This window comes from Shewanella sp. 1180_01, from assembly GCF_052850535.1.
Genome location: NZ_VXCT01000001.1, coordinates 171,730 through 287,072, shown reverse-complemented (window position 1 = coordinate 287,072; position 115,343 = coordinate 171,730). Strand labels below are relative to the sequence as shown.

The window sequence follows — 115,343 nt, the reverse complement described above, 5'->3', positions numbered from 1 at the left end:
GTGATAACCACTGCACACTTAAGCCCCAAGAGGCGCGTAAACGTGCTGGATCACTGTAATCCTGTAACTTAGCAAACTCGTCTGCTGGCAAGCTATTTTTATAATAATCGTAATCAAACTCAGTATCCCAGACGTTACCCGCATCAACGAAGAAACTTGTACGCACTGAGTTTGTGTAAGCCTCATCCAAGAATGGTGTTGGGACAATCAACTCCATGCTCGCTGTCGCAAGGGCGTTACCACCGATTGAGCGACCAGAACTCACTTGAATACTATCAGGATCCGGCTGAGGGAAATTGCAGCCGTCACCGGATGGATCGAAGCAAGGTTCGCTGCCACTATACATATAGAAGGAGCGAGGACCGACTGAGTTTGACTTAAAGCCACGTAGCGAGCTACTACCACCTGAGTAATAGTTTTCCCAGAAAGGCAGAATTTGGTCGTTATCATTAAACTGACCATAACCGTTACCATAACCTAATCGACCACGGGCCAAAAACACAAAGCTCTGACTACGGTTTATAGGGAAATAGAAGTTAGTGTCAAAGTCTGTCTTAAAGTACTGTAAATCAGACCCTGGCGAGGTCATTTTACCGTTTAAACGTTGAGACGAACCGTCTGTTGGGAAAGTCCCACGGTTCAAGGTGCTACGAGACCAACCCAAACTCAGTTCAAAGTTATCGAAACTTAGGTCCGCATTTGGATCGTTATCACGGTAGATGTTATAGAAACGACGCGCTTGCTCATAGGCAGAAATCTCAGAAATCGTGTTATGACGATAACCGATACCACCGTTGATACGGTTGTATTCGTTAATTGGGAAACCCGAGTTCAACGCCACACCGTAAGAACTGTTTTTATAACGTTCTAAGTTAGCTTCATTGGCGTCAAACTCGCTCCAATAAATACTACCGCCTAAACTGACATGGTCTTTAGTCCAATACGGATCGGTATAGGATAAGTTAACGTTCTTAGAGTACTTGTTGGTGCTCAAACTCACGCCAGCCTGATTACCAGTGCCTAAAAAGTTATTTTGCTGCACACCAAACTGCAAGCTCAAACCTGATTCAGTACCATAACCGACACCGGCGTTGAATGAGCCCGACGGCTGCTCTTTCACTTTAACCGCGACATCGACTAAATCATCAGTGCCAGGCACTTGAATGGTTTCAGTGTCAACGGTTTCAAAAAATCCAAGACGGTTAAGGTTAGCTTTTGAAAGCTCTACTTGCGCAGAGTTTAACCAAGCCCCTTCCATCTGACGCAGTTCACGGCGCATCACTTCATCTTTGGTCACTGTGTTACCAGTGAAGTTAATCGAACGCACGTAAACACGTTTGCCCGGTTTAACATTGATGTTTAAGGTGACTTCTTTGGTCTTATCATCAATTTCTGGGTACGTTTTCACTTCTGGATAGGCATAACCGAAGCGGCCTAAATATTTGCTGTACATTTCTTCGGTGAAAGTCACATCGCCGCCGTTGTACATATCACCCGCTTTGATTGGTAGAATTGATTTCATCAACTCTTCACGGCCCATCAAATCACCCGTCAGGTTTACTTCTTTAACTTTATATTTCTCACCTTCATCTACGTTGATGGTGATATATAAACCTTTACGGTCAGGCGTCATCGCCACTTGAGTCGAGGTGACTTCAAAGCGGATATAACCTTTATTGTGATAATAGGTTTTGATGGTCTCGAGATCGGCCTGCAGCTTTTGCTTCTGATAACGGCGTTCGCCGAACAGATCCCACCAAGCCACATAATCTTTAAGTTCCAGCATGCCAATCAACTCAGCATCGGTGAACTCATGATTACCGACCACGTTAATTTGGCGGATTTCGGCCGCTAAACCTTCGGTGAACTTAAATTTCAGCTCAACCCGGTTACGGGGTAAGTTGATCACTTGGGCTTCTACTTTAGCGCCGTATTTACCCACGCCGTAGTAGAAATCCTGCAGACCCTTTTCAATACCGGTCAACATAGTGCGATCGAGCGACTCACCGACTTTAACGCCAGAACCGTCCAGACTTTCCTGTAACTGTTCGTCTTTAATGTCTTTGTTGCCATCGAATGTCACGGCACTGATGGTAGGACGTTCAGTGACTTTCACCACTAATACGCCGCCATCTCGGCTCACGGAGACATTTTCAAAGTTAGTCGATGCATACAAGCTTTTAATGGCTTGTTGAATTCTTAACTGGTCAACAGTGTCACCTACTTTTACTGGTAAGCTTAACAGGGCAGCACCGAGTGCAACTCGCTGCAAACCTTCAACTTGGATGTCGGTCACTTCAAACGGTTGGAAAGTATCAGCCAACACAGTCCCTGAAAACGACGCACCGACGAATAACATCGAGGCAAAAAGTTTATTCAATCTCATAGAGCACTTCTAATTATTAGTCTGTCCTTGCTCAGAGTCGGGCAAAATCATTGAAAAGCGCAATGCTCATCAACATCAGCAGTATTGCTGCCCCAAATCTGAATCCTATTTCCTGCACCTTTTCAGGTACAGGTTTACCAGTTATTACTTCAATAAAGTAATACAGCAGGTGTCCCCCATCGAGCACAGGTAAAGGCAACAAGTTAATGATGCCTAAATTAATGCTGATGAGCGCGAGGAACCCGAGAAAATAGACCAAGCCATAGTTTGCACTACTGCCCGCACCCTGTGCGATCGAGATGGGTCCACTCAGGTTTTTCACCGACACATCGCCGGTAAATAATTTGCCAATCATCTTAAAGCTCACAGCAACAAGTTGCCATGTTTTATCCGCTGCGATGCCGAAAGAATCGATTGGTCCATATTCAAGTTGTAAACGCATATTGTCTGGCCATGGCGCTTGGGTTGGGCTCACCCCCAGCATACCTATCTCTTGGCCATCGGCGCTTTTGCTGCTTAACGGTGTCACTGCCACGTTAAACTGTTCGCCATTACGACGCACAGTTAAGCTCACAGGCACATTGGCAGAATGTTGAATAATGTCAACAAAAGCCTGCCAATCAGTATAATTTTTACCATTTATCGCCACTAAGGTATCGCCGACTTTCAGCTCACTCTTGGCAGCGGCGCTGTCAGGGCTAATTGCAGCTATTGTCGGGTCGATTTCGGGGCGATATATCCCTAAACCTAAGGTGGTAATCGGCGATTCTTTTTCAGGATCAAAATGCCAATTGCGGGTATCTAAGGTATAAGAGCGCGCGCTGGAATCTAGGCCCTGCAAACCGCTCAATGGCGTCAGCGATACACTCAGGCTTTCATCGCCTATGTGGCCCACTAAGGCTAAATTCACTTCTTCCCAGTTACGCACAGCCTGGCCGGAAATGGCCGTAATTTGCATGGGCTCAGTGACCTGGATTTGCGCGGCGGCAGTTCCAGGTGTTGTCGATGTGATCACAGGTTTCAGTGACGGCACACCAATCAGATACATAAAATACAGGGCAACGATGGCAAAAATAAAATTCGCAATCGGGCCAGCAGCCACAATCGCAATGCGCTGCCATACGGTTTTACGATTGAATGCTTGATCTTTTAATGCTTCAGGGACGTCTTCGACGCGCTCATCGAGCATTTTGACATAGCCACCGAGTGGGATCATGGCTAACACGTATTCAGTGCCGTCTTTACCGACACGACGCCAAATCGCCTTACCGAAACCAATGGAGAAACGTTCGACTTTGACACCACAACGGCGTGCGACATAGAAATGGCCGTATTCGTGGGCGGTGATTAACAGGCCCAGTGCAACGATGAAAGAACCTAAGTTCCATAAAAAATCTAACATCCCACTCCTTACGTCATTGATTTAATCACTCAGCCATTGCTAAGCGATGCTTGCTAAGGTCTCACGCGCATAGACGCGGGTTTGCGCATCTAAGGCTAAAATATCTTCTATGCTGCCCATAGGGCGCTTAGGCACAGTCACTAAACAAGCTTCGTTCACTTTTGCAATTTGAGTAAAGCCAATTTGTCCCTGTAAAAACGCTTCAACGGCAATCTCATTGGCAGCATTTAACACAGTTGTCGCCTCTTGGCCTTGGGCACACGCGTCCATTGCCAGAGCTAAACAGGGGAAACGTTCAAAATCAGGTTCATAAAAGCTTAACTGTCCGACTTTGAAAAAATCTAAAGGTTCAACGCCAGAATGAATTCTTTGCGGATAAGCCATGCAATGGGCAATGGGCGTACGCATATCTGGGTTACCCATTTGGGCAATAACGGAACCATCACGGTACTGCACCATAGAGTGGATCACGCTTTGCGGATGGATAACCACCTTAAGTTGCTCAGCCTGAGTGTTAAACAACCAACGCGCCTCAATAAACTCTAAGCCCTTATTCATCATAGTGGCGGAGTCGACGGAGATTTTAGGTCCCATGGACCAATTAGGATGTTTACAGGCTTGGGCAGGCGTCATGGCGGCCAGTGTCGCAAGATCCGACCGCAGGAAAGGTCCGCCAGAACCGGTTAACAGAATATGGGAAATACCCGATGCCGCTAAGTCACAACGGCCAAGGTTGGCTTGCACTTCTTGTGGGAGACATTGGAAGATAGCATTATGCTCACTGTCCACAGGCAAGAGAACCGCGCCAGAGCGCTTAGTCGCCTCAATAAACAGCTCACCTGACATGACTAAGGCTTCTTTGTTGGCCAGTAATACCCGCTTACCCGCCTTTACGGCTTCAAGCGTCGGTACTAGCCCTGCAGCCCCAACAATCGCCGCCATCACGATATCCACTTCGGCAGCAGTCACTAAACCGAGTAAATCATTCATGCCAGTGGTGACTTGGATATTGAGCGTCGCGGGTAAAACGGCACGCAACTGTTTTGCTGCCGCTTCATCCACCATATGCGCCACTTTCGGTCTATGCGCCAAACAAAGTGCAAGCATCTTATCAACACTCGCGTTGGCCACTAATCCATACACGCTATAAGCGAATGGATTAGCCGAGATCACACTTAAGGTACTGGCACCTATAGAGCCGGTAGCACCCAAAATCACCATATTTTGCATAGCGTTACATCCAGAATGCAATGTAGATCAGGGTAAACACCGGCAAGGCTGCTGTCAGGCTGTCGATGCGGTCGAGCACGCCGCCGTGACCTGGCAAAATGGTGCCAGAATCTTTAATACAGGCCGCACGCTTAAACATACTTTCAGATAAATCACCCAGCGCTGACACTAAGGCTACAAATAAGGTCACGGCCACAACTAAACCCAGTTCTTGCTCAGGCGAATAATACATCACAGCTGCAACCACTATCATAGTGGTCACTAAACCACCGAGTAAGCCTTCAAGCGTTTTAGCTGGGCTAACCGCTGGCATCAGTTTGGTTTTACCTATCGCCTTGCCAACGAAGTAAGCGCCTGAATCCGCGGCCCACACAATCAACATCACCAATAACACCAACACAGGGCCGTAATAAGGCGAAGCTTGCGAGCTAATGGATTTGAGCGCGATCAGTGCGACAAAGCAAGGTATTAAGGTTAGCTGTCCAAACATGGACTTAAACATAGGATTCTTTTGCCAAAACTTAGCGCTTTTAGGATAAGTCACCACTAATAACAGTGAGGCAAACCACCAAAGTGCGCCAATATAGAGAATGGCTAAATAGATAGGGTGTAACTGATGGCTTAACCAAACCGCATCGATTGGCACAATCAGATTAAGTGCTACCAACAAGATACCGACCGTACAAGTGAAGCTCCACTGGGTGACGTCACACTGATTATCGATAATTCTTCCCCATTCCTTTGCAGCAATGAGAAAGACGCCGACCAAGGCCCAAGCGAAATAGTTGGCTGGGAGTAAAAATATCGCCCCCAAAACTAATGGAACTAACCAAATTGCTGTTATTATTCGTTGTTTTAGCAAAAAAAATCCCTCATGAGGTTTTACAATGCACGCATCTCATCAATCTGACTTCCAGTCAAACCAAAGCGGCGCTGGCGACTTGCAAAAATGGCAATCGCTTCATGAAAAGCCTGTTCATCGAAATCAGGCCAAAGGGTGTCGGTAAACACCAATTCTGCATAGGCCGCCTGCCACAGCACAAAATTGCTGATGCGACAGTCCCCGCCCGTGCGGATCATTAAATCAACTTCACTCTGATTTTGCATGCACAAATGTGCACTTAAGGCTTCTTCGGTGAACTGACTGCTGGTCATTTCGCCAGTTTCGACCTTTTCCGCTAATTTTTGGGCTGCTTGAAGTATGTCCCAACGGCCACCATAGTTAGCGGCAACATTCAGAACCAAGCCAGTATTGCCTGATGTCTTCTCTTGCGCAGCTGCAATTTGCTTCTGTAAGCGCGCCGAAAACCGGCTGATATCACCAATAATCTTCAGCTTAACCTGGTTCTTATGCAGCAATTTAATTTCGCGCTGTAATACGGTAAAAAACAATTCCATCAGCAAGCTGACTTCTTTATCGGGTCTTCGCCAATTCTCGCTAGAAAATGCAAATAACGTTAGCGATTCAATGCCCAATTGGCTTGCCGTGCTTACGGCTCGTCTAACGGCCTTAACACCGGCCTTATGTCCCAACACTCGTGGTTTACCTTGAGTTTGTGCCCAGCGCCCATTGCCATCCATGATAATGGCAACATGCTTAGGTAACGACTGTTTCACGAGTTCGGGTAATTGTCCCGGCAAGGTCGTTTGAGTGTGTAAATCACTTTCACTCGTCCTAGGGTGCGGATCAAGTTCCACTGTGGATGACATCTAATACAGCCCTTTAAAATAGACAAACGCCGTGTAGTATACCCCTACACGGCGCATCAACTCTAGCTTATCGAACTTGAGATTAGACTTCCATCAACTCAATTTCTTTGGCCGCTAAAATCTCATCGACCTTTTTAATATGAGCATCGGTGAACTTTTGCACTTCTTCTTCGCTGCGACGAACATCATCTTCAGTACAAGCTTTGGCTTTCTCAAGTTTTTTCACTTCAGAAATGGCATCACGACGTACGTTACGGATAGCGATACGACCGTTTTCAGCTTCGTTACGCACCACTTTGATGAAGTCTTTACGACGTTCTTCAGTCAGCGCGGGTAATGGAATACGTAATGTCGCGCCTGCAGACATAGGGTTTAGACCTAAATCTGAGCTCATAATGGCCTTTTCAACGGCTTGGATAGCGCTACGATCGAATACAGTCACAGACAGAGTGCGAGAGTCTTCAACACCCACGTTAGCCACTTGGTTCAGTGGTGTCATAGTACCGTAGTATGACACTTGAATTGAATCAAGCAGGCTTGGGTGGGCACGACCTGTGCGCACTTTTGCCATTTGGTTTTTAGTTGCGTCTACACATTTACCCATGCGTTCTTGCGCATCTTTCTTAATGTTCTCAATCACGTTAAATGTCCTTCTTGGTCATTAAATAACTTTTTTCGCTCTGATCAGCGTGCCTTCTTCTTCACCCATGATAACGCGGCGAAGAGCGCCAGGCTTGTTCATGTTGAAGACTAAAATAGGCATGTCGTGATCACGCGCCATAGTAAAGGCTGCTAAGTCCATTACTTTTAATTCTTTTTCCAGAATTTCCGCATAAGTCACTTCATCATACTTAACGGCGTCTGGATTTTTCATTGGGTCTTCGGAGTATACACCGTCGACTTTAGTGCCTTTCAACACAACTTCAGCTTCGATTTCAATGCCGCGTAAACAGGCCGCAGAATCGGTCGTGCAGAAAGGGTTACCTGTACCGGCAGCAAAAATAACCACTCGGCCAGATTTTAGCAAGCTGATCGCTTCAGCCCAATTGTAATCGTCACACACACCCTTTAACGGGATAGCTGACATCAGACGGGCATTAACATAGGCACGGTGCAAGGCGTCGCGCATTGCCAAGCCGTTCATAACCGTTGCCAGCATACCCATGTGATCGCCCACCACACGGTTCATGCCTGCTTTTGCTAGGCCTTCACCGCGAAACAGATTACCACCACCAATAACCACACCCACCTGAATACCCAGCTCAACCAGCTCTTTCACTTCCTGAGCCATGCGATCTAATACTTTGGGGTCGATGCCGAAGCCTTCGTCGCCCATCAGTGCTTCGCCACTTAATTTAAGAAGAATGCGTCTAAATGCGGGTTTTGGATTGGTGCTCATAATTTTTATCCTGGTCATAACAAGACCGCAGCTATTGCCGCGGTCTTGGGGGTATTTAGCGTTGGCGATTAAGCCTTTTTAGAAGCAGCGATTTGAGCAGCAACTTCAGCTGCGAAATCTTCTTCTTTCTTCTCAATACCTTCACCCACTTCTAAACGAATGAAGTTAGTGACTTTAGCGCCTTTCTCTTTCAGAATTTCGCCAACAGTTTTCTTTGGTTCCATGATGTAAGCTTGACCAGTCAGAGAAATCTCACCGGTGAACTTCTTCATACGACCAAGAACCATCTTCTCAGCGATCTCTGCCGATTTGCCTTCGTTCATTGACATTTCGATTTGCAGAGCTTGTTCTCTTGCAACGATTTCTGCAGGAACATCTTCTGGGTTCACGTATTCAGGCTTAGAAGCAGCAACGTGCATTGCGATGTGCTTTAAGGTTTCTTCGTCAGCTTCACCGGCTACAACAACACCAATGCGCTCACCGTGACGGTATGAAGATAGGTTTGCACCATCGATGTACTCAACACGACGAATGTTGATGTTTTCACCGATTTTAGTTACTAACGCAACGCGTGCGTCTTCGAACTGTGCTTTTAAATCTTCAAGAGTCACTTTAGATGCAGCAGCGGCATCTAATACTGCGTTCGCGAATGCTAAGAAGTTTGAATCTTTAGCAACGAAGTCAGTTTGACAGTTAACTTCTAACAGCGCAGCGAAACCTTCGCCATTCTTGATCAGAATTGTACCGTCAGCAGCGATGTTACCCGCTTTTTTAGCAGCTTTAGCAGCACCAGACTTACGCATGTTGTCAATTGCTAACTCCATGTCGCCGTTAGTTTCTGTCAGAGCGTTTTTACAATCCATCATGCCTGCGCCAGTACGGTCGCGCAGTTCTTTAACTTGGGCAGCAGTAATTGCCATTGTTAAATCCTCTATAAAAAATCGACTAATTTGCAGATATAAAACAGGGGCCGAATGGCCCCTGTTAACCAATCAAAAATCTTGGTTAATAAGGGTGATGATAATCATCGCGCCTTATTATTATTCGGCTTCTACGAAACCGTCTTGCTCAGCTTGAACAGCCAAATCTTGACCACGGCCAGCTTTTGCAGCAGCAGCAACAGAAGAAGTGTACAGGCGGATAGCACGCATAGCGTCGTCGTTACCAGGAACGATGTAGTTAACACCATCTGGCGCAGAGTTAGTATCAACAACTGCAACAACAGGGATACCCAGGTTGTTAGCTTCTTTAATAGCGATATGCTCATGGTCAGCACCGATGACGAATAATACGTCTGGCAGGCCGCCCATGTTTTTAATACCACCTAAAGATTTTTCCAGCTTTTCAAGCTCACGAGTACGCATCAGCGCTTCTTTCTTGGTCAGCTTGTCGAAAGTACCGTCAACTGATTGGCTTTCTAGTTCTTTCAGACGTTTGATTGACTGACGAACAGTTTTCCAGTTAGTCAACATACCGCCTAACCAGCGGTGATCAACATAAAACTGATCACAAGACAGAGCTGATTCTTTGATCGCTTCGCCAGCAGCACGTTTAGTACCAACGAATAATACTTTACCTTTCTTTGAAGCTACGTTGCTGATGAAAGCCAGCGCTTCATTGAACATTGGCACTGTATGCTCAAGGTTGATGATGTGAACACCGTTGCGAGCACCGAAAATGAATGGCTTCATTTTTGGGTTCCAGTAACGGGTTTGGTGACCGAAGTGGACACCGGCCTGAAGCATATCGCGCATTGAAACTGTAGTCATTTCTATTACCTTAAAATTTAGGGGGTTAGACCTCCACGCATCCCATGTCTTCGACCCCGCAATTGATAACTGAGGGCACCCCGAAGAATGTGTCGACACGTGTGTGATTTAGTATTTAGACAAATAGCCATGTATAATGGCCGCCATCTTTAGTCTTGCAAGTATCTAAGCAGAGCAAAAGCTGGCTTGGACAATTCATCAAGACTTAAACATAACGGCGCGCTTTATACCATAAATAGCCCTAAAGCACAAATTTTTGCATTAGGTTGCGTGGCCAACAGACATTAAAGACACAAGAGAAAACGCAATGAGTATAGTCATCAAGACAGCTGAAGAAATTGAAAAAATGCGTGCTGCGGGCAAACTTGCCGCACAGGTATTAGAAATGATCGCTCCGCACGTTAAGCCGGGCGTGACCACCAATGAACTCAATGACCTCTGCGCCAAATATACCGAAGAGCAAGGTGCGATTTCGGCGCCGCTTAACTATCATGGTTTTCCTAAGTCCATTTGTACTTCTGTAAACCATGTGATTTGCCACGGTATTCCAAACGACAACCCACCATTGAAAGAAGGCGATATCCTCAATATCGACATCACAGTGATTAAAGACGGCTATCACGGCGATACCTCACAGATGTTTTTGATTGGTGAAGTGAGCGCGAAGGACAAACGTCTGTGCCGCATCGCACAAGAAAGCCTGTATTTGGCCATTCGTAAGGTGCGTCCGGGCCTAAAACTGGGTGAAATTGGCAATACTATCGAAAAATTCATCAAAGCAAGCAAAACAGGCCTTGAGAAATATTCCATCGTGCAAGATTATTGTGGCCACGGTATTGGCTCGGGTTTCCATGAGGAACCTCAGGTCATGCATTACCGCAACGGCGATAACACAGTATTACGCCCAGGCATGTGTTTCACTATTGAACCTATGATCAATGCCGGTCGCCACACGACCATACTCGATCGCGATGATAAGTGGACGGTTACCACCTCCGATGGTAAAAATTCTGCCCAGTGGGAACACACCCTACTTGTGACTGAAAAAGGGGTTGAAGTACTGACTCTGCGTGAGGATGAAGATTTCCCACGCATCATCAATCACGAGCGATAGGCCAAACTAACAAGAATAAAAACAAGGGACTCGATGAATATAGCTCTGCTCGCTAAACAATCATTAATCGAACAGAATCAGACTCTTTTAGCCAGTTTCAAGGCTAAAATCCCGATTGAAGAGCTAGTCACGCAGCGCTGTCAATTTGTCGATGCCCTTGTAAAGCAAGCTTGGGAACAGCACGGTCTAAGGGAATTTGATATTTCCCTGATTGCCGTAGGCGGCTATGGCCGTGGGGAGCTGCATCCCCACTCAGATGTCGACTTACTGTTCCTGTTTAATGATATCTTGTCACCCGCCGCCGAAGCGGCACTCAGTCAGTTTATTGCCTTTTTGTGGGATGCTAATCTCGAAATCGGCCACAGTGTCCGTACGTTAAACGACACTATTACTCTCGGCCGTGAAGACATCACCATAGCCACTAACCTGTTAGAGGCACGACTGCTCGAAGGGCCCGAGTTTTTATTCGACCAACTTTACGATGCCATTCGTCAGAGTGACTTTTGGACCTCAAGCGACTTCTTTATCGCTAAGCGTGACGAACAAAATGCCCGCCATGCCAGAGCCAGTGCCTTCGATTTAGAACCCAATATCAAGAGTTGTCCCGGCGGCCTTAGGGATATTCAAACCATTGCTTGGGTGGCCATGCGTCACTTTGGCGCCGCTCGCCTCGAAGAATTAGTCCAATACGACTTTTTAGAGACCGGTGAATTAGAAGAGCTGCTCGAATGTCAGCACTTTTTATGGAAGCTACGCTTTGCCCTGCACATGGTGGTCGGTCGCGATGAAAACCGCTTACTGTTTGATGTGCAGCGCCAAGTTGCCGAGCTTATGGGTTATGAAGACGCCACCCAGCTTGCCGTTGAGCAGATGATGAAGCGCTACTATCGCACGGTGCGCCGAGTGATGGAGCTGAACGAAATGCTGTTGCAGCTCTTTAAGCGCGCAACGCTGGGGCACACAAAAGCCTTAGAAATTCAATCGATAGACAAACACTACCAGCGCCGCGGCACCTTTATCGAAGCGCTCAGTGATGATCTGTTCGATAGCGGCGAAGAAATTGTGCGGCTGTTTTTGTTAGTCGCTAAAAACTCCAATATTAAAGGTATTTACGCGCCAACGCTGCGTTCACTGCGCCGAGCAAGACGCGCCCAGCCGCAAGCCTTGCAAGAAAACCCGCTTTGCCGCCAAGCCTTTATGGAAATTTTGCGCCATCCTCGCGGCATTGTTGCCTTGTCTTTAATGCACAAACACGGCGTGTTATCGGCCTATTTACCCGCATGGCGAAACATTGAAGGTCAGATGCAGTTTGACCTGTTCCACGCCTACACAGTCGATGAACATACCCACAGATTGCTGCTCAATATTGAGCGTTTTTCTCAAGCCGAACAAAAAGAAGAATTTCCCTTAGGCTCGATTCTCATCAACCAACTGCCGAAAAAGGGCTTACTGGTATTAGGCGCTATCTTCCACGATATTGCCAAAGGCCGCGGTGGCGATCACAGTAAACTTGGCGGCGCCGACGCCCTCGCCTTTTGTAAGCTACACGGGTTAAACGATCACGATGGTCGTCTAGTCGCTTGGCTGGTCGAGAATCATCTGGTGATGTCTGTTACTGCTCAGCGCCGAGATATTTCCGATCCCAATGTGGTGGCCGATTTTGCCAATAAAGTCCGCGATGCCGTGCATTTGAGCTATCTGTACTGCTTAACCGTCGCCGATATCTGCGCCACCAACGAAAAAACCTGGAACAACTGGAAAGGCTCACTGCTGCGCGACTTGTACTTTTCAACCCAAAGGGTGCTCGCCCGTGGTAAAGAAAAACCCGTCGACATTCGTGCCAGAGTACGTGAATACCAAGCCAAGGCGAAAAAAGAACTGCTGCGCCGCGGACTGAAAGAGAAAGATCTCGATACCCTGTGGCAACGTTTTAAGGCAGATTACTTTTTACGCCACCAGCCCAATCAAGTCGCGTGGCACGCCGAAGCGATTTTAAAGCATAAACAACAGGATGAGCCCTTAGTCTTAGTGTCCAAACACACGACTCGTGGTGGTACTGAGTTATTTGTCTATTGCCAAGACAGACCTAAATTATTCGCAACTGTGATGGCGGTACTCGACAATAAAAATATCAACGTCCATGATGCCAACATCATGACGTCAAAAGATAATTATGCCCTCGATACCTTTGTGATCTTAGAGCAAGATGGCGCGCCCGTTAGCCAGCTCTCACGCATTCAAAGTATCCGTAAGGCGCTCGAAAAAGCCCTGTCGAGCGACAGCCCAAAACTGCCACGCTTTAGAAAACTGTCGCGCAAGATGAAACCTTTTAATGTTCCGACACAAGTGAGTTTCCTCGAAAGCAGTCGTCATGGTACAAGTATGATGGAGCTTATCGCCTTAGATTCGCCAGGATTACTGGCAAAAGTCGGGGATATCTTTTACCGTTGCAACACGACGTTACTCGCGGCCAAGATCACCACCATTGGTGAGCGAGCCGAAGACTTTTTTATGCTGCAAACCAACGATGGCCTGCAGCTTAACGAAAACCAAGAGAATACCCTCAGGGACGCTTTAATCAGTGCCTTGAGTGCAAAGAATATCGAATCAGTTAATTAACGAGACCAGTGGGAGAAGTAAATGGAGGCTTTACGCCAACGTATTGAGGCGGCTTTTGAAGCTCGCGCCGACATCACGCCAAGCACAGTTGACGCCAGCGTGCGCAGCGATGTGCAAAATGTCATCAATATGCTCGACAAAGGTGAAGTCCGTGTCGCCGAGAAAATCGACGGACAATGGCATGTACACCAGTGGCTGAAAAAGGCGGTATTACTGTCCTTCCGTATTTTCGATAACGTGGTTATTGATGGCGCCGAAACCAAATACTTCGACAAAGTGCCGTTAAAATTTGCCGAATATGATGAAGCTCGCTTTAAAGCGGAAGCCATTCGCGTGGTGCCTTCGGCTACAGTGCGTAAAGGCTCATTCATAGGTAAAAATACCGTGTTGATGCCATCCTATGTGAACTTAGGTGCTTATGTTGATGAAGGCACTATGGTTGACACTTGGGCGACCGTTGGCTCATGTGCACAAATCGGTAAAAACGTGCATTTATCTGGCGGCGTAGGTATTGGTGGCGTACTTGAGCCATTACAAGCGGGCCCAACCATCATCGAAGATAACTGCTTTATCGGTGCGCGTTCTGAGATTGTTGAAGGCGTTGTGGTTGAAGAAGGCTCAGTGATTTCTATGGGCGTATATATCGGCCAAAGCACTCGAATTTATGATCGCGAAACTGGCGAAGTGCATTACGGTCGTGTACCAGCAGGTTCCGTTGTCGTTTCAGGCAATCTGCCCTCTGCCTGTGGCAAGTACAGCCTCTATGCCGCCATTATCGTTAAGAAAGTGGATGCAAAAACCCGCGGTAAAGTGGGTATCAACGAATTACTGCGTATTGTTGATTAACAGTATTCGTTCGATAACATGAGTTCCATAAAAAAGATGCCCGAGGGCATCTTTTTTATTGTCAGTAAAATTTAGCCTATAGTTGCGCTGTCATTATCAGGCTTAAAAATAAAGTGTTTAATAAGGCACTTAAATCAAGCGCTCAACTTCACGAAATGCATTTCTCGTCATGGCAATAGCCCGCCAGCCGATAATCCCCAATGGCTGCTGCGCTTTGTTCACCACCACAAGATATTCTGAGTCCAAAAGATTCAACTGCAATAAGGCATCTTCCGATGTGGCCACCTCACTGATAATAGGCACCGAATGCTGCATGATCTGATGGGCTTTTTTATGCAGTGATGCCCTATCCTGCTCACGTTCAGCCGCTGTGCCAAGTAATGGGCTAAACCAATGTTCCAGTAAGCGACTGGTGATCACGCCGAGTATCTTATGTTGTTCATCCAATACCACGGCCACCTTAGCGTGGGCGGCGGTAAGCAAACGCTTAACGTCGACTAACTCATGGTCGAGGGAAATCGTTACTAGAGGTTCAAGGGGCGCAGCGCCGATATGGTCGCTAATACTCAACTCACGATTAATCAAAATCTCTAAACAGGTTTCGACTATCTCAGGATCAAACAGTGTCCCTTTACCCGCACGCAGCACTTCGGTCATTTTCTCCAGCCCCAAAGATGGACGGTAGGGCCTGTGGGATAATATCGAATCGGCAACATCGGCTACGGCAATAATTTTCGCCTCATAGAGAATGGCTTTATCCTTTAACCCCGCGGGATAACCTGAGCCATCGAGCCGCTCATGATGCTGTAAAATCATCTCTTTAATGGGCCATGGAAACTCCACATCCTCAATAATTTCAGCGCCATGGAGTGGATGGGTCTGTATTAATGCGTATTCTTCTTTCGAAAGCTTCGAAGGTTTGGTCAAGATCTGCGATGGAATGGCCAACTTGCCGATATCATGGACTAAGGCACCAATTTTCAGTCCTTCGAGACGCAGTGGATCTAAGCCTAATTTCTCACCAATCAAATAACTTAATTGCGCCACCGACTTTTGATGCCCTGCGGTATAGGCATCTTTTAGTTCCAATGCCTCAGAAATGGCACTAATAAGCTGGGTTAACGACTGAGATAACTGCTCTTTTTGCGATTTAATGATTTTGGACTGGCGAGAGACAGCCCGTAATGTGCGCGGCAGTTCGATGGTGTGCCATAGGATGCTGGCGAAGGTGAGTAATGATCTTGCATCATTGCGACTATAGGGCTCGTTACGATCGACCACACACACTATCCCGACCAAGCGGCTGCGAAACAAAATCGGCACCGCCAAATAACGCCCTGCAAGTAACAGTTTATCTAAGGGCAAATCCCCTAAGCGCCTTTGGGAGTCGGTTTGATTTTGGATGATCGGCTTATAATCTCGCACGCATTCAAGCCATACGCGGCTTTCAAGTTCTGACACTTGGGTATTATCTTCGATGAGATCGGCTTGGCCCGCCTCTGCGTTGGGATAGTCGGAACGTGCCGCGAGCGTGAGTGTTTTGGATTTTTCGTTATGCAACAGAATAAAGCCATAGCGACTACCTGTGAGCGACATCGCCTTAGCAACTGCGACTTTAAACACTTCTTCTTGGGAGGATTTAATCACATCTTCAATGTGTTGCAGCCAAGCATCGCTGGCTTGAATCGCTCGGCGATAATCCGAATGCAGCTCCTTCATCTGCGGATCTTCAAAATTGATGTCGGATAGAATCAAATACCATCCCATTTCAGGCAAAGAATGCAGCGCGAGATGCACACGTATACCTCTATAGTCTTGTAATTGAAAACCTATCTCTTGCCCACGTCGCCTCACGATATCGGCACACAACTCGGCATTAAAGGCACTAAACAATTGGCTGATGGGTTGATTAATGATTTGCGCCGCCGAGCGTTTGCAACGGCTGTAAAAGGCTTGGCTCATCCGTAGCACGCGAAATTGCTCATCAAGCTGTGCCCAAGACAAATTCAAACTATCGGGCAAGTCTTTCATTCCAACGATAAGGCTTTGACTGGTTGGCATCCTGCACTCCGATCTTAGACTAAAGCATGGGCGACACGCTTATGCGCTATGTTCGCCCGAATGTTAACACTATGAAATCTCCAATAAACATAATGATAGCTGATTAAAATGGACCGAGCTGAATGCAATGATATCGCAACACTTACCATAACCTTAGCGCGACTGCCTGCGTATTAGAAAACGATCGTTTTATTACCGTACACGACCACTTGCTCGTTAAGCACCAACTGCAGCGCTTTGCTCAGCACACTCTTTTCAACATCGCGCCCTGCACGCGCCATTTCTAAGGCGCTATAACTGTGATCGACAGGAATCACGTCTTGCTTGATGATCGGCCCTTCATCGAGGCAATTATTCACAAAATGCGCCGTCGCACCGATAATTTTCACCCCGCGCTCCCAGGCCTGGCGATAGGGTGCTGCGCCGATAAAGGCTGGTAAGAAAGAATGGTGAATGTTGATGATGCGATTAGGATATTGCGCCACAAAATCTGGCGTTAATACCCGCATGTACTTAGCCAAGACTAAATAATCGGGTTCGTATTGAGATACCGCAGCCAACAGTGCTTGCTCGTGTTGAATTCGGTCTAATCCTTCGTGACTCACCAGATGAAAGGGAACGTTAAATTTTTCGGCCAGTTCGCGCAGCGCATCATGGTTGCCCACCACAGCGGCAATCTCGACACTTAAACCACCGTAATAGGCTTTCATCAACAGATCGCCTAAACAGTGCGCTTCTTTCGTCACTAACACCACAATGCGTTTCTTGCCAGCGCTGACCAAGGTCATGTGATTCTTAGCAGGCAGCACGTCGCGCAGATCCTGCAATAACTGTTCGCTGTTAAAAATGCCCTCTAACTCAGTTCGCATAAAGAAACGCCCTTGGGCATTATCCACAAACTCACTGTTTTTAATGATGTTCAGTTTATGGGTAAAACAAACACTGGTGATTTTGGCGATGAGGCCTTGGGCATCGGCGCAATCCGTCAGTAAGATTTTACGTTCTATGGATGGCGAAGTATTACCGCGAGTTTCAGTCATTTGTTGCAAAGTTGGATCTCCTATATTGTCCCTACATCGAGTTTGCCATAGCAAATCGTGCTGAACAGCATGAAAACCCTATAATGCGAAAATAAAAATGACATTTCAGAGGCTTGAATCAATAAAATGTAAAAATTAAGCAGTTAATTTTGTAAAAACACAATCCTAGCGGCGAGTATCTAAGTAACGCTGCAATACTTTACGCAGGGTTTCGGCCTTAGTGCCATAAACCACCTGCACACCTTTGCCCATAACGATCACGCCCTTAGCACCCAACTGACTCAAACGCACCTTATTGACTAACTCAGGCTTATGTACGCTCAAGCGTAACCGTGTCAAACAAGCATTCAGCTCAACGATATTGTCACGCCCGCCAAGCGCCGCAATAATCGCCCGTAAACTTTCTTTAGGTCCTTTACTGTCACTGTCGTTATGCTCAAGCCTGCCAGGTGTTTTCAAATTAAAGGCTAAAATACTCAACCTAAACAACAGGTAATATATGATAGCGGTCAAAGGTCCGAGGAAAATAAACCAGCTGGCATTACGGGACAATGGAAATAACAACGTAAAGTCCACCAGCCCTTGGGAGAACACTATGCTGTGGTGAATATCGAGCATGATACAGACAAAGTAAGCGAGCCCAGTGAGTAAGGCGTGAATGATAAATAGGATTGGCGCCACAAACATAAAGGCAAATTCGATAGGTTCAGTCACCCCAGTTAACCAACTGGCCGCCCCCGCCGAGAGCATAATACCCGCCACGCGATTGCGCTCAGAAGGATCGGCGCAGCGCCACATTGCCAGTGCTGCCGCAGGTAATCCCCACATTTTAATCAGATAACCACCGGCAAGGTTTCCCGCCTGCGGATCGCCCGCTAAATAACGCGCCACCTCACCACGGACGACTTCATGCCCTAATAACTGATATTGACCCACTTCTAAGTAAAAAGGCGCGTTCCAAATATGGTGCAAGCCAAGGGGAATAAGTAACCGCTCTAGCGCGCCATACACGCCAAAAGCAATGGCCGGTTTTTGATAAACCGCCCAGTCAGATACCCGCTCAATCAATAACGCTAAGGGTGGCCACACATGGGCGAGTACATAACCTAAGCCCATCGCTAAGGGAATGATCAGCAAAGATGCACTGCGGCGTCCCTCAAAGAAGGAGAAAATCGCAGGCAAACGTATATATTGACTCCAGCGCACCGCAAGACAAGTAATACCGCCGAGCATCATGCCACCCGCAATCCCCGTATCTAAGGTATCCATCCCCAATAAAGGCTGGGTTGGGAGTCGATATAAATCGGCCAGTGCGGCTAATGTCGCCGTCATCACCCCATAACCAAACACCGCCGTAAAGGCGGCAATGCCTTGATCGCGGCAAAAGCCAATAGCGACCGCCACGGCAAATAACATCGGCATGATGGCGAAAATGAGTTTGCCCACCGCCAACATCAACACTGTCAGCTCTTCGGGCATAAAAGGAATAGGACTAACGGTGAGGCCAAGCATGACCCCTGCGGCAGGTAAAATGGCAATAGGAATAAGCAGCGCTTGGCTTAAGCGCTGGGCAAATTTAAACCACTGCTGAGTAACGAAACTGCCTAAGCGACGAGCTCGGTTTTGACGACTTGATTCCAGCGTTCTAGCCATTTTATCGCTTCAACCTCAGGTTCCATGGTTTCACAGGCATCGATTTCTAATAATTCTACAAGTGGTTTAGCGCCAAGTTCACTCAAGAGCACATCTACAGCCCTACCGGCGCCGCAGAAGGTTTCATAACTTGAATCACCCAGTGCGATCACACTGTAGTTAAGCGCGGGTAAATAGGGCGCAAGATTTTTAAGATTATGATACCAAGGCTGAATATCTTCGGGTAAGTCCCCTTGGCCCGTCGTAGAAGTCACCACCACTAACAATTCATCCTGCGGAGGAATAAAGCTGGCGACGTCATTTGGTTGCCACAATGTTACATCATAACCTAAAACTTGCATTTCTTTCTCTAGGGTTTCGGCGGCAAATTGTGCACTACCATAGACAGTGCCAAACACCAGATTCACCTTTTTCATGATACACTCCACATTGCGTTGCAAACCTTATTAGGCTGACCTTACTTTATTGTTCAGCGGATGGGCAAGCTAAGGCGCAAAATTTTTATAAATCAAGTCATTGAGCATGAGGAAATATCTGATGCGACAGTCCACCCGCCAAAAACACCTCAAGCAACACCACAAAACAACCCATATTCGACGTAAAAATTATTTCCACTCCGCCCAGCAAAATCTCACATCGCCACTCGCGCCTACCTCTGGATTCTCAACCTTAGCCGTCATGATGCAAGAATTGCGTCCACAAACCGCACAAACACCGCAACGCCTCGACTAATTACCGCCAGACTCATTTTGATTGGACAGTTTTAATTGAACCGTTTTAATTGAACAGTGTTGATTCGACCGTTATGGGTTCGATAGTTTTGATTCGATTGCTTAGTGTCAATAACCAAGCCAAGCGAATGACTTTTGATGCCACTCACTTGGCTGACTGCCAATTATGTCCAGATTGTCTCAGTTGAGATTGTCTGAGTTAAGGTCATGAGTTACGCATTTCCAGCTGGTATTTCATCCGTGGCGATTAACAACTCAGCCTGTTGACTTAAGATCGCCTCGTCCCAACCTAGCTCGGCAAACACGGTTTCCCACTCAGGCTCGAGCTCGGTTTCTATGCTGAGCCGAACTTGAGTGACAGGATGGGTGAAGCTGAGCTTTTTCGCGATAAGCCACAGGCGATTAATGCCAAAATGCTCGCGGAAAAACGCATTTTGCTTACCGTCGCCATGGGTGGTATCACCGACAATAGGGTGACGTAAATGCGCCATATGTCTTCTGAGCTGATGCTTACGCCCCGTTTTAGGGCTCAAGCGTACCAGTGCAAATCGGCTCGTGGGATATCGGCCTGACGGATACGGAATCTCAGTATTGAGTAATGGCTCATAAGCCGTCACAGCCTCTTGCGCGGCTTTGTTAGGATCGGCATTCTTATCGCCTAATTCATCTAACTCAACCTTAAGCGCATAGTCTAAAATACCGCTCTCATGCATATTACCGCGCACTAAAGCCAAATATTGTTTTTCAATCGTATGGGAGGCAAATTGCTCACACAGTGCATTGGCCACTTCACTACTCTTGGCAAACAAGAGCACGCCAGATGTCGGCCTGTCGAGACGATGTACAGGGAACACATGACAGCCCACTAAGTCGCGGGTCAGCTGCATGGCAAAAAATCGCTCCCGACGCGCTAAATAACTGCGGTGGACCAATAAGCCTGCAGGTTTATGAATTGCCACTAAGTGATCATCTTCATAAAGAATTTCAATCTCAGGCGCCTGCTCTTCTGAATCATCCTCTTGGGATACATTCCGTGCATTTTCAGGCGTTTCAAGCCAGATATCATCTTGATTCATTTAACAACATATCCAATTCATTCAATACGCCAATCAGAGCTTGGCGCGGGGGCATATCCTGCCAAACATGTTCAGCCATAGGGGCTATCGCAATTTGCGTCGGCAATGGCGCACCCGTTTCGATTAAAGTCTGCATTCTAGGCAGTAAAATAAACTGCAACCACTGCTCAAGGGGCATAAGATCACAGGCAAAAGGCGCTGTGCTTGCCATTGCTGCGGCAGAAGGCGCCTGCTCAGACCACAACTCGGCCGCTTGCAGCGCTTGGGCAATCTGAGCCAATTTAGCTTGGGTTTGACTGTATAACATAGCTTTCAGATCCATTCTCATGTTAGCCATTGTGATTGAGGAACTTGCCACAATCCACAGGCCGAATAGGTCGATTAAAGTGCCGCAATCATACCATCCAGACGCACTTCCCCCTATAATGGCGCCAATTTATTGAGCCTCTTTGATTGATATGGCAGCCAAATGACTGAAATTACAACTTTAAGCCAGTTTTTAACCACAGCCAAAACCCAGTTCCAAGTGTATGATCTTGGCCGTAGGGTGCAACATATTGATATGCTCGCGTTTCACCAAATAGAATCTCTCGCTACCCCTTATCCTTACCCTATTCAAGGACATGCGCAGTTTGCTATCGTCTTTTGGGATGCGAGTCAGCAACACTTTATTTGGTTTCTAAAACTGGCGTTAGATGAGCAAGGATTACTGTCGCCTGCACCGCGCTCACAATTTATCGAAATGATATTAGCGGCATTAGGGCAAGATCCCACCCAGCCACTCAGTGATGAGCAGCAAGAACGACTCGCGAATAATCCGTTTAACTTCAAGCCAAGCCAGGAAAAACTCGCCGTATTCAACGCACTCGTTCGTAAACAACTCGGCCAACGCGCATCATCGCAATACGAATTTGCCGTGCAGTATTTGTCAGGCCAAGTAGCCCCAGCACAATGGCAACATATTGGGATGCAAGGCATAGCCGATGTATGTGCGCGCGCAAATGAATTTGATCATGAGCAGCACTTAGTATTGAGTTTTGATACTGCCGCCATCGAAGTGCAAATCGCCCTATGTCAGTGTCTTGAGCACTTACTGATTAGCGACACGCTCGCCGATAAAATTCTCGCGAAACTTCAAGATGCAGCCCCAGAACACCAAGCTTATTTCCTACGGGCTCTGGCTTCTAGCGCCAAACACAGCCAGCAAGCGTTCGAACATCTTCACGGCCAGGCCTCTTTAGATACCAATGCCCTCATCAGCATTGCCGGGCGTAACTGGTCGGTATTAAAACAAGATTCAAGTCGCAGTCTTTACTTAGAAGCCCTAGCACTGCAGCCCCAAGCCTTTTTTAATCAGGTCTTTGCTGATATTGTGGCTATCCCTAGTTTGCGCAATCAACTACTAGGCGAATTAAGAAACCCCAATCGAAGCGTTCAACTATCACAAGCCATAGGTGGTTTGTTTAAGGCAGCAAGCAAATGATGTCAGATTTACTGTTAATTATTGGCCTCGTCGTGATTGCCGCATTTTTTTGGCAGTTACGCCAAATGGCAGAGTTGAGCCGCATTTTTGCCGAAAAAGAATGTTGGCGACAAAAAGTGCAACTGTTAGCCATAGCAATGGAAACCGCCCGCCCAAGTATTGGCGGCACCACGGGGATTTGTTGGAAAGCGAAATATTTATTTGAATTCAGCACTGACGGCATTAACCAGTACAGTGGCCATATTTGGATGCAAGGTAAGAAAATTCAAAAAATAGAATGGCCTATCTTCCCAGAGCCCGAATGGCAAGAAGCGCCGACAGCACAGGGGAAATTTGGCGGTTGTGGTACGCAAAGCGGCTGTAGCTCAGGCAAGTGTCATTAAGTTTTATCGACTATGATGCCCAAATAAGCTGTTCGCCAGAATAGAGAATAATCAGTCATTCTCTGGTGCTACAAAATAACTCGCTATAAAAATAAAAAAAGAAAGGGCGCGGCCCTAAAGCCACGCCCTCCTATTCTCTGTTAAGCTATCCCGCTATTTTTGTGCTCCCTGCACCATCCATGCGTCAATCTGCGTCCTGCTTCATCCCTGCTCAATCCTTGAGGTCCCTGTACTTTCGTACTTCCCTATCTCTTGGCCATCCAGTCCCAAGCTTGCTCTTTCCTGAGCGGTTCCATCATCATCCATGAAAGGGGTATTGCATCCATTCAATTGCACTCCATGTGCCATTGCCATCCTATGCAATGAGTCTATCAATCCTTGATAGTCTCCCTTCCTTGGTATTGGCTCTCTTTCATCCTGAAAGGCCTATATCCCTATCATTCCTTAAGTCACATTCCTTAGTCACTGTTCGATCATCCTGATCGCCAACATCCTGTTGCCTGTAATTCCTTCTACAAGATGAATTCTACGCCAACCAACGAAAGTACTCATTGCGGATTATTTAAAATGTTAACAAAAATGGTGAGTTTAACTGATAATAAATAGACTAACTGACTGATATAAAAATAAATAATAACTAACCCCAAGACATAACCCCCCTTTGAACCTACAAATTACTTACATACTTGTAAGAGATCTCTTACACGAAGGATGGCAATTCGAATCAAAAGTAAGCAAAACGCTAGATTTTCTCCCCTGGGACTTATGCATAAACCGCTATCGCTCAAAGTTCGACAAGCATTCGGCGCATGACCAGAAAAAAATTATTAAGCAATAAGAGAAGTAGGACTGGTGAACATGCTTTACGGTGAGAAGTCTTTAAGCAGAGTTAAAAAGTCAATGTGAATAGCGTTATAGCTTGGCAAAGCGAGATTAATACTGAAAATGAACCAAAGAAAAGGGCGCAACTAAAGTGCGCCCCATTTATCCTTTGTAAGCCGTCCTGCTCGATTTGTGCTCCCTGCACCATCCATGCGTCTGCTTGCGTCCTGCGTCGTCCCTGTAATTCCTTTTCGTCCCTGTGTATCAAACTTGCGTGAGATAACACTCAGTCCTTTGACCTGTAAATCCATTTTACAGAGCCTGTCACTTCCTATGACTTTTTCCTATTGCATCCTGCAAAAATTTGTCTTCCATAGAGTAGTACAAGCTGTTCACCCTTATACTTTATCCTTGTCTCGACACATCCTGTCTCGAGTTCATGCTTAATCCTTAAGCGTGTCCTGTATTCTTCCTGAAATTCATCATCCTGACGATACGACTCACTGTCTCTAATCATCCTTGAAAAGCAATCCTGCTTTTCCTTAGCCTATCCTAGGCGAATGACAGTTTTCCTACCGTCAGCGATTTCAACCTTGAAATCTTAATTCGTTGCTTCTTGCGTCCCTTTGGCCTGTTTCGCTTTCCTTGCTATCCATTTGCTTTGGCCATGAATGAATTCTACGTTAACCATGACTTTTTTGTTCGGCTCAAAGAACGGACTACAAAAGAAATTACGGTCAAACATAAGGCAAATAAACACAAGTTAATGATTCTATTTAAAATTAAACGCAAGAGAACAAAAAACAATCAAAAAGAAAACATTATGTCCTACAGCGTTTGTAAGCGATCTCTCACACGGGCATGGGCATCTCACTCGGACGGCTTTTTTAACGCTTAAAAAAGCCGCTGATCATCTGAGCAAACATCACCCAATCAGCCATCAAACTGTAAAAGGGATACTGAAATGTCGCAGGTCGATTCTTCTCGAATACTAAGTGTCCCACCCACGCAAAACCGTAGCCAACGACCGGAATAAACCAACATAGCCACCATGCTTGTGAAACCAAGGCAATGCCAATCAGCAGCAGGACTAAGCAACTGCCAACAAAGTGTAATTGCCGGCAAGTCGGGTGCTGGTGTTGGGATAAATAGAAAGGATAGAAATCGGCGAACCGTTTATAAGAGTGAGTCATCTTGTTGAACCGAATAGAATAACAACTGGCCATGGACACTGCCGATAGTGAGTTCGCCTAAAGAGACAAAGTCATGCTGGGTAAATAATTGCAGATGGCTCTCCTGGGCGACAAACACGCCAATACCATCCAAATCAGGCTGTTCATCACACCAACTCACTACCGCTTGCACTAACTTATGTCCGAGTCCTTTATGCTGCTCGTTCGGTGCAAGGGCGATAAACTGCAAAATACCGCAGTGCTTACTGGGTAAGAGTTCGACAATACTGGACTCTTTTTTCATCAAAGCTTGGGTCGATTGCCAGCCTGTACCTAACAACATCTTCAAGCGCCAATGCCAGTAACGCCCTTCACCCAAAGGCACTTCTTGCGTTACCACACAGGCTAAACCAACCAGTCTTTCATGGTCAAATAAACCAATGAGTGCTTGTTTTTGTTGCCATAACGTATTGAGTTCTTCGCGGATCGCGGCGCGCAGTTTTTGCTCGTAAGCGGCTTTATCTGAGGTGAAAAGTGAATCGACAAAAAAAGGGTCATCATGGTAAGCGTTATAGAGGATAGAGGCGGCAATGCGTAAGTCTTCCGCTGTCAAATAGACTGCACGGCAGTCTTCCAAGGTTTCATTGTCCATTATTAGTATTCCTTGACTTAGCCCACACTTTTTATGAGTAACAATTAATTTACCAAGGAAACGGAAAAGTGCAAATTTTAATCATAGATTGCATTTTTCAATCAGGCGCTTACTCTAAACGAAGGCACTATACTGAAAAGGAAATAATGATGGATACAACTCCAGTAGACCTAAGCCACTTATTCGAGCAACTCGGTTTAGACAGTAGCAATGAAGCCATAGCGCAATTTATTGCAACCCATGATATCGACCATCACATCCATCTAAGCCAAGCGCCCTTTTGGACCCCTGCTCAAAAGAGCTTTATCATCGAAGGCCTAGAAGCTGATGCCCTCTGGACTGAGCCCATTGAGCAACTCGATACTCAGCTACGTAAGCTATAAAACTCGCGGGTTAAATTTTACTGTAAGCCGTTTCACCCCAACCCACTAAGGCATTGTTGCTCAGCACGATAGGTGTGCATTCATCCTTAGTGGTTTTTCCATCGCCATTATTGCGCTGGGTACGATAAAACAACACTAAGACTTCTTTATTCGATTCACCTTGTTGAGCACTTTGTTGAATGTAGGCTTCACTAAAATCAGCGGTGCCCATTAAGATCATCACTTGGTCTTTGGGCATCCCTAAACTCAGTTTGGTTAAGTTCGTGCGGTTTTTATCCTGCACTTTCTCCCATGATTCGCTGCTATCCCAACCCGATTCGCCATCACCGACATTGACCACACAGCCGCTAAGACCTAAGCTTGCAAGCCCTAAAAAAGTGATGGCGATAAGTTTGTTATTCAATTTATGGTTAATCATGTGACATCCTGTGTGATTATTATTTTTGCTTGAAAAAGCGATTTAGGCAGGACAATAAGCAAAATAGATGCCAAATGACAACACACTGTTTTTAAATGAAAAAACTTACGCAACCTTTTGAGATTAGTTTAAATCATCCAACAAATTAAGGAATTTTGCTAATTATGAGTCCACTTGACCAAGTATTAGCGGCTGCACGTTCGCTCGAAGCCTGCGGTAAAGTACCGAGCCTTGCCTTAATTAAAACCCGTTTAGGTAGCAGCCTACCTTTACCGATATTGATCCAAGGCTTGCAGCAATTTAAATCTATGCCTAAGGCGGATCGCGAGCGTTTAGCCGAGTTACAAGCCCTCAGCCCGACAATCGAAGCCGCAGCAACTAACGATACCTTGACGCTTGCGCTGCTTGCCGATCGCCTGCAGATACAACAGGCATATTTTGAACGTCATGCTGAGCAGCAAAAAGCAGAAATCATGCAATTGAAAAACGAACTGCTTGAACTAAAACAACGCATCAACTTATTAGAATCCCAAGGAAAAACCGCTTAATGTTTGTCACTGAACTGCGCTTCGAATGCTTCGCCGACACCACTATCTCTGCCGCCGAAAAAGCCATTAATCAACTCCTCGAAGCCTATCGAGCTAATGGCCAAATCTTAGGGCGAGAATTTGCGGTCGCCTTTAATGACGGTGAGTTTAGAGTGCGTTTACTGATGCCAGAGAAAAGCAGTTTAGCGCATAAATATCACAGTCCTTGGGTTAAAAAAGCCTTAGCAGAGTTAACCGACGCTAAGCTACTCGCGCCGCGGGAAAAGTTTATCGGTCAGGACATTAATTCTGAGGTCAGCAATACCGACACACCGAGCTGGCAACTGCTGTATACCAGCTTTGTGCACATGTGCTCGCCCCTGCGCAGCGGCGATAATCTATTGCCCATTCCTTTATATCGACTCCCAGCAACCTTTAATGGCGATCACAAACGCATTATCCGTTGGCAGAGCGAATGGCAAGCCTGTGACGAGTTACAAATGGCGGCGGCCACCAAAGCAGAATTTGCCGCACTTGAGGAATTATCGAGTCCGGACAGTGATTTATTTCGTAGAGGTTGGGACTTGCGCGGCCGTATCGAATATCTCACTAAAATCCCGACCTATTACTACTTATACCGCGTCGGCGGCCAAGATTTGGCCTCAGAAAAAGCGCGACCTTGCCCACGTTGTGGCAGTCATGATTGGAAACTCGATGAACCTTTATTGGATATGTTCCACTTTCGCTGCGAGCCTTGCCGCATAGTATCGAACCTGTCTTGGGATCATCAGTAACATCATCTTATCCCGACAAAGACCTCAACCTAAGATAAGCCACGCTTAGGTTGAATGTTCCGCTCAAACTAAGTGTGGTTGAGCGTTCACGCTCTGGCTAAACATGGTTGAAGGCTGAGATCTCGACGCAAGATAGCGTCAAGCTCACGCCAACTAGCGTTTACCAAAGAGGTTTTGCCACATACGTTTAAAGCTGGCAAAAATCCCCGGATGTTCTAATGCGGGCATAGGCAGTTCTTCATGTTTAACGGGTGGTGCTATTCGTGGCGATAACGCCTCAATAAATTCCGCTAAACTTGGCGACAATTGCTGGGTGGGGATCTCACCTGGAAGCTCTATCCACACGCTGCCATCACTGTTGTTGATGGTGAGCATTTTATCGCCCTCATCTAACAAACCGATAAACCACGTCGGTGGCTGCTTGAGTTTTTTCTTCATCATTAGATGACCAATCAGGTTTTGCTGCAGGCAGGTAAAATCATCCTCATTCCACACTTGCAGTAACTCACCCGTGCCCCATTCTGAGTCGAATAGTAACGGTGCAGAAAAATACTGACCGTAAAAATGATTGATTTCTGGCCATAAAGTCAACTCAAGCGCATGCTCAACATTGGCAAAACTGCCTTCGACTTTGCGTTTAACCGGCTGCCAAGAAACGGCTTGATCAAGATCAGCATGAAATTCGCCTTGAATACACACAGAAGGCTCACCCTGTGGGTAATAACGCGGTAGTTCACCTAAACTCGTTAGGTAAGCTTGATGGTAGTTTTGCAAAAATTTATCGAGTGTGGGCAGACAAGACACTTAAGCACAATCCAATTTCAGGTATAATGTGCGCCTATTTTGACATGGAAACAGTATTGATGACACAGAATCACGATCCCTATAGTGATGCGCAAGCGCTTGTTGGCCTGACTTTAGGTAAAGCCACAGACTATCAAGCCGAGTATGATGCGTCGCTGCTGCAAGGGGTTCCACGCTCACTAAATCGTAATGCTATTGCACTCACTGGGACGTTACCGTTTCATGGTGCCGATATCTGGACGGGTTATGAGCTGTCTTGGTTAAATGCTAAAGGTAAGCCTATGGTGGCCATAGCTGAATTTCATTTAAGCTATGAAAGCCTGAACCTGATTGAGTCGAAATCGTTCAAACTGTATCTCAATAGCTTTAATCAAACCAAGTTCGATAGCATAGATTCACTGCAAAAGACCTTAGTCGCAGACTTAAGCCAATGTGCTCAAGGTGATATTAGCGTTAAAATCATCGAACCAAAAAGCTTTGGCATTCAGCGTATTATCGAGTTACCAGGCACGTGTATTGACGATCTCGATATTGAAGTCAGCGATTATAGTTTTAATCCTGATTACTTGGAAAACAGCACGGACGATAAGCAAACGGTCGCGGAAACGCTTAATTCAAACCTGCTGAAATCCAACTGTTTGATCACTTCGCAACCCGACTGGGGCAGCGTGATGATCCGTTATCAAGGGCCTAAAATCGATCGCGAGAAACTGCTGCGCTATTTGATTTCTTTCCGCCAACATAACGAGTTCCACGAGCAATGTGTCGAGCGGATTTTTGTCGATTTGAAGCGTTTCTGCCATTGCACTAAATTAACCGTTTACGCCCGCTACACGCGCCGCGGTGGTTTAGATATCAACCCGTATCGCAGTGACTTCGAGCAACCTGGTGAAAGCCACAGACTCGCAAGGCAGTAATTAACGCCCATTCGACTAGCAAATTTCGAACTAAGGTTTAGCACTGAGACAAAACCAAGGTTAAAAACCGACACTAAGCTCTGAATCACTAGCCCTAGTTGCTAACAAGATTCAGAGCTTTTTCATTGACAGTGCTCGCACTGGCATCGAGCAATAAGTTTCGCAGCCATTGATGACTCGGGTTTTGGGTGTATTTACTGCTCCACACCATATACAAATCAATGGGTCTTGTTTTCAGTGGCATAGGTAAAATTTGGATGCCGAACATCTCGGCGTACTGACTGGCGTACCGCAAAGGCGCTATACCTATCGCCTCACTTTTGCCTACGGTAGCAAACATACTCAATAAAGATGACTGCTCACTATACATCCTGCGCCTTGGCAACACGCCTTCGGTAAACAAATCCCCCGCAGTAAGATTAAAACGCCGCATATTCAAAAAAACATGTTTCTCCTCAAAATACTGCTCATGGGTGATGGCGCCTTGAATCCGAGGATGCTGCCGACTGACGATACACACTAAGGTTTCAGTGAAGAGTAACTTGCTCGAGAGCAAACTTTGCTGCGCGGGTTTAATGTCTATCGCCACCGCAACCCGCTCAAGCAAGATATCGCGATATAAATCAGCCTCCTGAGGTGGTGATTCACGGAAAATTACTTCAATGTCCGCATTCTGCAATAACGCCTGCACACCGGTTTGTAGCGCTTCGATAACCGACTCATTGGCATACACATAAAAGCGCCGCTGGCTACACTTTGGGTCAAAATGCTCAAACCCTAGCAATACGGTTTCAATATCTGCCATCGGCTGCTCAAACTTACGGTACATTTCCCGCGCTACCGCTGTCGGCTCAATTCCTCGCCCAACCCGATTAAACAATGACTCCCCGACCCATACCCTAAATCGACTGATCGCATTACTGACTGAAGACTGAGTTAAATCCAGTTCATCAGCCGCTTGGGTGAATGAACGAGTACGGTAAACCACCATAAACACGCGCAATAAGTTTAAATCTAACGGCTTTTGTGTCGGCATAAGGGAAAGCACTCATTCACAATATGAATATTACAACCCAAGCTAACGCGAGTTATCTAAATACACAAGCTGTCTATACTCAAACCATCAACGACACTATCTCTCTTATCTGTAGGTAAAATTATGCAAAAATCTTTGATGACATTGAGTATTATCGCAACGTTCTCCCTCAGCGCGACAGCGGCAGAACACGAGCATGAACATATCAGTCTACACTATCAGGGAAAGCCTGCGACCCAGCAAACTACTGAGGTCAACAAGGCCACAGCAGCCACCCTAAATTACACAGATAAAAAAGCCTTTGAAGAGTTTTCTAAAAATCTCATCGCCGAACTCGATGAACCAACTGCCGCCATTTTACGCACCGAATTTAGCTTTATCGGCGACAAAACCCCAGACACAGTCAATCCCTCACTCTATCGCCAAGCCCAGTTGAATATGGTGTCTAACGGCTTATACAAGGTCACAGATGGCATTTATCAAGTTCGCGGCACTGACTTGTCGAACTTAACCCTTATCCGCGGTAAAACGGGGTGGATCCTTTATGACGTGCTGCTCACCAAAGAAGCGGCAAAGTTATCCCTCGAGTTTGCACTAAAAAACTTGCCTGAGGGTAATGACTTACCTGTGGTGGCGATGATTTATTCCCACAGTCATGCGGACCATTTTGGCGGTTCCCGTGCAATCAAAGATATGTACCCTAAGGTCAAAGTCTATGGTTCAAATAACATTACCAAAGAAATTGTCGACGAAAACGTTCTCGCCGGTAATGCCATGAGCCGCCGCGCTGCCTATCAATACGGCGCAACGTTAGAGCGAAACGATCAAGGTATTGTCGATGCAGCACTCGCCAAGGGGTTATCCAAAGGCGAAGTGACCTACGTTAAACCCGATGTCACCTTAAACGGCAAAGATAAGTGGGAAACACTCACCATTGATGGCATAGACATGGTTTTTATGGATGCCTCAGGCACAGAAGCCGCCTCGGAAATGGCCACCTATATTCCCTCAATGAAAGCCCTGTGGACGGGTGAACTCACCTACCATGGCATGCACAACATTTACACCTTGCGCGGTGCAAAAGTCCGTGACGCCATCAAATGGTCAAAGGATATCAATGCATTGCTGACACGCTTTGGCGATGATGCGCAGGTACTTTTTGAGGCCCACTCGGCGCCCGTCTTTGGCAATGCGGATGTGAATGCTTACCTCAGAATGCAAAGGGATAACTATGGCCTAGTGCATAATCAAACCCTGCGTCTAGCCAATAATGGCGTGGGTATTCAAGATATTGGCGATGCGATTCAAACCACTATCCCTAAGGCGGTGCGCGACACTTGGTATACCAATGGTTACCATGGTACCTACAGCCATAATGCCAAAGCCGTGTACAACATGTATTTAGGCTATTTCGATATGAATCCAGCCAACTTAAACCCGCTACCGACAAAGGAGGAAGCGAAGAAATTTGTCGAGTATATGGGTGGTGCTAAAGCTGTGGTTAAACACGCCAAAGCCGACTATACCCAAGGGGAATACCGTTTCGTGGCGACGGCACTGAATAAAGTGGTCATGGCAGAACCCGATAACGAAAAGGCCAGACAATTACTTGCCGATACCTATGAGCAACTGGGCTACCAAGCCGAAGGCGCAGGCTGGCGTAATATTTATCTTACCGGCGCCCAAGAGTTACGCGTAGGGATCCAACCCGGCGCACCCAAATCGGCATCGGCAGATATTTTAGGTGAAATGGATATCTCGACTCTGTTTGACTTCCTCGCCGTAAAAGTCGATAGCATCAAGGCCGCTGAACTTGGACTGATCAGGCTTAATGTGATTAACCCCGATACCAAAGACACACTCTACGTCGAGCTAAGCAACGGTAACTTAAGCAATATTAAGGTTGATAAACCAATAGAGGCCGACACCAATCTTTATATTGATAAGCGCTACATTACCGGGATTTTACTCGGCAAAGTGCCCCTCAAAGACTTACTTGCCAACGGCACGGCCAAACTCGAGGGCGATAAAGCGGCCTTCGGTAAGATAGCGTCGACCTTAGTAAAATTTGATGAAAACTTTGAAATCGTCCCGCTACCTAGCGCGAAATAATGACATCAACGCCCTGAAGCTTCAGGGCTTTTTTATGGGAAAACGAACTAGCGTATAATCACCTTGAACGCCTCTAGCACTGGGGGATTGGCATCATCCCAAGCAGATTCAGGATGATGTTGTCAGTCAGAAAGCAGCATTAGTTCGCAGGAGCTGGTGTTGGCGCTACAGTTTTACACTCAAGTAATAATTGCTGGAAATGTGCGCCTAAATCTTGCTGGGCAAATTGCTCACTCGCGGTCGCCATTTGTTTCAGGCTTTGTAAGGCTTGATCTAAACCTTGTTGCTCGATAAGGCTTTTAGCATAGGCCGCCGCATCGGCGCCCTTTTGTAACAGACTCGCTACCTGATCAAAACTGATGTCTTGCTCCATCACTTTCTGCAAGTCACCCAGTAATTCAGCCACCTTGGCCGACTCCACCAGCGAGCCTTCAACATCCACTAATTTGCCAAGCGGATCTTGGCTAAGTTTTTCTGCCACGCAGGCAGAAACTGTGCCCGCTGCCGCGCTTTGGGCGACAACATCTAAGCCATTGGCACGAATTTGCTCAACCACTTGCTGCAACTGTGGATCTTGGGCCAACCAAGCCTGCTCTAATTGCTGCTTTTCATCGCCACCAAAATAACCACAACCAGATAACAACACCAGCATAGTGGCCGGCAATACGCACTTAATCCGTTTCATTGCTAAACCTCATTTATTTCATTCAAATTCAAAATATTATGGGCGTGACTATATCCAGCAATGTTTAACCGAAGATGAATTATACCAATCGTATTAAATATCTAATCAGTTCAGAGCCTTACAGGCATCCCAATCCAAGGCGTATTGACGCAAAAATGGTTATTCCCTTTTAAGTCAATGCAACACCGGAGTGGGATGCCTGTGTGGCTCCCGAAGGGCGGCTGATGTTAACGGCGTGGCAACGCGCTTTATACTGCGTTTAAGGCTTTCGACAGAGCACCACTATGCCTTCAAGCCTTCGCCTTGTCTAAAGCGCGTTGAACTCCCGCTGAATGAACAGATATTTAATACGATTGGTATTAAACTGGCTGATAACAAGATAACGCGCAGAAAGAATTATGGCTAAACGCAATCGCAGATCTTAGCGGTTTAGGTGAGTTTGCTGGTGCGAAGAACGCACTCTGTTTCGCCGTTAATAATCTGCAAGTAAGACTTCTATGCTGCTCAGCTGCGCGGTTAATGTCATGGGAATCTCGGCATTACCGGCATGCGCTAGGCTAATGGCAAAGCGATACTCCTCGGTCAAACGACCAAAGTGCGTCTGCCAATGCAGAGAATCAACCAAATCCGGTGTTTTTAGCGAGATTTGTTGCGGGATATTTAGCGAGATATGTGGATAAACATTAAGCATTGAAGCTACGCCGCAGGCTTGCCTCAATCCGGCATCTTGGCATGATAACTCAAGCGATTCTGCCGCCAATTGCTCAAACGGCCTAAGCTCAAAGGCAAAGGATTTGAGCGACTGCGCTAAACCTAAACCAGTCGCCTTAATATAGGACTCCTTTAGCGCCCATAAATCGAAAAAGCGCTGCCGCTGACTCGCTTCATCGGCGAGAGCGAGCAAGGCCACGGTTTCTTGGGGAGAAAAATAGTGATTTAGGATTGGATAGATATCCGTCTTCGGCCGTGACCTTTCAATATCGACCCCAAATAAACCAGACTCAACACCATCAAACTGAGCCAAACCAATCAATAACCAATCGCCGCTATGGCTTAGGTTAAACTCGAGACCAGTTTGCTGCCCTAATGTCGCCGTTAAACTCGGTTTGCCCTTAGCGCCATATTCAAAACACCACTCGTGTGGCGATAAATCCGCATAGCGAGATAACACGGCCCGCAGCGCCGCCCTCACTTGTAATCCCTTTATTTGCGCCTTGGGATCGCGATAGCGCCTGACCTTTGCGAGTTCATCATCACTTAACCAATACTCGGCAAGTGATGTTTGCGCCGCTGACATATCGTTCAGTGGAATAAAAAATAGATCCACATTCACGCCGTTTTTGCTAGATGTTAGAGAGTCGGTCATTCGAGAGCCTAGCTGTACAAAGCCCTGCGGCTGATGAGTTATCATTGTCTGACTTTTTGGGGAGCAGTTAGCAACATTCTTATCTGGGTTCATTATTGTCTAGGTTCATCATTATCTGAGTTCATTATGCATCTTAAATCGTTTCAACTAAGCCCTATTTCAATTCTTAGCCGCACTCTAATAAGAGCAATTCTTAGAACGACTATTAGCTCAATCCCAAGCGCAAATTTTTACTGCAATTGCGCCAAGATCCCCCCCAAAAAAAATTAGCAGGTTTAGCCACACAGCCTCATTCATGGCTAAAGGGACGTAAGCCAATATTGGGCTATATTACCCCGATAACTCAAAAAAGCTGCCTTCATCGCCGCTACAAATATAATTCTTCCACTATCAAAGTATTAAACAGTCCAAGCGGTAAGCGAAAACCCAACATAACGCACAGAAAATACCATTACTCAACGAAAGCCAATAAATTCCAGTCCCAGATGATTGTATCGACCCCGAACCTCAGGTAATCTGCATCCCCATTAAGTGACACAGATGATAAGCACAGGTTTTACGATGAGTGTCACGACATTAGTCATAAATGTCAGTCGTGACTCAGCCAAAATCGCTTATCAGTCCCAATAGATTATGTCGGATGATAATTATTTTAAATGGCAACTCGCGACTCTCAATCTAAAGCGCCGTCTTACGCCCCGAAGAGCACGACTCAAGCGGCGCAAAAAGACAGCACACCTCGGCATCGCAACGCCACCACTACGCCTGAAATGCGACTCTTTATCCAACAATCGGATCTGAGCGTCAGCCAGCTGGCAAAGATTTTAAATATTACCGAGGCAACGGTGCGTAAGTGGCGTAAGCGTGAGTCCATCAGCAACAGTTCGAACACACCCCACCATCTCAACACGACGCTCACGCCGATGGAAGAATACGTGGTGGTGGGATTACGTTACCAACTCAGACTCACCTTAGATAGATTGCTCAACGTCACCCAAACCTACATTAATCCCAATGTGTCGCGCTCCGGCCTTGCCCGTTGCTTAAAACGCTACGGCATATCGCGGCTCGATGAGTTTGAAGCACCACAAGTACCCGAACGCTATTTTAATCAATTGCCTGTGACGCAAGGCAGCGATATCCAAACCTATACGGTCAATCCAGAAACCTTGGCCAAGGCGCTGGCTCTGCCAAGTACCGACGGCGATACTGTGGTGCAAGTGGTGTCACTCACCATACCGCCGCAGCTTACTGAGCAAGCACCAAGTTCAGTGCTATTAGGCATAGATACGGCAAGTGATTGGATTTACCTCGATATTTATCAAGACAGCAACACCCAAGCGACCAATAGATATATCGCCTATGTCCTCCGACATGGGCCGTTTCATTTACGAAAGTTGCTCGTTCGCAACTATCACACCTTCTTAGCCCGTTTTCCCGGTGCCCATGGCATGCCAAAGACAAGCGCGGCTGAATCCCAAAACAAGGTCACCGTATCCAGGTCGACCCGTGGAGACTCTTTATGAGCCATACCCCTTCTGTACCTAATTCTGCGACTGAGTCAAAAAAAGATAAACGACTCAACAAACGTTTGAAAGATATGCCCGTTGCCATCGTGGGCATGGCCAGTATCTTCGCCAACTCGCGTTATTTAAATAAATTTTGGGATTTGATTAGCGAAAAAATCGATGCCATTACTGACATCCCAGACACCCATTGGCGCGCCGAAGATTACTACGATGCCGACAAAAGCAAAGCCGATAAAAGCTACTGTAAACGCGGTGGTTTTTTGCCTGAAGTCGACTTTAATCCCATGGAGTTCGGTCTACCGCCCAATATTTTAGAGCTGACAGATACCTCACAACTGCTGTCGCTGATTGTCGCCAAAGAAGTGCTTGCCGATGCCAATCTGCCCACCGATTACGATCGCGATCGTATCGGCATCACGCTAGGCGTGGGCGGTGGTCAAAAAATCAGTCAGAGCTTAAACTCGCGCCTGCAATATCCAGTGTTGAAAAAAGTATTTAAAAGCAGCGGCCTGAGCGATGAAGACAGCGAAATGCTGATCAAAAAGTTCCAAGACCAATATATCCACTGGGAAGAAAACTCTTTCCCAGGGTCCTTAGGCAACGTGATTGCAGGCCGTATCGCCAACCGGTTTGATTTTGGCGGCATGAACTGTGTGGTCGATGCTGCCTGCGCGGGCTCGCTTGCCGCTATGCGTATGGCGTTGACTGAACTGACCGAAGGTCGCAGCGACATGATGATCACCGGCGGCGTCTGTACCGACAACTCGCCATCCATGTACATGAGCTTCTCAAAAACGCCAGCCTTCACCACTAACGAAACCATTCAACCCTTCGATATCGATTCAAAAGGCATGATGATCGGCGAAGGTATTGGCATGGTAGCACTTAAGCGCCTTGAAGATGCCGAGCGCGATGGCGACCGAATTTATGCCGTCATCAAAGGTGTTGGCGCCTCATCGGACGGTAAATTTAAGAGTATTTATGCGCCGCGCCCTGAAGGCCAAGCTAAAGCATTGGAGCGCGCTTACGACGACGCGGGTTTTGCACCGCACAGCATTGGTTTGGTTGAAGCCCACGGCACAGGTACTGCCGCAGGTGATGTGGCCGAATTCAATGGCTTAAAATCGGTATTTGCCCAAGGCAACGACACCAATCAGCATATCGCGTTAGGTTCAGTGAAATCCCAAGTGGGCCACACTAAATCAACTGCGGGCACTGCCGGGGTGATCAAAGCCGCGCTAGCACTGCATCACAAGGTATTGCCTGCGACCATTAACGTCAGCCGGCCTAATCCAAAACTGAATATCGAAAGCTCGCCATTCTATTTAAATACCGAAACTCGCCCATGGTTCCAACGCGCCGATGCAACACCGCGCCGTGCTGGCGTCAGCTCCTTTGGTTTTGGCGGCACCAACTTCCATCTTGTATTGGAAGAATACAAACCAGAGCATAGCCGTGACGAGCAATATCGTCAGCGCAGTGTGCCGCAGACACTATTGTTTGCCGCCGCCAATAAAGCCGCGCTGCTTAGCGAGTTAAAAGCTGCGCTGAGCCAAAGTGTGAACACGAACGCGAATAAGAGCAGCGCTGCGAGTCTGAACGCTATCGCTCAGCAATATCCACTACGCACACTGGCAAGCACAGATGCCCGTTTAGGTTTTGTAGCTAAGGATATCGCACAGCTGCAAGCTCAGTTAAATCAATCGATTGCACATTTAGAAACCAATGCAATTGAAGTGTGGCAATTACCTTCTGGTATCAGCTACCGCTCTCATGCCTTAGTAGCTAAGAATGAATCAAAGAAAGTAGCCGCCCTGTTTGCCGGTCAAGGTTCACAGTACCTCAACATGGGCCGCGAACTCGCCTGCCATTTCCCTGAAATGCGCCAACAAGTGATGGCCAGCGATAAGGTATTTGCTCACCACGGCCAAACACCGTTATCCAACATCCTTTACCCTATTCCGGCATTCGATGCCGATGCGGTGAAAGCCCAAGAAGCGGCGCTGACAAATACCCTGTTCGCCCAAAGCGCCATAGGCGCAATTTCAATGGCGCAATATTCGCTATTAACTCAAGCGGGTTTTGCCCCCGATATGGTGGCAGGTCACAGCTTTGGTGAACTGTCAGCCCTTTGCGCGGCAGGCGTGATTTCCAATGAAGATTACGTCGAACTGGCCTTCGCCCGTGGGCACGCCATGGCGCAAGTGCCGAGCGATACCGCGAGTAAAGCCGCAGACACTGGAACTCAAACTGACTTAGGAACTATGTTCGCCATCATTCTTAAGCAAAAGAATGATATCGATGCGCTCAATAGCTGTTTAGCCCAGTTTGATGGCGTTAAAATTGCCAACTACAACGCGCCGACACAATTAGTCATAGCAGGTGGCACAGAACAAACTCAGCTGGCCGCTAAAGCCATTAGCGAACTGGGCTTTAAAGCGATTGCCCTGCCCGTCTCTGGCGCGTTCCATACTCCATTGGTTGGACACGCACAAAAGCCATTTGCCAAAGCCATTGATAAAGCTAAATTCAGCGCACCTTCAGTCGCACTTTATGCCAACGGAACGGGTCAATTACACCCAAGCGATGGCAAAGCCATTAAAGCAGAATTCAAGCAACATATGCTGCAATCAGTTCATTTTAGCGAACAACTGCAGGCTATGTATGACGCTGGCGCCCGGGTTTTTGTTGAGTTTGGCCCTAAAAACATACTGCAAAAGTTAGTTGAAAATACCTTAGGCGAACACTTAAATGAGCTTTGCCTTGTCAGCATGAACCCGAATCCTAAGGGCGACAGTGACAGTCAATTACGCTTAGCTGCTGTGCAACTCGCGGTAGCCGGTGTGGCATTAACTGAGGTTGATCCCTATCAAGCCGTCACGTCACAAGAGATTGCCGAACGTGAAGCGCCATCAGCAATGAACATCAAACTCACCGCCACTAACCATATTAGTGCTGCGACCAAAGCTAAGATGACCAAATCCCTCGCCACAGGCAGCGTGACTAGCCAAGTGCAATATGTGGATCGCATCGTTGAAACGGTTGTCGAAAAAGAAGTCGAAAAAATCGTTGAGAAAGAAGTCATCGTCGAAAAAGTTGTTGAGAAAATAATAGAAGTGGAAACGAATCAAGTGGCAGCTGTTGAAATGAAACAAACATCCCCAAGCGTTACGAAAGGCTTAAGCAATCAGCAGCAAGCGACGGCGCAGTTAAACCCAGGCACACCAAACGTCAGCAGCGATGCGTTAACGGCATTTTTCAGCGCACAATCTCAAGCGGCGCAGTTACATCAACAGTTTTTAGCCATCCCGCAGCAATATGGCGATACCTTCACGACATTGATGACTGAACAAGCCAAAATGGCGAGCCAAGGCATTGCAATCCCAGAAAGCCTGCAACGCTCAATGGAAATGTTCCACCAGCATCAAGCGCAAACCCTGCAAAGCCACGCCGAATTTATGCAGCTACAAAGCAGTAGCAGCCAAGCGGCCTTGGCGATGTTAAACAATGCGCCGATTAACTTTACCCCAGCGGTTGCTCAGCCACGAGCAGCTGCGCCGGCTCCAGCACCTGTTGCTGCATCGACAGTTGCGACGAGACCAGCAATTAACACACCCGTTGCACCTGTTGTGCAAACCGCTCCCGTTGCTCATGCGCCTGCTGCGACAGTACAAGTTGCGCCAGCAGCTCCTGTTTTAGTTATGCCAGAGATGACATCTGTGGCACCAGCAACAAGCAGCTTAAGTGCTGCACTTGTTCAACAAACTATGATGGCTGTGGTTGCCGACAAAACAGGCTACCCCACTGAAATGCTGGAACTTGGCATGGATATGGAAGCCGATCTAGGTATCGATTCGATTAAGCGCGTTGAAATTTTAGGCACAGTACAAGACGAACTGCCGGGCTTACCTGAACTCAGCCCAGAAGATCTGGCCGAGTGCCGTACCTTAGGTGAAATCGTTGACTACATGAACAGCAAACTGCCTGCGGCTGGCCAAGTTGTAGTTTCTACAACAGCGCCAACAGCTCCTGCCGCCAACGGTTTAAGCGCTGCGTTAGTGCATGCTTCTGAAATCGAGAGCACCATGATGGCTGTGGTGGCTGACAAGACAGGCTATCCCACTGAAATGCTGGAACTCAGCATGGATATGGAAGCCGATTTAGGTATTGATTCTATTAAGCGCGTTGAAATCTTAGGCACAGTACAAGACGAACTGCCGGGCTTACCTGAGCTCAGCCCAGAAGATCTGGCCGAGTGTCGCACCTTAGGTGAAATCGTTGACTACATGAACAGCAAACTGCCTGCGGCTGGCCAAGTTGTAGTTTCTACAACAGCGCCAACAGCTCCTGCCGCCAACGGTTTAAGCGCTGCACTTGTTAAACAAACCATGATGACTGTGGTAGCTGACAAGACTGGCTATCCGACTGAAATGCTGGAGCTCAGCATGGATATGGAAGCCGATCTTGGTATCGATTCCATCAAGCGCGTTGAAATCTTAGGTACAGTGCAAGACGAACTGCCGGGTTTACCAGAGCTCAGCCCAGAAGATCTCGCCGAGTGTCGTACCTTAGGTGAAATCGTTGACTACATGAATAGCAAGCTGCCAGCTGCGGGATCAGTTATCGTAGCAACTCATGTGACAACTGCCGCGCCTGCCGCCAGCGGTTTAAGCGCTGCGTTAGTGCAACAAACTATGATGACAGTGGTGGCCGACAAGACAGGCTACCCCACTGAAATGCTGGAACTCAGCATGGACATGGAAGCCGATTTAGGTATCGACTCCATCAAGCGCGTTGAAATCTTAGGCACAGTGCAAGATGAGCTACCGGGCTTACCTGAGCTGAATCCTGAAGATCTGGCCGAATGTCGCACCTTAGGTGAAATAGTTATGCTCTTTTCGCAAGATTTAGGGCAAAGCAAGCTAGGCCAGAATACTGCTGCAAATGTGGTAAACGGCACTGTCGCAGTTGAACCGACTATCGATTTGCCCCATGATTTACCACCCCATAGTGAGGTAGTGCTAAAAAAGTTGCCAGCGGCGGCTGAGCTAACGCAACTATCGCCACAGCAATCGTCAAAGCAATCAGCGCAACAAGCTCAAACACGCTTTTTTGCTAAAGATGCCTGCATTATCATTAGCGATGATGGTCACAATGCTGGCGTACTTGCCGAGAAATTGCATGCTCAAGGTCTAACGGTTGCGGTTGTGCGCTCGCCAGAAAGCCTTGTAGCCAGTGCATCACCGCTCAATAGCCACATTGCCAGCTTCACATTGGCGGCGATTGACGATACCAGCATCAGCGCAGTAATTAATGAGATCAAAAGCTTAGGTCAGGTTGCAGGCTTTATTCATCTGCAACCACAACATAAAACCTCAGCCGGTGCGAAAGGTTTAGTGTTGTCCAGTGCCGCCAAAGCGTCGGTCGAGCAAGCGTTCTTGTTCGCCAAGCACTTACAACCGCTTTTAACAACAGCAGCAACGGCCAATACTAGCAGCAGCTTTATCAGCGTCAGTCGTATCGACGGTGGTTTTGGTTATCTTAACCACAGCCAAATTGCCCGCAGCGAGTTAAACCAAGCGGCATTGGCAGGTCTGACTAAAACCTTGAGCCACGAGTGGCCAAGCGTGCATTGCCGCGCCTTAGATATCGCGCCAGCACTTGATGCCAAACAACTGGCCAATGCAGTGTTCGCTGAGCTCTTTGCAACCGATAAGCTATTAGAAGTCGGTGTGAGTGAAGCTGGCGCAACTGAAACGCTGGCACGCGTGACCTTAGTTGCAGGCAAGGCAGATACCCGCCACCGCGCAGCTAACTTGACCAGTGCAGATAAAATTCTGGTGACTGGCGGCGCAAAAGGCGTGACCTTTGAATGTGCCTTGAGTCTGGCAAAACGCAGCAAGGCGCACTTTATCCTTGCCGGCAGAAGCAGCCAACAAGCCATTCCCGCTTGGGCGCAGGGTAAAAATAACAGTGAACTTAAAGCCGCTGCCATTGCCCACATTCAAAGCTTGGGCGAGAAACCCACGCCAAAACAAGTGGATGCCTTAGTATGGCCAGTGCAAAGCAGCCTAGAAATTGCAGCCGCACTAGAAGCCTTTACCGCCGTAGGCGCGAGTGCCGAGTACTTAAGTCTCGATGTAAACAATCCAGACGCGATCGCCAGCACTCTAGTGCCTATCACCGAGTTATCACCTATTACCGGCATCATCCATGGTGCGGGCGTACTCGCCGATAAACACATCCAAGACAAAACCTTAGATGAGTTAGCACGGGTGTATGGCACTAAGGTCACAGGCATTAGCAATCTGCTTGCCGCACTGGATTTAGATAAAGTAAAACTGATCGCCCTGTTCTCTTCGGCGGCGGGTTTTTACGGCAATACCGGCCAAAGCGATTACGCTATGTCCAACGACATACTCAACAAAGCCGCACTGCAACTGGCGCAGCAACTGCCAAATGCCAAAGTGATGAGCTTCGATTGGGGTCCGTGGGACGGCGGCATGGTGAATCCTGCGCTGAAAAAGATGTTTATCGATCGCGGTGTTTATGTGATCCCGTTAAAGGCGGGTGCTGAGTTATTTGCGAGCCAATTACTGAGCGACACAGGCGCACAATTGCTGGTCGGTACTGATATGCAAGGCACAGTTCCAAGTGACGAGCAAGCAACTGAAGGTAGCAATCTAAAAAAGCCTGAAGCGGATCTGACCACTGACTCGTCGGATCCGCATGCTTTGCTTAACGCTTTAAATCCAAGCGCAGTAAATATAAGCGCTGTAAAACTGCAGCGCACACTGGACCCTAAGGCAATGATCTTTATTGAAGATCACTGCATTAACGGTAATCCCGTATTACCGACTGTGTGCGCGATTCAGTGGATGCGTGAAGCCGCCTTTGATGTGCTCAAGCAGCCTGTCAAAGTGCAAAGCTACAAGCTGTTGAAGGGCATTATTTTCGACACTGCCGTGTTACAAAATGGAGCGTTAGAAAGTGCAGCCCCCATCACGCTAGAACTTGAGCTTGCACCGATTGCGTTAACGGATAAAGCCGCGAAAGACACAGACGAGTACTTGAGTGGACAATTCAGTGCCTTAATCAGCTTTGAAGGTCGTCCGCAATATCAAGCCATCTTAGTGATTGATGATGCTGTTGATGACGCGGCTAACGATTACTTAGCCACTAACAGCAAAGCAACTGCCTTTGACGCGCATAGCTTGGCAGGACTTTCTGCCATCACAACCGCAAGCAGCCTTTACAGCGACGGCACGCTTTTCCATGGCCCAAGACTGCAAGGTATTGAGTCTGTGGTGAAGTTTGACGATGCGAGCTTAGTCGCCAAGGTGAGTCTTCCCCATGTAGCGTTAGCGGACTGCGGGAGTTTTGTGCCCAATCTGGCCCCTAAAGGCTCACAAGCTTTTGCAGAAGATTTGTTGCTGCAGGCGATGCTGGTATGGGCAAGACTCAAATATGGCGCGGCGAGTTTGCCATCAAGCATTGGTGAGTTTATCTCCCATGCGCCGTTTGCCTTTGGCGATACAGGGTATCTAGTGCTCGAGGTGGTAAAACACTCTGGCCGTGCCCTTGAAGCCAATATTGCACTTTATCATCAAGATGGCCGCTTGAGCTGCGAGATGAACAACGCCAAAGTCACCATCAGCAAAAACCTTAACGGTGCATTCTTAGCTAATAAAGTTGCTAATAAAAGCATTGAAAGCGTGGAGGCGAAAGTCGAGTGAACTTAGCCCCCCCTTTAGCAACGACCCATAGCGGCCAAGTTGAAACATCGATAGCTGACAAAAGCGCTAAGCCACTGCGTATTGCAGTGTTGCTTGGCGATGCCGTCAATCTTGACTCTCACTCAGCCCAAGTATTAGGGACGTTTACTGAACGTGAAAGAGTTCAGATTTGCGCTGCCAATGCCATCCAATCGGCAGTACATAGGCCGACGGCTCATGAACCAAAAGTGCATGAACCGTCAGTGCATGAGCAAAGGTCGCTCACTGCCTTGTTAGGCCAAGCAACAACAGCCATTGAACAAGGCAAGCTCGTTGAACTTAAATTCAATGATGGCAATCTGCCCCAGTCTCTGTATTTACTCGATGGTTTACACGCCGCCAAACTGCGTCTTCACGCCCACGCGTTTATTGCTGGCTTTGCCGCTGGTAATGAAACTACTGGTGTTGTAAATGCAGGTGTTGCTAATGCAGCGGCTGTTGCAAATGCGGCGTTAGTGGCGGCAAAGCGCAGCCCAGCTCAAACCGTTCAACATCAGACTGTCGCCAACACTCTCAACGAGGCACTTGTTGCGCTGCGCCAAGGCGTAACCGCCCTCGCTGCGCGCACACAAGCACCGCTTCATGGCGCTACTGATATAAAACAGACAAACGGCACCAATCATCAAACTGGCTATTGGTTTAGCGACCAACATCAAGCGCGGGTATTGTGTCTAAATCTTGTAGCAAAGACGTCACATCAAGCGGATGAGTCTCGAAATCTAAACCAAAGCCTAGTGCTGAGCCAAGGCACACAACTTGCCGCGCCCAAAGCTCTTGTTGATGAAAACCGGCTGTTTATTCCGATAAGTAGTGACAGTATTAATGAGCTAAAAGCAAAACTGTTTCAGTTGCTTAGTTCACTAGACATTGGCGCACCAGACACGTCATTTACATTACATCAACTCGCATTCTGGTTTGAACGCTACGATGCCAACGCCCCACTGGCATTAGTCTTAATGGCGGCATCAAGTGATGATCTCAAACTTGAAGCCAAAGCCATGCTTACGGCGCTTGAAAATGATGCTGTTTGTCATCATGGTCAACCCTTTAAGACACCAGCGGGCAGCTGCTTTACCGCTAAGCCGCTAGGGGATACGGGACTTACCTTTGTATATCCTGGTGTTGGTACGGTTTACGCTAATATGTTCAACAACTTGCATGAGTACTTCCCCGCGCTGTATCACCAGCTAGAACGTGAAGGCGATTTAAGCGCCATGCTGCAATCACCGCAGATTTATGCGGCAGATGTTAAAACCGCAGCTGGCATGAACCTAAGTCAGCAAGCGATTAGTGGTGTGGGGGCCAGTTATCTATTCACTAAACTGTTGACCCAAGTCTTTAATATTAAGCCTAAAATGGCGCTCGGTTACTCAATGGGCGAAGCAGCCATGTGGGCCAGCCTAGATGTGTGGCAAACACCGCACGCTATGATCAACGCCACTGAAAATAGCGATATTTTCAACCATGCGATTTCTGGTGAGCTAACCGCAGTCCGCCGAGCGTGGCAGCTTGCGGATGATGAAGCCATAGTGTGGAACAGCTTTGTGGTGCGCGCTGATAGCAATGAAATAAAGGCATTATTGCCAGCGTTTCCTCGTGCTTATTTAGCCATCACCCAAGGTGATACTTGCGTCATTGCAGGCTGCGAAACAAGCTGTAAAGCCCTGCTTGCCAAGTTAGGTAAGCGCGGGATTGCCGCCAATCGCGTCACGGCAATGCATACCGCGCCTGCCATGCTAGTCCACGGACAAGTACAAGATTTCTATACACAAGCGTTAAAACCCGAGGCGCTGAAAGCGGCGGCGCAAGATCTGCCTATTCGCTTTATCAGCGCAGCGCAAACTGCGCCAGTAACCGTGGATAGCCACAGCATTGGCCGCGCGATTGCCGATACCTTTTGTTCGCCACTCGACTTTAGTACGCTCATTCAAAATGCCACTGAGCAAGGTGCAAGGCTATTTGTCGAAGTGGGCGCCGATAGGCAAACCAGCACACTCATAGATAAAATCAGCCACGCCCATTCAAGCCAAAGCACTGCGAACGCGGCGACAGCCGCCATTGCTTGCAATGCCAAGGGGGCCGATGCGATCACCAGCTTACTCAAATGTTTAGCTCAGCTGATAAGCCACAGAGTACCGCTTTCGCTCGCGCCGCTCATTCAGCCACTAAGTGCTAACGCAGCCCCTTTATCATCAGTATTACCAAAAGGAGAACCCCAGTGAGTTCTCAGCATTCCCCTAGGATTGATAAAACTACCGTGCCTACCATTGCGTCAAACCGCGCATCAAAAAGTGCGTCAAAAATCGCGATTGTCGGTCTCGCGACTCAATACCCTGACGCCGATAATCCCCAAACCTTCTGGCAAAACCTGCTGGATAAAAAAGACTCGCGCACCCAAATTAGCCGCGAAAAGCTCAATGCCAATCCCGCCGATTACCAAGGTGTGCAGGGTCAGTCTGACCGTTTTTACTGTGATAAGGGCGGCTACATCCAACACTTCCAGTTTGATGCCAAGGGTTATCAACTGCCTGAGTCTGCCTTTGACGGTTTAGATGAAAGCTTTTTATGGGCACTCGATTGCAGTCGTAAAGCCCTCCAAGACGCAGGGATTGCCACAAGCGATGCCATACTGGCGCGCACAGGTATCGTGATGGGAACCTTGTCGTTCCCGACCGCCCGCTCCAATGAATTATTTTTGCCTCTGTATCATCAAACCGTTGAAAAGGCGCTGCAAAACAAACTTAACCAAAGCGCTTTACAACTGGCTGATTTTAACCAAGCTCACGCTGGAGAAGCGTTAAACGTCGAGCAAGTATTAAACGTCGCCAATGGCGCCGTTGCCCACACAGCTTCAAAGCTGGTCAGCGATGCACTCGGTTTAGGTGGTACTCAGTTAAGTCTGGACGCCGCCTGCGCTAGCTCGGTTTACGCACTTAAACTCGCCTGCGATTACCTGACCACAGGCAAGGCCGATATGATGCTTGCGGGCGCAGTATCGGGCGCTGATCCCTTCTTTATCAACATGGGATTCTCGATTTTTCACGCCTATCCAGATCATGGTATTTCAGCGCCCTTTGATAGCAACAGCAAGGGCTTATTCGCCGGAGAAGGCGCAGGGGTTTTAGTTTTAAAACGCTTAGAAGATGCCGAGCGCGATGGCGACAACATCTATGCGGTCGTCAGCGGCATTGGTTTGTCGAACGACGGTAAAGGCCAGTTTGTATTAAGCCCCAACAGCAAGGGCCAAGTGCAAGCTTTCGAGCGCGCCTATAGTGCGGCAAACACACTGCCCGCCAATATCGAAGTGATTGAATGCCACGCCACCGGCACGCCGCTTGGGGATAAGGTCGAACTCGCCTCGATGGAGCGCTTCTTCGAGGACAAACTCGCGGGCTCTGCTGTGCCGCTGATCGGTTCGGCAAAATCTAATCTTGGCCATTTGCTCACAGCCGCGGGCATGCCGGGGATCATGAAGATGATTTTTGCCATGCGCTCGGGTCGACTGCCGCCAAGTATTAACTTATCAGCACCGATATCCTCGCCTAAAGGCTTGTTTAGCGCTAAAAATCTGCCAACAGAATTGCATGCTTGGCCAGATAAAGCCGGCAATGACCGCCGTCACGCAGGTGTTTCCGTGTTTGGTTTTGGCGGCTGTAACGCGCATTTGTTGCTGGAATCCTATGTACCGGCAAATACCAGTAGCAAACATCAGCAGAGTACAGCCCAAGTAAGCTATCAACATACACCATTAAATATCATTGGCTTAGCATCGCACTTCGGGCCTTTATCCTCCATAAATGCGCTGGATAACACGATTCAAGCTCGGCAAGATGCCTTTATCCCGCTGCCCGCTAAACGCTGGAAAGGCCTAGATAAACACCCTGATATTCTGGCCAACTTTGGTTTAACCGGAACTGGCCTCGCAGCCGCACCACAGGGCGCGTATATCGACCAGTTCGATTTTGACTTTCTGCGCTTTAAAGTGCCGCCCAATGAAGACGACCGCCTGATCTCCCAGCAACTGCTGCTGATCAAAGTGGCCGATGAAGCGATTCGTGATGCCAACTTAAAGCCCGGCGGCAAGGTTGCTGTATTAGTGGCAATGGAAACCGAACTGGAATTACACCAGTTCCGTGGCCGCGTAAATCTACACACACAACTGGCCGACAGCCTTAAAAAACAAGGAATAACACTCACACAAGCTGAGTATCTCGCCCTTGAAAAAATCGCCATGGACAGTGTGCTCGATGCCGCCAAACTGAATCAATACACCAGTTTTATTGGCAACATCATGGCGTCACGTATCGCATCCCTTTGGGACTTTAACGGCCCTGCCTTTACCATTTCGGCGGCGGAGCAATCGGTCGCCCGCTGTATTGATGTGGCCGAAAACCTCTTGTCCCAAGAATCCTTAGATGCCGTAGTGATCGCCGCCGTCGATTTAAGTGGCAGTCTAGAGCAAGTGATCCTCAAAAACGCCGTATCGCCAGTGGCATTTAATGCCACTGACACTGGTTGGAAAGTCGGTGAAGGTGCAGGCGCACTGGTGCTAACTGCTGAAAATTCAAATACTAATGTTCTACTTAATAATGCCAATAGCAACAGCTATGGTCACATCAGTGGCCAAGTGTTTGGCGCTATGTGTGACATACAAGGTAATAGCAACACAGCGCGTATTTGCGATGACTTGTTAACCCAAGCCAAGGTGAATAGCAGCCAAATTAGCTTGATTGAAACCAGTATTGCTGTTGAGCAACTTGCCGATTCAGAGTTGGTACTCAATACCCTGCTGCCGAGTGTGAACCAGCGCAGCCAAGCCGCTGATACCATTGGCCACAATTTTGCCGCTGCGGGAATGGCGAGTATTTTGAGCGCGCTGCTTCAGCTTAAAAATCACGGGCAATTAAAAAACCAAGCACAGCCACAAGCTAATCAAGTGCAGCACGCGCTCGTTGCCACGTTTAGCCAAGGTAAATGCTCGCAGTTATTGCTCAGCCAAAGTGCCACGCAAGCGCACAGTTTGCAGCAAAGGCTTGAACAAGACTTAACGCTTTCTGAGCAAAAACACTTAATAAAACAAGTAACGCTCGGTGGCCGCGATATCTATCAGCATATCCTGGATACGCCGCTCGCTAGCCTTGATGCTATACAACAAAAAGCCCAAGCCATCACTACATTGCCAAAGCGCAGCCAGCGCAAACATTTGGCCCAAATAGCGAGCAAAGACACGAGTGGCTTTGCAACAAGCAGCCCAACCACGGCTCTACAAAAAGAGACATTAAGCAGCATGCCAATTAATGCCCTAAGCACGCCCAATAACAACGCAGCTCAAGCAGAGCTAAAAGACGCTGCATTTATACGTAATCAGCAACTCGCCCGTGAAGCACATCTAGCCTTTTTACAAAGCCGTTCTGAAGGCTTGAAACTGGCCGATGCCTTGATGAAAGCCCAGCTTGCCAGCGAGTTAGCCGTCAATGGCCAAGCTGCGCCGGTACAACAGCAAGCCATCGTTCAAGCATCTGCGACAGCGGTTCTTCCACATACTGCACTTTATCCAAACCAAGTGCTTTATCCAAACCATGCAAAAGTGCCTCAGTACACGCCGCCAACACCGATAAGCAAACCTTGTATTTGGGATTATGCGGATTTAGTCGAGTACGCAGAAGGTGATATCGCTAAAGTATTTGGCCAAGATTACGCCATTATCGACAGCTATTCGCGCCGTGTACGCCTACCAACCACGGACTATTTACTGGTATCTCGGGTAACAAAATTAAATGCCCAGATGAACCGATATGAGCCTTGCACTATGACCACAGAATACGATATTCCTGTGGACGCGCCGTATTTGGTCGATGGTCAAATCCCTTGGGCCGTGGCCGTCGAATCGGGTCAATGCGACTTAATGCTGATCAGCTATTTAGGTGTCGACTTTGAAAACAAGGGTGAGCGCGTTTATCGCCTGCTCGATTGCACCCTGACCTTCCTCGGCGACTTACCGCGCGGTGGCGACACTCTGCGCTACGATATTTCCATCAATCACTTTGCCCGCAATGGCGATACCTTGTTGTTCTTCTTCTCCTACGAATGTTTCGTGGGCGACAAGCTGATCCTGAAAATGGATGGCGGCTGTGCCGGCTTCTTCACCGACAAGGAACTGGCCGACGGCAAAGGCGTTATTCACACCGAAGCCGAAATCAAAGCGCGCAACCTCGCCTTGAACAATCCGAATAAACCGCGCTTTAATCCGTTACTTGACTGCGCGCAAAACCAATTTGATTACAGCCAAATCCATAAACTGCTCGGCGCCGATATCGGTGGCTGTTTTGGCGGCGCACACGCGGCTCATCAAGCCCAATATGGTTTGCAGCCCTCTTTATGTTTTGCATCCGAAAAATTCCTGATGATTGAACAGGTCAGCCATCTTGAGGTGCATGGCGGCGCGTGGGGCTTAGGCTCAGTTCAAGGTCATAAGCAGCTCGAAGCTGATCATTGGTATTTCCCATGTCATTTCAAGGGCGACCAAGTGATGGCGGGGTCGTTAATGGCCGAAGGCTGTGGTCAATTACTGCAATTCTTTATGCTGCATATTGGAATGCACCTAGGTGTAAAAGACGGGCGCTTCCAGCCGCTAGAAAACGCATCACAAAAAGTGCGCTGTCGCGGTCAAGTGTTGCCGCAATCTGGCCTGCTCACCTATCGTATGGAAATCACTGAAATCGGTATGAGCCCGCGCCCCTATGCTAAGGCAAATATCGATATTTTGCTCAACGGCAAAGTGGTGGTGGATTTCCAAAACCTTGGGGTGATGATCAAAGAAGAAGCCGAATGCACCCGCTACCTCGCGGATAATGATGCCAGCACAGCTGATAATACGACTAAAAATGCTGCCAAAAACGCTGCTTCGGCTGCGCCGCTGGTTTCGACAACACCCGCATCGTTCGCCGCGCCGTTGATGGCGCAGCTGCCAGATTTAACCGCGCCAACCAACAAAGGCGTAGTGCCGCTTAAGCATGTAGCTGCGCCGATTGCGCCAGCGGATTCAAAGTACGCCAACCGCGTGCCCGATACCCTGCCGTTCACGCCGTACCACATGTTCGAATTTGCCACGGGCGATATCGAAAACTGCTTCGGCCCCGATTTCAGCATCTATCGCGGGCTGATTCCACCGCGCACGCCCTGCGGTGATTTGCAGCTCACGACTCGTGTCATTGCGATTGACGGCAAACGCGGCGAGCTGAAAAAGCCATCATCGTGTATCGCTGAATACGAAGTGCCCGCAAATGCTTGGTATTACGCTAAAAACAGCCATCATGCTGTGATGCCCTATTCTGTGTTGATGGAAATATCACTGCAGCCAAACGGCTTTATCTCAGGCTATATGGGCACCACTTTGGGCTTCCCCGGCCAAGAGCTGTTTTTCCGTAACTTAGACGGTAGCGGTAAGTTGCTGCGCCATGTGGATTTACGCGGCAAAACAATCGTGAACGACTCACGTTTGTTATCGACTGTGATTGCCGGCAGTAACATTATCCAGAATTTTAGCTTCGAATTAAGCTGCGATGGCGAGCCTTTCTACCAAGGTAAAGCGGTATTTGGTTACTTCAAGGGCGATGCGCTGAAAAACCAACTTGGCATAGACAACGGCAAGATCACTCAGCCTTGGCATGTGCAAAATGGTATAGCCGCCGATAGTCAAATCAATCTGTTAGATAAACAGCATCGCAGCTTTAACGCGCCACAAGGCCAGCCGCATTACCGTTTAGCGGGCGGTCAACTTAACTTTATCGACAAGGCTGAAATCGTGAAGACCGGCGGTAAAGCGGGCCTTGGCTATTTATACGCCGAGCGCACCATTGACCCGAGTGATTGGTTCTTCCAATTCCATTTCCATCAAGATCCGGTGATGCCAGGTTCATTAGGGGTTGAAGCCATTATCGAGCTGATGCAAACCTATGCGATTGACCAAGACCTTGGCGCAGGCTTTAAGAGTCCAAAATTCGGCCAGATATTATCGGATATCAAATGGAAGTATCGCGGCCAAATTACCCCATTAAACAAACAGATGTCGCTGGATGTGCACATTACCAGCGTGACTGACGACAATGGCAAACGCATCATTATGGGCGATGCCAATTTGAGTAAAGATGGCCTGCGGATTTATGAAGTCAAAGATATCGCCATCTGTATTGAAGAAGCTTAATGCGGTAAATTCTATTTATTGAATCACTTAAAAATAATCCTGCCGCTGCGTTGGCTTTTTACACCCGAACTTTTTACTCAAGTAATAGCAACGCAGCAGCAATAAAAACGAGACCCAAGATGACTAGCCATACTCTAGATCAATTCAATAGCAATAACGAAAAACTCAGCCCTTGGCCGTGGCAAGTCAACGATGCAGCACTGAGCTTTGATATCGACGCATTATGCAAAAAACTCAAAGACTTAAGCCAAGCTTGTTACTTAGTCAATCACAGCGAAAAAGGCTTAGGCATAGCGCAAACGGCCGAAGTGACCACCAGTGACAGCCAAGCGCCATTGGGCTCACACCCTGTCAGCGCCTTTGCGCCTGCCCTTGGCACCCAAAGTTTAGGCGACAGTAATTTTCGCCGCGTCCACGGGGTTAAATATGCTTACTACGCCGGCGCTATGGCTAACGGTATTGCCTCGGAAGAACTGGTTATCGCCCTTGGCCAAGCGGGCATTTTGTGCTCATTTGGTGCGGCGGGATTAATTCCATCCCGCGTTGAAGCGGCCATTACCCGCATTCAAGCGGCGCTGCCCAATGGTCCCTACGCCTTTAACTTGATTCACAGCCCAAGCGAGCCCGCATTAGAGCGCGGCAGCGTTGAGCTGTTTTTAAAACACAAAGTGCGCACGGTCGAAGCCTCGGCATTTTTAGGTTTAACGCCGCAAATCGTCTATTACCGCGCCGCAGGTTTGAGCCGCGACGAACATGGCGACATTGTCATTGGCAACAAAGTCATAGCAAAAATCAGCCGCACCGAAGTAGCAACTAAGTTTATGGAGCCGGCGCCTGCCAAAATCCTGCAGCAATTAGTGAGTGATGGTCTTATCAGCCAAGACCAAATGGCAATGGCGCAACTCGTGCCAATGGCGGATGACATCACGGCCGAAGCCGACTCAGGTGGCCATACCGACAATCGTCCCTTGGTCACGCTATTGCCGACGATTTTGGCGCTCAAAGATGAAATCCAAGCTAAGTATCAATATAAAACGCCCATCCGTGTGGGCGCAGGCGGCGGCGTAGGCACTCCCGATGCAGCATTAGCCACCTTCAACATGGGCGCGGCCTTTATCGTCACAGGTTCAATCAACCAAGCTTGCGTCGAAGCGGGCGCGAGCGAACACACCCGTAAGTTACTCGCCACCACAGAAATGGCCGATGTGACTATGGCGCCTGCCGCTGATATGTTCGAAATGGGCGTTAAATTACAAGTGGTTAAGCGCGGCACTTTGTTCCCGATGCGCGCCAATAAGCTTTATGAGATCTACACCCGTTACGATTCAATTGATGCCATCCCCGCGGACGAGCGTAAAAAGCTCGAAGAGCAAGTGTTCCGCTCATCACTCGATGACATTTGGGCTGGCACAGTCGCCCACTTTAACGAGCGCGATCCAAAGCAAATCGAGCGCGCACTGGATAATCCCAAACGTAAGATGGCGCTGATTTTCCGCTGGTATTTGGGTCTTTCGAGCCGCTGGTCAAACACAGGTGAAGTCGGCCGCGAAATGGATTACCAAATCTGGGCAGGCCCAGCGCTAGGTGCATTTAATGCTTGGGCGAAAGGCAGTTATTTAGATGACTATAAAGCCCGTAATGCGGTGGATTTAGCCAAACATTTAATGGTGGGCGCGGCGTATCAATCCCGGATTAACTTGCTGTTATCCCAAGGCGCGAGCATTCCGGTCACACTACTACGCTGGAAACCGCTGAATCGTTTTTAACCTCTACCGGACAATAGATACATCAAGTAGGGACTCAACTCCCTGCTTGATGCAGTCTTCTTCACTACCTCGTTAAATCGAAACCGCCTACCTTATTGCCAATCTAATCCCTTGAGTTATTGGCTCTGTTTGTGCCAATGCCGCTAAGCACTGTCGCTTCAGTGGCACGCCGTAAACCCATCCTTGGGGGCTCAACGGAAAAGTCCATTTTTCCGATGGCCACTGCCGCGACAATGCCCGCCTGCAATCAATCGAATACATGCTGCCTAATTTAAGAATGGGCTGCGAGGCAAACTTTGATAGGACATATCCCTTCCCCAAAACTCTACATACACCACATGATTTGTGAATAAAGTTTTTTGTCATTCAAAAGTATCGTTTTGTGCATTATTTCAAATAATACTTTCAATCAAGTCTTAATATTCAATATCTTATAAACAATTCGCCAAACAAAATACGTAGTAATACAGATGCATACTTTCTACCCAGAATGATATTCACCATCGTGTAAATATTCTTATAAATCATTGGCTTGCTAGTCTACTCACCAAGTAATTGAAGGTAAGATTATGCGCGTTATATAAGTGTAAAATATCTATGAGCATAGAAGGTCAAGGTTCAGTTGACGCCATTGGAATAGATCAAGAAGGTGTCGTGGTGCTAACCCTCTCAGATCATTTGGAATGGGATGACGGGCATCTATTTCTACACAGGAAAAGATTAATACCGACTTGGCTTTCTTGGAGTCTGGTGAAATATTTGAAACCAATCCAGATTCAAAGGGTAAAGAATTTAAAATTAATATTCTATGCAAGTATGAGCCTACTGCTTCTGCAATGTGGTTCATATCACAATGCACAGATATCATTAATCAAGCGGGGTTTGGTTATGAGGTGAACACTTAACAAGGCCTAGCATTGCGTCTTTCAAACTTAACATTTGCTCGCTGTTGGCGGCGTTAAACAACTTGGCGGGCCACTGTCGTAACTTTGACGTAAGGTTGTCATAACTAAAATCAAGAGTTTCGGATGATGATTAGCCTCTAGCAATCATTATTAGGAACTAGAAAATGGAACAGATGATAAACAAAGACTTAGTTAAGAAGCTTCGAAACGAACGTTCTTGGTCACAAGATCAACTTGCCACAATCTCAGGACTGAGCATTCGTACTATTCAGAGAATAGAAAGCGAAGGCACAAGCTCTTTAGAATCAAAAAGAGCGTTAGCGGCAGCTTTTGATATTAACGTTAGCAATCTAGATATTAATACCACCGCAGCTGGCACTTTGGCATCCATTCATCGTGGTCGTAAGTTTGGGTTAGCGGGTGCCACCTTGGGTCTTTTAAGCGCCTATATTGGAATATCTATATCTTTTGCCTCAGGGCATATTACGTCGGGTGAAGCAGGAATATATTATGGAGGTCTTGGTGCGTTCTATGGTATTTGCTGTGCCGTCATTGCTGTACTTTCTAAAAGATATCATACAAATGCTGCTTTATAGGACGCTCTCAGCAGTTGCTGGCGGTGGTAGTTAATGCGCAAGTGCTGACCTTACCGCAAATTATTGTCTCTTTCTCAGCCTAGTTATCAACTATCTTCATCTAAGCCGATACTCAAATGGTATTGGTTTTTTTTGCTGTGCTCCTCTATTTTCTGACTGCAACTCTTACCGAAGCTTAGGTAAAAATTGCCTATTCCACGCTTAGCACATTCGTATCCGCTTAAAACCAACTCTTTAAATTTTATTTAAAATCAACATCTTAACTAAAGCAAACAAAGTTGGCATTATGTTCGCAATCTAGAAATAACCATTAGCCGTTACCTTACAAATGACACAAACGGTCATGCGAAGGATTAAGACAAGGGCAGGAGGTTCATATGTTAGGTTGGACATTAGTATTTCTGGTTGTTGCTGTTATTGCAGGCCTATTAGGATTTACTGGGATAGCTGGCGCAGCGGCGGGCATAGCGAAAATCATTTTCTTAATCTTTATTGTGTTATTAGTGATTTCCCTGCTGGTTAATGCCTTTAGAGGCAAGTCACCGCGACTTTAATTTTTTTAGAAAAGGAGATGTATATGAAACCATTTACTCTGATGACAAGCGCCTCACTGGCATTATTGCTCGCTTTAGGTTTAACCGCCTGTAGTGATAACAAAGCCGAAGATGCCGGCGAAAAAATTGATGAAGTGATGACTGATGCAGGTAATGCCATTGAAGATGCCTGTGAAGAAGTTAAAGAAGGCGTTAAGGCTAAAGATACTAAGTGCTAATCTGACACTTTAACCTAACTTGAGGGTGGCAATAGACATATCTACTGCCACCCTTTTGAGTTAGCACCTGATTTAAACTTGAGTTAGAACCTGATTTCAACGACGCGATTCACCGATTCAGTCAGCCGCTCAACATGCAGCGGTTAAATCAAAAAACAGCATTGGAGGGCGCGTATGCTAAGCAAAATCCACATCAAATATTTCTACTTTATGGGCGCCGTGTTACTCGCCTATTTTGCAGTAACGGGCACGTCTCCCCTGCTCACCTTTATTTGGGCTTGGACAAGCCTGTCGCTATTTTTAGTCGGTTCAGCCTACTGGTTTAATCTCGCCAGCATTTTTAGAAAGCGCCAAGATGGCACTATCCCTTGGTATATTCGCTGGGGCTTTATTCCGTTTTTATTGGGCAGTCGGCTGTATAATCATTGGGCCAGAAAACGCGACTCTGTGCCGTCGATGCAAAAGATAGATGAGCAGTTGTATCTCGGCTGCCGATTATTTTCTGCGGATCTGCAGAAAATCAAAGCCAATAAGATCACCGCAATTCTTGATGTGACCGCCGAATTTGATGGCTTAGATTGGTCGCAGTTTGAAGATCATATCGAGTATTTAAACATTCCCATCCTCGACCATAGCGTGCCGACCAGCGCCCAGCTCAATCAAGCCGTTAACTGGTTGCATCGCCAAGTGCGCGCCAATAAACAGGTGCTGATCCACTGTGCTATGGGGCGTGGTCGTTCAGTACTGGTGCTCGCCGCCTATTTAGTCTGTAAAGATAAACAGCGTAACTTCGCCGAAGTATTACAACAAATTAAGCAAGTCCGCAAAACCGCCGGCTTAAACAAATGGCAATTACGTGCCCTTGAACACATGCTCAAGCAAGGCAAAATCAACATCCATAAAGTGGCGTGGATTATCGCTAACCCTGTCTCCGGCGGCGGCAAATGGCAACAATATGGCGAGCAAATCCAAGATGAACTAAAAGCCTATTTTGACCTAACGTTAAAACTCACTACCGAAAAGATCACCGCAAACACCTTCGCCAAAAAAGCCCGTAGTAGCGGCGCAGATATCATTATTGCCTGTGGTGGCGATGGCACAGTGACAGAGGTGGCATCGGAAATAGTGAACACTGATATCGCCTTAGGGATCATTCCGTTAGGCACGACTAACGCCCTCAGCCACGCGCTATTTGGTTTAGGCAGTAAGCTCATTCCTGTCTCTCAGGCGCTGGACAATATTATCCAAGGGCATTACCAAGCCATTGATACAGCTCGTTGTAATGAACAATTAGTCTTGTTACTTGTGGGGATTGGCTTTGAACAGCAGATGATTGAATCTGCCAACCGTGAACGTAAAAATGCCCTCGGCCAGTTTGCCTACCTCGATGGTTTATGGCGCGCCGTCAATGCCGATATCACTTTAACCATACAGCTCAGCTTAGATGATGCCGAGCCCACAACATTGACCACCCATAGCCTCATTGTTGCCAATGCCGCCCCGTTTACCAGCGTATTAGCGCAGGGCGATGGCGAGCCAAACATGACAGATGGCCTGCTCGATATTACCTGGCTAGATTCGGGAGATGAACCTAAGGAGCAGCTCCTTAGCCTGGCCGAATTAGCCATTGCTGGATGGGTAAAAGAAGGTAATAAAGACACAGATGCAAAACAACCTAGTGCGCCTTCTACCGCGACCAAAGTCCACCACGCCCATGCGAAAAAAGTGAGCATTAGCAGTCAGCCCAAGTGTAAATATGTGATTGATGGCGAAATCTTTGAACCCGCAGATCTCACCATTGAAGTCCAACCCGCATCCCTTAAGGTGTTTGTGCCTTATCAGGAAATAACTGAAGAGGATGGGTGATACATCTTGCTGGCACGCTTGAGTCATTACTAGGAACGACTTCCCATAAGCATTCTTCCTGCACTAAACAACCCGACATATTTTCAATATAGCTTTCAGGTAACACTTGCTTTTTAAGGGTTGGCAGAACGGTTTTTACGTAATTTTCATGAGCTGGGTTCGACGCCCAGCGCGTCATAACGATGAAGTAGTCACTCTGTTTTAGACTGCGGGCGACACAACCGCCAAGCATGCCGTCTGCTTGTCCAAGATGGGCGTTCCAAATCGTTCGTTGGTCACTTAAAAAACGTTCGACATCTTGCACTCCTCGGCAATAAGCCAACCGAATGACATTGTCATTTTGATCTGCAGGATGATGAGTTAGCGAAGGGATACTCAGTATATTTTCAAAATAATGGACATCACACTGTTTATAAGTTGTTTGCTGACCACTTTTGGAGAACAGCTCGTCGTGAACTGACCCCATGAAAGCCGTAACATCCTCGAGTGATTGCCATACGCCCACAATAATCGCCTGCCTTTCGGGTTGACTCCAACCACCGAACTGGCCTCTAAAACCTACGCAGTTGCTCAACGCTTTCCATATCTGTTGGCTTTGAGAGAAATCTTGCTCTTGTTCATTTCCAACCTGACAAGTAATCAACTTTACTATCGTCAAATCTCGCTCCTAACGCTGCAAACAGTGGCCTAGCGTAGTGAAATCCAATTCCAAAGAGCCGATGCCACTTGGCTTAAACCTCCTTGCTAGCAACCACATCAACGGTATGCTTAAGATGGCTAAAGCCACAGGATAAAGCTCAATGAGATGTTAAACTCACTCACATCTGCGGCTTTTGAACGCAAAAAACTATTCCACCGTCGATTCACCCGCTTCGACTTGCTGCTCGTACTTGCTGAGCTTGTTGTAGAGAGTTTTCACGCTGATCCCCAGCTGCTCGGCGGTATCGGTTTTATTACCTTGAGTGGTTTCTAGCGCTTGATAAATGGCGATTTTTTCTAAGTCATCTAAACGCATGCCCTGCGGGATAACGACTTGGTCATCGCCAGAAGCACCCATTTCACTTGCCTGTGGCAACTGTAAATGGCTGGGTAAAATCTCTTGGTCTGCCAAAATATAGGCTCGCTCAATGGCATGCTTTAATTCACGCACATTACCCGACCAAGGGTACGCAGCGATCATCTGCGCACTGTCGTCAGCGAGGCTTTTATTCTGCTTTTCTGCCACGTTACGATAGGCAAGAAAATGCTGCGCCAACCCAAGAATATCATCGCCACGTTCCCTTAATGGCGGAACGCGGATAGGGAACTGGGCCAAACGGAAATATAAATCCTCGCGAAATTGCCCAGCCTCGATTGCCGCGATGGGATCACGATTGGTGGCCGCTACAATCCGCACATTGGCGAGTTGCACTTTGGCACCGCCAACGGGGCGATATTCACTATTTTCAAGCACTCTGAGTAACTTCACTTGATGCTCAATTGGCATTTCGGTGACTTCATCGAGAAATAAGGTTCCGCCTTCTGCCTGCTCAAATACGCCTTTGTGATCGCGATGAGCGCCAGTGAACGCGCCTTTTACATGGCCAAACAACTCACTATCGACCAATTCAGGGCTTAAGGCGCCGCAGTTAATCGCGATAAAAGGCTCGTTCAGCCTAGGGCTGGCAAGATGTATGGTATTGGCGACCAGCTCTTTCCCCGCCCCGCTCTCACCAATGATCAGCACATTACTGTCGGTCGCAGAGACGCGGCGAATCGTGCGATACAGCTTATGCATCGCAGCAGAGGAACCGACAAGTAAACCATATTGGTCTAGCTCGCTGGAAAAAGGCCGAGGCCGAATTGGGGATGACACTAGATACTGGGCAAAATCGGCGAAAATATCGCTGATTAACGTCATGTCGTAGGGTTTGCGAAAATGATAACCGGCAAAATGCGACATTAACTGATCAAGATTGGGGCTCGGCTGGCCGTCGGAGAGAAAAATAAACTCGATATTGGACAGAGCTACATTGTCCAGTAGCCCGAGATAATCCTCACGGCTAAGGCTGGACAGCTCAATGATGGCAACATCGACGTGATTCACCTCAAGCTGTTCTATCCAAGGTAAATCATCGACACTGCGTAGCTTATTAAAGTCGGCAGCGCCGGCGAGTTCTAAGATGGCTTGTTCGGCGTTTACATCCTGCAGGTGATAAAAAAGTGTCAATCGAGCCATGCTATCCCACTCCCTGTGTATAAAGGGCTACTGTATGTCAGTCGTGAAATTTTAACAACAGCAGCGGTAATAGTTGCCGATATTCCAAGAGGATGGCGTAATGAACCGAGAATATCAGTCTAAAAATCAGTCTGTTAACATACCATTAAAAATGAGAACAAAATATGCATGGTAGCTGAACGAAACGCAATTAGTTAATGCAAACCGTTAAACAGGACTGTGCCGAACACTGGCATTAGGAGGCCCATAATGAAGTCTAATGTTGTGCAACATCAGACTGATATCCGCGCCGATATCAGTTTGATTGATGAAATAATAAAGCTCAATCAAGAGGGGCTAACATTTTACAACCAAGCGATGACGTACGTCGAAGACTATAACCTTAAGCGAATTTTTTCGACTAAAGCGAATATCCACCAGCGAATGTTGAGGCGATTTGAGCAGCTGCGCCCTTTGTCTAGCGAGCCGCTTCATGGCCTGAGTCATACGATACCTGTCACTTACACTCAAGCGACAAAGTTGCTGCATCAGTGCCATATATCGCAGGCGATGGCCGCACTTGTCGTTATAGAGCAGCAAGTGTTAACCCAGATGAAGCAAGCAGTAAGGCAAGCACATCAGCCACAACTTGCCAATCAGCTCGCAGAAGGCGCCGCTTGGCTGCAAATCAGTTGCGATGGTATGAGTTCGCTCAATCCCGGTTAATCCTTTACACCTGTTTACACCTGTTTACATCAGTTTGCATTAGTGCGCATCGGTATGAGCCTCTTTACCTGGCAATATCCAGCTTTAACGCACCGCGCGACTCCACACACTATTCCGCACACATTCGTGCGGTTTTTTATGCTTTAAAGATGACTTCGCTTGCCAGAAAAAATTACATTTTGTCGGTAAAAAAGACCGACTTAAGCAAAACAACCCTTCCATTAAAACATCAAAAATATCAATAAAACACCTTAAAATCAACCACTTAACAATGTTGGCACGATTCACGCAATATATAACATCGAGAAAACAACGGAGGATATGATTATGAAAACCACAACAGCATCAGTACTAGCGACCTTACTTGTCGGTTCAATCAGTTTAAATGTCGCAGCAGCTCAAGATTGGAAGGACGGGGCTAAGGATGCGTGGATCGATGGTAAAGCTGAAACTACTTTACTGCTCAATACCAATCTCAATTCCTTTGACATTATAACGGATGTCAAAGAGGGAAACGTGACGTTAACGGGTAAAGTGGAAAGCAGTGTCGATAAAGCCCTTGCCACTGAACTGATCAAAAGTTTAGACGGCGTAAAAGATGTCGATAATCAACTCATTGTGATGAATGAGAAAGAAGGCACCAGTGAAGTTGTTGCTACTTTGACCGATTCTAAGGTTGCCACAGTCGTCAAAACCCGTTTACTGTTTTCAACCGATGTTTCCGGCACTCAGATTAATGTGGATGTCGCTAATGGTATCGTCACCTTAAAAGGTGAAGTTGCTAGCGATGCCGAACGTCAGTTAGCGCTGAAAATTGCCGAGAATACCGACGATGTGAAAAAAGTTGTCGATAAAATCAAAGTCGTTAAAAAAGCCTCTTAACGCAAGCTAAAGCTGCACTTTCTGAAACTAGCTTTCAAAAGTAGCGCTTTAACAGTAGTAGCACTTTAACAGTCAGAGTTAAGTACCAGGCGTTAATCTTGCCTCAACTTTTGAACTCGATTGATAAGAAAGAGTAATAACAAAAAACCAGCCTAGGCTGGTTTTTTTATGTCCATTATTTCACTCAATCAAGCAAGGTTTTCTAGGCCACGTAGATAAGACTAGGTTTGAGAAAACGAAATCAAGGTAGGAAAATTGAACGACATCAGGCTAATGCTGGAAGCGATAGTACCTTAAGCGATAACATCTTAAGCGATAGTGCCTGAAACTATATTTTCAGAAACAATCATGCCTAAAACAATCATGCCTGAAGTCGCGTTAAAATGCGGGCTCAGCGCTGGCTTCAAAGCCAAACTGGAACTCATAAAAATGCTGACCATTTTCGATACTGATGGCCATAGTGCCCGTTAAGCCCTGCAACTCGCCCGCACCGGAATGGGGAACCACTTCTAAGATCAAACGGTTTTGTCCATCGGTCATAATGCCAAAATGTTGCAGCACGAAACTCCCCTGCTTACCACACACCTTGCCAACCACTTGCTCAATCGCTACATAGCCAGCCGAGCCTTTGACTGACGTCATTGCACTGAGCATTTCCCCTTGGCTACGGCCCTCAAGCTCGCCATAAAAGGTTTTATCTAAACCCATACGACCTAACGTTACGCCGCCCACACCCGTAGCATAGGTGCTATCAGGGGTGAGCTTAACATCAAATTTCCCAGTGATTTTGCTAACTTGCATGACACTCTCCTTGTCAAAACGTTATGCCAAGTCTATCTACCCGAGAATGCTTGCCGCTGCGGCAAGCATCACACACGGAACGAAAAATAACTTAGCACAAGCCTGCACAGATCCATAATGCATTTACTCACGACCCGTTGCGCACGACTACTCACTACTGATTTATGTTAATGATGCCAGTTTCGCTCACTGCCACTTCTGTGGTTTTGACGATTTCAGGGCTTTCAGACATAGGTTGGTCAGGCGCTCTATCGCGATAAGTCACGGCAATTTTGAATGGAGCTTCGAAGGAATAAACAGGTTCAATACTGTCCACCTCAATGCGATCGCCTAGCACGACGCTGCCTAAATGCTTCAAATTATTGTGTTCAAAATCGAGGCTAAACAAACCAAGATACCAAAATACCCCCGAACCTTGGGTCGTCACAATAAACGGCGCCACAAAGGGCATAGTCTGCAGTTTAGGATCATCTTGAATGGGCGCGTTACTCTGGGTATCAGGCTCTAGAGCGGGATCGAAATTTAACGGGGTAATGCGTAAATAATCCAGTAATGCTCGGCCTTTTACCTCGCCATCTTGATAATCGCCCATCGCAAATTCCGTTTGCTTGATCTTAATAAAATGGGTCAAGGCAACCGATTTACCGCCCTCTGGCAGGGTAATTTCAAACGGGTTAGCGGTATTTAAGCTAAAGAGTTTAAGCATCACTTCCGATGCATTCGCCACCGGTTTAACCTCAAGTGGTGTCACCACTTCGACCTCATTGGCCTGTGCCTGCGCTTTTTCCTGTGCCATGGCCTCATCGTATTGCATAACTTGGCCATCTTCCATCACCATATAAATATCATCATTGGTCATGTTGAAACGGTAAATACCCGCGGCAAGTATGGCGAATATCACTAAGGTGCCCGCTAGGGTTAACTTTACAAACGTACTCATTTTCTCTCCCCAATCGCGCGCTTTGTGCGCTGCTTTTCTAACACTGATCAACTTCAAATCAATGTCGGAGCAGTATTACAGATACTGAGTTAAAGCGGAGTGGGTAAAGTGTAAAAAAGTGACGCTATTTTGAAATTTGTCAGGCTAAGTTCAGCAACATGTCCTTTACTCGGTGAATATTATGGGCCGAGTAAATACTCAGCCCAACACTTAGCTACTTCTCGTTTTTCCACAAGGCTGGAGTTTGACTCGGTTGCCAATTACTTTGGGAGAAATGGGCTTGCACTAAGGAATAGATTTTATCTTGATACGAGACAAAATCAGGCTGCTGATAATCATGCTGATCCTGCCAAGCAGGGGCATAGTTATCTAGCGTGTCGAAACGGTATCCTTGGCGCTGCGCCTCTTCCACGAAGCGTTTAATTTTAGGCAAATTGATGGTCGCACCTTGACCACGGTGCGCATTCTCAAACAGGAAGTCGTGGGTCAAGATCACCACTTTACCGTCGTGCAAACCATCGCTGCAGTCTAAGTTTTGCGTGCGACTGTTGAGAGGGTTCATTGTGGTGCCCGCACAGGTGTTGATCACTTGATTGATTTTATCCACCAGCTCAACCCCATCGGCCATAGATTCAGCAGGAAAAGCCACGCCCCAATCCTCTGGCCCCCAATCAAAGTCCCAACCAAATATTTTATAATCACTCTCGGCGAGCATGTTTTGAATTTGCACCGCAACTTGCGAACTGTTGGTCGAGGTTTCTGCGGTACAAGCAAAAGCAGGATCCCAAGGCGGCACAGTATCGGATGTCGCACACAAGCCGTCGCCTTTGAGTTTACTGGTCACTCGCCAACCATTGGTGTAAGGCAAACGTGCCAACTTAGTCATCTTGTTATTGGGATAACTGGCGGCATTAGGAATAAGCTCAACCACTTTGGCCGTGTTCGTCACAAAATAGGTGAAATCGGTGGCCGCATCTTGATAGGATTTTACGGGCCAGAGTCCAACTTGATTACAATATGCCGCCCCAGATTGCACGCCATCAGTGCAGTTATGCAGCATATGATCGTAACTGTGGTTTGCCAGAATATGACCATCGTCTAGCAAGCGTTGTAGGGCGAACGCCGCTAACGCCTCGTTTTCATCCCCTTCGCCATACATATGAAATGCATTGATAAAGAAGGTCGCCTTGATATTGGCATCCTTTAGCGCATCCAATACCCCTAAAGTCGCGTCAATTGGACCATCATCAAAGGTGAGGTAAATGGTTTTATCGCTGGCGTGGGCAAGACTTACGCTCGCTAAACAGAGTCCAACTGCGGCGGCTATCGATTTCAGTTTCATGATCTCATCCTATAGATAATGTTTGAGGCTAATGATTAAAAAGCAATGAGTTAACGCCCATGCATCTCAATTCGCACACAGTCTCGCACTCATTCGCTCGGCTTATCTATAGTGAGTAATCTAGCCAGCGTTAGTTATACCATCCTAGCAACAAGCCATACTTTTCTACGCTAAGTCGTTAAATCGTTAAATCGTTAAATCGTTAAATCGTTAAATCGTTAAATCGTTAAATCGTTAAATCGTCCATCAGCATTCAAGTTGAAATCACCGCCGCCCTCGCGTTAAACACAATAGAAAAATACCAATCCTAGTGTGAAAAGTACCGCATCAACAATTCGATAACAGGTAAGTTAACTGGAGAAAAAACAACACTAAAGCACTACAGGGACGCTATAACATGTCAGAAGGTCAACTATTTAAGAGCTCTTTGCTCGCATTGTGTATCGCTAACGTCTTATTCGGGATGAGCTCAACCGCAGTCGCGGCGGAGCAACAAGAGGCAACGGCAGAAAATATGGAGGTGATCCAAGTCCGCGGCATACGTCGCTCGATTGAAGCCTCGATGAATACCAAACGCTTCGCCGACTCCACGGTCGATGCCATCACCTCGGAAGACATAGGTAAGTTTCCCGATAAAAACATCGGTGATGCACTGCAGCGAATTTCAGGAGTCACAGTCGATAGGCAATACGGCGAAGTAAGCGGCGTCACTATTCGCGGTACTGCGCCAGAGCAGAGCCGTATTTTGCTGAACGGTCAAACCGTTGCTAGCACCTCTTGGTATGATCTTGGCCCCGCCACTCGTACCTTCAATATGGAATTATTGTCGGCCGAGCAAGTTAGTGCGGTTGAAGTGCACAAAACCCCGACCGCGAGACTTGAAGAAGGTGCGCTGGGCGGTACTGTTGATCTCAAAACCCGCAAGCCCTTAGATCTCGATGCCCACACCTATCAAGTCGCTGGCGAGCTGAGCCAAAGCAGCCTGTACGATGAAACAGACCCGAGTGGCTCTTTCCTTGGGAGCTGGAAAAATGACGACGAAAAGTTCGGTATTTTAGGCGCCTATTCAGTAGAAAAAATTACCAGCGGCCGCCAAGTACTGGAATCTCTCAGTGGTTATTATGAATACTTCGCCGCCGATCCTGCGCAAAATCAAGAATCTACCGTTGGTGCTTGGGGCATTGGCTCGCAGGCCTTTAGAGCCGAACGTGAACGGACCAGCGCCCAAGTCACACTGCAATTTGCACCAACTGACAATACCGAGTTCACCTTAGATTACTTTAATTTTGAACTCGATATCCCCCACGTAAACCACAACTTCTTAACCGTTGGCGCGCGCGGTTCAGGCTCCACCAACGTAGTGAACAATGCCCAAGGCGGCACGGCATCGGCAACGATTCTGCCGGCGTATGCGTCGATTATTTATAACCCTGTGGTGCGCCACGCGGTCAATATGAAATCTGACGTACTCAACTTAACCGGAAAATACGTCGGGGACAGTTTTACGATTAGCGGCGTCATTGGCCAGTCGACCTCAGATGGCGGCACCCAAGGCGGCTCATCTTCTTGGTGGATCCCAGCGACGGATCAAGGCGGTAAAATTGGCGACCCCGCCTTCCCTAACGGTCAAGGCAGCGTCGATGGTGGCTTTAGTTACGATGCCACCGGTCCCTACCAAGTGGTGCTGACGAGTTTAGATGCTAACGATGCTAGCCAGTTCAAGCACGCTCAAGAGGCGAACTACGAAACCACAGTGCAAGATCATAAAGTGACCTACGCACAGACCGATTTCGAATATCAACTCGACCATGATTTTATTAACAAAATTGCGGTCGGGATTAAGTACAACACCAGTGATTTCGAGCGTAATGCCTTCAACCGTAACCCCGCAGAAATCTTAGGTTTCGTGCCTAATGGCAACCTCGCTAACTGGAGTGATGGCGTATTGTCCGGGCTACATTCCCAGAGTGGCGGCAATGTGCTCGACTCCTATGCCAAGTTAGATGAAGACAAATGGTGGGCCTTTATCAGCGAGAAATACGCCAATGGCGAGTTAGTGGAAGTCGCCGATCTCGGTAACACCTTCACTGTCGAAGAGGATATGTTGGCCTTGTACGCCCAAGCGGATTTCAGCGGCGAATTCTACCGTGGTAACTTTGGTTTGCGTTACGTTAACACAGACCAAACCTCAACCGGTTTTGCCGATGGCAAGCCCTACAATGAATCCGTCAATTACGATAATTGGCTACCGAGTATCAACGTCGCCTTTGATCTGCAAGAAGATTTAATCCTACGTGCTTCGGCCTCTTCCGTGATGGCGCGTAACAACTACAGCGACCTCAAACCTGGCTTAGCCATAGCTAAAAACTTTGGTACTGCGACCGGCGGTAATCCAAATTTGAAACCCTATAAGGCAAATCAAGCCGACCTTGGCATCGAATGGTACTTCACTGAATCTTCTATGTTGTCGGCGGCTTTGTTCTACAAAGATATTGATAACGTAGTGTTTGTCACTGAGTCGACGCAATATATCGAAGGTTGCGGCGCGTCAGAATCCGAGTGGGATAAATGCCGTGTCACAGCCCCAGCCAACGGCGGCAGCGGCTCAGTGACTGGGCTTGAAATCCAGCTGCAGCATAACTTTGAAAGCGGTTTTGGCTTCTTGACCAACTACACCTATGTTGACAGTAAAAGCACTCGCCCCGATGGCACTGAACAAATGATTGAAGGCGTGTCAGAAAACTCCTTCAACGGCTCACTCTTCTACGAAGATGATCTGTTCAGCGCCCGTATCGCCTATAACTGGCGTTCAGAATACTTAGGCGTGGGTAACATTCAAAACGTGTTAAACGACAGCTATCAACAAGTCGATGCCTCGATTATTTGGCATGCGATGGAGAACTTAGATGTTTCACTCGAAGGGGTTAACTTAACCAATGAAGTGGTGCAATCCTATGATGTTAAATACGGATTAACGCAAAACACCATCGAATTTGGTTCGCGTTATTTCGTCGGTGCCAGCTACAAATTTTAAACTTGAGTCACACCATAGCCGACCTTAGGGTCGGCTTTTTGCGTTGATAATGCAGCGGGGATAAGCCATGAAAGCGAAGCAAGCAATCAGAAAAATCATTATCTTAGGTGGCGGAACCGCAGGTTGGATGGCCGCGGCCGCCCTCGCGAATAACCCCGTATTTGCCGCCATTGAACTCTGTTTAGTGGAATCGGACAATATAGGCACTATCGGCGTTGGCGAAGGCTCGACGCCACACCTAAAACGCTTTATGGACAACTTAGGCATCAGCGAAAAAGATTGGATGGAGCAATGCCACGCCAGCTATAAAACCGGCATCGACTTTATCAATTGGAATGGTGACGGCCAGCAATATTTCCACCCCTTCTATTTTCAAATGGATGTAAAACCCGCCGAAGTCTTTTTTATCAACGCCAATGCAAGACGCCGAGGGCATGGCAATGCCGTTAAACCTGATGCGTTTTTCTCTAGCGGCGTACTGGCCAAACACAATCTCAGCCCAAGGCCGAATAAAACACTGCCCTGCACCAACGAATACGGCTATCACTTCGATGCCACTGAGCTGGCCAACTACTTAAAAGATTATGCCTGCCAACGCGGCGTACGGCAGATCATTGCTGATGTGGTCGAGGTTTCAACCTCCCAACACCAGCAGATTGAGACGCTGATCCTGGCAAATGGCGAACGACTGAGCGCCGACTTTTTCATCGATGCCAGCGGTTTTAGCGCTAAGTTAATTCATAAAGCCCTAGGCGTGCCCTTTCAATCCTTCGCCGATGAGTTACTCAACGACAGCGCCGTCACTGTTCCTGTTCCTGCATTAATGGACTCCACTCAAACGCAGCAGGCAAAGTACCATACCCGCGCCACAGCGCTCAGTGCGGGCTGGCTATGGCAAATCCCCCTCACCCACAGGCTTGGCAATGGCTATGTGTATAGCAGTCGCTACCTCAGTGCCAATGCCGCAGTCAAGGAATTGTTGCACAGTGTTAATCTGCCTGAATCGACCCAAGTGCGGTTTCTCAAGCTGCGGGTTGGCGTCAGTGACAAGGCTTGGCACAACAATGTGTTGGCGATTGGGCTTGCGCAAAGTTTTATCGAACCGCTCGAAGCCACGTCGATCATGATGACCCAATTCACCCTTGAAAGATTTATGTCGTTATTCGAGCGTTATCAGTTAAATAAGCAGGCAGAAACCTTAAGTAGACAAACACTGAATCAGGCGGTGATGCAGTTAGTGCTCGGCATAAAGGATTATATTCAGGCCCATTATGTCACCAGCCAGCGCAGCGAAGCCTATTGGGTCGCAGCGAGAAAAGTCGCCATTTCCCAAAGGCTGACGCAACTGTTGCAAGCTTGGTATCAAGGGGATGACTTTGATCTGCTGCTTTACCAATACGACCAGCAGCTCGCCTACTTTCGCCCCTCTTGGTATGCACTGTTAGCGGGAATGGATTACCGCGACGCCAAACTCAAGCGCCCATTTGAGCCGATTTCAGCGGAGATCACGGCGCAAGCGATAAGCTACTGCCAAACCTTAGTGGAGCAGTATTTTCAGCCTAAGTATTCGTGATAGTAAGGGGTTAAATCGCTCTTTGTTTACTGCTAAACCGCTGACGAAAGCGACTCGGCGTGACGCCTTTAAATTGAATAAAGCGTCGATTGAAATTAGATAAATTATTGAAACCACACTGATCGCTGATGGTTGAAATCGGGCTCTGGTTCGAGAGTAATAACTTGCACGCCTTAGCGATCCTGAGTTGATTGATAAACTCAGTTAAGGTTTTCTCGGTGCGTTTTTTAAAGAAGCGATGGAAATGGTTGGTGCTCATGTGCGCCAACTTTGCCAAATCCTGTGCCGACAAGGCCTGAGTGTAATTGTCATAAATATGCTCGATCACTTTATCGAGCTTTTTCACGGTAAAGTCGAGTTTACTGCCGTGGGTGAACAAGGTGCTCGATAAGAGTACTTGCTGACTATCCTGTTGTAATAACGCTAATAATTCCAATAACAATATATAGCGTTTAAAGGGATTGGCCGTCTCCATCGCGATAAACACGCTATGGGCTTTGCGTGCCGTTTCCTCACTAAACAACACCCCCCGTTTGGCATGGGTCAACAGTGAATGCAAGGACGCTAACTCGCGCTGCTCATTCACAATTTGGTGTAGCCAGGCTGCGGGAATTTGTGCCACATACACGACTTCCTTCACTCGACTTTTCGAAGCGGAGCCCATCAAAACGGGCTCTTTCAAACCGACCGCAGTTGAAGTGCCGCCTTTCAAACAATCATCCTTTGAAACCTCCTCAGTTAAAACATCAAGGTTAGCCTCGGATTGCCAGCCGTGGGGCATGTCTGGGCCGATGATCACTAAATCATAATCGCCATAGCGGGCAATATGATCGCCCACATAACGCATTCCATAACTGTTGAGGGTTAAGCAGATTTCATACTCGGGGTGATAATGCCAGTTGAGATCCATGTGCTCCCATTCATAACGAAAGTAACGCCAAGAACTGTTTTCATCGGGGATCACTTTTTCACACAGAGGTTTCATCCATTAAACTCCAGTTACTCATTCCTTTACCTTAGCTTCAATCAGCCCTTACAGATCAACGCCATTCACTCAAGCTAGTCGTTATGCCATCCTGTTAAATTATTCAATCACTTAGACCTTATTTTTAAATGCCAGCCTTAACCTATCAGCTCGGCGAAATCGCTGTGCCTCGCGCACTATTGTCTATAGCAAGTCAGCCCTACAGTGATACTCAACTCCGTTACTCTAATACTATTATATCCAATGTTAATTAAAGGTAACTATTTTACAAGCAAACACTTTATCAGCAGATACTAAAACACGGTTTTACCTATGCCTATCCGCAGCAGCTAACTGCAACTCGTATCTATCACCATTATCTATCGCCAGTATTTACAAGTATCTACAGCCCGTATTAACTGCACCTGATGTAAATCAGCTAAATCAGCACGAACAGGATTTGCATATGTGAGAAAAGTATCGACAGAGGCACCATTCGTATCACCGCCATAGCGAACGTCAGTCCACAATGAATTTCACTTAATTCAATTGGCTAAGCACATGAAACACAAACTCATCATTCTGTTTGTCCTCTGTACTTTCTTTGTTATTTCCTTGATGACCAACAGTATGGGGCCGATTTTCCCTGCGTTAATTGACAGTTATGCTATCGGCCTGACGTTGGCGGGGTTATTTCCCTTTGCGTTTTTTATCGCCTACGGGGTGACATCGATTCCTGCGGGGATTTTGGTGGACAAGTACGGTGAAAAGCGAGTGATCATCTTAGCCTTTAGCCTAGCGTTTATCGGCGCTGTGACTTTTGTGTGTCTCCCTTCCTTTAGCATCGCCATGTTTAGCCTGTTTTGTATCGGCACTGGCATGAGCTTATTGCAGGTAGCAGTGAATCCCTTACTGCGCCAAGCCGCGGGGCCAGAGCATTTTGCCTTTTTCTCCGTACTGGCCCAACTTGCCTTTGGCGGCGCAGCGACCTTAGCGCCGCTGGTGTACCAGCATTTTGTCGCCTTAGATCAAGCCAGTGTTACATCAGCCAACTATGTGCAACAGCTATTGCCCGAGAACATGAGTTGGCTCGCCATGTACTGGTTATTTGCCGTGGTCGCACTCGCCATGGTGCTCTTTGCCAGCCTAGTGAAGATGCCCAAAGTGAATAAACTGGCAGATGAGTCGGCGGGTGCCCTGGAGACCCATTTACGCCTTTTCAAAGATAAAACCGTTTTGAAATTCTTCTTCGCTATCGCCGCCTACGTTGCGCTTGAGCAAGGGCTTGCTAACAGTATCTCAGTCTTTTTGCTGCAATATCATGGTCTTGATACCTTAAGTGTCGGCGCCAATGTGGTTAGCGATTTTTGGTTTTACATGACGCTCGGCTGCCTACTCGGTTTGCTGCTACTTAAACTTATCGACAGTCAGATCTTGCTGCTCAGTTTTTCCCTTAGTTCACTGGTTTGTTTTCTGGTGGCGATTTGGGGACCGAGCCAACTAACATTAATTTGTTTACCATTGGTCGGCTTTTTCATTTCTATCATGTGGTCGGTGATCTTCTCGCTGGCGCTTAATTCGCGCACTCAAGATCACGGATCATTCGCCGGCATTCTCTGCACTGGCATTATCGGCGGCGCGTTTATCTCGCCGCTCATCGGTATTATCAGTGAGCTGTCCGGCGAGTTACGGCTCGGGATGCTAGTGCTGTTAATCCCTATGGCTTACATAGGTTATGTGGCCCTAACGGCTCGTCCCTTGATTAAAAACACTACCCTCTTCTCAGCGAAAGCGGCATCAAAGGATGCCGTTCCTATGGCAACAAACAACACGAGAGGCAACAAGCTATTATGAGCGTCCTATGTTTAGATCTTGGGGGAACTAAACTGATGTTGGCACAGGTGGAAGGTAAAACCTTACTCGACACTTGGCGGTATCCCGTTCCCGCAGATGGCAATTTTGAACAATTATTAGATTTCCTCGTGACCTGTATCCACAGCCACCTCACGCCTGAAACCTGTGGTATTTCCATCGGGATACCCGGCATGGTGGATATGCACAGCGGCACTTTACTCGAAGTGCTCAACATCCCAGCACTAACGGCAACGCGGTTAGCCCAGCAACTGCAAAATACCTTTGAAATGGATGTTGTTGTGAATAACGACGCTAACCTCTTTGCCCTTGGCGAAGCTGTGCTCAACAGCAATCAAGACATGCTAGGGATTACCTTAGGCACAGGCGTAGGCGCTGGGGTGATTTTTAATGGTCAGTTGTATTCGGGTAAACATTGCGCCGCAGGAGAAATCGGCAGTTTGAGTTATCGCGATGGCATTATTGAGCACTACTGCTCGGGGCAATACTTCACCACTCATCATCACATGAGTGGCGAGCATTTGTACCAAAAAGCCTGTGAAGGTGACAGCCAAGCGCTACAAGCCTTCGCCCATTTTGGCGAACACTTGGCGCACATGATCGCCCAAACCTTACTGGTATACGATCCCAAAGATATCATCCTTGGCGGCTCAGTCAGCCAAAGCTTTCCCTTTTTTATTGAAGCGCTTAAACAGAAATTGCAAAGTTTAGTCTATGGCCCGCAACTGACAGACTTGACGATTTCAGCCAGCCAACATCACAATGCAGCCCTCATAGGTGCCGCGCAGTGGTTTTTACAACAACAGAAAATCAAGCGGTTTCAACTAACATCACAATGCTCCAGCAATTGATCGACGCAGCGCCGTGGTTTTTACAACAAAAGGACTCAGCTAAGTGAAAGGACAAATAACACAGAAAGGGAAAATAAAGTGGCAGAGGATTAAGACGGCCTTAGTCAGCGGCATAATGGCCGTGCTTCCCTTGGGGCCAGTGCTTTCAATACTTGCTATGCCATCAGTACAGGCCGCCAACGCCGTGCAGGAGGCAAATAATGTTGCGCTGAATCAATTGGCCGATAAACTCCAATTAAATTATCAGTTAACCGCTAGTTATCTTGAAACCTGTCCCACTAAAGAAGCCCAATGCTATCGCTCTGCCATTGAGCTGACCTTGCCCACTCAGTTATCCAACGACAAGTTATCTAACGAAGAGTTAAATCACGGCGACTGGCAAATTTATTTCAGCCAATTATCGCCCGTTTATTTCGTCGATGCGGGTGACTTTAGCATTGAGCATATCAATGGCGATTTACATAAAATCACTCCTAAAGCCAGCTTTAAGGGATTCGTCGCCAATCAAGTTTATCGTATTGAGTTTTATAGCAAAGGCAGCCAAATCACCCGTTCCGAGTTTATGCCAAACTTCTTTGTCGCTATGGGCGATAAGGCGCAGGTCATAAAGAGCACTCAAACAAGGCGCGATCCAGAAACAGGCTTAACCCAGCAAGACTACCTGGCGCCTTTTAATGCTGAAAAACAATTCTTACTGGCAAAAAACGATGCAACCCCCTTTGCCGATGGCCAGTATTTAGCCGAGCAATATCAAGCCTTAGCCGCAGACAAAGCACCTGACATTAGCGGCAAACTTATCCCCACACCACTTCATAGCCAAAGCCTAAACTCGGCGCCTTTATCCCTTGCTGAAGGTTATCGACTCGCGGCTGCAACTGTCGATTTTAAGGGCCGGCAGGCGGCGTTGGATTACCTCGATTCTTTAGGCTTTTCGGCCAAGGACAAAGGCACGCCGCTGTTATTGCAACTCGATACTCAAGCTCCTAAAGTCGCCAGCACTGAAGCCCATGATAGTGAAATTAAAAACAGCGAAGCCTATCGGTTAACCATAACGGCCGAGCAAATCAGTATTCGAGCGGGCAGTGAAGCGGGACTCTTCTATGGCCTACAGAGCCTAGCTGGGCTGATCAGTTTAAGTGACGATCAACTGGTCGCCATCGATATTCAAGACCAGCCTCGCTACGCCTTTCGCGGCCTGCACATCGATTTAGCCCGTAACTTCCACTCGCTCGATTTTATCAAACGCATTATTCCACAGCTCGCCGCCTATAAAATCAATAAGCTGCATTTGCACTTAGCCGACGATGAAGGCTGGCGTTTAGCCATACCCGGCTTACCCGAACTGACCGATGTGGGCGCAAAACGCTGTTTCGATTTAACCGAACAAACCTGTTTATTGCCACAACTGGGCAGCGGCATAGCGGACGTAAACCCCGTCGATGGCTACTTAACCGTGGCGCAATACCAAGAAATATTACAACTGGCTGATGCTCACCACATCGAAGTGATCCCTTCACTGGACATGCCGGGGCATTCACGCGCCGCAATAAAATCCATGGAGGCGCGTTATCACCATTACCTCGCCAAGGGAGACAAAGCTAAGGCGGAGGAGTTTTTACTGACTGAATTTACAGATAAAACCCAATATTCGTCGATTCAGTATTACCACGACAACACACTCAATGTGTGTCTGCCGAGCACCTATCACTTTATCGATACTGTGATTGATGAAGTTAAAAAGATGCACCAAGCCGTAGGCATTCCTTTAGTGCATTACCACATAGGCGCCGATGAAACCGCGGGCGCTTGGGTAGAATCCCCCGCGTGTATCGCAATGAAAAAACAAAAAGCCGATGAGTTAGCCGGACTGCATTCGCTCAATGGTTACTTTATCGAGCGAGTTGCGAACATGTTGGCAGAGAAAGGAATTATTGCCGCTGGTTGGAATGATGGCATGGGTGAAGTGCGCCCCGAAAACATGCCCGCCCAAGTGCAATCTAACGCTTGGTCGCTGATTTCGGATAACGGCCATCAAATCGCCCATAAGCAAGCAAATCTTGGCTGGAAGGTCGTTATCTCAACGCCAGAAGCCACCTATTTCGATTTCCCCTATGCTAGCCATCCAGATGAGCGCGGCAATCATTGGGCCTCGAGGGGAATAGACAGTTTTAAGGTGTTTAGCTTTATGCCCGACAACCTGCCCGCCCATGCCGAGCGCTGGCACAATAGCTTAAATCAGCCATTTGTGTCGGACGATAGCCACAGCCAGCTCAAACCGGGGCACAGTTTTTACGGCTTACAGGGGCATCTTTGGAGCGAAATGGTGCAATCGGACGAGCAAGCAGAGTACATGCTATTTCCGCGCATGGTCGCCCTCGCCGAACGGGCATGGCATAAGGCACCATGGGAATTAGCCTATGATTATCAAGGTAAAATCTATAGCCAACAGACTCAACATTTTGCCCGCCAACTCAATGGCCAAGCCGAGCAAGTCCTCAAACAGGATTGGCAAACCTTCGCTGCAGTTTACGCCAATAAAGTGCAACCTAAGTTAGCAAAAGCGGGAGTTTTCTATCGCATAGCACCGCCTGGAATACGTGTTGAACATCAGCAGTTAGTGCTCAATAGCTTATATCCCAATGCCGAGCTGGAATACCAACTCGACTCAGGACCTTGGCTAAGCTACCGTCAAGCTTTCAAGCTTAATGATGTCAAACACATCCGCGCTAGAGTCAAAGATGGCGCGCGTTACTCTCGCCCATCGACTTGGCAAAGCTCCCTCTAATCGTTCATCGCACAATATCGGCCATCACACGTGATGGCCGACGCGTTAACGCCCAACTGATGCCGCTGATATTTGTTTTTTGGAAACGCTCACGTTATTAATCTGAGATTGCGACTTTATGCTTGAAGCTCTCTAAAAAGTTAATTAATTATTTAAAATCAAATTGATACACAGCTACCTAACAGGATTAATTTATTACACCTCTCTTAGGTTGAATGAATTTTGCCTTAGCAGTCACACACGCGATATCAGCCACATAAAGTGAGGCTTCCAATTGGTACATTCCCATACGCTGGCTCACGATTCGGCCGACAATTTTAATGGCATCTCCCACCTTTATTGGCGCAACAAAACGCACAGTCATTTCAGCTGTTAATGCTTTTATGCCCTGCATAAACAAACAATGGGTCATAGCGGCATCCACTAAGGAACTGGCAACGCCTCCATGTAGTAGGTTGTTATAGCCCTGAAGCTGGCGATTGACCTTATGATAACCCACAACCTGATCCTTACCGTCAGCAAAAAACTTACACTGCAAAGACAAAGGGTTTTGAGTCGCGTCGCCACAGACAAGGCATTGGCTGTGGCTTTGTTTACAATCTTGATAACTGTTCACGCTGCACCTATTTATTGATGGATGTAAATGGTTTTAAAATCCATCTTTAATGCTGTTCTTCACTAAAAACGTGCATTAACCATTTGATAAGTTTTATAGCCACCACTGAGGTTGCGTACCTTAAAACCATGTTGCACTAACATCCGATAAGCGACATGCCCGCGCAGACCCACTTGGCAAAATACGAGCAGTTCTTTGTCTTTAGGAAGTTCATTGAGCCTGTCTCTCAGTACTGGCAACGGAATATTAATCGCACCAGCAATGGCACCCACTGCCGTTAGCTCGCTCGGGTTGCGCACATCGATAATGACTTGTTCAGCCGTCAGATGATCTAGTTCCTGAGAATGGCAAATGGATTCATCACCTAATAAGACGTTTGCAGCCACCATGCCGGCTTGATTCACTACATCACGCGCCGAGCCAAAGGGTGGTGCATAAGTGAGTTCAAGATCGGCTAAATCATAAACTGTCATTCCTGCCCGTTGTGCTACTGCTAACACATCAATGCGTTTGTCGACGCCATCAATCCCAGCGGCTTGAGCCCCTAAAATACGGCCGTTATCAGGGCAAAACAACAGCTTTAGGGTAATGGGATGTGCTCTAGGGTAATAGCTGGCATGGCTAGCGGTGTGCACATAAATCTTTTCAAACGGAATAACTTGCCTTAGCAAACTCTTCTCGTTTAACCCCGTTGAGGCGATTGCCATATCAAACAATTTACAAATTGCAGTACCTTGGGTGGCACGATACAGCTTATTGCCGCCAAGCATATTATCTGCGGCTAATCGACCTTGACGATTGGCGGGACCTGCGAGTGGAATAAGTATTGGATTACCTGTAACAAAATCATCAGTTTCAATCGCATCGCCTACGGCATAGATGTCCGGGTCAGAAGTGCGCATACTGGCGTCAACGTAAATTCCACCGAGCTTGCCTAAGGTTAAACCGCATTCAGATGCTAAGCGGGTTTCAGGCTTAACACCTATGGCAAGGATCACTAAATCTGTAGCTAAGCTGCTGTTATCACTCAAATCTAAATGTAGATGGTAATGAGGAAACACTGGCGTATCGTAGTCATCGGTAATGTCGGATTCAGCCGGTTGAATAGGACGCTCATGAACTGCGGTCAATCCTGTTTTTAAACGTAAATCCACGCCATTATCGACTAATTTTTGATGCAGTATATTGGCCATTTCAACATCGACCGGCCCCATCACTTGGTCGGCAAGCTCTAGTAAACTCACCTCTAATCCTCGATGTCGTAGTGCTTCTGCCATCTCTAAACCAATAAAGCCACCACCGACGACAGTGGCATGCTTAGGTTTATGCAGCAAAAGGTTAGCTAACACCTTATCCATATCGGGAATATTTCGCAGGCTATGCACAAAATGACTATTAATGCCGCTAATTGGAGGTTTGATTGGCGAGGCACCTGGACTTAGCAACAACTTATCATATGACTCTTGATAGACTTCATCTGTGAGCAGATTACGTATGCTTAACTGCTTGGTTTGTCGATTAATTGCAATCACATCATTAAACACGCGCACTTCAATATTAAAACGTGATTTAAAGCTTTCAGGCGTTTGCAGCAACAAGGCCTCTCTAGACTCTATCTCACCGCCAATATGATAAGGCAAGCCACAGTTCGCAAATGAAATAAACTCGCCTCGCTCTAACATGATAATTTCAGCAGTTTCTGATACACGTCTTGCTCTTGCTGCTGCAGATGCGCCACCAGCAACACCGCCTACAATCACTATTTTAGTCATGTTCTTCTCCAATAAAATTAACGAATAATATTTCGTCTATCTACCCGATTTGCTCTCAAGCTTTTGCTTACAATCAAAACAGTGACCATAAATATTAAGGCTGTGATGATCGATACTCATACCGTGACGTTCAGCTGCTAACCATAAACGTAAGTCAATCAAAGGATCGGCAAACTCAACTAACTTGCCGCAAGTTAAGCAGATTAAATGCTCATGACGCGGTTTCCCATTGAGCTCATACATCGCATTTTCAGACTCAAAAAGCCGCCTTACCACTAAGCCGGCTTGTTCGAAATGCGCCATGATTCGGTACACAGTATTGAGGCCCATGGTCTCGCCCTGCGCATTTAACCCCTGATAGATATTTTCGATGGTTAAATGTTGCTTATCGACTTGAGTTAAAAACTTAAGCAACTTGCATCTTTGAGTGGTGACTTTAAGGCCCGAGTCTTTCAATACTGCTTGCATTACACTTACCTAGACACGTCGATACGCGTTACCAGTGTTCAATACTCAGTTGATATTGTTTGTCATCAGCGCTTTACCGTTGATTAAGCTATCAACCACCTTATACCTTGCCCCTTTAACTAAATTCGCCAAGGTTTGACGTGATACACCCATTGATTTAGCCGCTTCCTGTTGCTGCATGCCGAGTAAATCAACTAAGCGCATAGCCTCGATTTCGTCCTCGGCCAGCGGCACCTGCTCTAACTGTGTCATAGGAATGCCATTAGGCTTAAAACAGATATTGGCTCTTTGGCCACAAATAGTTCTGGGGATTTTTGGTCTGACCATGTTACACCTCGTTTATAGCATATGCCATTTATATTCGGTATAGTTCCCATATGCAACCTATATCAGTAGACGAGGAAAATGCTAAAAGCGGCCTAAGCCATGAAAGCACCGTTCGCTGTTTGCATTTGAGCTTTTCAATATCACCTAAACTCAGGCTATAATCGCCACAACTAAGGCAAATGCCGATTGACAGCGTCGTGAGTTGCTCATTTTTAAGCTATATCATTCACTCAATTTTTAAGGATTTCACTGCCGATGACAACAGCGTCTACTAGCCCCTTTGCCGTGTTAAATCAAACCACTGCGACCTCGTTCAATGAGCAGAAGAATCTGATTAAACGGGTATTTAAAGGTAAGCCAGTGCAATGTCCTAGCTGTAAACAGACATTAAAAGTGATATTGCCTGAGCAGGCAAAGGCAGAACAAGCGGCAGGAATTTACTGCGCTAAAGGCTGTACTGATATAGAACTCGATATGGAAGCCGTCGCGGGACTCTAGCAAATTAGAATCAAAACTTTTGCCTTAACACTTTCGAATTAACACTACGGCGGTATTACGGATAACACGCCGTAGCAGCATTAATTACTTCGCTATTTATTGACATTGTTCGTGCGAACTTCAACCTTTTCAAGACTCAAGACTCAAGACTCAAGACTCAAGACACTTGCCACTGCCATTCGAGCAAGGGTTCAGCACTCGCTTGCAGCCCCCGGCTCAGCGTGACGTTAAATACACTTTTAGCGGGAATCACTCCCACGCCTTTGGGGGTGCCTGTCATCACAATATCGCCTTCATCGAGACTGATAAAGGCTTGCAGTTCGGACAATATAGTCTGAGGTTTGTAGATCATTAAATCAATATGCCCCTCTTGAACCAAGTTGTCGTTGATACTCAAGGTAAAATGCAGCGGCGCCTCGGCATCATCAATCGCCACAAAGGGACTGAATAATGCAGCCCCATCGAAGGCCTTTGCCCGCTCCCAAGGCAATCCCTTGGCTTTTAACTTGCTTTGCAAATCACGTTTTGTGAGATCTAAACCGACGGCGACGCTACTGAAACGGCCATTTTGAAACATAAAACACAGCTCGGTTTCATAATGCAAGGTTTCCCCTTGATGCTCAAAATGAAGCACAGTCGAAATGGCCGAATTGGGCTTTAAAAATACCACCATATCCTCGGGAATTTCGTTACCTAATTCATGGATATGCTCAACATAGTTACGCCCAATGCAGAGAATTTTTGTCGGTACGATAAGGTTTTCACCTAACACGACTGATTTCATCTTTAATCCTTTTCAAGATAGGGTTGAAATTATTTTAAATAATAAAACCAACTAGTTAACCTAAATTAAATCTAAACGTTCAATTGAACTAATCACTGTACTTATGACGAACTCTGCTACACTTAAATCAATATTTCAACGAAAACAGCGATCTAACCATTAATAAACCCATTTTACAGGGACAGTCATAGAAGAGGTTTTCGCACTATGTTAACGCTTACCATAAAACAAAAAATCATCTTTAGTTTTAGTGCAATTGGCGCGCTGCTCATCGCTGGTAGTAGCTTTTTCTACTATTCACTCTCCCAAGTGCAAACCGCCTATCAAAATATTGAAACCTTAGCCGTACCCGTGCAAAAGCAGAGTAATAGCTTGCAACTAGTGCTATTAAAAATGTCACGCCTTGCCACCTTGGCCCATAGTCAGCAAGACACTGCCGCCTTAACCAAAAGTCAGCAAGCATTTACCGCGCTGCAGAAGAAATATCAAAGTATCGAAAATGAGTTAATTGAGCGAGTTGCAGATCAACCTAAGATGCAAACATCCCTAAACGAAGCGCAGGCAAGATACCAAGCCTATTTGCAGCAAAGCCAAGCCATGTTTAGCGCTAAACTCGCCAATGAACAAGCAAAACGGCAGTACCTGCAACTCTTTGAGCGCTTTAACCATGCCAAGACCAACGCCAGTAATGCGATGATTGATCTCGAAACTCTTTCCATCCCCGATAATCCGACTTTAATCGAAGAAATTATCGGCACAGGTACTCGCATTGACGACATGCTCTATACGCTAGCCAACACTATGGGGGAACTGATCCACACTCAAAGTTTGGATGTTATTCAATCGCACCTACAGGATGTCGGTATTTTACTGGGAAATCTCACCACTAACTTTACCTTTTTAAAACAACAAACTGATGGGCTTGATACCTTAGGCCTACTGCAAACATTCGAGCAAGAATATGCGATTATCAATACCTTACTCGCAGCGCCTGCCGAACTTTATAAAGTGCAGGAAGCCGTAGTTGAGGCACAACGACAAGCAGAGCAACATTACCTCGATGCCGATAAAGAATTTAATGCGAATAATCTCGCCTTAGATAAGTTAATCAACTTAGCCGACCGCCGATTTACCAGCCTGCAAACCATTGCCAGCGATGCCATTGAGCAAGGGCAAACCTTAGCGATAGTGCTCGCCATAATGTTTATCCTTATGGTGAGTTTTATTTCCTTCTTTACCTCCAAGGCCATGCTCAATCCATTGGCCTTAGTGAATGGCGCGCTGGCGAGCATCGCCCGTGGGGATTTATCTAAACGCATTCATAAACGCCATGACGATGAATTTGGCACCCTAATTGATAACATGAATACCTTGAGTGACGACCTTGCCAAGCTACTCACCAATATCAGCCAAAATGCCCATTCGCTGGACAGCTCTGCCACCCAAACCAATGAGCAAGGCCAGCGTATCGCCAATGCAGCAACGGCGCAAATCAGTCGAGTCGATGAAACTAAAGCCTTAGCAGAACAGATGTTTACCAGTTCTAGTTTAGTGACCGAACAGGCCAGTGAATCGGCTAAACAAATCAGCCAAGCCTCTAAATACGGTAATCAAGTGAAGCAAATTGCCGATGATAATCGCAATAAAATTGCCGAACTGAGCGCCCGTTTAAGTAGCTCAGTTGAAGTCATGTCTCGCTTGAGTATTCAAAGCGATAATATTGGCAGCATTTTAACCACCATTAGCAGCATTGCCGAACAAACCAATTTGCTGGCACTGAACGCCGCCATTGAAGCCGCCAGAGCGGGGGAACATGGACGGGGTTTTGCCGTCGTGGCCGATGAGGTGCGATCCCTTGCCTCACGCACCCAAGCTGCCACCGCCGAAATTCAAACCATGATCACGGCCCTGCAAAAAGAGACCTCCACGGCTGCGAGTGCAATTACCACAGGTCAAAATCAGGCAAACGAATGTGTCGGACAAAGCCAAACCCTGCAGGATGCTATCGCCCACATAGAAAGCACCTTACATACGCTCAATGACATGAGTCTAGAGATCACCCACGCCGCCCACGAGCAGCTAGATTACAGTCAACGTATTGAGTCGAGCATGAGCGAGGCGGCGCAAGCAGCAGATCAAAATGCCAATGAAGCCATGGACATGGCCAAACGTAGCAACGAAGTCACCACGCTTGCCCACTCACTCACCAGCTCAGTGGAACGCTTTAAACTCTAGTGAGTTTAGATTTTTAGGAATGTCGAAAATGGTATTCGTGGGATGACTAGAGACAAGAGTTAGCGCGGTAAAAATGAGCACAGAAGTCGCAAAACCATCTTAGCGACTTCTGTGGCTGTATATCCAATGCCAACAAGTCTGCGGTTAAGCATATTCCATCAAAAATTCATCGAGCTGTTCATTGGCCATTTCAATTTCGTCACCTTCAAACTGAGCAATATGGAACATGCCCTCGCCTTCGTTAGTAACGGGAATATTGCTGATCCCTATGATAATGCCGTCGGTTGGTGCACGAATCGCCACACTGTCACCACCGTGGGGGCTGACGATATGGGCAATGATATAACCCTTAGTCACCCGCTGGCCGAGCTTGAGCTTCATATTCACTAAACCATCGGATTCGCTGCGCACCCAATAACTGCGAATGGCGCTGACACTCGATCCCTTATTGCTCACCCGCCCCTTCAACATGCCTAAACTGCGCATCACATTAAGCACGCCCTTAAGGCCGGATTTTATCGACAATTCACTGAAACGTAGCGCCTCGCCCGCCTCGTACAAAATACATGGAATGCCCTGCTGATTAGCATAACCCCGCATGGAAACACTGCGCGCTTTTGAATGCATAATAAGCGGCGCACCAAAGGCATTCGCCATGGCCAGCATAGTCTCATCGCTGGTATCACAGCGAATTTGCGGCAAGTTGTCTCTGTGAATCGCGCCCGTGTGTAAATCAATAACATGGGTTGCATGGACTAATAACTGAGTGGCAAACAGGTTGGCTAACCGGCTTGCCAACGCACCTTTACTGGAGCCTGGGAAGCAACGGTTAAGATCGCGCCTATCGGGTAAATAACGGGATTGCTGAATAAAACCAAACACATTCACAATCGGCACCACAATCAAGGTGCCCGTCAAATTCTTAGGATTCACTCTGGCTAATAACCGCCGACAAATCTCGATACCATTGAGTTCATCCCCATGAATGGCGGCGCAAACCAGCAAAGTAGGGCCGGGTTTGGCCCCGTGAAACACTTCCACATGAATATCGAGTTGCGTATCGGTATACAACTTAGCGGCGGCCAGCTTGATCCCCAGTTGAGTCCCTGCTGTGACTCGTTTACCTGCTAATTCAAATGCTTCACGTCTTTTTACCATGGCAACTCCCTTGTACTATCAAATGTTGTCCCGCGCGGCTGATCCATACTAGCCAATAGCGCTCGGCTATCGCTTATCGCCAGTTGTCTAATACTAGAAACTAAAACTCACGTGAAGTTTAAACAATTTATTGCGGCTCAAATTGGTTCAGCCAAGATTTTAAAATCTGCAGCAACATAGGTCTATCTTCAACGCTCACGCCCGCTAACAATGCACTCTGACATTGAATATGCTGCGGCAATGCCTTATCAATGAGCGCCTTACCCTCAGCAGTTAACGAGACATGGACAGCGCGGCGATCTTCCTTACTGTGCGCCCGCTCAATCAGTCCCTTATTTTCGAGTCTGTCTAAACGGCTCGTCATAGCGCCAGAGCTTAGCATCATGCTCTGATAAAGCTGTGAAGGTGAGAGTGTAAACGGCTCACCCGAACGCCTTAAGGTGGCAAGCACATCGAACTCGCCCTGACCTAAGCCAAATTCGGCGTGGCATTGCAGCAGTACCACTTCAATATATTTCGTTAAACGCGCGATTCGCCCAAGCACAGCCATAGGGATCAAATCATCAGTCACCCCTTGTTGCTGCCACTGGCCGACAATGCTATCCAAACCATCTTCGCTTTCAAGGCCATCTGCTTTGGTGTTCGAAGCTGCTTGGTCTTTATCCGCAGAACTCGAGTTAGTATCCGCAGGGCTCATGTGAGTGAGTGTCGTTTTCGCTGTCATAGCTTTATCTCAACATAAAGATTCTTTATATCATTCTTTACATCTTAGTCATTTTCTCGCAGAATTAAAATATCTTTATATCAAGATACATCTGAAAGAGATTCTTTTTGAACTGTAGCGATGCTGCTTCAACTTACTGTTGTTGATAGGAAATCATCGTAAATGTGCTAAATGCCGCTACAGGTCACTCTTTCAACAAATCAAACTTAGCTTATTTTGGAGACAATCCATGCGGTCACCCCAGTCAGAGAAAGCGAATTTATTGCTTCTCGGAATCGCGTTCATTCTTATAGGTCTAAATCTGCGCCCCATTCTCGCTTCCGTCGGGCCTTTGCTGCCCAGCATACAAGAGGATATCAGCTTAAGTTTTACCCTAGCGTCTATGCTGACATTGCTGCCCGTGCTCGCCATGGGACTGGGCTGCTTTGCGGGTTTTAGTATCGCTAAACGGTTAGGTTTTAATACCGTGATGACGGGATCGTTGATCCTGCTGATCGTCGCCACGGCGATGCGTTTTTGGGCGATGGATGCCAGTTGGCTTATCTGCTCGGCATTACTGGCGGGAATCGGTATCGCCCTTATTCAAACCATCATGCCCGCCATGATCAAACTCAATTTCGGTGAACGGGTGCCCTTAATGATGGGGCTTTACGTCACCGCCATTATGGGCGGCGCCGCTTTGGCCGCCAGCAGTGCGCCTTTTATCGGGATGAACTTAGGTTGGCGCGCGGGCTTAGGCCATTGGACTTGGTTAGGTGTAGCGGCACTGGCGCTATGGCTGATGGTTAAACATAACGCCGCATTGCCGAATCAAACTGCGGAGCAAACTGTGCAGCTTAGCTTTTGGCGTTTTCGTCGCAGTTGGCTATTAGCGATATTTTTTGCTTTAGGCACAAGCTGTTATGTTTGCGTACTTGCATGGTTAGCGCCCTACGCGGTCGAGCTAGGTTATAGCCAAACGCAATCGGGATTAGTGTTAGGTTTCTTAACCAGTATGGAAGTGATCGCGGGCTTAGTGTTTCCTTGGCTTGCCAGCAAGTCAACGGACAGACGCGCTATTATTGCCCTACTGTGCTTACTGCAACTCATCGGCTTTATGGGACTCGCACTCGCCCCTCAAGTGTCGCTATTTTTATGGGCGGGACTTGCGGGATTAGGCATAGGCGGGATTTTTCCACTCGGATTAATTGTGACTATGGATCATCAACAAAATCCGATGTTAGCGGGTAAATTAACCGCCTTTGTACAAGGTGTGGGTTATACCATTGCCGCCATTTCGCCTTGGATTGCTGGATTAATTCGCGATAATTTCAATAGCTTTAACAGTGCGTGGTTATTGCTCGGTGGCATAAGTCTGATGGCGTGGATACTATCTTGGCAATTTAATCCGCAGGGTTATGCACGCCAATATCAAGTCACCCGCTGCGTATCTTAACTCTCTAATTCAAAATAAAAAAACCGCCATGTCGATTAACGAGCATGGCGGTTTTTTATGGTGTGCGGCTCGATAAATCGAGCCCACACTAGGTTCAACTTAAGACTTTTTAACGAAGCACGTCAGGATCACAATGCGAGTACCGTTAACACGGCCTTCAATGTGCTCTGGGTTGTTAGTCAAAGCAATGTTACGCACAGCTGTACCGCGCTTAGCCACAAAGCTAGTGCCTTTCACGTTTAAGTCTTTGATGATCACGACCGTATCGCCGGCGTTAATCACGGCACCATTACTGTCTAACGTCGGGGTAGTGTCGTCACCTGCGGCGGCAACTTCAGCATCGCCCCACGCTTTTACATCGTCTTCGAGGTAGAGCATATCCAGTAAATCTTGCGCCCAGCTTTCGCCATTTAAGCGCTTAAGCATACGATATGACATCACTTGAACTGCCGGTACAGGGCTCCACATGCTGTCGTTCAGACAACGCCAGTGGTTCATGTCCATGGTATCCGGTGCCGCAATTTGGCCACTGCAGGTTTCACAAATCATGATCTCATTGTCACGGCCATCGGAGGCTGGCAGATCATAAATAGAGAGTTCGATCTCGCTGCCACACAGTTCACACTTGCCGCCACAGCGACTTAGCAATTCATTTTCAGTCATTTTTCTGTTCTATATGCCTAGTAAAACGCGGATTATGCCATAAACCGGCTTTTTTCGGCAGGGGGCTGAGGCAATATAACCCTATTTTTTATAAGTTTTATAAACCGCGCCCACACTGCCTTGGTGATTAATCTTTAAAATTCATAGCCTAAACTCAAGCGAACATCGCGCCCAGCAGCTGGGATCCCATCGGAGAGAAACGGCACCACTTGCAGATTGGTGAGGTTTTTCACCATCAAACGCACGCTTAATCCCTTTAAACTGGCTTGAGGTTCATAGGCGAGGTACAGGTTCTGCAGAAAGTAATTTTCGCTCGGCGACTCGGCATTAAAGATATCACCGTGGGGAACATTGGTTTGCGCATCATACCAAGCGCCCTGCCAAGCCACTGAAATATCATCGGTAATATACATGCCTAAACGCAGACGAATATCGAGCGGTGCCATGTTGGCTAAATACTCGTCGTCATCTTGGCTGTCTCTGAGTGACCCATTGTGCTGACCTTGCAGCCATGAAACCGCCAGATCACTGAACACGTCTTGATAGCGATATTGGGCTTCAAAATCGGCACCGTAAATATGGTAACCATCAAGATTGGTGTAACCGCTTTGAATTAACTGGGTTTTATCAGACTTAGCCCCACGGCGCTGGGCGATATCATCGCGGCCTAGGTTGGCAAACAGAGTAAGCTGAGTCGACAGCGCATCATCGTTGGCAAGCAGATGCTGGTGCTGCGTCATCAAGCCTAACTTGAAAGCGTGTAAGCGTTCGACATCGATGTCGCGACTCGTACCGGTAATGCTGGCTTTGGCGTATTGCACGGCATAAATCTCATCCACCACAGGGGCTTGCAGACTATAGGCGTAATCAAAGTTTAACCGAGCGTAGTTTGTCAGTTGATAATCTATGCCTAATCTTGGTGAGAACCCCGAGTGGTGAGTCGAGCTATAATCGTGACCCGCGCTGATGTCGTTATAATCTGGCGCAATATTTGGCCGACCTATGCTGTAGATAAAGTCATATCGTAGCGAGGGAGTAACGGTTAAGTCGTTGGTGAGATGAATCGCATCGCGAACATACACGGCATAGGTGTCTTGGCGACCTTCAGGTTGATAATAAGGTGTGTACCAGCCAAAGTTTTTCTCAGGATTCTTCTCATAACTCTTGTTAAACACGAGCGAAGTACGGTCGAGACTGCGGTACTGCAATCCTGTGGTGATCTCGTGATCGCCAATCAAACTCAAGTTGTTGATATCAATATATTCACGTTTGTAATCTAGCCAAGATTCGTGGCCGAAGTTGCCTACGGAAACCGTCATTTTCTCCCACGCGATATCGGGTCTTACCCAGTGGCGCGCATTCGCCGAATGGGAGATCACCACTTGGGTATCAATCAGCGGATTGCTCGGCGAATAACGATAATTGGCAGACCAAGTGTTGTCTTCATAGGTGTTATAGGCGGTTGTGGCATACAGCGCCTGCTCGTAGGAGCCGTACTTTTTGATGTTGTAGTCTGAGATGGCAGGCATAGGGCCACGGCGATTAGCCCAAGGTTTGCGGCCCTCATCGAGATAATGGGTCACGCTCAAGGCAAGTTGGTGATCGCCCTGCTCATAATCCATCTTGCCTAGATAGTTATCTTGCTCATAGCCCGAATATTCAAACTCATCGCCATTGGCTAAAGTGACATCCCCCGCATCACGGCGTGTAAGATGCAGCAAGCCAGATAAGTGTGAATTCACTCGGCCATAAACTGTCCCCGTATAACCCATAGCGTCATTATTGCTGGCGTAGCTGGTTTTGACTCGCGCTCCAAGGGATTGATCATATTTAAGAAAATCATCGGCCGATTTAGTGACCACATACATGGCCCCACCAAAACCGCCATTACCCGAGCGCACATCATGGGCGCCTTTAATCACTTCCACTCGTTTGATGAGATCAGGATCGAGGAAAAATGAGCCATAGCGATACTGCTCAAATCCCACCGGAGCATTATCCACATAAACGTTAAAATCTTCGGTCTCGCCAAAGCCCCAGATATTAATCCGCTCACCGCCGCTGCGAGTACCGCCATCGATATGCGCCCCTGCCATATCATCAATCACTTCGGCGAAGGTCGTTGCCTGCATCTCCTCGATTTGTTCCATGGAAATAATCGCTTCACCCGGTTTAGCGACTGTGATGGCCCTACGATATTGCTGCCCATGAACCTGTAGGATTTCAATTGGCTCAACCTTAGGCTCGCCCAATACCTCAGCGGCGTACAACGGCATTGAGGGCAATATACATAATCCCATAAGCGACAGATTTCTATTCGCTTTCCACTTCTCAAACTTAGGCAGGCAACCCATTTAACGTCTTCCTATTAACAAACCAATCTAAAAATAGGGCAGCATTATAGGCACTAACGAATAAGATAAGAATAGTTCTCACTTGGCTTTACGTGTAAATAACGGTCTGGTTGAAAACAAGATAGAAACGGTACGCTGCAAAAATTTTAAGTGAAGATCTTGCCTAAGGATGGCAGTATGACTGCCATATTTGATAGCCTTTCATCCTCTATAGAGTGCACGACCTTGCAATAGTTGAATATACGGCAGTTCGCCCTGCTTGCATCTCTAGGCTGTTGGCACTCGTTTCACATGCATTAATAAGGTTCACCGATAATGGCCACGCTCACGACTAAAATGCCTATTGCGACTGGTGCAACGTTCAGCGCTGCAAGTTTGCAATTTTTAAATCAACTGGCGCAAAACAACTCCCGCGACTGGTTTAAAGCCCATCAGGCGGAATACGAAGAAACAGTGAGAACCCCAGCGCTACAGTTTATCGAGCAAATGCAGCCCAGTATCCTCGCCCTCTCGCCTAGGCTCACTGCTGTACCGAAAAAAGTCGGTGGCAGTCTTATGCGCCCCCAGCGAGACAGCCGTTTTAGCAAAGATAAAACGCCCTATAAAACCAATGTTGGTATTCAATTTCGCCATTTTCAGGGCAAAGACGTGCATGCGCCGGGACTGTACTTACACATTGCCGAGGATGGCTGTTTTATTGCCGCAGGGATTTGGCACCCAGAATCGAAAGCCTTAAATGCCATTCGCACTTGCATCGATGAGAATCCCAACGGCTATAAAAAAGCGCTACAAACCTTGCAGAGTCATGGATTTAATATGGACGGTGATAGCTTAACTCGACCACCAAAAGGGTTTGATAAAAACCACCCTATGCTGGCCGAGCTAAAACGCAAAGATTTTATCGCCATTAAAAATATTGCTTTTGAAGAACTCTGTCGCCCAGATACCGCTAACTTCTGCGCCGAGCAATTTGCCCACTGCTCTCAGTTGATGGCCTACCTGTGTTTCGCGCTGGATTTGGACTTCTAGACAATTGATTTTTAACCAATTAATTCGTAAAAATAGACCGTTAAAAAATAGATTGCTAAAAGCAACATGGCCTAGCGAAAAACCTAGGCCATTCAAACTACAACTTGCACCTTAAATGGCTTAATTTGCACTTAAACTTTTGTATTTAAAGTGCCCAAGTAACTCTGTAAAACTGCAAAGGCATTGTCTAGCAGCTCATATTCACCCGCTTTACCTAACACCCTAATTCCTTGTAATTGCAATACTAAAAATGCAGCAACCTGATGTGGTTGTACATGGGGGAGTAACTCGCCTCGTGCTTGGCAATCCCGTAACACTTGGGTAAATGAAGCCTGTAATCGGCAAAATAATCGCTGACATTCCTGCAGCACACTCTCATCGTCAAGGCTCTTTTCAAGCACGGCATTTTGCATAAAACAGCCGTATTTTTGTTCCCTCTGCAGGGCAACAAAGCGCGCTAGATAAGCTTCTATTTCGACCAAGCCCGCTTTTTCATGCAACAGTGTATCTGAGGCGCCAAAGGAGTAGTTATCGAGGTAAAAACGGAGGCTCTCGCGGTAAAGATTCTGCTTATCCCCGAAACTGTTATAAAGACTAAATCGATTAATACCTAAATGGCCGACAAGATCGGAAATCGAGGTTTCGGCAAAGCCCTTTTGCCAAAAAAGCTCCATCGCCAATATGAGTTTTTCCTGCCGATCAAAATTACAACTTCGTGCCATAAGCCTGTGACCTAATCTCTTGAATACGCGCTAACGACCAGCTTTAGCACTCCTCATTCACCGCATTTCTGTTTACTAAACAAAGTTGAGGAGTAAATCATTCTTGACTGATCGTTTAGATATGGCGTAAATTCTATCCTAACCGATCGTTCCGTTAAAGTCTTATATGCTTAAATCGAGCATAAAGCATTGATAAAAACTACAGGACATTAAATGAAACTCTATGAACTAGCCCCTACGCCTAGCGCGCGCCGTGTCAGTATTTTCCTAGCGGAAAAAGGTATTGATATCCCGAGGGTGAACGTCGATATCCGCGGCGGTGAAAATTTAAGTGCCGAGTTTAAAAGCAAAAGTTTAAATGGCCGCATTCCACTGCTCGAACTCGATGATGGCAGCTACCTATGTGAATCCATCGCCATTTGCCGTTATTTAGAAGAAATCCACCCAAGTGTTAATTCGCTATTTGGTAATACGCCACTTGAGCGCGCCAAAATAGAAATGTGGCAACGTATCATAGAGTTACAAGGCTTAATGGTCGGCTTTCAAGCCTTTCGTAATTTAAGCGGTGTCTATAAAGACAGGGAAAATTGTGTCGAATCTTGGGGTGCTGAATCACGCCAAAGGGTCATTGACTTCCTACCGACATTAGACCAACAATTGAGCACATCACCCTTTGTGGCAGGCGATGAATTCAGCATCGCCGATATTTCGGCTTACGTTTTTATCAGCTTTATTAAGAATTTAGATATTGAAGTCACTGACAGCTTGCCGCATCTTAAGGCTTGGTTCATCACTACGGCGCAGCGTCCTGCCATAGTATCGTTAACCCCTACAAAATAGCGGCACGAATGCCTGAATAGGCCCTAAAGTGAGTAGCTATAAGCGTTATAACCTAAAGGAATCATCATGATAGATTTATACACAGCCGCGACCCCTAACGGTTTTAAAATCTCCATCGCACTGGAAGAAATGGGGCTAGAGTATCGCGTCCACAAGCTAGATTTCAGCACCAACGAGCAAAAACAGCCTGAGTTTATTGCCATTAATCCAAATGGCCGAATTCCCGCCATTATCGACCGCGACAACGAAGATTTTATGGTATTCGAATCCGGTGCAATTCTGCTGTATCTCGCCGAGAAAACAGGCAAATTCCTGCCAGCCGATCCTAAAAAGCGCTCACAGGTGATCCAATGGTTAATGTTCCAAATGAGCGGCGTCGGACCCATGATGGGACAGGCAAACGTATTCTTCCGATACTTCCCAGAAAAAATCCCCGCAGCCATTGACCGTTATCAAAAAGAAGGTCGACGTTTATTTGAAGTAATGAATACTCAACTCGCCACAAATCAATACCTTGCAGGTGACGAATACACGATTGCCGACATTGCCACTTGGCCTTGGGTACGTATCCACGAGTGGAGCGGCATCAATATGGAAGGTTTGACCCATTTGCAAAGTTGGTTAAATGAGTTAGCGCTCAGACCTGCGTGCCAAAAAGGCATAATCACGCCGCCACCGGTGGAAATGAGTGATGAAGAACGAGCTAAACAAATCCAAAAGATGGTGACGAAATAGTCATCTGCTAAACGGTCATTGCGCGAATAGCCTGCAAATAACCGTTAGGTACTGAATGCACCATGAGTCTCAGTGACTCAACCAAAAAAGCCCCATTAGCAGTTGCTAATTCGGGGCTTTTTTACTGCCTGTTATCGGGCAAAACTGCTACACTCTGCGCCACTTATTTTTCTCCTCTGTTACGGCTATGTCCCTTACATAAGGCGCCGTAACAGAAGCATGATCTAGGCTAAATTTATGGGTAATCCAAGCAGCTTCTCTTCCGGTATGGCATCCAACTCAGTCACATCATCGGCGTTAAATGTTCAGGCAAGCACTCCAGCGCAAAAACGCGCGCTCAGTTACGCCAGTACAATTAAGCTATTATTTGATGAAATTCAAAGCAGTAAAATGCCCGCCGATCGTATTCTGGCAAATTACTTTAGAGAACATAAAAAACACGGCTCGAAGGATCGTAAAGTCATTCGTGAATCCTTGTTTAGTCTGTTTCGCTGGTGGGGTTGGTTTCAGCGATTAGGCGATCAGCAAGAATCTGCCGTTTATTTTGCCAGCCTAAGCGCCAGTGCCCTATTGGAAGCCCATGCTTGGCAAGATATCGCCAACGCTTGGCATGACTTATCACAATCGCCCATCGATTATCAGCAAGCTCAAGCACTTGCCGTTGAAAGTCTCGACGACAAACTGGCACTGATACAGCATTTATTTCCCGCGACTGAGTTTAAGGCACAGGATTTATTACCCGACTGGTTCTGGCAAGTGTGCCCTGTTGATGCTGCGCAGCAAACGCAATTAATTGCAGCTATGTCTAGTCGCCCGCCAATTTGGGGACGCGCGCAAGGGATCACGAGTCAAGATGCAGCGACACAACTGCAAGCGCTCGGTATAGAAGCGAGTTATGGTCATTACTTTAGCGATGCCATCAATCTTGGCAGTAAGAGTATGAATCTTAATGAAATAGCCCTGTATAAAGACGGTAACATCGAGATCCAAGATTTGGCTTCACAGGTCATAGGGCAAATTTGCGCGCCAGAACCCGATGCCCATTGGTGGGATGCTTGTAGTGGTGCTGGCGGAAAAACCCTGCAACTGCGCTCTTTGATGTTAGCTAAAGCTGCTGATAACCAAACGTCATCTGCGGGCAGCATCATATCGTCCGATATTCGCTCCAATGCCCTAGAAGAACTCACTAAGCGCGCCCAAAGAGCCCACTTTAATGGCATTAGTGTGGCCCGTTGGAAGAGTGATGCCCTCCCCGTGCCTGCGGATCATTTTGACGGTGTGTTAGTCGATGCCCCGTGCAGTTGTACTGGCACTTGGCGACGTAATCCTGATATGCGTTGGTTGGATGGTGTTGAAGCCGTGGCCGATAAAGCCGCGTTACAGCTCGATATTTTAAGCCGCAGTAGCCGCGCAGTTAAGGCCGGTGGCATCCTCGTTTACGCCACTTGCTCCTTGTCGCCCATCGAGAACCAAGACGTGGTAACGGCGTTTTTACAGCAACATCCAGAGTTCACGCTCACGCCGATACGCCATCCTTTTAGCGGTGAACAAACAGAAATGTTGACCGTGTGGCCCTTTGAGGCCAACAGTGATGGCATGTTCGTCGCACGTATGCTCCGCAGCAAGTAACACTAACTCATTATTTTGTATCAAAACTTGGCGCCCTCCGTTCTGGGCGCCAAGTTCAATCGTATACTGTGTCTTACGATTAAAATCAGATTTACTCTTTTATTATCATCAAGATAAACCACATCCTTCCAGTTAAAATCTCAGATACGTCCACTTCAGTGGCAAGATATGGCGCTTGGGCAAAACTTTTCACCATCAATGATGAAATATTTCGCTTTAGCTTCATCTCACCTTTGGGTAAAAAGATCGGGTGCTGCGAATGGCACAGGTATTTTTGGAATTTTGACCATGTCACACTCCTATGAATTTGACGACGATGATGCGCCATGGGGCGATAACGTCAAAGGTAAGCAAAAGAATAAACGCGTGAAACAGCGCCGCAGGGATACTAAGCGACGTTACTCGGACGATAATACAGAGGTGGATTTCTACCAAAATAAATCGAAGTAACTGAACCTAAGTCCCCTAGCCCCACGGGTTTGTTTAACGAATTCGTTCTGTGCTGAACCTGCCAAATCTGAGCAAGTTGGATAACATCCAACTTGCTACTCAATCCTGTTACCCCCTCTCAAATTCTTAATAAATCAATTGTAAAATCAATGGGCTTAATAGCTTATTTGCCCTATGCTTTTTGGGTTATAGCTTTCAAATCATTGGACTTACACTGAAATTTAAGGATGAACGCCATGGAAAAACAGCGCCCCGACTTTATTTATCCCAAAGGCAGTATGTTGATGCACTCCCCCTTAGTGTTAAATAAAGCCGATATGTACGGTTTTTTTCTGAAGGGGAAACAGGCAAATCTCCAACGCTCTATCGATAAGACCTTGAATCAAGTTGCCGGTAGTGCAATGTATTTTAAAGTGTTATCGCCCTACGTACTGACAACCTTCACTCAAATTGAAAAAGCCTACTCCGCGTATCCAGAAGACAGAGCCAAAGGTTGGATCCAAGAAACGGACATCATCACTTGGGTCATGGTCGGGCGCCAAGATAGCAGCGACAGCACACAAATCAGCCAAGTCTATTTTCAGCCGCTCCACATTTGGGTGAACGATGCCATGGCCTTAATTAATGGCCGCGAACTCTTTGGTTATCCTAAATATTTATGTGAATACACTATGCCAGCTGTGGGTGAGCCTCTGACGCGATTATCCCTTGCTGCCAAAAGTTTTTTACATTTTTCGCCAGAAACTGAACTCGCCCTGCATCCATTGATTGAAGTGAATTGCGATGCCAAACCCGAGGCGCAGCTTTCCACCCTTGAAGCGATAACCCAAACCTGGCAACTCTTTAAAGAACAAACCGATTTCATCCCAGACCTCGACCAGCTCGGCGAAGAGCAGCTGTTTCATCTGTTATTTAAACCCGCCATCGATCAAGTATTTCTAAAGCAGTTCCCCGACTCATCAGGGCAAAAAGCCGTTTATCAGGCCATCGTCGCCGCACCTGCCCAAGTGAATAAAGTACACAGTGTTGCCCTGCTCAAAAATGATTTTGTCGCGACCATTTTTGATAATGCCAGCTTCCCGTTACAGGACACGCTCGGGGTCGAGATTGGCGAGCAACATGTCTTACTGCCTTACCATGTGAACTTTGATTTTGAAGTGCCACCCGGTGAAGTTTTAGTCGATAACTCCGAAATCAAAAAACAGAAAATCGCCATTCTCGGTGGCGGTGTCGCGGCGATGACCGCAGCCTGTTATCTGACCGACAAACCCGGCTGGCAGAATCAATATGAGATTGATGTCTATCAACTCGGCTGGCGTATCGGTGGCAAAGGGGCAAGCGGCCGCAATGCTGCAATGGGACAACGTATTGAAGAACATGGATTACATATTTGGTTTGGTTTCTATCAAAACGCGTTTGCCCTAATGCGTAAAGCGTATGAAGAATTAGATAGGTCAGAAGGAGCGCCGCTCGCGACCTTTTTTGATGCCTTTAAACCCCATAACTTCATCGTATTACAGGAAGAAGTCGAAGGCCGCTCGGTAAGCTGGCCAATCACTTTCCCTACACTACCGGGCATCCCTGGTGATGGCACCGAAACCCTCACCTTCTGGAAAGTCGTTAAAGTCGCCTTTGCGTGGATAAAGGAATGGCTCAAGGACATGGATGACTTGCTTGATGCCGATGAAAAAGCCATGGGAACACCTAAAAACTGGCTCGATAGCAGCTGGTTTGAACGCTTAAAAGATAAGTTAGAAGATTCAGTCGAAGATGCCAAAGAATCACTCGACGCGCTCGGCGATAAGCTCGAATGCCATTTCAATCAAATGATTGGCCGCGAGTGCGATGAGCACGTCCACAGTGAAAGTGACGATGGCTTTGTCGAATCGGCCGTCGATGCCCTGCATAAACGACTCGTCAAACGCTTTAGCGGCCATTTAGATAACAATGACGAACTGCGCCACTTGTACATCGCCGCCGATCTGGGGCTTACGATACTCAAGGGCATGTTTGCCGATGATGTGTTTGAAAAAGGCTTCGATGCCATTAATGGTTATGATTACCGCGAATGGCTAACCAAACACGGTGCCAGTCTTAAGTACACAGTCGACAGCGCACCCGTGCGTGGTTTTTACGACTTAGTCTTCGCCTATGAAAAAGGCAACTTCGACAAACCCAATGTCGAGGCGGGGACAATTATCCGCTCTATGCTTCGTATCGCCCTGTGCTATCAAGGTGGTGTAATGTGGAAAATGCAGGCCGGCATGGGCGATGTGGTCTTTACGCCTTTCTACGAAGTGCTCAAACGCCGAGGTGTCAACTTCCACTACTTCAATCGCGTCGATAACCTCGAATGCCGCAATCAAAGCGTTCAAGCGATTGAAATCACCGAGCAAGTTGCCTTGGCACCGACAGTCACAAGCTACGATCCCTTGGTCGATGTGAAAGGTCTCGCCTGCTGGCCGAGCACGCCCAATTATGAGCAACTTGAGCCTGAACAAGCTGCGCTGCTTAAAGCCCATAATATCAATCTGGAACACTTCTGGAGCGATTGGGACAGCGTATATGAAACGCACTTTGGCAAAGCCCTGCCGAAAAAGCGCTTAGTCAAAGGTGTGGATTTCGACAAAGTCATCTTCGGTCTTTCCATCGGTTCTGTGCCCCATGTGGCGAGTGAAGTGATGGCACAAAGCCCAGCCCTCACACTTTGCGTTGATAAGGTGCAAACCGTTGCCACTCAAGCCTATCAACTGTGGATGAACCAAGATCTTAATGGAATAGGCTGGCCGAATTACTCTGAAGATGGCGAGGAGCCAGTATTATCGGGCTTCACCGAACCCTACGATACTTGGGCATCGATGAACCAACTGCTAGACAAAGAAGATTGGCGCGGCTTAGAACCTAAAAATGCCAGCTACTTTTGCTCGGCATTGCCTGTCGAAGCCTATCCACCAAGCTCGGATGTGGATTTTCAACAACGGAAAACCTTAGAAGCTAAAGCCGGTGCTATCCACCAGCTCAATACCGAAATCCATAAACTTTGGCAAAATGTCGGTGATAGCTTCCCTTGGGAATGGCTTCACGATGAACAAGACCGTCAAGGCGTTGCCCGTTTCGATAGCCAATATTGGCGCGCAAATGTGGACCCATCCGAACGTTATGTGTTGTCGGTTAAGGACAGTTCGCAGTATCGCATCACAACAGATGGAACAGGGATAGATAACTTGTATATGACGGGCGATTGGATAAAGACAGGCCTCAATGTGGGCTGCGTCGAAGCCGCGACGATGGCGGGTATGCACACCTCAAAAGCCATATCGGGTCATCCCGCGTTGATAAAGGGCGAGAAAGACTTCTAGTTCATGTTTATTCGATACAAAGCTAACCCCAACAAAACAACCGAAACAGATCGTTGCCTAAAATATTCAAGATATTAAAGCTAGGTGTGTTTCATGCTTAATCTGAAGCAATATTTAACCTAAAAACAGAGTATTAAAATCCACTCTGCAGAGGAAATTGATATTGGTGGAGACCCCGATTAAATAGCTTTAAAACACAAAAGGAACCCTAAGGTTCCTTTTGTTTCAAATGTGTCTAGTAAAAAACACTATTTGGTTTTTCTGTCTTTTATATGGCTTTGTGCGCGCTTGCGGCGACGCTCTTGGCTCATAGTCAACTTCTCAGTCTTGTTTTCAAATGGGTTATCACCCTCTTGGAAACGTAGCTGGATTGGCGTACCCACCACTTTCAATGAACGACGGAAGTAGTTCATCATGTAGCGCTTATACGAGTCTGGCAGTCTACTCACTTGGTTACCGTGAATGACCACGATTGGCGGATTATAACCACCGGCGTGAGCGTATTTAAGCTTCACTCGGCGACCATTCACTAATGGCGGCTGGTGATCGTCCTGCGACATTTGCATGATACGTGTCAGCATAGAAGTACTGACGCGGCGCGTAGCACTGTCGTACGCTTCTTCAATCGATTCAAATAAATGGCCAACACCTGTACCGTGCAGCGCCGAAATAAAGTGAATACGGGCAAAGTCGATAAAGCCAAGACGACGGTCAAGCTCGCTCTTAACGCGATCTTTAATACCTTGGTCGATACCATCCCACTTGTTGACGGCAATAACTAAAGCGCGACCCGCATTGAGTGCGAAACCTAACAGACCCAAATCTTGCTCGGCGATACCTTCACGGGCATCGATGATAAGCAACACCACGTTAGCATCTTCAACCGCTTTCAAGGTTTTGATCACTGAGAATTTCTCAATGACTTGATGTACTTTACTGCGGCGACGAACACCCGCGGTATCGATAATCACATACTCGCGACCTTCACGTTCCATTGGAATGTAAATACTGTCACGGGTCGTGCCGGGTTCATCAAATACCACAACGCGCTCTTCACCTAGAATACGATTAGTCAGGGTTGACTTACCGACGTTAGGTTTACCGATGATCGCCAGCTTAATAGGCAAATCTTGCAGGCGCTTTTGCTCAGCTTCCGCTTCTTCTTCGGTATATTCACGCTCTTCAGTAACTTCGTCTTCGCCTTGACGCACTATGCCCATAGCTTCGGCATAAGGTGTCAATGCGTATTCGATCATGTTGGTCACGCCGCGTCCTTGAGACGCCGCCATTTGGTAAACTTCACCTAGACCTAAAGACCAAAACTCAGCACAGGCCGAATCGGCATCGATACCGTCAACTTTGTTTGCAACCACGAAAGTGGTTTTTTCACGGCTACGTAAGTGCTGTGCAATCGACAGATCCGCAGCAGTTAAACCGGCGCGCGCATCAGTCATAAATAGAACAACATCGGCTTCTTCAATGGCGGCAAGGGATTGCTCAGCCATTTTCGTCTCGATCCCTTCTTCAGTGCCATCGATACCGCCGGTATCGACCACAATGAACTCATAGCCGGATAAGAATGCTCGACCATATTTACGGTCACGTGTTAGGCCAGGAAAGTCAGCAACCAGCGCATCACGCGTGCGCGTAAGGCGATTAAATAGGGTGGATTTACCGACGTTCGGCCGACCAACAAGGGCCACTACAGGGATCATGATTTTGCCTCTAAAAAACTTTTCAATAAAAAGCCCCCGGAACACACTTCCAGGGGCTCTACAAGGATAACACTTTTAACTATGGAAGTGTTACAACAGCTAACTTTCCACTGCGACCTTGAACATAGATTTTATCGTCAACCACTAATGGCTGGCTGTATAATCCAGAGCTGTCCACTTGGACACGACCCACAATCGTCCCTGTACTGCGATCGATGAAGTGTAAATAACCTTCGAAATCACCCACAACTAAATAGTCTTTATACACAGCTGGTGACGTCAGAGTGCGGTTAGCTAACTCAGAGTTGCTCCACAGCTCTAAACCGTTACGTTTATCAACTGAGTAGATACGGCTGTGGTCGTCAACGACGAACAAGCTTAAGCCCGCTGATGCTAACTCGTTAAAGCTAGAATACTTACGTGTCCACACGACTCGACCCGTGCGCAGTTCCATCGACACTAAGTTACCGTTGTAGCTCACCGCATATAAGTTGTCGCCAAGGATCAGCGGCGTCATATCTACGTCGGCCATACGCGTAAACTCGTTACCGCCAGTTGGATTGTAAATCGCCTGTTCCCATGCAGCTTGACCATTGTTTTTAATCACAACAGCCACTTTGCCATCGGCAGTACCGATGAAGAAACCACCCGCTTCATAAGCTGCAGAACCGGTACCGCGCAGGGTCAGATTCGGCAGTTGCATTTCATACACCCATAACTTAGCGCCAGTATCGACGTTAAAGGCTTCGAGTGAACCTGAGCTGGTGCTGACAACCACGACGTCATCGGCAACCGTTGGTGCAGACAATAATTCACCGCCCGCAACCACATGCCATAACACTTGGCCATCTTCGGCGTTCAGCGCAGCTAACAGCCCGCTTTCACCACCTAAAAAGACTTTATTACGCGCAGCAGTCACGCCGGCGGCAATACGCGCACCTTTGTTTTTTGCTAACGCGTTATCACGAAATTCTTCGCTGAAATCTTTAGTCCAAACGCGCTCACCAGTCGCTTCATCAAACGCGGTGACTTCGCCATAACGATCGGCAGCAAAGATTTTTCCATAACGGACTGCGGGAGCGAGGCGAGAATAATAATCACCCACACCATCACCGACAGAGGCGCTCCAACTTACTTCAGGGAACACTGTCGCCTGAATGGCAGTTAACTCACTGACAGGCTCGTCTTCAACATCGCTCGACGAACAGGCGGATAACATGGCCAGACTTAATCCGGCGGCTAGCAGGTTTTTGCACCAAGACTTCATCAAGGGATCCCTTATGCCTGATTTAGGCTATCAAGTTTGATTTTAAGCGCTGGGCTTGTCACCACACCACCATTGTCCATGGCAGCTTGATAAGCTGTTTTCGCTTTCTCAACTTCACCTTGACGTACTAAGAAATCACCTTTTAATTCATCGCGCTGGGCGAAGAAGGCTTTATCTGTGACTTGATCTAAGGTCGCCAGAGCGGCGTCAATTTGACCTTGTTCGGCTTGGATTCGGGCTACACGTAAAGTTGCAATCACATCTAAACCAGCACCTGGCTTAGCCGCAATAACCTTGTTCAAGGCTTCGATTGCTTTAGGATAATCCTTGGCTTCTACCGCAGTTTTTGCCACGATTAGTTCTAACAGCGCTTGATAGCCCTTTTGATCATGACTTTTAGAAAACTCGGCGACGCCCGCAAGCATTGCAGCTTCGTCGCTTGATTTAGTGGTCAACTCGTGGAAGGCTTTTGAGGCTTCTTCCGCTTGGGCCACTTTAACGTCAGAATAATAATTCCACGCATACAGGCCGCCTAAACCTACGACGGCACCGATTAAAATTGAATTTCCGTAATCTTTCCAGAACTGCTTGATAGCATCAACTTGTTGTTCTTCTGTGCTATAAATTTCCACGCGCACGTCCCCTTATATGATCTATTACTTAATGGCCAGTTCAGCTAAAAATGCGCCTAAGGCACTTCGAGCTACCCGTTGTTGTTCGATGTCATTGCGTAAATGTTTAACCGTCACCATACCTTCGGCAAGTTCATCTTCGCCTATCAGTAACGCCACACTCGCACCGCTTTTGTCGGCACGTTTCATTTGTTTCTTCACGTTGCCGCCACCGCAGTGACTCATCACTTTAAGGTTTGGCAGCGCGCTGCGTAATTCCTGCGCTATTTTGATCGCTTCAACCAGACAGCTATCGCCCATGGCAGTGACATACACATCCACTTCTGACGGAATATCTTTGTTTAGCTCTAAGGTTTCAAGCAGCAAGACAATGCGCTCTAAGCCCATAGCGAAACCCACCGCTGGGGTATCTTTCCCGCCTAATTGGGCAACTAAGCCATCGTAGCGACCACCCGCAAGTACTGTACCTTGCGAGCCTAAACTCGATGTAACCCATTCAAATACAGTGCGATTATAGTAATCTAAACCACGAACAAGGCGCGGATTAATGGTGTATTTGATACCCACTGCGTCAAGTAGTTCACGCAATTGTGAAAAATGTGTCTTCGATTCTTCACCGAGGAAATCCATCAACTCAGGTGCACCAGCCAAAATAGCTTGGACATTTTGGTCTTTTGAATCCAATACTCGCAGCGGATTGCTGTACATGCGACGCTTGCTGTCTTCATCGAGCGCATCTTTATGCTGTTCTAAAAACGCAATCAAGGCATCACGGTAAACCGCGCGCTCAGCAGGATCGCCTAAGGTGTTCAGCTCTAACGATACGTGATCGCTAATACCGAGTTTTTCCCACAGGCGTGCCGATAGCATCAAGACTTCAGCATCAATATCCGCCGTGCCTATGCCATACACTTCCACGCCAAATTGGTTAAATTGGCGATAACGGCCTTTTTGTGGACGCTCGTGGCGGAACATAGGACCCATGTACCAAAGACGTTGTTCTTGGTTATACAACAGACCGTTTTCGTTACCCGCACGCACTGTCGATGCCGTACCTTCTGGGCGCAGCGTTAAGCTGTCACCGTTATTATCTGCGAAGGTATACATTTCTTTTTCAACAATATCAGTCACTTCACCGATAGAGCGTTTAAAGAGATCGGTATTTTCCACTATTGGAGTGCGGATTTCGCTGTAACCGTAAGCACTGACGCTCGAACGTAGTACCGCTTCCACTTTTTGCCATAGAGGACTTTGAGTTGGCAGAATGTCATTCATTCCGCGAATCGCTTGGATCTGTTTTGCCACTGTATCGACTCGTCCGATTTAGCTAAATTAATAAAAAATGTCACGCATTATAGGCTTTTGAACGTAAAACGTAAAACGACCCCGTCGGTTTCGGGGCCTAGCTCAAAATCATTAGGCGTAATCTATGCCCAAATGCAGATGCATATTACTCAGTTGTGTCTTTTATTTGAATCCGGTTCGCCATTTGACTGGCCTTAGCGCGAATTTTCGCTTCGAGGGAATCGACAATGTTGTCGTTATCAAAACGTTCTTTTTGACGTTCGCCCTCGTCGTAATATCCGCTCTTATTGTGTCCGCCGGTTAACCCGATGTGCGACACTAAGGCTTCGCCTGGACCGTTCACTACGCAGCCGATAATAGACACATCCATGGCGGTAGTCACGTCTTCGAGGCGACGTTCTAACTCATTGACTGTGCTTATTACATCAAACTCTTGACGAGAGCAAGATGGGCAGGCGATGAAGTTAATCCCGCGGCTACGGATCCGCAGCGACTTTAAAATGTCAAAACCGACTTTGATTTCTTCGACTGGATCGGCGGCAAGGGAAATACGCAAGGTATCACCGATACCTTCGGCCAATAACATGCCTAAACCCACTGCCGATTTAACTGAACCCGCTCGTGCGCCGCCCGCTTCAGTAATACCCAAATGCAAGGGTTGACGAATTTGCTTTGCCAATAAACGATAGGATTCAACCGCTAAAAACACGTCGGAGGCTTTCACGCTGACCTTGAATTGGTCGAAGTTCAATCTGTCCAGAATGTCCACATGGCGCATAGCTGATTCGAGCAATGCTTGTGGCGTGGGCTCTTTGTACTTGTCCATCAGATCTTTCTCTAATGAACCGCCATTCACCCCAATACGGATGGGAATATTGTGGTCACGGGCGCATTCAACCACGCTGCGAATACGCTCTTCATTGCCAATATTGCCCGGATTAATACGCAAGCAATCGACACCATACTCAGCAACTTTTAAGGCAATGCGATAATCGAAATGGATGTCGGCCACTAAAGGCACGTTGACCGCTTGCTTAATGAGTTTAAAAGCTTCAGCCGCATCCATAGTCGGTACTGAGACACGTACTATGTCGGCACCGACTTTTTCCAAGGCACGAATTTGAGCGATAGTCGCTTCAACGTCTGTGGTCTTAGTATTGGTCATTGACTGAACGGCAATCGGCGCCCCATCACCAATCGGTACATTACCCACATAGATGCGGGTGGAAGGACGTCTTTTTATGGGAGTTTCATTATACATGCTTAATACGCTCTATTTCGGTACGTGCTGCAGATCATTACGCGGTCGTTAGGCTCTCGGCAAGGTTAAACGTGCGACACGTCCCTTGGGGAAATCCGCTAAGCTAACCATTTGACCATCTAAGCTTAAGGTCGCCACATGGGGCGCCCCTAAAATAATTTTAAACGGTGGCACACCGCTCACTTGTACAGCAGCGCCGGCGCCTTTCACACCATCGACTAAGGCTTTGCCTTTAGCATCGACAATGTTTATCCAGCAATCACCGGTTAACTGAACATCAATAATCGATTGTCCAGCAACAGCAACCAGAGTGTTGACTGAGGTGGCTGGCGATGTTGAGGCGGGTGAAGGCGTTGCGGTGGCAACTGGCTGTTGAGCAACAGGTTGTTGAGCTACAGTCGCGGCAGTTTGCGGCCCAGTGGTGGCAGCGATAGCTGAGCCACCATCTTCATTGCTCGAATCCGCCGTTTGAGGATAATTGTTGTCAGTAGGCCCAGTGCTCACGTCGATAGTACTGGCATCGGTATCTTTAATCGGACCATCGATTGACATAGAGCCGTTAGCCGCTATTTCAGTCAATTGCTGGCTGGCATCGGTTTCGGTCAATAGCACGTCACCGGGCAGCGTTTGATTGACCGCAGCGACCTCTTCGGCCGTAGGCTGTGACACATCGATAGTGCTTAACAAGGTCGTTTTTTGCATCCACCAGACGACTAACGAGCCGAGTAACACAATAACGATAAAAATACTCAGCCAAGTTAAACGTGTATCGCTAGCTTGGTATGTCGTCTTACGTGAAAAGCTTTGCATCGCTGGCTCAGTCACCACCGGCACTTGCCGCACTAAACACGCTTCAATCAAGGCCGCATCGGCACTGACCATACGGGCATAGTTTTTCACATAACCACGAACATAAGTGGATGAAGCGATATTGGTAAAGTTGTCAGCTTCAATGTCTTCAATAATGCGAGGACGTAGATGCAGTTTAACCGCCGCATCTTGAATGCTAAGGCCCATTTTTTCACGGGCGTCTTTTAATAAGGTTCCAAGCGTTACATCTAGCGCGACTGATTGCGGAGCTACCGACTCAACTGGCGCATTGGTTTCATGATCTTTCATTGATGCAAATTAACTCTGTATTGCTTGGCCTGAGGTGATGCTGGGAATTTGGCAAGCAATAAAATACCAAATCTCTTCACAGCGGCATCATCATTCACTGCCTGCTCTATTTTGATTCCGAGCGCTAAACTTTCTGGAGTTTGCTCAGCCACTTGGTGATATCGCGCTAATTGGTTTCGCGCCTGAATAAAATCACCTTGGTCGACTTCTAACTCTGCCATCTCCAGCAATGACACCGATCTTCTCGGGTCATACTTTAACGCCATCTGAAAATACTGTCGTGCCTTTTCTGCTTGTCCTGCTTCACGGCTACAGAGACCTAAGTTCTCGTAGCTTGAGGCCGTTCGCGTATATTTAGGCATCTCGATTGCGGCCAAAAACATTTTTTCAGCTTTGTCGTATTGCTTTTGTTGACACAAAAACACCCCGAAATTATTCATGGAATCGCCAGAGGCGTCCTTGGTACTAATGGCATTCATGTACGACTCTTCGGTACGTACTAGATCGCCCACGGTTTGATAGTAATAAGCCAAAGCAGTATGTACATCTTCGAGCTCTGGAGCATATTCTAATGCTTTATCAAGATTGTATTTGGCTTGTTCCGAGTTACCTCGATTTAAATAGGTTAAGCCGAGCTGCAAACGCTCGCGCGCGGCGGCTACTTTGTCTAACTTTCGTTCCGAAACAGGAATATCTGTCCCAGTATAAGTACGCTCAGTGACGCACCCTGTCATCAATAATGACAGGGTTAAAATCAACGAAAACCTTGGCAATCCATGCTTCATGGGCAAGCCTATAAATCTGTGCAAACAAAGAGTTAATTCATTGTGACTGAAATCTGGTTTTCTTGCATGCGTTTTTTTGCTAAACGTTTCGTTCTATCGCGAATATCCCCAGCTAACTGACCACAGGCGGCATCAATATCGTCACCACGGGTTTTACGCACGATCACTGTAAAACCGTACTCCATAAGCACCTTAGAAAAACGGTCGATACGTGAGTTAGACGAACGGCCGTAAGGCGAGCCAGGATACGGGTTAAATGGGATAAGATTTACCTTACAAGGTGTATCTTTCATCAACTTAGCTAACTCATGGGCTTGATCTGTGCTGTCGTTGATGTGATCTAGCATCACGTATTCAACCGTCACGCGTCCACGGTTTGCATTAGATTTAGCGATATAACGACGAATACCCGCTAAAAACTCATCCAGCGGATATTTTTTATTGATTGGGACCAGAATGTCACGCAGCTCATCATTTGGCGCATGGATACTGACGGCAAGTGCCACATCAATGGCATCGCCCAGTTTATCTAACGCAGGCACTACGCCTGATGTTGATAAGGTCACGCGGCGTTTTGATAAGCTAAAACCAAAATCATCGAGCATGATGTCCATTGCTGGGATCACATTGGCTAGGTTGAGCAATGGCTCGCCCATGCCCATCATCACTACGTTAGTGATAGGACGCTCGCCCGTGTCTTTAGCAAAACCTAAAAAGTGCGATACACGCCAAATTTGGCCGACGATTTCAGAAACCGTTAAGTTACGGTTAAACCCTTGCTGACCCGTTGAGCAGAAAGTACATTCGAGGGCACAACCCACTTGGGATGAAACACACAAGGTCGCGCGGTCATCCTCAGGAATATAAACCGTTTCCACTTCTTGGCCTTGACCAACGTTGATCGCGAATTTAATGGTCCCATCGGTCGATTTTTGGAAACTCGAGATTTCTGGCGCAACGATCTCGCAGCGTGCCGCCAATTTTTGACGTAACACTTTGTTGATGTTGGTCATCTCTTCGAAGTCACTGACACCGAAATGATATAGCCATTTCATGAGCTGATCGGCACGAAAGGGTTTCTCTCCCATGTCCGCAAATAATGCGCGCATCGCCTTACGATCAAGGTCTAATAAATTGATCTTCTTTTCACTCATATAGCTAACCTCAACACCAAAACCGGATCCTGTAACAGGGCGGCGAATTATACAGACGCAAATAAATTTTAGCCAGTAACTCAATTAACCTATGCTAGAATCTCCACGGGCTAATGTTGGCCTAAAATACGGAGTTGTAATTCCACCTATATGTTAACCCTCATCATTATAGTGCTTGTCGCTGTCGGAGTTTCTTTTCTGTGCAGTGTGTTCGAAGCTGTTCTGCTATCGGTTACCCCAAGTTATATCGCATCACTCGAACAAACTGACAGTGCCGCAGCCGCGCGCTTGCGTAAACTGAAAGAAAATGTCGAAGCCCCATTGGTGTCAATCCTTACGTTGAATACTATCGCCCATACCGTCGGCGCCGCCGTTGCGGGTGCGCAAGCAGCGAAAGTATTTGGTGACGATATGTTGGGTGTTTTCTCGGGCGTATTGACCTTTATTATTCTGTTCTTCTCAGAAATTATTCCTAAATCATTAGGTGCCAACCATTGGCGTCGCCTCGCACCGAGCGTGTCTGTTGCCGTGATGTGGATGAAGCGTGTCACTAGACCGCTGATCTGGATGTCGCAGCAAGTCACTCGTTTGATGGGCAAAGGTGATGAAGGCCATTATATCCGCCAAGAAATGAGCGCGATGGCCAAAATCGGCCATGAATCCGGTGAGCTTGATGAGCAAGAGTCAAAAATTCTGACACAAATGCTCAAGGTACGTGATATGCCCGTTACGGCAATCATGACGCCGCGCACTGTGATGTTCTCGCTGCCAGTTGATCTGACTCAAAATGAGTTTGTGCGTCAATACCGCGACAAACCTTTTACCCGTATTCCCGTGTACGACCAAGATCATGATGATGTGATTGGTTACATTACCCGCACCGATGTGTTGTTGGCTGAGCGTTACACGCCAGAAGCGCCAATTGGTGAGCTTAAACGGAGTTTATTTGTGGTGCCTGAAACCGCAAAAATTCTGCCACTTTTTGAGCGTATGATTAAGCGTAACACCCAAATTGCTATGGTGGTCGACGAGTACGGCAGTAGCCAAGGTATCGTGACTCAAGAAGATATTATCGAATCTATGTTAGGATTAGAGATTGTCGATTTAAACGATCCCGCGACCGATATGCAGCAATTAGCACGTAAACTTTGGACTAAGCGCATGAAGCAAAAAGGCATTCGCCTATCCGATGACGGTGATTTTGAAGCCGCATCCGATGATGACGAAGCCAAATCCGGCTGAAGGCTAAGCAAGTTTAGTGCTTGTTAATATAAAGGGAGCCTAGCTCCCTTTATTCTTTTAGAATGCAAATGACTCAGAACCCTCTGAGCCTCGCATTTTGAGGTCGCTTGGGTATATACTCACCCGCCGTAATAGAGGTAAGTTATGACACAGGGTTACACACTCTCACTCGCGCACATCAATGACACCCATTCGAATTTTGAACCCAGCCGCGTCCAATTTAACCTTAACATCGGCCAGCATAAGTTTGATGTAACCAGCCATAGCGGTGGTTATGCCCGCATCGGCCATCACATCACTAAGGCACGTCAAGCCGCCGCACAAACCGATACGCCGTTTATTTTCCTGCACGGTGGTGACAGCTTCCAAGGCACGCTTTATTTCAGCCATTTTAAAGGCAAGGCCAACGCCCACTTACTCAATCTGTTAGCGCCCGATGCTATGGTCATTGGCAACCACGATATCGATGAAGGTAACGCCAGACTTGCCGAGTTTGCTAAGCAGATTGATTTCCCATTGCTTGCGGGCAACATGGATTTAAGCCAAGAAGATCTCAACAAACCCGGTTGTCTGCGCGGTTTGCCTAATATCTTGGATTATGATCACCAGCAAAAACGCGCGAAATACCTGCTTAAACCTTTCCACGATAAGACGTTAGCCATTGTCGGCATTACCTTAGATCAAATGAAAGAGATCGCTCGCCCCGATCCTGACACTCATTTTGTCGATGCTATAGCGACAACCGCACGCACGGTTGAGCACCTTAAAAATCAAGGCATCAAACATATTATCGTGCTCAGCCACTTAGGCTTAGATCAGGATAAGCGCCTCGCGGCCGAAGTCGATGGTATTAGCCTGATCGTAGGCGGTCACACGCATACGCTACAGGGCGATTTTCGCGCCTTAGGTTTGAGCAACCTGCCCTACGGTGAAGTCATCAACAACACGCCGATAGTGCATGCGGGTAAATATGCCGAAGTCGTCGGCTTAGCCGAGATAACGTTTGATGCTGAAGGGAAAGTGCTGAATTTAAAGGGTGGCAACTATTTCATGCTGGATCAACACTTTATCTTAAGTGCTAACACAGCTGTGGATAATCAAGATTACCAAGCGGTGCGCCAACAGCTCAGTCAGCACCCGAATGTCCTTTGGGATGATGCCGATGCCGATATTGATGGCGTGATCCGAGACATCTATAAACCCGCCATCGCGGATATGGAGAACAAAGTCTTAGCACTGGTGCCAAAAAACTTAGTCCATACGCGCCTGCCCTCTAAGGCCCTGCCCCACGGCAGTGAAATTGCGCCTTGGGTCAGTCGCAGCATGTTCCAAGAAGCTAAGCTTGTCGATCCTAGGGTGAACTTTGCCCTGCATAATGCCGGCGGTGTACGCCAGTCGGTGGCCCAAGGCCAGTTGACGCTGGCGGATGTGATGGGGCAATTGCTGCCCTTCGAATTACCGCTGGTTAAGTATGAAATTCAAGGCCAGTTCCTCTATCAAGCGCTCGAATCGGCGATTAACGCGGCGACCAACAACAGCGTCCGTGGCACTGGTGCGGGTAGCTTCCCTTACACCTACGGCTTACGGTATTACTACGATGGCCGCCGTCCACTGGGCGAGCGTTTATTTAGATTGGAGATGATGCAGCAGGACAGCCAATCTCTTTGGTATCCCGTTGAGCCTGAGTCACTGTATGTCGGGGTATCGACGTCTTACACAGCTGCGGGTAAGGAAGGCTATCATCCATTGCTGCAAGCTCGCTGGCAGGAGTCGATGGAGTCTCTGACGTTGCCACAGGCCTTTATTCGATTCTTAAATCGCTCACCGAATCTGTCTGATTTACTGTCACAGCACGTGCATTACACCAGCCACAGCCAACGTATGGGTTAAGTGCCAATGCTCCTCATGGCGTCAACATTGATGCAGTGAGGAGCAAAGTGAGTGGCTGCTTACAAAGCGCTAAACAAACCTGAGCTTAAAATTGCCAATCACATTGCGGTAAACGCGCAGTAAACCAATCCTGCGCCTTGCCCTGCGCGTCTTTGCGCCACGCCATAAACACAGCTTGGGGTGGGCGCGGCATTTCCACATGACAAGCCACTAAGCTTCCCGCCGTCAACGCATCTAAAATCAAGTGTTTTGGAATGTAGCCTACGCCGAGTCCCAATTGCTGCGCCTTAATCTTGGTCTGCATGTTCGGCACCCGGATCACCTGACGACTATCAAATAGGCCGCTCGAACGCTGCGCCAAGGCAGTCGAACTGTCTGCCACCACAATGGAAGGGAATTGCAACAATGCCTCGGTCGGAATAGGACCCGCATGTTGCGCCAATGGGTGGGCAGGATTTAAGGCAAACACAAACTCCAATTCACCGATTTCGACCACATGATATTGACCTTTTGGCAGTTCACCCGTTACGCCGATGGCAATATCGGCACGGCCCGAATAGAGTGCATCCCAGCCGCCACCTAAGGACTCTTCACTGATGTTCACCGTCACTTGCTTACCCAGCTCAGTAAATTCCCCGATCAACTGCAATAGGGGTAAATCCGGCACGACAGTATCAATTGCTAAGGTTAACGAAGACTCCCAGCCGGTCTCGAGTTGACGCACCGCTTCTTCGAGCCTAGACGTTGCCGAAAGGATTTCTCGACCTTGGCGCAGCACAAGTTGACCGACTAAGGTCAGTTCGGCGCGTTGGCCCTTACGTTCAAATAATTTTGTGCCTAAATCGCTTTCCAGTTTCTGCACTGTGTAGGTCAGCGCCGACGGCACTCGGAACAAGGACTCAGCCGCTGCGGAAAAACTGCCTTTCTTATCAATGGTATCGAGCACGATTAATCCATCGAGACTAATAGATGGCAACATAAAAACCTCATATTCAAATTATTTGAAGTAGACATTGAAAATGTTCCGATTTTCTTTGCCAAAGGTCAAGTCTACACTGCTTAGCAATGGAGAGGTTCTACGGAACTCACTGCCGAAATCGGATGTAGATACTGAGTAAAGTTAAGTTAGAACAGATTTAAAAACTGAGTTAAGACTGATTGAACAACACACTTAAACACTTGTTAAATAATTTGAAATAAGGAATGCCCCATGAAAGCACTCATCGCAAAAACACTCAAATCAGCCCCTAGTCTTGCCCCACTGGCACTACGTATTCCTATCGGGATTATCTTAATCGCCCATGGTTCACAAAAACTGTTTGGTTGGTTTGGTGGTTACGGCTTAGAAGGCACTGGACAATGGATGGCATCCATAGGTCTAACGCCAGGTTACTTAATGGCACTGATGGCAGGTTCAAGTGAATTCTTCGGCGGCCTATTCCTGTTGCTCGGCCTGCTGACTCGCCCAACTGCCCTCATATTGTCATTCACTATGATAATAGCGATTTTCTCAGTACACATAGGCAACGGTCTGTTCCTTGCCAACAACGGTTACGAATTTGGTCTCGCCCTACTAGCAGCCACAGTGTCATTGGCGGTTTCAGGTGCCGGTAAGTTCGCTATCGATAACCTATTCGCTAACCGCATCAAATAAAGGGGAAGCAAGATGATTACATTAAGAAAAGCACAGGACCGCGGTCAAGCTGATTTAGGCTGGCTAAAGAGTCAACATACCTTCTCTTTCTCTAGCTACTATGACCCAGAGCACATGGGGATTTCATCCCTAAGAGTCATCAACGATGACAGAGTAACGCCCGGCGCAGGTTTTGATACCCATGGTCATAAAGATATGGAGATCATAAGTTACGTGATATCTGGCACTATCGCCCATAAAGATAGTTTCGGTAATATCAAAACCTTACCCGCAGGTGAGTTTCAATTGATGTCGGCGGGTAAAGGCATTTACCACAGCGAGTTCAATGCTTCTAATACTGAGCCGCTACACTTTTTACAGATTTGGATCCGCCCAGATACCTTAGGCATAGATGCGGGCTATCAGCAAAAGGCATTCGAGCAGAGCTCACCACTGACGGCTGTGGTGACACCAAACGGTGAAAATGGCACGCTCAAAGTCCAACAGGATGCGACCTTATATCGTTTAGTATTAAGCGAAGGCGAGAAAATAACGATGGGCAGAACCGCCGAACAAGCGAGTCGTCATCTGTATGTTCAATTGATTGAAGGTACGCTGGATATCAATGGCACAACACTCACGGCGGGGGACGGCGCACATCTGACCCAACTCGCCAGTGTCGACTTTACGGCAACAAGCGGACAAGTCACCGCACTAGTATTCGACTTGTCGGCTAACGCGTAATACGAGCGAATGGCTTAACTGAACCACTCAGTAAAACCGCTTAACGATTGAGTAAACAATTAAGTAAGTCCTTGAGCAAACGGTTGAGCAAGTGATTACATACCAGCTTGATAAGCACTCACCTAGCAGCACTGCCACAAGTCATCTTTGGCAGTGTTTTTTATTGGCGTTTTGATGGCCATGTTATAAAGCTATGTTATAAAAGCAGTGCTAACGGCCTCGTTGAGCGAACCAGACCCGCACTTTGATAAGCTGAGTTAAAGCGCGAGTGTCATGCTGAAATTGACCAACACTTGGGCTTGGCCCTGTGCTTTATCCGACGCATTCAAAAAACGCTTATGTTCATTACGGCGAATGCTGCGAAATCCCTGTTTTTCAAAAAAAGGTCGCGCGAGATAGGATGCTTCAACCGTTAATCGTTTCAGTGCTAAAATTTTAACTTCTTCAAACAACGCAAAATACAAAGAGGTGGCCACCCCAGAACGGGCATATTCGGGATGAACGAACAGACATTCCACTTCGGCAGCGGCTTCAACATCACTGTCGGCACCTATCTTAAGATTGATAAATCCCACCAGCATGTTATCCGCTTCAGCAACCCAAATCGTGGTGCCCTTTAAGCGTTCGAGCCAATAGTTCTCACTGCGGATCTCACCTTCGATATAAGCCCAAGCAGAGCGCTCGGCAAACGAGTAAAACTCGCCAGAGCCTTGCATTACACTCGCCTCAAAGATCGCCGCCAGCTGCGAGACATCCGATGGCGTAAATAGTCGGATCTTCATTCTCTGCCCTCCATCTTGAATTGTTAATCGCTTAAGATTAACCGTATTCTAATTTAAGTTAAATAGTGCTGATTTAACTTAAATCGTGTCACTCAACGGCGTTAAGCTAATGTTTTACTGTGGAATACCTTACATCACTTTTTGGTTGAAACCCTAGTAAGCAAACGTTAAATATTCTTTTCCATATAGAAGCCCGGGATCACTTGCCCTAGTTTTTGCTGATAACTGCGCTGTATTTGAATGAATCCCATACGGGTAAATAACCCTTTAGAGAGATAAGAGGCGTCCACACTCAAGCGCGCATAGCCTTGCGCCTTAGCCCACGCTTCTAAAACACGATAGGCACGCTCACCCAATCCCTTAGCTTGATAATCTGGATGGATATATAAGCTATCTACATAACCTTGGTGGGCAAAATGGGTTTCGACATTGATAAAACCGCAGCAAATTGAAGAAGCTGTCGCTACATTTTTGGCTAATACCACCCACGCCTTTGAGCGGTTTAAGCGCAAATCCCAATGTTTAGCCGATCTTGGCGCCGCAGACCAAGCAGAAAGTTGCGCCTGTGAATAACGAGCATGGGTGATGTTATGCACACAAAGATGACATAACTCACTCACCTCACGGGCATAACATGACTGATAAGGCTGGATCTCGAACTGTTCAAACGCCGTCACTTAAGTGTTCTCTGTTAAGTAATTACCTCTAGCAATAGCGCTATTTTGCCGCGTTTCTCTTAATCGAGATAGACTCAGATTTTGCGGCATTGAAGGCTAAAAACAAAAACGGCCTCGAAGGTATCGAAGCCGTTGAATTAAAGAGGCGCACAGGTTAGCGCACTCACCACTGTTACTTCTTATCGATTTGACCGACAAATAACAGTTTATCAAAGGTGCGGTTTAAGGTTTTGCTAGTGAATTCGTTCATCCACATTTGTTCAACCACAGCCACTTTATCGCCTTTACTCACTTCAGTTTGAGGACCTGCAGCCCAAAAAGTGGTGTCAGCTTCTTTAATTTGTACGTAGGTGTACCCACCACCGTTCATCGTATCAACAACAGTACCTTCGTGGGTGACACCCTGAGCCCAAGCACTTGACATGCCTAACGCTAAAGTCGCTACCGCCGCTAATTTTACCCATTTTGCCATCATGCCTGCGTTCCTTTTGTTTTGCTAATATGCTGCATTAAAGCACGCTAAAAACAATAAATCGCTAATCTCTATCACGAAATACAACACTTATCGCAAAAGCAGTATTTTTCTTCAAAGACGGGAACTTCATTTCAACAGCGGTTTTAGCATGCCTTCTAAACCATTAAGCTTGATTTCGTACATTAGGGCTAATTGCTCACCGAGTTTTCCCTGAGGGAAACCTTGCTTATGGAACCACACCAAATAAGGTTCGGGTAATTCGAGTAACTTACGCCCAGCGTACTTACCAAAGGGCATTTTTTGATTTACAGCGTCGATGAGTAGTTGCTGATCCATAGATTGTTATCTCGTGCAGGTCGTCCCGATAATCCCACGGATGCTACAACATAAGCCAATCAATGTCGCCGTTAGCTTATACAAAAACGCACACAAAAGTGACCCGACACTCAAAGGCCAAGTTGGCATCATCGACGCACAAAATGCTCCACGCAGAACCCTAAGCGACAATCTTTAATAGATTTGGCCCTAAGTTAGCGCATGGCGCATATTGAAAACCATATTCACTGCATAAACGCTCAGACTCGCCATGGGCGGTAATACTGATACAAGTCCCAGAACTTGCGTGTCCATCGACAAAGTCCATCACTCGCTCAAGCATGATCTTCGCCAGTCCATAGGATTGGTATTCAGGCAACACGATAAAATCCTCAATGGCCAAATGCCCAGGCTTATTGCCGTAAACACACGCCGTTGCTAACAGATTAGACTTAGCGACTCCCGCGCCAGCATGCTCCATTTCAGCATTGTCACTCAATCGGATAGAGACCCAGAACAGTGCCTGTACATCCGCAAGCTCAACGCCGATAGAAGGGCGGCCCACAGTGCTACGCAAATT

General features: G+C 47.3%; 93 protein-coding genes and 1 pseudogene (2 of these 94 only partly in view). 42 read left to right on the top strand and 52 right to left on the bottom strand.

The features are described from left to right. The 9 genes from bamA to rpsB all read right to left on the bottom strand — a co-directional run. Positions 1–2,386, bottom strand: partial view of an outer membrane protein assembly factor BamA gene (bamA, locus tag FW758_RS01295; protein WP_311898750.1) — the 5' portion only. 98 nt of this gene lie to the left of the window's left edge; 2,386 of the gene's 2,484 nt are visible here — the first part of the coding sequence; it begins with the start codon at positions 2,384–2,386; its stop codon lies beyond the left edge, outside the window. A 31-nt stretch (positions 2,387–2,417) separates the two neighbouring features. Next, entirely contained in the window at positions 2,418–3,788 is a 1,371-nt protein-coding gene (gene rseP / locus FW758_RS01290; RefSeq protein ID WP_446444416.1) for a sigma E protease regulator RseP, read from the bottom strand. A 39-nt stretch (positions 3,789–3,827) separates the two neighbouring features. Then, positions 3,828–5,018, bottom strand: coding sequence for a 1-deoxy-D-xylulose-5-phosphate reductoisomerase (gene ispC, locus FW758_RS01285; protein WP_446444415.1), 1,191 nt, complete (start codon positions 5,016–5,018; stop codon positions 3,828–3,830). A gap of 4 nt (positions 5,019–5,022) precedes the next feature. Then, positions 5,023–5,880 carry a phosphatidate cytidylyltransferase gene (locus tag FW758_RS01280; protein ID WP_446444414.1) on the bottom strand — a complete coding sequence of 286 codons (858 nt, stop codon included), beginning with the start codon at positions 5,878–5,880 and terminating at the stop codon, positions 5,023–5,025. A 20-nt stretch (positions 5,881–5,900) separates the two neighbouring features. Further along, positions 5,901–6,728 (bottom strand): polyprenyl diphosphate synthase, encoded by an 828-nt coding sequence (uppS, locus tag FW758_RS01275; protein ID WP_006085248.1) that lies wholly within the window; start codon positions 6,726–6,728, stop codon positions 5,901–5,903. An 82-nt stretch (positions 6,729–6,810) separates the two neighbouring features. Next, complete coding sequence (frr, locus tag FW758_RS01270; RefSeq protein WP_012088724.1) at positions 6,811–7,368, bottom strand: ribosome recycling factor; 558 nt, start codon at positions 7,366–7,368, stop codon at positions 6,811–6,813. 21 nt (positions 7,369–7,389) lie between these two features. After that, positions 7,390–8,127, bottom strand: a complete 738-nt coding sequence (gene pyrH, locus FW758_RS01265) for a UMP kinase (protein ID WP_006080981.1) — start codon at positions 8,125–8,127, stop codon at positions 7,390–7,392. Between the two features lie 68 nt (positions 8,128–8,195). Next, positions 8,196–9,047 carry a translation elongation factor Ts gene (tsf, locus tag FW758_RS01260; protein ID WP_006085247.1) on the bottom strand — a complete coding sequence of 284 codons (852 nt, stop codon included), beginning with the start codon at positions 9,045–9,047 and terminating at the stop codon, positions 8,196–8,198. A 120-nt stretch (positions 9,048–9,167) separates the two neighbouring features. After that, the gene (rpsB, locus tag FW758_RS01255) at positions 9,168–9,896 is read right to left on the bottom strand and encodes a 30S ribosomal protein S2 (protein WP_006080979.1); all 729 of its coding nucleotides are present in this window, start codon (positions 9,894–9,896) and stop codon (positions 9,168–9,170) included. A 283-nt stretch (positions 9,897–10,179) separates the two neighbouring features. Between rpsB and map the strand changes: the two genes are divergently transcribed. The 3 genes from map to dapD are packed head-to-tail and all read left to right on the top strand — an operon-like array spanning position 10,180 to position 14,475. After that, positions 10,180–11,010: a type I methionyl aminopeptidase gene (gene map / locus FW758_RS01250; protein ID WP_227257044.1), complete on the top strand. Its 831-nt coding sequence runs from the start codon at positions 10,180–10,182 to the stop codon at positions 11,008–11,010. A 33-nt stretch (positions 11,011–11,043) separates the two neighbouring features. Next, a complete protein-coding gene (gene glnD / locus FW758_RS01245; protein ID WP_446444413.1) occupies positions 11,044–13,629 on the top strand; it encodes a bifunctional uridylyltransferase/uridylyl-removing protein GlnD in 2,586 nt (861 codons plus the stop codon). Positions 13,630–13,650: 21 nt separating this feature from the next. Then, on the top strand, positions 13,651–14,475 hold the full coding sequence (dapD, locus tag FW758_RS01240; RefSeq protein ID WP_446444412.1) for a 2,3,4,5-tetrahydropyridine-2,6-dicarboxylate N-succinyltransferase: 825 nt from the start codon (positions 13,651–13,653) through the stop codon (positions 14,473–14,475). 129 nt (positions 14,476–14,604) lie between these two features. Here the strand turns inward: dapD and FW758_RS01235 are convergent, their stop codons facing one another. The 4 genes from FW758_RS01235 to FW758_RS01220 form a co-directional block, all read right to left on the bottom strand. Next, entirely contained in the window at positions 14,605–16,536 is a 1,932-nt protein-coding gene (locus tag FW758_RS01235) for an HD domain-containing phosphohydrolase (protein ID WP_446444411.1), read from the bottom strand. A 173-nt stretch (positions 16,537–16,709) separates the two neighbouring features. Further along, positions 16,710–17,576: a formyltetrahydrofolate deformylase gene (gene purU / locus FW758_RS01230; protein WP_446444539.1), complete on the bottom strand. Its 867-nt coding sequence runs from the start codon at positions 17,574–17,576 to the stop codon at positions 16,710–16,712. 165 nt (positions 17,577–17,741) lie between these two features. Beyond that, positions 17,742–19,229 (bottom strand): PTS transporter subunit EIIC, encoded by a 1,488-nt coding sequence (locus FW758_RS01225; RefSeq protein WP_006080973.1) that lies wholly within the window; start codon positions 19,227–19,229, stop codon positions 17,742–17,744. After that, positions 19,181–19,645 (bottom strand): flavodoxin, encoded by a 465-nt coding sequence (locus tag FW758_RS01220; RefSeq protein ID WP_011846344.1) that lies wholly within the window; start codon positions 19,643–19,645, stop codon positions 19,181–19,183. The genes FW758_RS01225 and FW758_RS01220 overlap by 49 nt, the downstream gene beginning before the upstream one ends. A 121-nt stretch (positions 19,646–19,766) precedes the next feature. Here FW758_RS01220 and FW758_RS01215 point away from each other — a divergent pair, with 121 nt between their 5' ends. Beyond that, on the top strand, positions 19,767–19,961 hold the full coding sequence (locus FW758_RS01215; RefSeq protein ID WP_006080971.1) for a hypothetical protein: 195 nt from the start codon (positions 19,767–19,769) through the stop codon (positions 19,959–19,961). A 211-nt stretch (positions 19,962–20,172) separates the two neighbouring features. Here the strand turns inward: FW758_RS01215 and truC are convergent, their stop codons facing one another. Continuing rightward, on the bottom strand, positions 20,173–21,036 hold the full coding sequence (gene truC, locus FW758_RS01210) for a tRNA pseudouridine(65) synthase TruC (RefSeq protein ID WP_310802026.1): 864 nt from the start codon (positions 21,034–21,036) through the stop codon (positions 20,173–20,175). After that, positions 21,023–21,343 (bottom strand): YqcC family protein, encoded by a 321-nt coding sequence (locus FW758_RS01205; RefSeq protein ID WP_107402275.1) that lies wholly within the window; start codon positions 21,341–21,343, stop codon positions 21,023–21,025. Before FW758_RS01205 ends, truC begins: the two co-directional genes overlap by 14 nt. A 162-nt stretch (positions 21,344–21,505) precedes the next feature. Here FW758_RS01205 and FW758_RS01200 point away from each other — a divergent pair, with 162 nt between their 5' ends. Next, positions 21,506–22,519 carry a DUF3549 family protein gene (locus FW758_RS01200; RefSeq protein WP_071939082.1) on the top strand — a complete coding sequence of 338 codons (1,014 nt, stop codon included), beginning with the start codon at positions 21,506–21,508 and terminating at the stop codon, positions 22,517–22,519. After that, positions 22,516–22,902 carry a DUF3301 domain-containing protein gene (locus FW758_RS01195; protein ID WP_006080967.1) on the top strand — a complete coding sequence of 129 codons (387 nt, stop codon included), beginning with the start codon at positions 22,516–22,518 and terminating at the stop codon, positions 22,900–22,902. Before FW758_RS01200 ends, FW758_RS01195 begins: the two co-directional genes overlap by 4 nt. 1,709 nt (positions 22,903–24,611) lie before the next feature. Here FW758_RS01195 and FW758_RS01190 read toward each other — a convergent pair. Both FW758_RS01190 and FW758_RS01185 read right to left on the bottom strand, forming a co-directional pair. Beyond that, positions 24,612–24,917, bottom strand: coding sequence for a DUF962 domain-containing protein (locus FW758_RS01190; protein WP_063883247.1), 306 nt, complete (start codon positions 24,915–24,917; stop codon positions 24,612–24,614). After that, positions 24,901–25,548 carry a GNAT family N-acetyltransferase gene (locus FW758_RS01185; RefSeq protein ID WP_259581962.1) on the bottom strand — a complete coding sequence of 216 codons (648 nt, stop codon included), beginning with the start codon at positions 25,546–25,548 and terminating at the stop codon, positions 24,901–24,903. Before FW758_RS01185 ends, FW758_RS01190 begins: the two co-directional genes overlap by 17 nt. A gap of 149 nt (positions 25,549–25,697) precedes the next feature. Here FW758_RS01185 and FW758_RS01180 point away from each other — a divergent pair, with 149 nt between their 5' ends. Continuing rightward, the gene (locus tag FW758_RS01180) at positions 25,698–25,931 is read left to right on the top strand and encodes a DUF2789 domain-containing protein (protein WP_446444538.1); all 234 of its coding nucleotides are present in this window, start codon (positions 25,698–25,700) and stop codon (positions 25,929–25,931) included. Positions 25,932–25,941: 10 nt separating this feature from the next. Here FW758_RS01180 and FW758_RS01175 read toward each other — a convergent pair whose 3' ends face one another. Continuing rightward, positions 25,942–26,349 carry a DUF3192 domain-containing protein gene (locus FW758_RS01175; RefSeq protein WP_006080961.1) on the bottom strand — a complete coding sequence of 136 codons (408 nt, stop codon included), beginning with the start codon at positions 26,347–26,349 and terminating at the stop codon, positions 25,942–25,944. 164 nt (positions 26,350–26,513) lie between these two features. Here FW758_RS01175 and FW758_RS01170 point away from each other — a divergent pair, with 164 nt between their 5' ends. Together FW758_RS01170 and FW758_RS01165 are read left to right on the top strand one after the other, a co-directional pair. Next, positions 26,514–26,897, top strand: coding sequence for a hypothetical protein (locus FW758_RS01170; RefSeq protein WP_126492397.1), 384 nt, complete (start codon positions 26,514–26,516; stop codon positions 26,895–26,897). Then, positions 26,897–27,670 carry a Zn-ribbon-containing protein gene (locus FW758_RS01165; protein ID WP_006085230.1) on the top strand — a complete coding sequence of 258 codons (774 nt, stop codon included), beginning with the start codon at positions 26,897–26,899 and terminating at the stop codon, positions 27,668–27,670. The genes FW758_RS01170 and FW758_RS01165 overlap by 1 nt, the downstream gene beginning before the upstream one ends. A 153-nt stretch (positions 27,671–27,823) precedes the next feature. On the opposite strand, the gene syd is transcribed toward FW758_RS01165, so the two are convergent. Beyond that, a complete protein-coding gene (gene syd / locus FW758_RS01160) occupies positions 27,824–28,474 on the bottom strand; it encodes a SecY-interacting protein (RefSeq protein WP_446444410.1) in 651 nt (216 codons plus the stop codon). Positions 28,475–28,533: 59 nt separating this feature from the next. Between syd and queF the strand changes: the two genes are divergently transcribed. Next, the gene (gene queF, locus FW758_RS01155; RefSeq protein ID WP_006080957.1) at positions 28,534–29,391 is read left to right on the top strand and encodes an NADPH-dependent 7-cyano-7-deazaguanine reductase QueF; all 858 of its coding nucleotides are present in this window, start codon (positions 28,534–28,536) and stop codon (positions 29,389–29,391) included. 94 nt (positions 29,392–29,485) lie between these two features. On the opposite strand, the gene FW758_RS01150 is transcribed toward queF, so the two are convergent. After that, positions 29,486–30,427 carry a LysR family transcriptional regulator gene (locus FW758_RS01150; protein ID WP_446444409.1) on the bottom strand — a complete coding sequence of 314 codons (942 nt, stop codon included), beginning with the start codon at positions 30,425–30,427 and terminating at the stop codon, positions 29,486–29,488. Between the two features lie 123 nt (positions 30,428–30,550). On the opposite strand from FW758_RS01150, the gene FW758_RS01145 reads away from it, so the two are divergent. After that, the gene (locus tag FW758_RS01145) at positions 30,551–32,539 is read left to right on the top strand and encodes an alkyl/aryl-sulfatase (RefSeq protein ID WP_446444408.1); all 1,989 of its coding nucleotides are present in this window, start codon (positions 30,551–30,553) and stop codon (positions 32,537–32,539) included. Positions 32,540–32,678: 139 nt separating this feature from the next. Here the strand turns inward: FW758_RS01145 and FW758_RS01140 are convergent, their stop codons facing one another. Both FW758_RS01140 and FW758_RS01135 read right to left on the bottom strand, forming a co-directional pair. Then, on the bottom strand, positions 32,679–33,224 hold the full coding sequence (locus FW758_RS01140) for a hypothetical protein (RefSeq protein WP_063883250.1): 546 nt from the start codon (positions 33,222–33,224) through the stop codon (positions 32,679–32,681). A 472-nt stretch (positions 33,225–33,696) separates the two neighbouring features. Then, positions 33,697–34,590 (bottom strand): 4'-phosphopantetheinyl transferase family protein, encoded by an 894-nt coding sequence (locus FW758_RS01135; protein WP_446444407.1) that lies wholly within the window; start codon positions 34,588–34,590, stop codon positions 33,697–33,699. A gap of 656 nt (positions 34,591–35,246) precedes the next feature. On the opposite strand from FW758_RS01135, the gene FW758_RS01130 reads away from it, so the two are divergent. The 11 genes and pseudogenes from FW758_RS01130 (at position 35,247) to FW758_RS01080 (ending at position 58,002) form a co-directional block, all read left to right on the top strand. Continuing rightward, a complete protein-coding gene (locus tag FW758_RS01130) occupies positions 35,247–36,116 on the top strand; it encodes a transcriptional regulator (RefSeq protein WP_446444406.1) in 870 nt (289 codons plus the stop codon). Further along, positions 36,113–43,855 carry a beta-ketoacyl synthase N-terminal-like domain-containing protein gene (locus FW758_RS01125; RefSeq protein ID WP_446444405.1) on the top strand — a complete coding sequence of 2,581 codons (7,743 nt, stop codon included), beginning with the start codon at positions 36,113–36,115 and terminating at the stop codon, positions 43,853–43,855. The genes FW758_RS01130 and FW758_RS01125 overlap by 4 nt, the downstream gene beginning before the upstream one ends. Then, positions 43,852–46,116: a PfaB family protein gene (locus FW758_RS01120; RefSeq protein WP_446444404.1), complete on the top strand. Its 2,265-nt coding sequence runs from the start codon at positions 43,852–43,854 to the stop codon at positions 46,114–46,116. The genes FW758_RS01125 and FW758_RS01120 overlap by 4 nt, the downstream gene beginning before the upstream one ends. After that, entirely contained in the window at positions 46,113–52,097 is a 5,985-nt protein-coding gene (locus tag FW758_RS01115) for a hotdog fold thioesterase (protein WP_446444403.1), read from the top strand. Before FW758_RS01120 ends, FW758_RS01115 begins: the two co-directional genes overlap by 4 nt. Before the next feature lie 119 nt (positions 52,098–52,216). Further along, positions 52,217–53,863 (top strand): eicosapentaenoate synthase subunit PfaD, encoded by a 1,647-nt coding sequence (gene pfaD / locus FW758_RS01110; RefSeq protein WP_446444402.1) that lies wholly within the window; start codon positions 52,217–52,219, stop codon positions 53,861–53,863. Between the two features lie 597 nt (positions 53,864–54,460). Beyond that, positions 54,461–54,520: pseudogene (locus tag FW758_RS01105) on the top strand (DUF6572 domain-containing protein); the annotation flags it as partial. Between the two features lie 74 nt (positions 54,521–54,594). Then, positions 54,595–54,768 carry a DUF6572 domain-containing protein gene (locus tag FW758_RS01100; protein ID WP_446444401.1) on the top strand — a complete coding sequence of 58 codons (174 nt, stop codon included), beginning with the start codon at positions 54,595–54,597 and terminating at the stop codon, positions 54,766–54,768. A gap of 164 nt (positions 54,769–54,932) precedes the next feature. Next, the gene (locus FW758_RS01095; protein ID WP_220592450.1) at positions 54,933–55,364 is read left to right on the top strand and encodes a helix-turn-helix transcriptional regulator; all 432 of its coding nucleotides are present in this window, start codon (positions 54,933–54,935) and stop codon (positions 55,362–55,364) included. Positions 55,365–55,741: 377 nt separating this feature from the next. Beyond that, positions 55,742–55,918, top strand: a complete 177-nt coding sequence (locus tag FW758_RS01090; protein WP_011846326.1) for a DUF1328 domain-containing protein — start codon at positions 55,742–55,744, stop codon at positions 55,916–55,918. 23 nt (positions 55,919–55,941) lie between these two features. Continuing rightward, positions 55,942–56,136 carry a hypothetical protein gene (locus FW758_RS01085; protein WP_006080946.1) on the top strand — a complete coding sequence of 65 codons (195 nt, stop codon included), beginning with the start codon at positions 55,942–55,944 and terminating at the stop codon, positions 56,134–56,136. A gap of 174 nt (positions 56,137–56,310) precedes the next feature. After that, positions 56,311–58,002: a diacylglycerol kinase family protein gene (locus FW758_RS01080; protein ID WP_446444400.1), complete on the top strand. Its 1,692-nt coding sequence runs from the start codon at positions 56,311–56,313 to the stop codon at positions 58,000–58,002. Here the strand turns inward: FW758_RS01080 and FW758_RS01075 are convergent. Both FW758_RS01075 and FW758_RS01070 read right to left on the bottom strand, forming a co-directional pair. Continuing rightward, positions 57,956–58,660, bottom strand: a complete 705-nt coding sequence (locus FW758_RS01075; protein ID WP_446444399.1) for a DUF4937 domain-containing protein — start codon at positions 58,658–58,660, stop codon at positions 57,956–57,958. The genes FW758_RS01080 and FW758_RS01075 overlap by 47 nt on opposite strands. Positions 58,661–58,849: 189 nt before the next feature. Beyond that, positions 58,850–60,220 (bottom strand): sigma-54 interaction domain-containing protein, encoded by a 1,371-nt coding sequence (locus tag FW758_RS01070; protein WP_446444398.1) that lies wholly within the window; start codon positions 60,218–60,220, stop codon positions 58,850–58,852. 249 nt (positions 60,221–60,469) lie between these two features. Here FW758_RS01070 and FW758_RS01065 point away from each other — a divergent pair, with 249 nt between their 5' ends. Continuing rightward, positions 60,470–60,925: a glutamyl-tRNA reductase gene (locus FW758_RS01065; RefSeq protein WP_446444397.1), complete on the top strand. Its 456-nt coding sequence runs from the start codon at positions 60,470–60,472 to the stop codon at positions 60,923–60,925. Between the two features lie 327 nt (positions 60,926–61,252). After that, complete coding sequence (locus tag FW758_RS01060; protein WP_012588155.1) at positions 61,253–61,807, top strand: BON domain-containing protein; 555 nt, start codon at positions 61,253–61,255, stop codon at positions 61,805–61,807. A gap of 378 nt (positions 61,808–62,185) precedes the next feature. Here the strand turns inward: FW758_RS01060 and FW758_RS01055 are convergent, their stop codons facing one another. The 3 genes from FW758_RS01055 to FW758_RS01045 all read right to left on the bottom strand — a co-directional run bounded on the left by FW758_RS01055 (position 62,186) and on the right by FW758_RS01045 (position 64,890). Beyond that, positions 62,186–62,608 carry a DUF3224 domain-containing protein gene (locus tag FW758_RS01055; protein ID WP_006080939.1) on the bottom strand — a complete coding sequence of 141 codons (423 nt, stop codon included), beginning with the start codon at positions 62,606–62,608 and terminating at the stop codon, positions 62,186–62,188. Between the two features lie 154 nt (positions 62,609–62,762). After that, on the bottom strand, positions 62,763–63,548 hold the full coding sequence (locus tag FW758_RS01050; RefSeq protein ID WP_446444396.1) for a hypothetical protein: 786 nt from the start codon (positions 63,546–63,548) through the stop codon (positions 62,763–62,765). Between the two features lie 214 nt (positions 63,549–63,762). Next, positions 63,763–64,890, bottom strand: a complete 1,128-nt coding sequence (locus tag FW758_RS01045) for a polysaccharide deacetylase family protein (protein WP_446444395.1) — start codon at positions 64,888–64,890, stop codon at positions 63,763–63,765. 397 nt (positions 64,891–65,287) lie between these two features. Here FW758_RS01045 and FW758_RS01040 point away from each other — a divergent pair, with 397 nt between their 5' ends. Then, entirely contained in the window at positions 65,288–67,924 is a 2,637-nt protein-coding gene (locus tag FW758_RS01040; RefSeq protein WP_446444394.1) for a TonB-dependent receptor, read from the top strand. 67 nt (positions 67,925–67,991) lie between these two features. Then, on the top strand, positions 67,992–69,497 hold the full coding sequence (locus FW758_RS01035) for a tryptophan halogenase family protein (RefSeq protein ID WP_446444393.1): 1,506 nt from the start codon (positions 67,992–67,994) through the stop codon (positions 69,495–69,497). A 10-nt stretch (positions 69,498–69,507) separates the two neighbouring features. Here the strand turns inward: FW758_RS01035 and FW758_RS01030 are convergent, their stop codons facing one another. Further along, positions 69,508–70,482 carry an AraC family transcriptional regulator gene (locus FW758_RS01030; RefSeq protein ID WP_446444392.1) on the bottom strand — a complete coding sequence of 325 codons (975 nt, stop codon included), beginning with the start codon at positions 70,480–70,482 and terminating at the stop codon, positions 69,508–69,510. 540 nt (positions 70,483–71,022) lie between these two features. On the opposite strand from FW758_RS01030, the gene FW758_RS01025 reads away from it, so the two are divergent. The 3 genes from FW758_RS01025 to FW758_RS01015 are packed head-to-tail and all read left to right on the top strand — an operon-like array spanning position 71,023 to position 75,969. Continuing rightward, positions 71,023–72,315, top strand: a complete 1,293-nt coding sequence (locus FW758_RS01025; protein ID WP_446444391.1) for an MFS transporter — start codon at positions 71,023–71,025, stop codon at positions 72,313–72,315. Further along, positions 72,312–73,184: an ROK family protein gene (locus tag FW758_RS01020; RefSeq protein ID WP_446444390.1), complete on the top strand. Its 873-nt coding sequence runs from the start codon at positions 72,312–72,314 to the stop codon at positions 73,182–73,184. Before FW758_RS01025 ends, FW758_RS01020 begins: the two co-directional genes overlap by 4 nt. Before the next feature lie 43 nt (positions 73,185–73,227). Next, entirely contained in the window at positions 73,228–75,969 is a 2,742-nt protein-coding gene (locus tag FW758_RS01015; RefSeq protein WP_446444389.1) for a family 20 glycosylhydrolase, read from the top strand. Positions 75,970–76,156: 187 nt separating this feature from the next. Here the strand turns inward: FW758_RS01015 and FW758_RS01010 are convergent, their stop codons facing one another. From FW758_RS01010 to FW758_RS00995, 4 genes are all read right to left on the bottom strand, one after another. Continuing rightward, positions 76,157–76,585 (bottom strand): PaaI family thioesterase, encoded by a 429-nt coding sequence (locus tag FW758_RS01010; RefSeq protein ID WP_259521016.1) that lies wholly within the window; start codon positions 76,583–76,585, stop codon positions 76,157–76,159. A gap of 62 nt (positions 76,586–76,647) precedes the next feature. Then, entirely contained in the window at positions 76,648–78,357 is a 1,710-nt protein-coding gene (locus FW758_RS01005; protein ID WP_259482119.1) for an FAD-dependent oxidoreductase, read from the bottom strand. A gap of 36 nt (positions 78,358–78,393) precedes the next feature. Next, positions 78,394–78,825: a transcriptional repressor gene (locus FW758_RS01000; protein ID WP_006085188.1), complete on the bottom strand. Its 432-nt coding sequence runs from the start codon at positions 78,823–78,825 to the stop codon at positions 78,394–78,396. 45 nt (positions 78,826–78,870) lie between these two features. Continuing rightward, on the bottom strand, positions 78,871–79,152 hold the full coding sequence (locus FW758_RS00995) for a DUF134 domain-containing protein (RefSeq protein ID WP_006085187.1): 282 nt from the start codon (positions 79,150–79,152) through the stop codon (positions 78,871–78,873). A 255-nt stretch (positions 79,153–79,407) separates the two neighbouring features. On the opposite strand from FW758_RS00995, the gene FW758_RS00990 reads away from it, so the two are divergent. Further along, complete coding sequence (locus tag FW758_RS00990) at positions 79,408–79,650, top strand: hypothetical protein (protein WP_006080930.1); 243 nt, start codon at positions 79,408–79,410, stop codon at positions 79,648–79,650. A 157-nt stretch (positions 79,651–79,807) separates the two neighbouring features. On the opposite strand, the gene FW758_RS00985 is transcribed toward FW758_RS00990, so the two are convergent. Further along, entirely contained in the window at positions 79,808–80,434 is a 627-nt protein-coding gene (locus tag FW758_RS00985; protein ID WP_446444388.1) for a fumarylacetoacetate hydrolase family protein, read from the bottom strand. Positions 80,435–80,641: 207 nt separating this feature from the next. On the opposite strand from FW758_RS00985, the gene FW758_RS00980 reads away from it, so the two are divergent. Then, on the top strand, positions 80,642–82,669 hold the full coding sequence (locus FW758_RS00980) for a methyl-accepting chemotaxis protein (protein WP_446444387.1): 2,028 nt from the start codon (positions 80,642–80,644) through the stop codon (positions 82,667–82,669). A gap of 144 nt (positions 82,670–82,813) precedes the next feature. Here FW758_RS00980 and FW758_RS00975 read toward each other — a convergent pair whose 3' ends face one another. After that, positions 82,814–83,827, bottom strand: a complete 1,014-nt coding sequence (locus FW758_RS00975; RefSeq protein ID WP_006080925.1) for a succinylglutamate desuccinylase/aspartoacylase family protein — start codon at positions 83,825–83,827, stop codon at positions 82,814–82,816. Between the two features lie 127 nt (positions 83,828–83,954). Then, entirely contained in the window at positions 83,955–84,551 is a 597-nt protein-coding gene (locus tag FW758_RS00970) for a MarR family winged helix-turn-helix transcriptional regulator (RefSeq protein WP_446444386.1), read from the bottom strand. Between the two features lie 229 nt (positions 84,552–84,780). Between FW758_RS00970 and FW758_RS00965 the strand changes: the two genes are divergently transcribed. Then, entirely contained in the window at positions 84,781–85,986 is a 1,206-nt protein-coding gene (locus FW758_RS00965; RefSeq protein WP_446444385.1) for an MFS transporter, read from the top strand. 99 nt (positions 85,987–86,085) lie between these two features. On the opposite strand, the gene FW758_RS00960 is transcribed toward FW758_RS00965, so the two are convergent. Beyond that, a complete protein-coding gene (locus FW758_RS00960; protein ID WP_006080922.1) occupies positions 86,086–86,649 on the bottom strand; it encodes a PhnA domain-containing protein in 564 nt (187 codons plus the stop codon). 134 nt (positions 86,650–86,783) lie between these two features. Further along, positions 86,784–89,003 carry a TonB-dependent receptor domain-containing protein gene (locus FW758_RS00955; RefSeq protein WP_446444384.1) on the bottom strand — a complete coding sequence of 740 codons (2,220 nt, stop codon included), beginning with the start codon at positions 89,001–89,003 and terminating at the stop codon, positions 86,784–86,786. Between the two features lie 315 nt (positions 89,004–89,318). Between FW758_RS00955 and FW758_RS00950 the strand changes: the two genes are divergently transcribed. Beyond that, on the top strand, positions 89,319–90,032 hold the full coding sequence (locus tag FW758_RS00950; RefSeq protein WP_446444383.1) for a DUF2461 domain-containing protein: 714 nt from the start codon (positions 89,319–89,321) through the stop codon (positions 90,030–90,032). A 131-nt stretch (positions 90,033–90,163) separates the two neighbouring features. Here the strand turns inward: FW758_RS00950 and FW758_RS00945 are convergent, their stop codons facing one another. Beyond that, positions 90,164–90,754 (bottom strand): TetR/AcrR family transcriptional regulator, encoded by a 591-nt coding sequence (locus FW758_RS00945; RefSeq protein ID WP_446444382.1) that lies wholly within the window; start codon positions 90,752–90,754, stop codon positions 90,164–90,166. A 213-nt stretch (positions 90,755–90,967) separates the two neighbouring features. On the opposite strand from FW758_RS00945, the gene FW758_RS00940 reads away from it, so the two are divergent. The 5 genes from FW758_RS00940 (at position 90,968) to FW758_RS00920 (ending at position 97,767) form a co-directional block, all read left to right on the top strand. Next, positions 90,968–91,594 carry a glutathione S-transferase gene (locus FW758_RS00940; RefSeq protein WP_220775819.1) on the top strand — a complete coding sequence of 209 codons (627 nt, stop codon included), beginning with the start codon at positions 90,968–90,970 and terminating at the stop codon, positions 91,592–91,594. Between the two features lie 66 nt (positions 91,595–91,660). Further along, positions 91,661–92,329: a glutathione S-transferase family protein gene (locus FW758_RS00935; protein ID WP_446444381.1), complete on the top strand. Its 669-nt coding sequence runs from the start codon at positions 91,661–91,663 to the stop codon at positions 92,327–92,329. A gap of 237 nt (positions 92,330–92,566) precedes the next feature. Beyond that, positions 92,567–93,958 carry an RsmB/NOP family class I SAM-dependent RNA methyltransferase gene (locus FW758_RS00930; protein ID WP_446444380.1) on the top strand — a complete coding sequence of 464 codons (1,392 nt, stop codon included), beginning with the start codon at positions 92,567–92,569 and terminating at the stop codon, positions 93,956–93,958. A gap of 288 nt (positions 93,959–94,246) precedes the next feature. After that, positions 94,247–94,408 (top strand): hypothetical protein, encoded by a 162-nt coding sequence (locus FW758_RS00925; RefSeq protein WP_006080915.1) that lies wholly within the window; start codon positions 94,247–94,249, stop codon positions 94,406–94,408. Positions 94,409–94,644: 236 nt separating this feature from the next. Next, the gene (locus FW758_RS00920) at positions 94,645–97,767 is read left to right on the top strand and encodes an NAD(P)-binding protein (protein WP_446444379.1); all 3,123 of its coding nucleotides are present in this window, start codon (positions 94,645–94,647) and stop codon (positions 97,765–97,767) included. A 248-nt stretch (positions 97,768–98,015) separates the two neighbouring features. On the opposite strand, the gene der is transcribed toward FW758_RS00920, so the two are convergent. From der to FW758_RS00880, 8 genes are all read right to left on the bottom strand, one after another. Further along, positions 98,016–99,482, bottom strand: a complete 1,467-nt coding sequence (gene der, locus FW758_RS00915) for a ribosome biogenesis GTPase Der (protein ID WP_006082478.1) — start codon at positions 99,480–99,482, stop codon at positions 98,016–98,018. A gap of 79 nt (positions 99,483–99,561) precedes the next feature. Next, positions 99,562–100,749, bottom strand: coding sequence for an outer membrane protein assembly factor BamB (gene bamB, locus FW758_RS00910; RefSeq protein WP_259562155.1), 1,188 nt, complete (start codon positions 100,747–100,749; stop codon positions 99,562–99,564). Between the two features lie 11 nt (positions 100,750–100,760). After that, complete coding sequence (locus tag FW758_RS00905; protein WP_107402303.1) at positions 100,761–101,381, bottom strand: tetratricopeptide repeat protein; 621 nt, start codon at positions 101,379–101,381, stop codon at positions 100,761–100,763. Between the two features lie 24 nt (positions 101,382–101,405). Continuing rightward, the gene (hisS, locus tag FW758_RS00900; RefSeq protein ID WP_006082481.1) at positions 101,406–102,686 is read right to left on the bottom strand and encodes a histidine--tRNA ligase; all 1,281 of its coding nucleotides are present in this window, start codon (positions 102,684–102,686) and stop codon (positions 101,406–101,408) included. 145 nt (positions 102,687–102,831) lie between these two features. After that, a complete protein-coding gene (gene ispG / locus FW758_RS00895; RefSeq protein ID WP_006082482.1) occupies positions 102,832–103,947 on the bottom strand; it encodes a flavodoxin-dependent (E)-4-hydroxy-3-methylbut-2-enyl-diphosphate synthase in 1,116 nt (371 codons plus the stop codon). 48 nt (positions 103,948–103,995) lie between these two features. Then, a complete protein-coding gene (locus FW758_RS00890; protein ID WP_259513592.1) occupies positions 103,996–105,066 on the bottom strand; it encodes a RodZ domain-containing protein in 1,071 nt (356 codons plus the stop codon). Further along, positions 105,063–105,851 carry a type IV pilus biogenesis/stability protein PilW gene (gene pilW / locus FW758_RS00885; RefSeq protein WP_006082484.1) on the bottom strand — a complete coding sequence of 263 codons (789 nt, stop codon included), beginning with the start codon at positions 105,849–105,851 and terminating at the stop codon, positions 105,063–105,065. The genes FW758_RS00890 and pilW overlap by 4 nt, the downstream gene beginning before the upstream one ends. 32 nt (positions 105,852–105,883) lie before the next feature. Continuing rightward, complete coding sequence (locus FW758_RS00880; RefSeq protein ID WP_006082485.1) at positions 105,884–107,005, bottom strand: bifunctional tRNA (adenosine(37)-C2)-methyltransferase TrmG/ribosomal RNA large subunit methyltransferase RlmN; 1,122 nt, start codon at positions 107,003–107,005, stop codon at positions 105,884–105,886. Between the two features lie 150 nt (positions 107,006–107,155). Here FW758_RS00880 and FW758_RS00875 point away from each other — a divergent pair, with 150 nt between their 5' ends. Both FW758_RS00875 and FW758_RS00870 read left to right on the top strand, forming a co-directional pair. Beyond that, the gene (locus FW758_RS00875) at positions 107,156–108,247 is read left to right on the top strand and encodes a CNNM domain-containing protein (protein WP_006085682.1); all 1,092 of its coding nucleotides are present in this window, start codon (positions 107,156–107,158) and stop codon (positions 108,245–108,247) included. Between the two features lie 144 nt (positions 108,248–108,391). Further along, complete coding sequence (locus FW758_RS00870) at positions 108,392–110,137, top strand: bifunctional metallophosphatase/5'-nucleotidase (protein ID WP_446444378.1); 1,746 nt, start codon at positions 108,392–108,394, stop codon at positions 110,135–110,137. A gap of 85 nt (positions 110,138–110,222) precedes the next feature. Here FW758_RS00870 and FW758_RS00865 read toward each other — a convergent pair whose 3' ends face one another. Next, a complete protein-coding gene (locus FW758_RS00865) occupies positions 110,223–111,116 on the bottom strand; it encodes a LysR substrate-binding domain-containing protein (RefSeq protein ID WP_446444377.1) in 894 nt (297 codons plus the stop codon). Positions 111,117–111,347: 231 nt separating this feature from the next. Here FW758_RS00865 and FW758_RS00860 point away from each other — a divergent pair, with 231 nt between their 5' ends. After that, the gene (locus FW758_RS00860; RefSeq protein WP_347096680.1) at positions 111,348–111,791 is read left to right on the top strand and encodes a DoxX family protein; all 444 of its coding nucleotides are present in this window, start codon (positions 111,348–111,350) and stop codon (positions 111,789–111,791) included. 12 nt (positions 111,792–111,803) lie between these two features. Continuing rightward, positions 111,804–112,514 (top strand): pirin family protein, encoded by a 711-nt coding sequence (locus tag FW758_RS00855; protein WP_347096681.1) that lies wholly within the window; start codon positions 111,804–111,806, stop codon positions 112,512–112,514. A 257-nt stretch (positions 112,515–112,771) separates the two neighbouring features. On the opposite strand, the gene FW758_RS00850 is transcribed toward FW758_RS00855, so the two are convergent. From FW758_RS00850 to FW758_RS00830, 5 genes are all read right to left on the bottom strand, one after another. After that, positions 112,772–113,296, bottom strand: coding sequence for a GNAT family N-acetyltransferase (locus FW758_RS00850; RefSeq protein ID WP_347096682.1), 525 nt, complete (start codon positions 113,294–113,296; stop codon positions 112,772–112,774). A 167-nt stretch (positions 113,297–113,463) separates the two neighbouring features. Continuing rightward, a complete protein-coding gene (locus FW758_RS00845; protein WP_432341393.1) occupies positions 113,464–113,973 on the bottom strand; it encodes a GNAT family N-acetyltransferase in 510 nt (169 codons plus the stop codon). A 172-nt stretch (positions 113,974–114,145) separates the two neighbouring features. Beyond that, positions 114,146–114,448, bottom strand: coding sequence for a hypothetical protein (locus FW758_RS00840; protein ID WP_006082493.1), 303 nt, complete (start codon positions 114,446–114,448; stop codon positions 114,146–114,148). Positions 114,449–114,574: 126 nt separating this feature from the next. After that, positions 114,575–114,784, bottom strand: coding sequence for a DUF3820 family protein (locus tag FW758_RS00835; protein ID WP_006082494.1), 210 nt, complete (start codon positions 114,782–114,784; stop codon positions 114,575–114,577). 160 nt (positions 114,785–114,944) lie between these two features. Then, a protein-coding gene (locus FW758_RS00830) for a GNAT family N-acetyltransferase (protein WP_006082495.1) crosses the window boundary here: on the bottom strand, positions 114,945–115,343 show its 3' portion. Its footprint extends 72 nt past the window's final position; 399 of the gene's 471 nt are visible here — the last part of the coding sequence; its start codon lies beyond the right edge, outside the window; its stop codon occupies positions 114,945–114,947.

What these genes read in the sequence shown, in the direction of transcription:
- rseP (WP_446444416.1), bottom strand. Translation starts at nt 3,788, where the DNA reads ATGTTAGATTTTTTATGGAACTTAGGTTCTTTCATCGTTGCACTGGGC.
- ispC (WP_446444415.1), bottom strand. Translation starts at nt 5,018, where the DNA reads ATGCAAAATATGGTGATTTTGGGTGCTACCGGCTCTATAGGTGCCAGT.
- uppS (WP_006085248.1), bottom strand. Translation starts at nt 6,728, where the DNA reads ATGTCATCCACAGTGGAACTTGATCCGCACCCTAGGACGAGTGAAAGT.
- pyrH (WP_006080981.1), bottom strand. Translation starts at nt 8,127, where the DNA reads ATGAGCACCAATCCAAAACCCGCATTTAGACGCATTCTTCTTAAATTA.
- tsf (WP_006085247.1), bottom strand. Translation starts at nt 9,047, where the DNA reads ATGGCAATTACTGCTGCCCAAGTTAAAGAACTGCGCGACCGTACTGGC.
- rpsB (WP_006080979.1), bottom strand. Translation starts at nt 9,896, where the DNA reads ATGACTACAGTTTCAATGCGCGATATGCTTCAGGCCGGTGTCCACTTC.
- glnD (WP_446444413.1), top strand. Translation starts at nt 11,044, where the DNA reads ATGAATATAGCTCTGCTCGCTAAACAATCATTAATCGAACAGAATCAG.
- dapD (WP_446444412.1), top strand. Translation starts at nt 13,651, where the DNA reads ATGGAGGCTTTACGCCAACGTATTGAGGCGGCTTTTGAAGCTCGCGCC.
- FW758_RS01235 (WP_446444411.1), bottom strand. Translation starts at nt 16,536, where the DNA reads ATGCCAACCAGTCAAAGCCTTATCGTTGGAATGAAAGACTTGCCCGAT.
- purU (WP_446444539.1), bottom strand. Translation starts at nt 17,576, where the DNA reads ATGACTGAAACTCGCGGTAATACTTCGCCATCCATAGAACGTAAAATC.
- FW758_RS01225 (WP_006080973.1), bottom strand. Translation starts at nt 19,229, where the DNA reads ATGGCTAGAACGCTGGAATCAAGTCGTCAAAACCGAGCTCGTCGCTTA.
- FW758_RS01220 (WP_011846344.1), bottom strand. Translation starts at nt 19,645, where the DNA reads ATGAAAAAGGTGAATCTGGTGTTTGGCACTGTCTATGGTAGTGCACAA.
- FW758_RS01215 (WP_006080971.1), top strand. Translation starts at nt 19,767, where the DNA reads ATGCGACAGTCCACCCGCCAAAAACACCTCAAGCAACACCACAAAACA.
- truC (WP_310802026.1), bottom strand. Translation starts at nt 21,036, where the DNA reads ATGAATCAAGATGATATCTGGCTTGAAACGCCTGAAAATGCACGGAAT.
- FW758_RS01205 (WP_107402275.1), bottom strand. Translation starts at nt 21,343, where the DNA reads ATGTTATACAGTCAAACCCAAGCTAAATTGGCTCAGATTGCCCAAGCG.
- FW758_RS01200 (WP_071939082.1), top strand. Translation starts at nt 21,506, where the DNA reads ATGACTGAAATTACAACTTTAAGCCAGTTTTTAACCACAGCCAAAACC.
- FW758_RS01195 (WP_006080967.1), top strand. Translation starts at nt 22,516, where the DNA reads ATGATGTCAGATTTACTGTTAATTATTGGCCTCGTCGTGATTGCCGCA.
- FW758_RS01190 (WP_063883247.1), bottom strand. Translation starts at nt 24,917, where the DNA reads ATGACTCACTCTTATAAACGGTTCGCCGATTTCTATCCTTTCTATTTA.
- FW758_RS01185 (WP_259581962.1), bottom strand. Translation starts at nt 25,548, where the DNA reads ATGGACAATGAAACCTTGGAAGACTGCCGTGCAGTCTATTTGACAGCG.
- FW758_RS01180 (WP_446444538.1), top strand. Translation starts at nt 25,698, where the DNA reads ATGGATACAACTCCAGTAGACCTAAGCCACTTATTCGAGCAACTCGGT.
- FW758_RS01175 (WP_006080961.1), bottom strand. Translation starts at nt 26,349, where the DNA reads ATGATTAACCATAAATTGAATAACAAACTTATCGCCATCACTTTTTTA.
- FW758_RS01170 (WP_126492397.1), top strand. Translation starts at nt 26,514, where the DNA reads ATGAGTCCACTTGACCAAGTATTAGCGGCTGCACGTTCGCTCGAAGCC.
- FW758_RS01165 (WP_006085230.1), top strand. Translation starts at nt 26,897, where the DNA reads ATGTTTGTCACTGAACTGCGCTTCGAATGCTTCGCCGACACCACTATC.
- queF (WP_006080957.1), top strand. Translation starts at nt 28,534, where the DNA reads ATGACACAGAATCACGATCCCTATAGTGATGCGCAAGCGCTTGTTGGC.
- FW758_RS01150 (WP_446444409.1), bottom strand. Translation starts at nt 30,427, where the DNA reads ATGCCGACACAAAAGCCGTTAGATTTAAACTTATTGCGCGTGTTTATG.
- FW758_RS01145 (WP_446444408.1), top strand. Translation starts at nt 30,551, where the DNA reads ATGCAAAAATCTTTGATGACATTGAGTATTATCGCAACGTTCTCCCTC.
- FW758_RS01140 (WP_063883250.1), bottom strand. Translation starts at nt 33,224, where the DNA reads ATGAAACGGATTAAGTGCGTATTGCCGGCCACTATGCTGGTGTTGTTA.
- FW758_RS01135 (WP_446444407.1), bottom strand. Translation starts at nt 34,590, where the DNA reads ATGACCGACTCTCTAACATCTAGCAAAAACGGCGTGAATGTGGATCTA.
- FW758_RS01130 (WP_446444406.1), top strand. Translation starts at nt 35,247, where the DNA reads ATGGCAACTCGCGACTCTCAATCTAAAGCGCCGTCTTACGCCCCGAAG.
- FW758_RS01125 (WP_446444405.1), top strand. Translation starts at nt 36,113, where the DNA reads ATGAGCCATACCCCTTCTGTACCTAATTCTGCGACTGAGTCAAAAAAA.
- pfaD (WP_446444402.1), top strand. Translation starts at nt 52,217, where the DNA reads ATGACTAGCCATACTCTAGATCAATTCAATAGCAATAACGAAAAACTC.
- FW758_RS01095 (WP_220592450.1), top strand. Translation starts at nt 54,933, where the DNA reads ATGGAACAGATGATAAACAAAGACTTAGTTAAGAAGCTTCGAAACGAA.
- FW758_RS01090 (WP_011846326.1), top strand. Translation starts at nt 55,742, where the DNA reads ATGTTAGGTTGGACATTAGTATTTCTGGTTGTTGCTGTTATTGCAGGC.
- FW758_RS01085 (WP_006080946.1), top strand. Translation starts at nt 55,942, where the DNA reads ATGAAACCATTTACTCTGATGACAAGCGCCTCACTGGCATTATTGCTC.
- FW758_RS01080 (WP_446444400.1), top strand. Translation starts at nt 56,311, where the DNA reads ATGCTAAGCAAAATCCACATCAAATATTTCTACTTTATGGGCGCCGTG.
- FW758_RS01070 (WP_446444398.1), bottom strand. Translation starts at nt 60,220, where the DNA reads ATGGCTCGATTGACACTTTTTTATCACCTGCAGGATGTAAACGCCGAA.
- FW758_RS01065 (WP_446444397.1), top strand. Translation starts at nt 60,470, where the DNA reads ATGAAGTCTAATGTTGTGCAACATCAGACTGATATCCGCGCCGATATC.
- FW758_RS01060 (WP_012588155.1), top strand. Translation starts at nt 61,253, where the DNA reads ATGAAAACCACAACAGCATCAGTACTAGCGACCTTACTTGTCGGTTCA.
- FW758_RS01055 (WP_006080939.1), bottom strand. Translation starts at nt 62,608, where the DNA reads ATGCAAGTTAGCAAAATCACTGGGAAATTTGATGTTAAGCTCACCCCT.
- FW758_RS01050 (WP_446444396.1), bottom strand. Translation starts at nt 63,548, where the DNA reads ATGAGTACGTTTGTAAAGTTAACCCTAGCGGGCACCTTAGTGATATTC.
- FW758_RS01045 (WP_446444395.1), bottom strand. Translation starts at nt 64,890, where the DNA reads ATGAAACTGAAATCGATAGCCGCCGCAGTTGGACTCTGTTTAGCGAGC.
- FW758_RS01040 (WP_446444394.1), top strand. Translation starts at nt 65,288, where the DNA reads ATGTCAGAAGGTCAACTATTTAAGAGCTCTTTGCTCGCATTGTGTATC.
- FW758_RS01035 (WP_446444393.1), top strand. Translation starts at nt 67,992, where the DNA reads ATGAAAGCGAAGCAAGCAATCAGAAAAATCATTATCTTAGGTGGCGGA.
- FW758_RS01030 (WP_446444392.1), bottom strand. Translation starts at nt 70,482, where the DNA reads ATGAAACCTCTGTGTGAAAAAGTGATCCCCGATGAAAACAGTTCTTGG.
- FW758_RS01025 (WP_446444391.1), top strand. Translation starts at nt 71,023, where the DNA reads ATGAAACACAAACTCATCATTCTGTTTGTCCTCTGTACTTTCTTTGTT.
- FW758_RS01020 (WP_446444390.1), top strand. Translation starts at nt 72,312, where the DNA reads ATGAGCGTCCTATGTTTAGATCTTGGGGGAACTAAACTGATGTTGGCA.
- FW758_RS01005 (WP_259482119.1), bottom strand. Translation starts at nt 78,357, where the DNA reads ATGACTAAAATAGTGATTGTAGGCGGTGTTGCTGGTGGCGCATCTGCA.
- FW758_RS01000 (WP_006085188.1), bottom strand. Translation starts at nt 78,825, where the DNA reads ATGCAAGCAGTATTGAAAGACTCGGGCCTTAAAGTCACCACTCAAAGA.
- FW758_RS00995 (WP_006085187.1), bottom strand. Translation starts at nt 79,152, where the DNA reads ATGGTCAGACCAAAAATCCCCAGAACTATTTGTGGCCAAAGAGCCAAT.
- FW758_RS00990 (WP_006080930.1), top strand. Translation starts at nt 79,408, where the DNA reads ATGACAACAGCGTCTACTAGCCCCTTTGCCGTGTTAAATCAAACCACT.
- FW758_RS00985 (WP_446444388.1), bottom strand. Translation starts at nt 80,434, where the DNA reads ATGAAATCAGTCGTGTTAGGTGAAAACCTTATCGTACCGACAAAAATT.
- FW758_RS00980 (WP_446444387.1), top strand. Translation starts at nt 80,642, where the DNA reads ATGTTAACGCTTACCATAAAACAAAAAATCATCTTTAGTTTTAGTGCA.
- FW758_RS00975 (WP_006080925.1), bottom strand. Translation starts at nt 83,827, where the DNA reads ATGGTAAAAAGACGTGAAGCATTTGAATTAGCAGGTAAACGAGTCACA.
- FW758_RS00970 (WP_446444386.1), bottom strand. Translation starts at nt 84,551, where the DNA reads ATGACAGCGAAAACGACACTCACTCACATGAGCCCTGCGGATACTAAC.
- FW758_RS00965 (WP_446444385.1), top strand. Translation starts at nt 84,781, where the DNA reads ATGCGGTCACCCCAGTCAGAGAAAGCGAATTTATTGCTTCTCGGAATC.
- FW758_RS00960 (WP_006080922.1), bottom strand. Translation starts at nt 86,649, where the DNA reads ATGACTGAAAATGAATTGCTAAGTCGCTGTGGCGGCAAGTGTGAACTG.
- FW758_RS00955 (WP_446444384.1), bottom strand. Translation starts at nt 89,003, where the DNA reads ATGGGTTGCCTGCCTAAGTTTGAGAAGTGGAAAGCGAATAGAAATCTG.
- FW758_RS00950 (WP_446444383.1), top strand. Translation starts at nt 89,319, where the DNA reads ATGGCCACGCTCACGACTAAAATGCCTATTGCGACTGGTGCAACGTTC.
- FW758_RS00945 (WP_446444382.1), bottom strand. Translation starts at nt 90,754, where the DNA reads ATGGCACGAAGTTGTAATTTTGATCGGCAGGAAAAACTCATATTGGCG.
- FW758_RS00940 (WP_220775819.1), top strand. Translation starts at nt 90,968, where the DNA reads ATGAAACTCTATGAACTAGCCCCTACGCCTAGCGCGCGCCGTGTCAGT.
- FW758_RS00935 (WP_446444381.1), top strand. Translation starts at nt 91,661, where the DNA reads ATGATAGATTTATACACAGCCGCGACCCCTAACGGTTTTAAAATCTCC.
- FW758_RS00930 (WP_446444380.1), top strand. Translation starts at nt 92,567, where the DNA reads ATGGGTAATCCAAGCAGCTTCTCTTCCGGTATGGCATCCAACTCAGTC.
- FW758_RS00925 (WP_006080915.1), top strand. Translation starts at nt 94,247, where the DNA reads ATGTCACACTCCTATGAATTTGACGACGATGATGCGCCATGGGGCGAT.
- FW758_RS00920 (WP_446444379.1), top strand. Translation starts at nt 94,645, where the DNA reads ATGGAAAAACAGCGCCCCGACTTTATTTATCCCAAAGGCAGTATGTTG.
- der (WP_006082478.1), bottom strand. Translation starts at nt 99,482, where the DNA reads ATGATCCCTGTAGTGGCCCTTGTTGGTCGGCCGAACGTCGGTAAATCC.
- bamB (WP_259562155.1), bottom strand. Translation starts at nt 100,749, where the DNA reads ATGAAGTCTTGGTGCAAAAACCTGCTAGCCGCCGGATTAAGTCTGGCC.
- ispG (WP_006082482.1), bottom strand. Translation starts at nt 103,947, where the DNA reads ATGTATAATGAAACTCCCATAAAAAGACGTCCTTCCACCCGCATCTAT.
- FW758_RS00890 (WP_259513592.1), bottom strand. Translation starts at nt 105,066, where the DNA reads ATGAAAGATCATGAAACCAATGCGCCAGTTGAGTCGGTAGCTCCGCAA.
- pilW (WP_006082484.1), bottom strand. Translation starts at nt 105,851, where the DNA reads ATGAAGCATGGATTGCCAAGGTTTTCGTTGATTTTAACCCTGTCATTA.
- FW758_RS00880 (WP_006082485.1), bottom strand. Translation starts at nt 107,005, where the DNA reads ATGAGTGAAAAGAAGATCAATTTATTAGACCTTGATCGTAAGGCGATG.
- FW758_RS00875 (WP_006085682.1), top strand. Translation starts at nt 107,156, where the DNA reads ATGTTAACCCTCATCATTATAGTGCTTGTCGCTGTCGGAGTTTCTTTT.
- FW758_RS00870 (WP_446444378.1), top strand. Translation starts at nt 108,392, where the DNA reads ATGACACAGGGTTACACACTCTCACTCGCGCACATCAATGACACCCAT.
- FW758_RS00865 (WP_446444377.1), bottom strand. Translation starts at nt 111,116, where the DNA reads ATGTTGCCATCTATTAGTCTCGATGGATTAATCGTGCTCGATACCATT.
- FW758_RS00860 (WP_347096680.1), top strand. Translation starts at nt 111,348, where the DNA reads ATGAAAGCACTCATCGCAAAAACACTCAAATCAGCCCCTAGTCTTGCC.
- FW758_RS00855 (WP_347096681.1), top strand. Translation starts at nt 111,804, where the DNA reads ATGATTACATTAAGAAAAGCACAGGACCGCGGTCAAGCTGATTTAGGC.
- FW758_RS00850 (WP_347096682.1), bottom strand. Translation starts at nt 113,296, where the DNA reads ATGAAGATCCGACTATTTACGCCATCGGATGTCTCGCAGCTGGCGGCG.
- FW758_RS00840 (WP_006082493.1), bottom strand. Translation starts at nt 114,448, where the DNA reads ATGATGGCAAAATGGGTAAAATTAGCGGCGGTAGCGACTTTAGCGTTA.
- FW758_RS00835 (WP_006082494.1), bottom strand. Translation starts at nt 114,784, where the DNA reads ATGGATCAGCAACTACTCATCGACGCTGTAAATCAAAAAATGCCCTTT.